The following is a 115,343-nucleotide window of genomic DNA, read 5'->3' as shown; positions in this document are numbered from 1 at the left end:
CTGCGAAAAGGAGCCGCAACGAACGCTGTACAGATTGCAGAATACTTAGCAGCCAACAACTTAGTTTAAACTAACAAAATAAAAAAGAGTCTCAGAATTGAGATTCTTTTTTTTATCAAACTATGGAAAATAAAAAAACCATTACCAGCAAAGACAAGATAGGATTCCAAAAGCTGATTGCCGCTTTCGGGGTCATTCTATTCATAGGAAAGATCATTGCCTGGAAGCTCACCAATTCAGATGCTGTGTTTTCCGATGCCATGGAAAGTATTGTAAACGTCATCAGTGCATTTATGGGACTTTACTCTCTGCACCTTGCTGCAAAGCCTAAGGACGAGGACCACCCTTACGGTCACGGAAAAGTAGAGTTCGTAACATCCGGCATTGAAGGAGCTTTAATAGCCATAGCCGGCATCATGATCATCTATGAAGGTGTTAACAGCCTCATCGTGGGGAAAACCATGGACAAAATAGACCTGGGGATCTGGATTATCGCCGCAACTGCTGTTGTCAATTACTTGCTGGGGTACATCTCCATTAAAAAAGGACAGGCAGAAAACTCGCTGGTTCTTGTTTCGTCCGGAAAACATCTTCAGTCTGATACCATTACGACATTAGGTGTTGTCATAAGTTTAATTATCGTTTACTTTACTAAGATTTACTGGCTGGATTCGGTTGTTGCTCTTATTTTTGGACTTTATATCATTTATGTAGGCTATAAAATCGTCAGAAAATCTTTAAGCGGTATTATGGATGAGCAGGATCCTGATCTTTTGAACCAGATTATCAGAGTACTTGAAGAGAACAGAAGAATAGAATGGATAGATGTCCACAATATGAAAATTCAGCAGTTCGGAGCCAATCTCCATATTGATGCTCATATTACCCTACCTTGGTACTACAGTCTTCGTGAGGCTCACAATGAAATGGAAAAAATGATTCTACTTTTAGCTAAAAATACAAAAAGAAGTGTAGAATTTAATTTCCATATGGATGACTGCAAAACAGTATCATGTCCCGTATGCCAGATCAAAGACTGCCCTGTCCGCGAAAAAGATTTTGTAAAAAGAGTGCAATGGACTCCGGAAAATGTCACCAGTGTAGATAAACATACTGCAGATTAGTCTGTAGTAAATAATTGTTCTGATTTATTTATCCTCTTTTCATTAACTGTTTTCTATAATAAAACATCGGAACAATCAAAAGCAGCGCTAAAGGCTGAATGACAAACCTTCTCATGTAAAACGAAAAAAGATATCCTATATCAAAACGATCATAGATACAGTAAAGATAAATCGGAAAAGTAATAACAAAGATAATGGTAATTAGCAATGCTCCCTGCACCGTCCACTGACGGTTTTTAAAAAGACATTGAATGATCACGCACGAAAAAGCAAGATTAAGCATAAACCTGAAGAGATGCCCTGCAATTAACTTTCCCCATTCAAAATGGGGAAATGCAATGTTTTTAATGGCTTCATGAAAATATTCAAGAAAAGGATCATAGAAAATTTTGTCTTCAAGCATCCGTACACTTATAAGACCGCAGATTCCTGTTATCACCAAAAGCCAGTTAAGAATTTTCATTTTTTAAAGCAAAGAATTTAATCCACACTAGCCACAGAACCACTACAGTTCCGTAAATAACTGCCGGAAAAATAAAATCATGGAATATTTTTCCATATTCTTTATGATCTGCTATGACAATATTCAGCCCAACAATTCGCAGAAGATTCATAATGTAAAGCAAAACAAGTCCGGCCAAAGCAAAAATATACGTTTTAGCTCCTTTATAAAATGCAAAAACAAAGGCTATAAACAAAATCATGACAGAAACAGCATTACACCCTTCCACCATCCTTGTTACATATTCTTTCTTTACATAAAACCAAACCTGCTCGTTTTTCACATCATCATAAAGCAATGTAGGATACCCTATCACCTTTTGAATGGAGGCAACCTGATCAGCAATCATCCGGGAAAAAGAATCCAATCCGTTTTCTTTACCAATGTTCAGATAAAACTGATACCCTAAAAGCAGCACCAGATAGATGACGATGAACCTCAATAAAATGTTTAAAACCGGTTTAAAATCTTTTAACATACTGCAAAGATAGAAATTAGACTGAAACTTAGGTTAATAAATGTTTGATTTAAGACTTCAAACAACAAACACCAGATATCAGAAATTAGTTTTACAGAATTTGACTGACAGCAACCATCAGCTCCTAAATCAGACCAATCTAACCCTAATACTCTAAAACTCTCAAACCCTCAAACAACCAAACTCCCATTAAATTAGTATATTTGTTTCCATATTATGACTTCCGAAAACGCAAAACGATTTTTTGAAAATTATCTGGGTGGACCATCTTCTGAGTTCGTTACGCTGGCTCAAAGTGGTTCTGCGAGAATGAATTTCCTGGCTAAATCCAACACCGGAAAATACATTGTCACAAGCAATGAAAATATTCCTGAAAACGAAAGTTTTCTTTATTATTCTGAAATCTTCTCAAAATTTGGTCTCAACACACCCGATATTTTAGCTGTTTCAGACGACAGAAAAATGTATATACAGGAATTTCTGGGAGAACAAACTCTTTCAGAGATCATTACAGCAGAAGGGCTTTCAGTTCCTGTAAGAATATTGGTAAAACAAACATTAGAAAAGCTTTTCCAGCTTCAGATCCGGACTCAGGGAAAAATTGATTTTTCAAAAACTTTTGAATACGAAAGTTATGACGAGCTTCCCGTGATTCATGATCTCTATTATTTTAAAAATTTTGTAGCTGATGTGCTGGAACTTGAATACCGTAAATCTGTTTTACTGAAAGAATTTAAACAGATTGCCCGGCTTATTGAAAGTCTTGAACCCAAAGGAATCATGATCCGTGATTTTCAGGCAAGGAATATTATGGTTAATGAAGATCGTAAAGTTTCGTTCATCGATTACCAATCCGCTATGGAAGGACCGCTGATGTACGACGTGATTTCTTTTCTTTTCCAGGCTAAAGCCGATTTTCCGGAAGATTTCAAAAATGAGATGCTTGACTATTATATCGGACAATTTGAAAATGAAGAGATTCAGGATCAACTAAAAAATTCGGTAAAACCAATTCAAATGATGAGATTTCTTCAGGTACTTGGAGCGTATGGCTTCAGAGGACTGATTCAAAGGAAGCATCATTTTATAGCCAGTCTCGAAAAAGGGATTCAAAATATCACCCAGTTTGCTGCATCCTGGGAACATATGCAGAACTACCCGGAACTGAAGAAAGTGATAGAACAGCTGTCTTCGGAAGAATCTAAAATAAAAGTTAATGCAATTTTAAACCATTAAGAGATCTTAATGTTCAAATAAAAATATAAATAATGTTACACATCGACATACACAGTTTTTCATACAAAAAAGGAGGAATTCCTAAGGACCATTCAGGAAACGGCGGAGGTTTTACTTTCGACTGCAGAGGAATTCTGAATCCGGGAAGAATTGAGGAATACAAAATCCAGACAGGAAACGATATCGGGGTTCAGGAATATCTTGAAACCAAAACCGAAATGCCAAAGTTTCTGGAGCTGGTAAAATCTATTATTTCAATCAATATCGACAATTATCTGGAAAGAGGTTTTGAAAACCTGCAGATCAATTTCGGATGTACAGGAGGACAGCACAGATCCGTTTATTCTGCGATCAAGATTGCCGAATTTATCAAGGAAAAATATCCTGAAGGAATAGAAATAAGCCTTCACCACGATGAACAGCACCACCTGAACGTATAAATGATATTTGATAAGAGATAAATGATTACCATAATTTAAAACATCAGTTATCACCCTTCACTTAATCATTTTTCGATCATTCATCAATTATCATTCATCAATTATATATATAAAAAATGAAAGCTTTAATTTTCGCTGCCGGAAAAGGCACAAGGCTCAAACCTTTTACGGATCACCATCCAAAAGCACTGGCTCCGGTAAACGGCATACCACTTCTGGAAAGAAATATCAACTATCTTAAAGGCTTTGGAATAAAAGATTTTGTGATCAATATCCATCATTTTGGAAATCAGATTGTTGAATTTTTAAATAAAAACAGTAATTTCGGATGCAGCATTGAAATCTCAGATGAAACAGACGAACTGCTGGAAACAGGTGGCGGCTTGATTTTTGCTAGAAGATTCCTCGATCACGGGGAAGATTTTCTAATCATGAACGCTGATATTTTAACGAATATCAATATTGACGCTTTCGTTGAATACCATAAAAAGATAAAAGATTTCGCTACTTTAGCGGTTTCTGATAGAGACAGTTCCAGAAAGCTGCTTTTCAATGACGATATGGTTTTGAGAGGCTGGCTTAATGTACAGTCGGGAGAACAGAGGCTTGCGGAATTCAACAAAGGCTTTAAGGCCCTTGCTTTCAGTGGTGTTCACTGCATCAACCCCGCTATCTTTGGAAAAATAAAGAGAACCGGCAAGTTTTCTGTTATGGAGGAATATCTTGACCTGATGCAGACTGAGCATATCCACGGATTTGTACATGACAGCATTCTGATAGATGTCGGAAGACCGGAATCTGTAATAGAAGCCGAAAAACATTTTAAATAATTTGCAATGGAAATGGATGGAACCAGGGATGAAAGTTTAGTAAACCCGGCCCTTGATATTAACGAAACAAAACTTCACAACAGTTTCAGACAGAAGACCTGGGACGAAACCATCACCAAAGACAGCTGGATGGTTTTCAAAGTAATGGCTGAATTTGTGGACGGGTATGAAAAGCTGGCCAAGATAGGGCCATGCGTTTCTATATTCGGTTCCGCAAGGCTGAAACCGGAAACCAAGTATTACGAAATGGCTGTTGAAATTGCTGAAAAGATTACCAAACTGGGCTTCGGAATCATTACCGGGGGCGGGCCTGGCATCATGGAAGCAGGAAATAAAGGTGCTTTTAATGGACAGGGAAGGTCCATCGGGCTAAATATTGATCTTCCGTTTGAACAGCATTTTAATCCATACATTAATAAATCCTATTCTATGAACTTCGATTACTTTTTTGTAAGAAAGGTAATGTTCGTAAAATATTCCCAGGGATTCGTAGTAATGCCCGGCGGTTTCGGTACTCTGGATGAGCTTACGGAAGCAATCACTCTGATTCAGACCAATAAAATAGGTAAATTCCCAATCGTTCTGGTCGGAAGTGAATTTTGGGGAGGATTACTGGATTGGTTCAAAGCAACACTGTTAAAAGAAGGAATGATTGCCGAAGATGATTTGGACCTATATCGGGTGGTAGACACAGCTGACGAGGCTGTTGCACACATCAAGGCGTTCTATGATAAATATTCTGTGAATGTAAATTTTTAATTGGCATATTATTTGTGACCTATAATTAGCAAGAATGATTGTAAATCTATTAATTAAGATGAAAAAACTTTTATATATATCAGGAATTTTAACATTTTTTGTGTTAATGAGTTTTATGTATGTAGACTTTTTCTCTTCAATGACCAAAGTTGATTATATAGATGGAAGCAAAACATTGAAGTTTACCACAAAAATGAATACCAATCATATTTCTGATGCTATTAAAATCAATCCCAATACAGCAGGATTTGAAGCAGAGGTAAAAAAATATGTAAATAATAATTTTGATGTGTTCGTCAATGGATCTCCCAAAACTATAACCTTCACCGGAAGTCAGGTAAGCGGAGAAACTGTATGGGTGTATTTTGAGACCGGTGGTGTTTCCGATATCAATACCTTAAAGATTAAAAACACTATTCTTTTAAGTGCTTTCCCTAAGCAGATCAACATTGTTAGTGTTGCTTATAAAGGAAGCCAGAAAGTAATGAACTTCCAGCGAGGCAAGGAAGTCAATGAAGTTTCTTTCTAAACGGAATAATTTAAAATATGGACCACCGCAGATGCGGTGGTTTTTTGTTCCTTTATTCTTCTAAAGTCCTTCATAAACCTTTTTAAGGTCATATTCTATATCACTCTTATCATATTGAAAAGGAATTTTGATCAAAGACCAGGTTTCATCATACATGTTATATTTTGGATAAATACCGTGTTGGATAAGAGAATCTGTGATATCATATTTTTCGAGTAGAATAACTCCGTTTTCAATGTTTAAAGAGTCAAAAGCCACCAGATATTTTCTGCCTTTTGTATACTCACCATTTGCTTTCAACTCTATAATATGGCCGCCATCATACATAAATTTAAAGTTATTTCCGCTTCTTCCTCTATCTGTATAATAACTTGAGGTCACAATTCCCACAGCATATTTGGTATTTTTAAGCATATTCTGATTGGGTGGACCAATCCTTACTTTAAAGAAAAATATATATATTAAAAGGAGTACACTTCCTGTTATCAGTATTCCCCTTATTATTTTATTTTCCTGCATGGTATTAAGTTTAAAACAAAGTTAAAATAATTATCCAAGCATAAAAAAGGCCGTCCTATAAAAGACGGCCTGTATTTAAAATATCAGATTTTGATTATTGAACCTGAATATTATCTAACTGTACAGTAGTTGTAACACCAGTTGATGCTCCTGTATATTCGAACAGGATAAATCCATTACCCGTTAACCCGGCAGGTAAAGTATAAGTTCCTGCAGGAGTTAATGTACCGTAACCGCTAACAGGGGTTTGTGGAATTGTAAATGCAGATGTAATATCTGTTTTTGTTGCTGCTGTAATATCTCCAAGTGGAGTATAATTGGTTGTGTAGTATACTTTTAAAGCATTACCGTTCCAGAATCCAACATTTACATCAAACTTTAACGTATTGGCAGCTGTAAAATCAACAGGTACCGCAAAATATGTTAAATAATTTCCAGATCCTGAATTAGCTCCCAGCTGAATATATTTATTGTTGCTGAAAGTTTTTAACTGCCAGTATCTGTTTCCTAATACCGCATCATTTACATATTTAGGATACACTTCAAGGTTAGCAGGAGTCAGTGAATAACTTTCAAAGTTTTCAAGGAAAGAACCTGAATAAGTAATCTCAGTACCTCCTTTAGGCGGCGTTGAATCTACTCTTGTTCCAGTGAAATTAATATCGGATAAGCTTCTGATCAGCATTTGCCATGTGGTATTGTATCTGCTTACTACAAAAGTAACAGTTCCGCTTCCTTTCGGTAAAAGCTCTCCCCCACTCTTGAAGAATCCTGAGTTTCTGATTACTGCAGTACCACCTAATTTATCTTCAATATTCCTGTCTGTATCCAAACCTTGGCCTCCTGCATCATAATCAAGATATTTTTTCTGAACCGGGAAAATTTCACCAATACTGAACTGTACATCAGACACAGTCACTAATGTATTGATTAAATTAGCCTGTTTTGCATCATTTAATGAATTAAGCTTGGTTGGAATAATAGTCTGAATATCCAATCCGTTTCCACCGCAAACTCCGGAAACATATCTCCCTACAAGAGCCTGAGGAATTCTGCCAATTGCAAAATTCGGATCTTCAGAACCTATTTTAATAGATCCTCTGTCAAGTCCTAAACGTAATCCTTTCGCATTAATTCTGATGTGTGCACCTACCGGGAAGTCTGCAAAATTACTTGCTTTATCCACTTCGATCTGAAGACCTACAGTAGGGTTTACCGTTTTATCCTGGAAGGAAATCGTTTTATAGAAGTTTCCCTGAGCATCAGAAGAAACGATATAACCATCGAAAATCTGATCTGTTGTAATCAATTTGTATCCTGTTGCAGGAGCCTGAGCTGCAAAATCAGCCATTGACATGGTAGGCGCCTCAAATTTATTTGAACAAGCGATTGGAGGAGTTTCCCAATCATCATTCTTTACACAAGAAGACACTGCAGACAGTACACCTACTGCCACAAATGCCGTTTTGAAAAAGTTAGTGAAATTATTCATTATTATTTTTTTATTTATTAGAATCTGAATTGTAAGTTGATAAAGTACGAACGCCCCTGTGTATACCAGTATTTCGGTCCAAAAGAAGGTTTAGGGCTATAGTAATCATAAGCGAAATCCATAGCTTTTGTTTCTCTTGTCTGTTCGAAACCTCCTGTGATGAATCTTCTGTTGTTCAAGATATTATTTACAGAAGCGGTCAATAATATATAATACTTTCCAATCATGAATGACTTCCCTGCATTAGCATTCAAGAAAAATGCAGAAGGAAGTTCTACCGGTTTCAGCATATCGCGCACATCTCCATCTGTAAGACCTAAATAAGGAGTATTTGAATATGGGTTCTGAATAAAGTTATTCGTTCTTAAGGCCGGGGCCGGATCCAGATAATTATTATCAAAATAATTCCAGTTTGCTCCTACCCACCAGTATTTCGGATTGTTATATCGGAAACCTAATGAGAAAGCTCTCTGAGGAGTACCTCCCTGCTTATAATCTTTCAGATATGCTTTCCCGAAAGAAGTAACGCTACTTCCTGATGCATCAGAAACCAAATAAACTTCCGGATTATTTCTGTAAGTATACTGGCCTAAACTTGCAAGCCCCTGTAAAGATAAAGTAGGAATAACTTTTAGATCAACACCTAATTCCACTCCCATATTTCTTTTCTCAACATTAGACATTACCTGAGTAACGAATGCACTCTGTACCTGAGAAACGGAACCGTCAGGATTGGTGCTGCTCATCTGAATCCCGTCTGCGAAGAAGCGTTGTACGTTGGTTTCATTCTGTGTATCTACAATATACCCTGATGCTCTTAATTTAAGGAAAGGAGTGTTGATCACATAACTTAAATCATTAGCTGTATATACCGTACTTCTGATATTAGGATTAACAAGGGCATTGATTCTGGGATTGATAAATAAATCTTCAAGGAATGGTGCCTGGTTGTACACAGCTCCGTTGTACACTAAGAAATTACGTCCGTTGATACGGTAAACAATTTGTCCTTTCAGACCAAAATTCCAGAAATTGTAATCTTTACTTTTCCCGTAAGAATTCTCATATAAATAATGCTTGAAAAGACCTTCTCTGTTTGAAGTGGAATATCCGGCCAAAGCAGAAACAAATACATCGAAATTACCGGTAGAGAATTTCAGTCCCGGATTTACTTTTGCTTCCTGTCTTCTCAGGATATAATTATAAGTCATACGGTCTCCTACTCTCAGCTGAACGTTAGGATCCAAAGTATTATAGAATCCTGTAGAACCAGGTTTGGCAGACTCTTTAAACGGATCAACGCCAATGGCATAATCTCCACCTAAAAGGTCTTTCATTTCACGGTAAAGTTCTGATCTGTAGTTCTGATAGGAAACGTTCATGATGAACTTTATACGATCGTTAAAGTTGTACGTATAGTGTGTACCTGCGTTGAAGATCTTATCATCACTTACATCATCTACAAGATATATCTTGGAACGTTTCCCTGATAATCCGTACAAACGAGCCATTTCAGCCTGGTCTGCAGCATCGTTCTTTTGATTATTGGCATAGATCTGCCCCCAGTTGATCTGAGTAACATTGGGATCTCCGTTCTGCCAGCTAGACATGCTTGTGTTATATGCATCCCAAAGCGTGTTATACTGCATGGGATCAGTTTCAGTATTATTAACGGAGTTATAGATAATACTGTTAATATAATAACTTGGTAAGTTTCTGTAGTATGTAGGCGATGGATTAGTAACCCCATTCCAGTCTAGACGTGACCCTTTATCTTTTCCAAACTGGTAAGATGCTGTTGTCCAAAGGCTGGAATTTTTGTTGATCTTCCAGAAATCCTGCACCTGGAAAAGCGGCTGGAATCCTCTTCTTACTCTTTCGCTTCTTTTTTCTCCATCCTGCCATCCCCAGTAAGAGTTATAGTGTACGCCTCTGTAATCATAGACTTCCTGCGTACTCGGGCTCGCTGTAGATCTTCTGTATGGCGCACCGATCGCATTGAATGTGATCGTGTGGCTGTCGCTGAATTTCTTTTCTATACCCAAGTAAGCTCCATAGGCATCATAAAAAGTTCCTTCCTGAATTCCTTCCTCAGCCCATCTTCTGGCTCCCATTACGGTAAATGCCCACCCTTTCTTGCTCATTCCTGAGGTATAACGCAAAGAGGTTCTGTTTCTGTAGTTTCTGTTAGTCAGGGATTGTGTAAACTGAAATCCTTTTCTATACTCACTCGCTTTTGTATTCTTGTAAACAACAGAGCTGTTTCCACCAAAAGCATATTCAGACGGGGAATGGTTAGATGCGATCTCCGGATATCTCGTGATCTCGTTCAGTCCGCCCCAATTGCTGAAGTCAACATTACCATTATCAGATTTTACCATTGATACGCCATTCAGCATAGATTCTCCTGTTCTTCCGTCAATTCCTCTTGGGCGGAACCAGTAAAAACCTAAGTCAAACGCAGCAATTCTGCTGAAAATATCCTGAGAAGATTGTAATAGTCCTACTGTGGAAGCTTGCCCACTGCTGTTGCTGTCATCATCATCATTATCTATAATAGCTAATCCCTGATCTGCGTTTGTAAGTGCAGAATATAGAGTGATTACCCCTAGATCCTTCCTTTTCTCATCGGTTACATCAAACTCCATCATTTTGGTTTCGAAGTTTGGTTTCGTAATCATAATTTGGTAATGGCCCGGCTGCAGGTCTACAAACTGGAAGTATCCAATTTTGTCAGCCGTTACATCATTTTCGCTCCCTTTAAGATCTACTTCTGCCCTTTCAACAGGCTTTCCATCAGCATCCTTAAGATACGCAAATACAGTAGTCTGCGCAAAATAGAATGAAGCAGGAAGTAAAGTAAATAAAGAGACTAATGATAGTTTTTTAATCATGAGTATATTATTTTTTTTAATACTTTTCTTCTTAATTCTCAACAGTTTAAAAGTTGGGGGCACAAATTTAATCAAAATTTGGAATCTCCAACTTTTTTAACAATATTTTTTCTTAACATTGCAACCTTTTAAGATTCATTATATAAGAGAATTGTTTTATCTTGTTTTAAATTTACAAATATTTAAATGGAGTGAATTAAAAAAAGGTAAATTTGTGGTTTAAATAATTTTAATACTCTACGAGGATGAAGAGATTGATGAGCTTTATCGCTGTTATTTTTTCAATAATGGCTTTTGCACAACAGGGAAAACTTAGGAAAGTGGCCACTGTTGGCTTTTTGAATGTTGAAAACCTTTGGGACACCATTCGTTCTGCAGATTATATTGATGGTACAAAAGATATCCGCAATCCGGCTTTCCACAGAAGCATCCCCATGGATTCCATTAAGTTTTTAGAAGCCGAAAAATATGACGGACCTTGGAGTGACAGTGCTTTAAAGGGTAAAAAAGCAGTAAGATATCAAGGCGGTTCCGAGGAATTCACGCCAAGCAGCAGTAAAAATTATAATACTAAAATTTACAAGGCCAAGCTTGCCAACGAAGCAAAGGTAATTTCTGAAATGGGTGCACAGTATACAAAAACGGCCCCTGCAGTAGTTGGACTTATTGAAGTTGAAAACAGACAGGTCATTGAAGACCTGGTAAAGCAGCCTGTTCTTGCCAAATATGACTACGGAATTATTCATTATAATTCTTATGATTACAGAGGAATTGATGTTGCACTAATTTATCAGAAAAGAAGATTTACTCCAACCAACTCGTTGAAAAAAGAATTAAAAGTTTTTGGCGATGACGGTAAGAGAGAATATACAAGGGACATTTTGGTAGTAACAGGTTTTCTGGATAACGAAAAGGTTGCGTTTTTCATGAATCACTGGCCTTCAAGAAGAGGTGGTGAAGCCGTTTCATTACCTAAAAGGAATGCTGCCGCCGCTTTACTGAAACAGCAGATGGACAGTATAAGAGCTGCAGATCCTTCCACTAAACTTTTTGCAATGGGTGATTTTAATGATGATCCTGTGAGCGCAAGTTTGAAAAATCATCTAAAAGCTGTCGCAGGCCCTAAGGATCTGAGCGAAACTACTCCATATCTTAATTTAATGTATCCTTTATATAAGAAAGGGATTGCTTCACTGGCTTACCAGGATGCTCCTAACCTTTTTGACCAGATTATTGTTTCCAAAAATTTAATATCTGATCAGGTAACAAAAGAATATTCTGTATATAAAGCAGAGATATTTGCTCCTTCTTATTTAGTAAACAAGGAAGGAAATTATAAAGGGTATCCTTTCAGATCCTGGGATGGAGACCGGTTTACAGGAGGATACAGTGATCACTTCCCGGCATTTGTTATTCTTCAGAAAGAACCATAAAAAATTAACTTAGGCACTCATTTTGAGTGCTTATTTTTTATATCAATGTTTTTATTATGAAAAATCTTATTATACTGCTTTTCTTCGCCTATATTCCTTTCAGCTGTTTTTCCCAGAACGGCCCCCAGAAAGGTGAAGAAAAATCAGAAATGAAGCCTTCTAAGAATGAAGACGGAGAGTGGGAACTTACTGTGATTGACACCCAGTTCGATTATTTTCTGAATGCAGTGGCAAAACCGATAAGCCAATATTCAGAATCTTATCTGAAAACAAAAAATACATTTCTGGTCAATGAATGGAATGCTTATTACAATTCAGGGAAATACCGGAATATTATAGAGTCAGGTATAGATTACGACCCAAGAGAAAACTACGGAATAAAATTCGAGTATAAGCTGTACCAGGTCTTTGCTTATGTCAGCTGGAAATACGGCCTGAAAATGAATGGGCTTTCCGGAAGCGATGCCGTTAGATAAAATAAATATTAAACCATCGTTTTTTATACATTCGATCTAGAATAAAAAAGGTTCAGAATTTCTTCTGAACCTTTTTTATTTTTATAATAGCTGAAAATTATTTGTTGAATAATTCCTCTACCTTATCCCAGTTTACAACATCGAAAAATGCTGAAACATAGTCAGGTCTTCTGTTTTGGTAGTTTAAATAGTAAGCATGCTCCCAAACATCCAATCCAAGAACCGGAGTTCCTTTAACGTCTGCAACAGGCATTAACGGGTTATCCTGGTTTGGAGTAGAAGAAACAGATACGGATCCGTCTGCATTTTTAATCAGCCAAGCCCATCCTGAACCAAATCTGGTTTTAGCAGCATCAGAAAAATCTGTTTTAAATTTTTCAAGGCCACCGTAAGCTTCGATAGCAGCTTTTACGTTTCCTACAGGCTCTTTGCTTCCGCCCGGAGTTAAAATTTCCCAGAATAAAGAGTGGTTAAAGTGTCCTCCTCCATTATTTCTTACTGCTGGCTTATCAGTTCCTGTCTGGCAGATCTCTTCGATCGTTTTTCCTGCCAATTCAGTTCCTTCAATCGCTTTATTTAAATTGTCAATATACGCCTGGTGATGTTTTGTATGGTGGATCTCCATAGTTTTTGCATCGATAGTCGGCTCCAATGCATCATATGCATATCCTAATTTTGGTAATTCAAATGACATAATTTTATTTTTAATGTTATATCCAAATTTAACCAATATTTAAGCTATTATCAAATACTGGGGATTACTTTAATAAATCTTTAACATTGATATATTGATTTAGAATGAATTAAATTTTATAAGAGAAAGACAGAAGCTGGAAGATAGCGGTTATTTCAGTCTAAAACATCCCGAAAATCAATTTTAAAAAAAAGAATATAAACTGATAATCCTTAACGCTATCACAATTTAACAAAGCATTAAAAACTTTCAGGCACAAAAAAGCACGAAAATCAATTGATTTTCGTGCTTTTAATTAACAATTAAATTAATCTATTTATTCATAGACATCAGGAATTCTTCATTATTTAAAGTTCCTCTGATGTTTTTATTAACAAATTCCATTGCTTCTACAGGATTCATTTCAGAAAGGTATTTTCTGAAGATCCACATTCTCTGTGAAGTCACCTCATCTAAAAGAAGATCATCCCTACGCGTGCTTGAAGACACAAGATCAATTGCAGGATAAATTCTTCTGTTGGCAATTTTTCTGTCCAGCTGAAGTTCCATGTTCCCTGTTCCTTTAAATTCTTCGAAGATCACTTCGTCCATTTTAGAACCGGTATCGATAAGTGCTGTGGCAATAATGGTTAGTGAACCTCCTCCTTCAATCTTTCTGGCCGCTCCGAAAAATCTTTTCGGCTTGTGAAGCGCATTAGCATCTACCCCACCGGAAAGAACCTTTCCTGATGCCGGAGTAACGGTGTTATAGGCTCTTGCCAATCTCGTAATTGAATCCAGTAAAATCACCACATCGTGTCCGCATTCTACCATTCTCTGGGCTTTTGCTAAAACAAGATTCGCCACTTTTACATGTTTGTCAGCCGCTTCATCAAATGTGGAGGCAATAACTTCCGCATTGACACTTCTTTCCATATCGGTAACTTCTTCAGGACGTTCATCAATCAGAAGCACCATCATATATACTTCAGGGTGATTGGCCGCAATAGAGTTGGCAATATCTTTAAGCAACATCGTTTTACCTGTTTTAGGCTGGGCAACGATCATCGCTCTTTGTCCTTTTCCTATAGGTGCGAAAAGATCTACAATCCTTGTTGAAAGCGTAGATCCATTCCCAGTAAGGTTGAATTTCTCTTCAGGGAAAAGCGGAGTTAAATATTCAAAGGCAACACGGTCTTTGATGAACGCAAGATCACGTCCGTTCACTTCCGTAGGTTTCAGTAACGAAAAATATTTTTCACCTTCTTTCGGGAGTCTTACAATTCCTTTAACAGTATCTCCGGTTTTCAGACCAAAATTTCTGATCTGTGCCGTAGACACATACACATCATCAGGAGAAGAGATATAACTGAAATCAGATGAACGAAGGAATCCGTAGTTATCCGGAAGGATTTCCAAAACCCCTTCAATGCTTACCATACCGTCAAAACTAAATTCTTTTCTGTGCTCAGAATGGTGCTCCTCATTTCTGTCAGCATGTTGTCTTTGCTGATTTTGATTTTGATTTGGATTCTGATTCTGGTGTTGGTTAGGATTTTGATTTTGACCCTGATTTTGGTTTTGATGCTGATTAGGGTTCTTATTTTGATTTCCGCTGTTTTGCGGGTTGTTGTGTCCTTTTTGTTGGGATCTGGCCTGAGGTTGGGAAGTAGCAGGCTTTTCTTCTGATGGAGCAGATTCCTGAGGTTCTGCATTTTTAGGAGCTTCCGCTCTTTCCTGGGGAGCTTCTGTGTTGCCTGTGTTGGCAGTTACTCTTTTTCTTTTTTTCCTAGCCTGTGCTGAATTGTTTTCTTCAGGAGCGGAAACTGTTTCAGCTTTGGGCTCTTCCTGTTTTTCTTCAGCAGCCGGCACCTTTTCTTCTACTTTTTCTTCAGCTTTAGGGCTTTCTTCATTGGGTGCTTTTACTTCTGCTTTGGGTTTGGCAGGTTGTCTTTTAGGCGCTGTTTTTTTTACAGGAGCCTTGGCAGGTTTATCTGCCGGTTTTTCTTCAGTATCCATACTGGTTTCTGTGGCGTTGAAATAATCTTTTGCAACTTTAGGGTTAGAAGCCTGAAAGTCAAGAACGGCAAAGATCTTATCATTATCATTGCTGTTTCTAGCAACTTTAACGCCTAAATCTTTTAAGATTTTAGTCAGTTCCGTTACGGATTTTGACCTTAACGTTTCTATGTTAAACATACTTAATGTAAAAATGTAATTAATTGTGAGTAAGAAAAGTAAGTCCGGTGACTTTTGTTTTCAAGTACATATGTATAATGCAAATCTACACTTATTTTTGAATTGTGCAAAATTTATGTTATTTTTGCCTGGTATTTAATAATCTATGCTACAGAGAATACAGACTATATGGACTCTTTTGGCTGTTTTGGCCGCAGTTTTCCTTTTCATTACAGGACAGGATGTTGACGTTTTTGGCAATATTCCGGTCATTGATATAAGCTGTATTGCCCTGGTTTTGGCAGGAGCATTGAGTATTTTCAGTTTTAAAAACAGGAAAAGACAAATTTTGCTGAATACATTCAGCATCATTATAAACGTTTTGTTGATTGGTGTATTGGCGTACTGGTTACTAAACTTATCCGGAGGAATTCAGATTCCTGAGAAGGGTATTGAGCCGGTTTTCCCATTGATCGCGGTAATATGTCTGTTTATTGCAAACGCATACATCCGCAGAGATGAGAGGCTCGTGAAATCTGTAGACCGACTTCGATAGCCTTACAACGATTTTTTGAGTGAGAACAGTTCCGAAAGGAGCTGTTTTTTTGTTATAGCCTAGTCTTTTTTTAACACAAATTTTCATATTCGGACTGTATTATTTTAAGTAAAGATGCCGGCTTCACCGTTGATGAAGGTACGGGCTAAAACGCACGCTTCATCAAATCAATCGTATTGATTCCTTCTTTGCTCCCTTGAATCCTTTGCGTTTAAAAAATTTTCAGGTAATTTTAATTTTTCTTATGCCTTACCTTCTTTAACGGTTCCAATGTATGATCCTGATTAAATTTTACTTTAAAGATTAATTTTATATCACTTCATGCAACATTTCCGTTAAGTATACGACTGATCCTATAAATTATATCAAAAAATGAGAAAACTAACCTACCTTGCCCTGTCATTCTTCTCAGCATTTACATTTGCTCAGGAGGTTTCAAAAGAAAGAGTAACCACTATACTTGCGACCCTGGCTTCAGATGAAATGAAGGGCCGTGAGATCGGAACTCCGGAAAATGATAAGGCTGCAGAATATATTGCAACGCTTTTTAAAGAAAACAAACTTGAATACTGTACGGGAAACTCTTACCTGATCCCTTTCGAATATAAAGGAAAAAAAGTTTATAATGTATGTGGAATCAAAAAAGGAAAGACAGATAAATACTTAGGGTTCTCAGGGCATTTCGACCATATCGGAACAAGTGATAAAACCGGTGACAATATTTATAATGGTGCTGATGATGATGCAAGTGGAATTACAACTTTAGCAGGTATTGCCGATTATTTTAAAAATAAAAAGCCGGAATTCTCCATGGTGTTTATGGCCTTCAATGGTGAGGAAAAAGGAATGCTTGGCTCAAGAGCTATTTCCACAGATACCGGTTTAGATAAGGTATATAATAATATGACGGCACTTTTCAATTTTGAAATGGTGGCTACAGAATCCCAGTTCGGAAAAAATGCACTTTTTATGACCGGCGATGAGTTTTCCGATTTCGATGAACTTTTTAATAAGTATGCGGCAAACGGATTAAAAATCAATTCTGATCCGTATGCGGCTCAAAAATTATTCTACAGATCAGATAATGTAAGCTTTGTAAAGAAAAAGATTATTGCCCACTCATTCTCTACTGTGGATATGACGAAAGCTTCCCATTACCATAACGAAAGTGACGACGTAAAGGTTGTAGATTTTGATAATTTAACAACCATCATCAATAACGTTGGAAAAACTTTGGAAAAACTGACTCCACAGAATTTCGCCCCAAAATATAATGACAAAGTAAAATTTTAAATAATATTTAAATAATAAATGACAAAAAAACCGCCGGGCTGGCGGTTTTTTTCATGTCCTGAAACCGTCTGAGCATCGAAAACTAAACAAACGTTTGTAACAAAACATATTTAATTGAAACATATTAACCAAAGTAAAACAGGATTAAGAACGTCTTTTCCTTTAATTTTACGTAATTTTGCTATCCAATTTTTCATTGAATGAAACCATTACAAAGAATACTTTATTTCGCGAAACCGCATCAAAAATACCTTTTCGGAAGTATGTTTTTCAATATACTGTACTCCTTACTCAATATCTTATCTGTAGGAACTATGCTTCCTATCTTGGGGCTGATGTTCGGAACGATTGAAAGACAGGGAAAAGAACCGGTATGGAGCGGAGCCTTCGGCGATTATTTCAACTATATAAAGGATAAAGCTTATTATTTTGTACAGACACAGATTGATCAGCATGGTGCTGTTTACGTACTTGCTGTTCTGTGTGCCATTACAGGAGTTTCATTTTTACTAAGGAATATTTTCAGGTATATAGGTGCTTTCCTTTTGGTGAATTACCGTGTGGGCATTACCAAAGATCTTCGTACTGCGATGTACAATAAATTCCTGCAGCTTCCTGTCTCATTCTTTACAGAACAGAGAAAAGGAGACATGATGTCCAGGATTTCCAATGATATCGGGGGTGTAGAAGGTGGAATTATGGGTGTGTTAGTGGATATCATCAATGCTCCGTTTATGATCATCTCTTCATTGATTGCGTTATTTTTGCTGTCTCCCCAGCTGACCCTGTTTTCACTGGTTGTTTTCCCGGTTATGGGATTGCTGATCTCATGGACCGGAAAAAGCTTAAAAAAGCAGGCCCATTATGCGCAGGCTGAACTCGGAAACCTGTTTTCACTGGTAGACGAAACTTTAAAATCATCTAAGGTGATCAAGATCTTCAACGCGGATAAGATCCTTAAGAACAGATTCAACGAAACAACTACCAACTGGCAGAAATTTGCCATAGATATGAGCCGAAGAAGAGAACTTGCTTCTCCTATGAGCGAATTCCTTGGCTCTATTACCATTCTTATCATTACCTGGTATGCGGGAACTCAGATTTTAGAGGAGCAGACTATGAAACCTCAGGCTTTCCTGGTTTTCATCGGAATGTTCTTCCAGATTTTGGATCCTGCCAAAAAGCTTTCCAGCGCAATCTCTTCTATCCAGGGAGGTATGGCAAGTTTGGAAAGAGTAGCTGAAGTTCTTGATTATGATTTAAAGGTAGAAGAAATTGCTGAGCCTGTTTCTATCTCTACGCTTAATAATCAGATTGAATTCAAAAATATTGGATTCTATTATGATAAAGACAATGTTATCCTTAAAAATTTCTCGCTGATCATTCCTAAAGGGAAAACAATCGCTCTTGTAGGACAGAGCGGAAGCGGAAAAACAACGATTGCCAACTTGCTGGCCAGATTCTATGATGTGAATGAGGGTGAAATTTTAATTGACGGAACTGACATTAAACATTTAAAATTGAAAGAATACCGCCAGCTTCTGGGAATGGTAACCCAGGAGTCTGTATTATTCAATGATTCGGTTTATAATAATATCCTTATGGGTAAACCTGATGCTACCAAAGAAGAGGTAGTGGAGGCTGCAAAAATTGCTAATGCTGATAACTTCATTTCGAATCTTCCTGATGGATATGACTCCAATATCGGGGATGATGGAAATAAACTTTCCGGCGGTCAGAAACAGAGGGTATCTATTGCCAGAGCCGTATTGAAAAATCCACCGGTGATGATTTTGGATGAAGCCACTTCTGCCCTGGACACGGAATCTGAAAGATTCGTTCAGGATGCCCTGGATAAAATGATGGAAAACAGAACATCCCTGGTTATTGCCCACAGGCTTTCAACGATACAAAAAGCAGACTGGATCGTAGTGATGGAGAAAGGAATTGTAGTGGAACAGGGAACGCATCATGACCTTATCGCTAAGAAAGGAATGTACCATAAGCTCGTGGAGCTTCAAAATTTTGACTAATCGTTTATTGAATTAAATTCACTTAAATGAATCCTATACAAGAGTACTTCTACAGAATCAAAGAACCTGAAAGAAGTGCTCTTTTGTTTTTACGTCAAAAGATCCTGGAATCCGACACGGAAAATATAACAGAAACATTAAGCTTCGGGCTTCCATTCTTTAAATACAATAAGAAAATGCTGTGCTATCTTTACTACAGCAAAAAATATAAGCAGCATTATGTAAGTTTCTACCACGGGGACAGACTTGATCATCCCCTGCTGATCCAGGATGGCAGAAAGAAGTTTAAAATCCTTCTGATTGACATGGAAGAAGATTTGCCTGTTGGGATTATTCTGAATCTTGTAGAAGAGGTTAAAAAGCATATAAAATAAAAGCTGCGGCATGGTTTCACCATGCCGCAGCCTTGTTTAAGAACTTTTCACTACTGTGTATTAATTCCGCTGAATTCTGCCTGTTTAATTGCCCATGCAATCATGTTTGCAAACAGTATGGAATTTTGCACCTGCATTCCTCCGGTCGAATACCCGTTTCCCGCATAACCATACGTGGCTTTCTGCACGGGAAAATATCCACCTGAACTTGGTGCTACGAAGGGCTCTATCGTGTTGCTTGAATACGGGCTCCCGTTTGCATTTTCATTGCTTAGAAAACCTCCGTCACCAAACCATATAAAGCTTAGGCTGCTGCTTCTAAGTCCGGAAAGACCGGTTCTTGCTGTTGTGCTGTTAATAGGTTGAGCGTAACTGTAAGGAATAAATCCGCTTGTAAGACCTGACATTCCAACTGTTGTAGAAGCATCTTCGCCCCAGTTTTTTCCCCTTACATCTCCGAAAGGACCATTCAATATAGGATCATCTGTATTGGATAGTGCATATACAGAACCTGCTCCTGCTCCATAGGATGCTGAAATGGTAGGATCTGAAAAGATCCCTCTGAATAAATTCTGTGCAGTCCCTGTATCATCAGTTAAAGCAATCACAATTCCTTTTTTATTAAGATAGGAAGCGATATATCCGGCATCAGTTGTATTTGGAGTATAATTATACCCAATAATTACAATATCCGGCTTATTGTTCAGGGCTGCCTGAAGTGCTGCGGAAGATGGTGAATTTCCCAGCGACGTATGGGTAAAACCTTCATACTTTACAATACTTGAAGCCGTTGTTCCAAAATTGGTGGGAGAATCCATCAGGCTTCTGGAAGGTCCTGTAAAAGCGCTATATCCGTAAGCCGTCTCCAGACCTATATGTAAAACTGTTTTTTTGGGAATTACTACAATGATATTTACATTACAGGTTGTTGACACTCCTCCCTGGCTGTCAGAAGTAATAGTCATTGTTTTTACAGCTGTAGAATATGGAGTTCCTGTACCGCTTAAGGTTACATTTTGGCTTCCCGTAGCCGTAAATGTCCCTGAACTTCTGAACGAAATCCCGTCTACTGTATTCGTCGTAATGGTATAGCTTCCTAATGCAGAAACATTGACCGGTAATGTAATGGTATTGGAGGAGTTAAGCGCCGTTCCTACTTTATAGACTCCATTGACAACAGCACTTCCACAGCTCATGGTATAAGTCCCGGCAGGGCTTAGAACGTTTATAGATACAGCAGGCGTACAGGTCACATCGTTTCCGTTGGCATTCAGCGATACCATGTCAGTCTGAACACTCACAGGAGTTCCCTGCCCTGCAATCTGAATGGTTTGCACACCTGTATTAAGGAATGTTCCTGTTCCATAAAAGTTATATCCATTGGGAGTAGTTCCCGAGATGGTATAATTTCCCACTTTAATCACATTGACCGAAATACTCAGATAGTTGGATATAGTTAATTCTCTGCTTTTTACATAGGTCCCCATTGCTTTTGTATTGGAACAGTCCACTGTAAATACAGCTTTTCCCAGCTGTCCGCAAACACTTTTCCATTCATCGTCTGCAAGGCTCCAGTAATTAAAGCAGTCTTCTGTTGTATTGTAAATGGTAAGGCCATCATCCTTAAGCTTATTGATGATTATCGCATCTCTTTGGGTTTCGGTAAGGCGTGGAATGAGTATCCCTTTATTGTTTCCGCCAGATACCACATCCAAAACCGAATTTTCGTTAGGCAAAGATGTATTGATCCCTACTGCACCGTTTTGAGCCTGAGAATAGAACTGTCCAAAAACCAAAACCATAGCCAGAAGCAGAATTTTGATTTTCGCTGTTGTAAAATTTGTTTTCATCATTTCGAAATAATTATGTTTGTTATTTTTTAAATTGACCTTTCAGCCAATGCAAAAATATCAACCACAATAGCTTATTCTCTTAAAAAACCCTACGCAATACTACTCGTGCGTAGTAAAACGTACAATCAATCAACATTTTACGAGAAAAATAGAAATAATTAAGAAATCACTCCGCCTTATAAATAGACCTCCATCTGGCAATAGTGTTCCGGCTGGTTTTGAAATGATTGGCTGTTTCTGCATTGGTCAGCTTATTCTTATACTGGTAATTAAGAATTTCACGGATGGACGATTCATCATAAGAACGCAGTCTTTGATTTTTAATTTCTACAGCATATTCCGCCTGGCCAAAGATCAATTTGTTGAATTTTAGAATATCAATTGCAGTACTTAAAGAATCCAGCTTATTTATTATGAGCGGATCATTTATTTTTTCAGGGAATTTTTCAGTGATAATATCAGTATATATTTGTTTGAAATCCGGCATGTTTATACTTTTTTTATCCATTTGTAAAGGGTCGTCTTCGGAATTTTATACTTTTTCACGATTTCATGTACCTTCATTTCACCAGTCATTATCTTATCCAGTATAAATACCTTAACCTCTTCTGTATAAACACTTTTCCTGAATGTAAGAGTAGATTTCTCCAATTTAATCCCTTTGCGCATATGAGACTGAGGAGCATAAAGAATAAGATGTCCGGTATAAATTCTAAAGAAATCAAACTGCAGAAGCTTGCTCCATCTGAGCAGCTTTTGGGTTTCCATGCTTTCCTTCAGGTACATCTCTTCCATTTCATCTTCGGTACAATGCAGGTAATTCATAATTCTTCCGGAAGATATACGGAGCTCTTCTACTTTTGCTTTCACTAAGCTTCCGATATGTATCTGTTTTAAATTCATCCTGAAGCAAAAATATCAACAGCAAACTGAATTAAAGCCTTTCCTTCTACGTAATACTACTCACTCCCGTAAAAAAATTATATTTTAAGAATAAAACTGTTGATATTCATTTCAGAAGGAATATTCAGCTTTTTCCTGATTCTGTATTTTTTACTTTCCACTGCCCTGATGCTGCTTTTTGTACACTGTGCTATTTTCTTAGTATCAAAGTCAATCTTCATTAGGGCACAGAAATAAAGTTCGGAATGAATAAGGTTTGGATTTTTTGATAACACAGCAGGAATAAAATGTGGGAAAAAGATTTGAAATTTATCAAAGAAGAGCGGCGAGTTGCTTTCTGCCAGGCTATAAATTTCACGGATATTTTCTTCCGTAAGATGATTAATGAGCATTTGCTGTTTCAGAAGCTCGGTATTGGTCTTCTGCAGATCTTCTATAGTATAATCCTTCGCTCGTGTATCTTCCATAAGTCCGTAGATCAGATCATCTTTTTGAGTAATAAAGGAGATGTCCATAAGAAATGATGCTATGGAAAATAAAATATTAAGCAGTTTTATAGTTTTGAAGTCCCCAGCTTGAAAAAAAATGCTTTTAGGAAGAAAATCAAAGTCAAAATATAAGCAGGCAATGCAATTGACACTGATGATAAAGGCAAGAATCAGGATTGAAATAAAGTTTTCCTTATAATTGAAAAAGAATGGAATAGCAAATAAAAGTGAAAAGTAAAAGTACTCGACTCCCGCATTTTTAAAAGTATAAATATGAAAGAAGCTGATGATAAAAGCGAGCAGAATAAAAACGAAAATAACACTTGTCTTCAATACTTTTTTGTAGCGGTTTGTCTTTCCTTTAACAGCCATTAAAAAGAACCAGAAAAGAGTGGTAATCGTTAAAAATGTAGAAATTACCGCATCTCCGAAAAAAATAATAATAAATACTGAATAAAATAAGAACAACAGGAAAAGGAAGAGAAGATATTTATTAATAAGATTAAGATAATTACGTTCATCTTCATCATATAATTCCTCTGCTTCACTGCTGATCATTCGGAAGAAATTTTTAAAAATCATCTTGTTCTGTGTTTTTGTGTTATCATAGTGCTCAAGTTGCTTTTTGTACAGGACAGGCAACTTGAATTCATATTAATACTTATCAAATACACACAAAACAGCAGGACAAGTGAATCTGTCTGCAGTTGTTTGCTGAATGAAAGATTGTGAAAGGTGTTTTTTTATTAAATCATCAAGCCAGATTGCCAGCTTGATAAATTCGTATAATTTTTCAGCTATTTACGTAAATATATGACATTATTCAGATTATAATCAATTAATACGCAAAAAAATTATTATGTTTTGAATATAATTAAATGAAAAGAATATTTTTGTTTTATACCCGAAAACAGCAATAAAATAATTTGATAAGAAAATAATACTTGTGCAAAAATACTGATTTGAAGAAATACACCCTATAAAATGAATACTCAATACCACGCATGCGTACAAAAACTTGGAAAAATAAATACTGAAATTAAATAAGTGAATTCAGATCGGAAACAATTTTAATAAAATGGACAAAAAAAAGGAGAAAATTTAATTTCTCCCTTTTATATCTTGATTTTTATTCTGTATTAATCTTTCATTTTGGCGATCACATCCAGACCTCCTTTTGTAATGTCTCCTATCTTGCAGATGATTTCGGTATCCAAAGGCAGGAAAACATCCATTCTTGAGCCGAATTTAATAAAACCGAACTCATGGCCGGCTTTTGCCTGATCTCCTTCATTACAGTAGAAAACAATCCTTCTTGCCACGTATCCTGCAATCTGTCTGAATACCACCTGATGATTGGTGGCTGTTTCTACGGCTACCGTCGTCCTTTCATTTTCTGTAGATGATTTTTCGTGCCATGCTACAAGATATTTTCCGGGGTGGTATTTCTTATAGATCACTTTTCCGGAAACGGGATATCTGCAGATGTGAACATTAAGCGGTGACATGAAGATAGAAACCTGAATGGCTTTTCCTTTAATAAATTCAGTCTCCTCTACCTCTTTAATCATAACCACTTTTCCGTCTACCGGAGCAATCACATTTTCCCTGTGCTCAAGTATATTACGATCCGGAACCCTGAAAAACCAAAATACTAAACTGTAAACCACCAATAACGGCATAATGATCAGTAACGACCATATTTTAAGAAAATAAATAGCCAATATACTTATGATGATAAACAGTATCGTTGCTACGGCAATCGTTCCTTTTGATTCCTTATGTAATTTCATGAGATTAAATAAATTTTTCTAAAATAAAGTACAAATATACGACAGGAACGCAGATTAAAAAACTGTCCAGTCTGTCCAGCACCCCTCCATGCCCCGGAATGATGTTTCCGCTGTCTTTTACCCCGAAATTTCTTTTAAGCTGACTTTCTACAAGATCACCCAACGGAGCAAATGCAGCAACCAGGAAACCTACCACCATCCAGTTCCCGCGAAGTTCCGGCTGGTAATGCTCTATAAAGTAAGATAAAATCAACGTCAGGACAACTCCTCCGGCATATCCTTCCCATGTCTTCTTTGGTGAGATTTTAGGGGCCATTTTATGTTTCCCGAAAAACTTTCCGGTAAGATAAGCGAAAGTATCACTGCTCCAGATCAGAATAAACAGGAAAAGAACCTCAAGTGAAAATGTCCCTTCGAAGCTTGAAAACTTGGGCAGACCTAATGCAAAGCTGAAAGGCAATGCCACATAGATGACCGTAAATATCAGCTTTCCGCTGTCATAATATAATTCGTTGGAATATTTGAATAATGTAACCACTGCAATCGCGATCAGGGAAATAGCCAGTATTTCGTTCAGTCTGAAATCGAAAAAGAAATCATGCTTGAAATATCTTTTGGAAAAAACATAGTAAATAAAAATAACCAGCGGGAGTACGACCCATTTTTCATAGCCTTTCCCAAACTTCATGATCTTAATGCATTCCCAGGTACCTACCAGCAGCAAAAGCGTGATCAGACCGTGGTACAAATATTCCTGTCTGATAAGGTCCGGATGAATCTTGTTGATGAGTTGGGCACCCAGCGGTGTTGTGCAAAGAATGATAACGGCAACGTAAACAAGTCCGGAAATGGTTCTTTGAATAAGGTTTTTGTCCAAAATGTAAAATTTATAAGTTGATGCTTAATCTTCAAGCAGCAATAAAAACAGTTTTGTATTTGTATTGGAAGAAGTATCTAAGCTTGACTGGCCTCCGCTGATGGAAGTAAGGTTTTTGATATTTCCGTTCCTTTTTATTTTTCCCATTGCATCATTAAGGTTGTTCACGATCTGTGATACATTGGCCATGATAATGATTTTACCCGGAAGTCTTGAAGAGTGGTAATGCAGGATATTGTTATGCGAAAGCATGATCCTGCCGTCATAAGCAATAAGATATTCACAGGTAATGAAGGCTGCATCGTTGGTATGCTCCATTTCAGAAGTAAAAGGTGTTTTCACCACGTTCAAAAAGCTCTGAAGCTCTTTGTCCCAGCAGAAAACATTGCTAATTCCTTCTATCTTCACAATCTGATTTAAAGTCTGTAGAGCTTCCGCTTCATCTGCACAGTAATTGAAAAAACCTCCTGAATGCGTAAATAATTGCGCAAACTTATAGTCAAGATCCGCATTTTTCAGCGAATCCCCGAGCTTTTCCAGACTCTGTTTTTCTTCTTCCTCAGGCTGGTTGGTAAGTTTGCTTACAATCCTCTTGAATAAATTCAACTTAATCTATTTTTAGTCAACTTTATACAAAAATAGAAAATTAATTACAATAGATTCTAAAAATAGTCCTTAAATATGAAAAAACCTGACAATTCTAAGAATATCAGGTTTTTTTTAAATATATTTTGGAAGTATTTTAAAGTTGAGTCGGGCTTTCCGGAGCCTGAACCTCACTTCCTTCTTCCTTGTCTTGAATAATGATCTGCTCATCGGGCTGTTTTGCAGTAGAGATCGTGCTGGTAACAGGTCTTTCTGTTAACTCAGGATCCCATGCTCTTTTACCGAATATCTCTTCAAGATCTTCGCGGAAGATCACTTCTTTTTCTAAAAGCTTATTCGCCAGAGCATCAAGCTTATCTTTATTCTCAGTAAGAATTCTTACCGCTCTTTCATATTGATTTTCGATGATCGATTTGATCTCTGCATCAATTTTCGTAGCGGTCTCTTCGGAATAAGGTTTACCGAAAGAATATTCAGACTGGCCTGAGCTGTCGTAGTAAGAAATATTACCGATATTAGGGCTTAGACCGTAAACAGTAACCATAGCCTGCGTTCTTTTCGTTACTGATTCCAGATCAGACAGTGCTCCTGTTGAAATATTATTGAAAATAACCTGTTCTGCTGCCCTGCCTCCTAAAGTTGCACACAATTCGTCCAACATTTGTTCGGTAGTGGTCAGCTGCCTTTCTTCAGGAAGATACCATGCCGCACCTAAAGAACGTCCTCTTGGGACAATTGTTACTTTTAAAAGTGGTGCTGCGTGCTCTACCAGCCATGAGATCGTAGCATGACCTGCTTCATGATAAGCAACTCTTCTTTTTTCAGACGGTTTGATAGCCATGTTTTTCTTTTCAAGACCTCCGATGATTCTGTCTACAGCATCAAGGAAATCCTGTTTTGTAACAGAGGTATGACTGTTTCTCGCTGCAATTAATGCCGCTTCGTTACATACATTCGCGATATCCGCTCCACTGAATCCAGGGGTTTGTTTTGCAAGGAAATCTCTGTCAACAGTATCATCCAGCTTGATTTTTTTCAAGTGAACATCAAATATCTCTCTTCTTTCGTGCAATTCCGGAAGGTCTACATAAATCGAACGGTCAAAACGTCCGGCTCTCATCAGGGCTTTATCAAGGATATCAGCTCTGTTGGTAGCAGCCATTACGATAACGTTTACATCTGTTCCAAAACCGTCCATTTCTGTAAGAAGCTGGTTCAGGGTGTTTTCTCTTTCATCGTTTCCGCCTGAGAAATTATTTTTTCCTCTTGCACGTCCGATTGCATCAATCTCATCAATAAAGATGATAGCCGGAGATTTAGCTTTTGCCTGGGCAAAAAGATCTCTAACTCTTGAAGCTCCTACACCAACGAACATTTCTACGAAATCTGAACCTGAAAGGGAGAAGAAAGGTACTTTGGCTTCACCTGCAACAGCTTTTGCCAATAATGTTTTACCGGTTCCCGGAGGGCCTACAAGCAGCACTCCTTTAGGAATTTTTCCTCCCAGCTTTGTATATTTTTCTGAATTTTTCAGGAAATCTACCACTTCCTGTACTTCTTCTTTCGCTCCTTCAAGACCTGCAACATCTTTAAATGTCACCTGGATTCTTTCTTTTTCGTCAAAAAGTTTCGCTTTAGATTTTCCTATTGAGAAGATCTGTCCGCCAGGGCCTCCGCCTCCGCCCATCTTTCTGAAAAGAAGGAAGTAGAAAAGACCTAAGATCGCAATCCATATCAACGCTGAAACCAGGATATCCATGAAAGGATTTTTGCCTGCCCCATAATCTTTTGTGGTTTTGATGTTAGCGTCTGCAGCTTTTATCTGATCAAATTTCTGAAGGAAAAGCTGAAGGTCTCCGTATTTTACAGAAAAATCTGCTTTTGGAGCCATATCGAATGCAGAAAGAGGATTGCTTTGGTTGGCCGTTTTACTGACCATTGCTGTCTTTGCTGCTTTTGTGAGGAAAACATCAGCTTTCTCTGTGTCTTTGTATATGATAACGTTTTGGACCTTTCCTGCCTGCATTTCCCTAAAGAAAGCATCCTCATCAATAGATTTTGCACTGTCGCCTCCTAAAAAATTGGAACCGAAAAATAACAAAAGAGCCACGATTGCAATTGGAAAAAACCAGTTGAATCCTTTATTGTTCATTTATACTTTTTAAAATTTAAAATTCATATTCTATTTTGGTAATTGCTGCATCTCCCCAAAGTTCTTCAATATCGTAATATTCACGTACTTCTTTCTGGAAAATATGCACTACCACTGTTACATAATCTACCAAAACCCACATTGAGTTTTCGGTACCTTCTACATGCCAAGGTCTATCTTTAAGATCGTTTCTTACTTTTTTCTCTACACTTCCTGCCAATGCAGAAACCTGTGTATTGGAGTTTCCGCTACAAATTATAAAAGTTTCCGCTACAGAATTTTCAATTTTTGAAAGATCAAAAATCATTATATCTTCTCCTTTTACATCCTGGATGGCTTCAACAATTTTATCTATTAGTGCCTGCTTTTCTGCTGTTTTATTCATTAAAATATCTATAATCTGCAAATTTATTGTTTTTCTTTTACTTTAGCCTTATTTTTAGCCCTTTAAAGTCTTAAAGTTTTCTTAAATGGGTCAATTATTTTATTTAAAAGAGTGTTCTTCTACTAATGACGAAATATCCCGGTTTTTACTTTACGGAAATTCAGATTTTACTGCTTTATATACATTCAATCAAACTAAAGGCCGCGGACAATATGGAAATACCTGGGCGGCGGCGGCCGGAAAAAATGTTGCGTATACGCTGGCGGTTAAAGCTCAGAGCTTTCTGCTCTCAGATTTTATATTCAATTACTATACCGCAGTGGTTATCCGGGATTTCCTTGCCAATTTGACTGATAATGATGTAAAGATAAAGTGGCCGAATGATATTATCCTTAAAAATAAAAAAATCGTCGGAATTTTAATTGAAAAGAAAAAAATTAATCAAAATAATTATTTTATCATAGGAGCAGGCTTCAATGTCCAGCAGGATCATTTTGACGAAATATCCCACGCAGGATCACTTCTGACGCAGACAGAACGGGTTTACGACCTTGATGATTTTACTTCAAATCTTCACGAATACGTATCGGAAAAACTGAAAAATATTCCGTCTGATCAGGAAATCATTGATCAATTCAACCGGAATTTATATCGTAAAGATGAGATCTCAGTCTTCGAAATGGAAAAAGAGAGACAAAATGGCATTATCCGGAATGCTGACGAAAAGGGAGAACTATGGATAGAACTTGAAAGAGATGGTTTAAAGCCCTTTTATCATAAAGAAATCAAGCTTCTTTATTGATTGGCTCTTTTCAGATACAGGTACAGGGTAAGCGGGAAGAAAACCATATTAGGCAGCCACATGGCAACTGCCGGTGACAGGCTTTTGTTCTCTGAAACCACTTTTAATGCTTCAAATGAGAAAACAAAAACAAATGCAAGGGAAATTCCTATGGCAAGATTAACTCCGAGGCCTCCTCTTTTTTTCTGGGATGCCAGTGAAAGCGCCAGGAACGTCAAAATAATAATGGAAACAGGCATTGAAGTTCTCTGATGGAACTCATTAAGATAAGAATTCAGGTTGCTGTTTCCTTTTTCTTTTTCCCTGTCAATGAATTTTATAAGCTCCGGAGTAGTTTTATTCTGTCCTAAAAGCTCGTTCGGGAAGAGTTCTTCTGGAGAATGCCCGTAGCTTTTCTTTATTTCAGCACCACTGCCCAGTTTTTCAGAGTTATCTTTATTGATCGTTTTTTCAAGATAGTTGGTAAGCGTAAACTGTTTTTTAGCCTTATCCCAATATACTTCCGATGCCTTAAGCTCGTAAGTCATTTTTCTTGTTTTATCAAATTTCTGATAGACAAAGCCAGAACCTCTTGTTTCTCTTTTGTTCCAGGAATTCACGAAAATGTATTCCATTTTGCTTAATTGAGCAGAGGCAGGACCTGTTCCCAGGATCTTTTCTTTGTTCGCCGCATTATAGGTATAGGCCTCGAGTTGATTTTTCTTAATATTAGCCCATGGCAGCACCATATGATTCACCAGAAGCGATATCATGGCAATGAAAAGTGAGGTATACAGGTAAGGCTTTGCAAATCTGTGAAAACTGGCTCCGCTACTGATTACGGCAACAATTTCAGTGTTATTTGCCATTCTGGAGGTAAAATAAATCACCGAAATAAATACCAGAATAGATAGGAAGGTTACAACCAGGTTAATGATCCAAAAGGGATAGAAGTTGATCAGAAAGTACATTAAATCCAGCTTAGGGTCCAATGCTTTTGCATTTTCTATCCTTGGGATTTTCTGCTGCACATCAATAACCAACACAACTATAGACAGCAATATCAGCATGAAACTGAATGTTCCAAGGTATTTTTTGATAATATATCTGTCTATAATTTTGATCATATCCTTTTTCTGTTTAAAGTCTTTGTCTAAGAACCGGCACTACAGATTTTTTCCATTCATAGAAGTCACCTGCCACAATATGCTCTCTAGCGACCTTCACAAGGTCTAAATAAAATGCCAGATTATGTACGGACGCAATCTGTTTTGCAAGATATTCTTTTGATACAAATAAATGGCGCAGATATGCTTTTGAATATTCTCTGTCTACATAACTTGTTCCAAACTCGTCGAGAGGTGAAAAATCACGCTTCCATTTTTCATTTTTAAGGTTCATTACGCCCTGCCAGGTGAAAAGCATTGCATTTCTGGCATTTCTGGTAGGCATTACACAGTCCATCATATCGATACCTAAGCCAATGGATTCAAGGATATTCCATGGGGTTCCTACTCCCATAAGATACCTTGGTTTGTCTTTTGGAAGAATATCGGTAACTTCATCAGTAATTCTGTACATTTCTTCTTCCGGTTCCCCTACAGAAAGTCCGCCGATGGCATTTCCTTCTGCTCCGGCCTCGGAAATAACTTCAGCTGAAATTTTCCTAAGATCCGAGTAGGTAGATCCCTGAACAATCGGGAAAAGCCTCTGCTTGTGGCCATACATTTCTTTGTTCTGCTCAGTCCATTCAATACATCTTTTCAGCCAACGGTGCGTAAGCTCCATGGATGTTTTGGCCTGATTGTATTCGCAAGGATAAGGTGTACATTCATCAAAAGCCATGAAGATATCGGCTCCGATCTGTCTCTGGATCTCCATAGACTTTTCCGGGGTAAACATATGATAACTTCCGTCGATATGGGATTTGAACTTTACCCCTTCTTCGGACATTTTTCTGCTTTTGGAAAGGGAAAACACCTGAAAGCCTCCTGAATCGGTAAGGATGGGAAGGTCCCAGTTCATGAATTTGTGCAGCCCTCCTGCTTCCTGCATAATATCCATTGTAGGACGAAGATACAGGTGGTATGTGTTACCCAAAATAATCTGGGCTTTAATGTCTTCTTTTAATTCCCTCTGATGGACTGTTTTCACACTTGCTACAGTTCCTACAGGCATAAAGATAGGTGTCTGGATCTTCCCGTGATCTGTAGTGATCTCTCCTGCTCTTGCTTTTCCTTCAGAGGTTTTTTCTATATTAAAAAATTTCATTCGTATATTCTTTTAATTCGCCGCTATTAACGGTTCTGCTTTGGCGGCAGAAACATTTCCGCATCATTATCTGTTTAAAAAAGGTGTATTACCACTATTTTTCAGCTTGTCTTGTATATATTTGTCTGCTTTCGGGTCTTTTTTCAATACTATTTTCTGTGCGTTTTCCGCAATATCTTTCATTTTGTCTTTAACGACATAATATTTAAAGCTTTCTATAAAATCCTCAGATTTTATCTGGTGGGTTTTAAGGACAAATCTTGTTCCTGCTTCCAGATTTTTGTTTTGATATATAATGACTGCCTGATCTGTAATAGCAAGGTCAGCCAGGATCTCAGCCATCTTTTCAGGCTCGATCAGGTTTTTAGGCTTGTCGATATAGTCGCTACATGAGAACATGCACAGCATAACGAAAATGAAGACCAGTTTTTTCATAATCTGTTGATTATTGATTTCCATTTTAAATTTAAAACTCCAAATACAGCTTCATGAATAATGCCGCCATTCATTTTACTTTCTCCTAAAATTCTGTTTGTAAATATAATAGGAACTTCTACAATTTTAAAACCTTTTTTAAAAGCTCTGAACTTCATTTCGATCTGAAAGCCATATCCTTTAAGCTTCACATTATTCAAGCCTATTTCTTCAAGAACTTTTCTGGAAAAGCAGACAAAGCCTGCAGTTGTATCATGAATGGGAAGCCCCAAAATAAACCTTACGTATTTGGAAGCAAAATAGGAAAGCAGAACCCGTCCCATTGGCCAGTTCACCACATTTACTCCTTTGGAATAGCGTGATCCTATTGCCATGTCTGCGTTCAAACAGGCTTCGAAAAGTTTCGGCAGATCATTTGGATTGTGTGAAAAATCGGCGTCCATTTCAAAAATATAATCATATTTGTTTTCGATAGCCCACTTAAATCCGTGGATATATGCCTTTCCCAAACCGTCTTTTACATGTCTTACCGACATATGGAGATAATGTGGAAATTTTTTCTGAATTCCCCTTACTATCTCAGCCGTCCCGTCCGGAGAGGAATCATCCACTACCAAAATATGAAAGTCATCCTCCAATGCAAAAACCGCGGAAATAATATTTTCAATATTTTCCTTTTCGTTATAAGTAGGGATAATGACGAGTTTTTTCATTTCAGTTTGCAAAGATAGTTTATTTAACCTTTTTATTTTATACAAAATAATCTATAATTTTGCAAAAAATATTCCTTTGCTGTTATCACAAAACTTTATAAACCACGTAAGAATACCTGAGAATAATGACTGGGTAATCTTTATACTGATAGGATGCATATTTCTGTATGTTTTCATGATGAATATTATAGAAAGGGATGCCAGCCTGAAAGATTTCCTGCTTCAGAAATATTTTGATGCCAGCAATAACCTTCCGAGCTGGATCATTACTTCCTGTGTGACGACACTTACATTGTCGGCTTTAATTTCACAGTATATTCCCATAGTACCGAAATATATTAATGATCTGCAGCTTTTCGGGTATCAGCTTAATAAATTTGGGTATACATTGCTGGCGGTCATATTTTTTTATGCTTCGAAATCTGCGTTGGGCTTTTTATTTTACCAAAGCATAGGTGACGGCAAAAAATGGACAATTTTTTACTTTACCTCCACAAAATTTTACTTCATTCTTTCATTTTTGTTAATAATCCTGTGTGTAACCCATTATTATTTCCCTATAGACAGAAATAAAATATTTTCATACTACTTCTGCTTTTTTGCATTTGTCGCTGTTTTCAAGATTTTCTTCTATTTGTTTCACAAAAACAATATACTTCCCGAAAAATGGTATTATAAATTTTTGTATATTTGCACCCTCCAAATCGCACCTTTATTGCTGCTTTGGAAGTTGTTATTTTTTTAATAAGAGTCAATGATGAGAATAAAGTCTATATTGGTTTCTCAACCAGCGCCTAGTGAGTCTTCTCCATATCTGGATATAGCAAAGAAGGAAAAAATAAAGATTGATTTCCGTCCTTTCATCCACGTCGAAGGAGTTGACAACAAAGAACTAAGAACACAGAAGATAGATCTGACGCAGTTTACTGGGATTATTTTCACCAGCAAAAATGCGATAGACCATTACTTCAGACTTGCCGAAGAATTGCGTTTTGCAGTTCCGGATACGATGAGATATATCTGCCAGTCTGAGGCGATTGCCAACTATCTTCAGAAACATATTGTTTACAGAAAGAGAAAGATCAGCTTTGGGGAGAAAAACTTCTCGGATCTTCTGCCTCTGTTTAAAAAATTTCCTACTGAAAAATACCTTTTGCCGTCTTCAGACGTCCTAAGCCCGGATATCGTAAAAACAATGGAAACCGCCAATGTGGACTGGACGCGGGCAATCATGTACAGAACAGTATGCAGCGATCTTACGGATATCAATGCTAAGGATTATGATATGCTGATCTTTTTCAGCCCGCAGGGAATCAAGTCTCTTCAGCAGAATTTCCCGGATTTTAAGCAGGAAGAAACAAAGATTGGCGTTTTCGGAAACACTACTCTAGCAGCAGCGGAAGAAGCTGGGTTAAAGATAGACCTTATGGCTCCTACAAAGGAAACTCCATCTATGACAATGGCACTTGAAAAGTATATTAAAAGTCTTCATAAGTAGACTTTAATACTCAATATAAAACAGCCATCTTTTCAATACCGGAAAGATGGCTGTTTTTTAACTAAATTTGAACAAGAATTAATATTGAATGAAATGTCCTGTAAATTATTCCCCAAAAAAGAAAAATCTATAGCACATTACACCAGGCCAAATAAATTTAAAATATTTAAATGAAAGCTCCACAGGCAAAAAAAATAGAAAAAATACTGGAAATACACGGCGACAGAAGAATTGACAATTACTTTTGGCTTAATGAAAGGGAAAATCCTGAAGTCATACAATATCTTGAAGAGGAAAATGCCTATGAAGAGTTTATGATGAAAGACACCGAGGCTTTTCAGGAAGAACTTTTCGAAGAAATGAAAGCCCGCTACAAAAAAGACGACGAGTCTCTCCCTTATTTCTTTAACGGATACTGGTATATTGTACGCTATGAGGAAGGAAAAGAATATCCTATCTTCTGCAGGAAACATAAAAGCCTTGATAACGAGGAAGAAATTATTGTTGATGTCAATATTTTAGCAGAAGGCGAAACCTATTTTGAAGTAGGGAGCGTAGCTGTTTCTCCGAATAATGAGCTTGTTTCTTTTTCATCGGATAATGTAAGCCGCAGGATTTATACCATTAACTTTAAAAATCTTCTCACGGGAGAAATTTTACCGGACCAGATCCTGAACACTACAGGAAAAGCAGTTTGGGCAAATGATAATGAACATGTTTTCTACATCAGAAAAGATGAAAGTTTACGTGCTTTCCAGGTATACAGGCATAAGCTTGGCACTGATGCTTCGGAAGATATTTTGATTTTCCATGAAGAGGATGATACTTTTGATGTGAATGTCTTCAAGACAAAATCAATGGAGTATATTTTCATTGCCAGCTCCAGCACAATTTCCGATGAACACAGATTCATTCCTTCTGACAATGTCTTTGCGGAATGGAAAATTATCCAGCCCAGAATAGATGATCTGGAATATTCGGTAGAACATTTTGAAGATGAATTTTATATCATTACCAATGCAGATGATGCATTCAATTTTAAAATCGTAAAAACGAAAATTGACCATTGCGGAATGGAGAACTGGGTAGATGTTATTCCACACCGTCCCGAAGTTCTGCTTGAGGGTTTTGAAATTTTCAGGGACTATCTCGTTCTTGAAGAAAGAGAAGAAGGACTTCTCCAGATTAAAATTATTGATGAAAAAAATCACGAATCTTACTATCTCCCTTTTTCTGATCCAACATATACGACTTACATTGGGATCAATATGGAATTTGATACTGAGGTTCTCCGTTATGGTTATACGTCACTGACACAGCCCAGCTCAACATATGAATATAATATGAAGGAGAAAACGACTCAGCTTCTTAAGCAACAGGAAGTTCTTGGCGGGAAATTCCTTCCTGAAAATTATATTTCTGAAAGGGTGTGGGCAGAATCAAGAGATGGAGAAACAAGAATCCCGATCTCATTGGTTTATCATAAGGACACTAAAAAATCTGCAGATACACCCTTACTGCTATACGGCTACGGAAGTTATGGACATACTGTAGATGCAAGTTTTTCCAACGTAAGGCTTTCTATTTTAGACAGAGGATTCATTTATGCCATTGCTCATATCCGCGGTGGGGAATACCTGGGCAGAGAATGGTATGAAGACGGCAAGATGCTTTTCAAGAAAAATACATTCTTCGATTTTATTGATGCCGGAAAACATTTAATTAAGGAAAACTACACATCATCCAATCACATGTACGCAATGGGCGGAAGCGCAGGCGGACTTCTGGTAGGTGCCGTTGTGAATTACGAGCCTAAGCTTTTTAACGGAATTGTAGCACAGGTTCCATTTGTAGACGTGGTGACAACAATGCTGGATGAAACTATTCCACTGACAACCGGGGAATATGATGAATGGGGAAATCCAAACGACAAAGAATATTATCAGTACATGAAGGAATATTCGCCTTACGATAACGTTGAAGCGAAAGATTATCCTCATATGCTGATTACAACAGGCCTTCACGATTCCCAGGTACAGTATTGGGAGCCGGCAAAATGGACTGCAAAACTGCGAGAACTGAAAACAGATGATCATCTTTTATTATTCAAAACCGACATGAGCTCAGGCCACGGCGGAGCGAGCGGAAGATTTGAATCGTTAAAGGAAGATGCTCTGGAATATGCATTCTTATTAAAGATAGATGATAATCGATAAAAAATGATCGATATGAATGCTGACAACAATTACAATCAGATATTTTCAAAAAGGACCAAATCTTTGACTATTACTATTATTAATGAGCTGTCTGAAATCCCCTATTCGGATAAGATATCAAATATCAGAAAACAAATTTTCAGATCAGCATCATCAACAGCCAGTAATTACAGAGCAATGTGCAGAGCTCGCTCTCTGAAAGAAAAATATTCCAAAATATGTATTGTTGTAGAAGAAGCTGATGAGACATTATTCTGGCTGGAAATCATTGATGAACTCAATTTGCTTGAAGCAGAAAAAATATATAGTCTTCTTAAAGAAGCAGATGAAATAGTAAAGTCAACATCGTCATATAAGAAGAAATTAGGCGAAGACTTAAGACGTACCAATAATCAATTATAAATTATCATTTATCAATTATATGAACGAATCTGAATACTGGCAAAAGATAGAACAGTTTTTTATAGACAATTTTGATACTGAGAAAAATCCTCCGATTGAAACGCTTTTATTTCTGATCGGACTGCAGGAATTGGGAAGCGGCCAGCAGAAATACACCAAAGAAGACAAAGTAAACCTGATCCATATTGCAGTGTGCAGATTGCTGGAACCTTTCGGTTACTATAAGTTCACCCACTATGAAGATGGATGGCCACAGTATGATAAGCTGGAAGCACTTCCGGAATTAAAACCAAATGAACAGTCTCTTCTGATGAAAAAAGCAATTATACAGTATTTCCAGGAAGAGGATCTGATTTGATCTGCTGTGACAATTTGAAATGATACATGGCACAATTCATATATAAAATTAAAAAGACGGGTTAAGCCCGTCTTTTTCTTATAAAGCCAAAAGATAAACCATTCGGCCGTCTCAAAATTTTTATTACCTGATAATTTCTTCAAGCTGTGCCAGTCCCGTTTTAAAACCTTCTTCAAACCCCATTTCCAGCTGTTGCTTCATGGCTTCAGAAGTTGGAAAGTATATATTAATGGTCACTTTTGTACCTTCCTCTATTCCTGTAAATCCAAGCAGCCATTTTGCCTGTGCAAAATCTTCATTAATATTTCCTTTTTCGTCACAAAAAGCATCTACTCCATCAAAACTCCTGTGCTCTGTGATTTCACCGTATGCCATCTGACCATACATTTTTTCACCTTCCGGTCCTACCATGGCATAGTGCCAGATCCCTCCTTCTTTAAAATCCTGTTTTACAGTTTCACATTTCCAGGGCTTCGGCGCCCACCATTGATCCAATAATTCGGATTTGGTAAAATAATTCCACACTTTTGAAACATCAGCGTCATATATTTTCATGACATACACACTGTTTGAATCAAAATCTTTGTTAAAAACGATATTAGATTCCATAAATAATTATTTTTGTTAAAGCTACTCCTTTATCCATTTACAGGACTTTTCATATGACAAGTTATTCTAAATTCATAAATAATTGTTAAAAAACTCCCTTTTAAGAGAAATTAAACAATTTTTTGGCTCGTTTTTTGTTTATCAAGTCTTAAAATAATTAATTTTAACATTCATTTTTTTCCAATATATAAAATTCAATAATGAATAATAAATTCATCCCAATAATTTCGGTGTTTATGACAATCTCACTGATTGTTTTTGTTACGCTCCAATTTTATTGGCTGAAAGGTTATTACGGTGCTCTTGAGCAGGAATTTTCCAATAAAGTATACGCTGCTTTAGAAAACACTTCAAAAAATATTGAAGAAATCGAAGCTGATAAATACCTGAATCAGGATTATACTAATCTAAGAAACAATATCCTTGCCAGCAAAGACCAGCCCTCTTTAACGACAATCCAGCAGGTAGAAGATTCCGGTGCACAGCGCCAGATCATCTATTCCAAAAACATCATATCAAAAACACAGCTTCCGATCTCTCAGAAAGGTGATTCGGTAAAGCTGACAACGCTGTATACTGATGATGCAACTTATAAAATAAAGAAAGATACCACCAACCGGGAGCTTCTTACCACAGACCTTAACAATGATATTGAAAACGGGGATTACGCGATAAAAGAATTTGTAAAAGTGGTTGGCACCAATCTGCCCATCGATAAAAGGGTGGACCCTAAAGTGCTTGATTCGGTAATTGCCAAGGAGCTTAAAATAAAAGGCATCACTTCAAAATTCGGGTATGGGGTAATTGACAAGAACAACAAACTCACCAGTGTCGTCAATAAGGTGTATAAGGAGAAAAAAGACAGCAATACCTATAGCTATCCTCTTTTTACCGATAAAAAAGACCGGACTTTATACAGTCTGGCTTTAGTGTTTCCTAAAAAAGAATATTCCCTGGCGATGAACAACTGGCCCATGCTTTTGGGAACTTTCCTTTCATTACTGACTATTCTCGGGATTTATATTATTTCCATCAATTATATGATGAGACAGAAAAAACTGGCAGAAGTAAAGACGGATTTCATCAATAATATGTCCCATGAGTTTAAAACACCACTGGCAACAATTTCTGTAGCTACAGACTCTTTAGCCAATGATAAGATCGCTACCAATCCGGATAAAGTAAAATACTATTCGGAACTGATCAAGCAGGAAAATTTAAGAATGAAAAAGCAGGTGGAGAATGTTTTGAATATGTCTAAGCTTGAAAGAAACGAGGTAGAGCTATTCTTACGGGAAACCAATGTGCGAGAGCTGATCAAAAGAACAACAGAGTCTTTTAATCTCATCGTACAGCAGAGAAACGGGTCTTTGACACAGGAATTTACTGCAACGAACTATATTTTTAAAATAGATGAGTTCCACATCTCAAATATGCTGGTGAACTTACTGGACAATGCCAACAAATATTCTCCTGAAGCCCCTGAGATTAAAGTAAAAACAAGTAATGAAGGAAACTGGTACGTCATAGAAATTTCTGATAAGGGAATGGGAATGGAAACCCACAATAAGACCAAAATCTTCGAAAAGTTCTTCAGAGAAGAAACCGGAAACATCCACAATGTAAAAGGACAGGGACTGGGACTTTCTTATGTAAAGAAAATTGCAGAACTTCACAAAGGACAGATACTCGTAGATTCCCACAAAGACAAAGGAAGTACATTTACGATAAAACTACCGATGAGCTAAATCATCAATGATAAGTAATGAGTAATGAATGATAAGATCCCTATAAAATCAATGAGATTAATATCATTTATCACTTAAAAATAGAAACCAAATAACAAAATATAGAAGATAGAGTGAGAAGGTTCATTCTTAATTTTTAATCATTAATTTTAATTATTAAAATCATGAGCAACAGAATATTATTAGTAGAAGACGATCAGAGTTTCGGAGCAGTGCTGAAGGATTATTTAACGATCAATAACTTTGAGGTAACCCTTGCCACAGATGGAGAGCAGGGTTTGAAAGAATTTACAGAAAATGAGTTTGACATCTGTATTTTCGACGTAATGATGCCTAAAAAAGATGGATTTTCATTAGCAGAAGACGTAAAAAAAATCGATAAAAACACCCCTATCATATTTCTTACGGCCAGAAATATGAGAGAAGATATCCTGAAAGGATACCAGCTGGGTGCGGATGACTATATTACCAAGCCGTTTGATACAGAACTTCTTCTATATAAGATCAAAGCAATCCTGCAGAGGAGCTCTACTTTGGAAAATGAGGAACAGGAGCAGTTCAAGATCAGTAATATTTTCTTCGACTCTATGCTGAGACAGCTTAAGGTAGGTGATAAAGAATACAAACTTTCTCCAAAAGAAAATGAGCTGTTAAAACTTCTTTGTATCCATAGAAACGATTTCATGCCGAGAGATCTTGCTTTGAGAAAGATCTGGAAAAAAGAAAATTATTTTACCGCGAGAAGTATGGACGTGTATATTGCCAAGCTTCGTAAGCTGTTAAAAGACGATGAAGGATTGGAAATCATCAACGTTCATGGGGAAGGATTTAGGCTTTTAGTTAAAAATTAGACCTAAAAACATATTATAAGTATAAAATTAGCAAAACAATTAAAAATGTTTTGCTAATTTTGTTTCATACGATTGGATATGAAAAATACTTTTTTGGCCGCTATCGCCGTTTCATTATTAGCAATTTCATGCAATAAAGATGAAAAACCTACTTATTTAAAAGAAGAAGCGGGTGTTCAACAGCCTGCTGTGGCAGTCAATTCTGCTTCTAAAACTTCTCTGATGGATCAGGCAGGCGTACAGACCAATCCAAATCCGGCTTCTGTAAGTGCGGCTCCGGGAATTAAAAACCCTCCGCATGGACAGCCTGGCCACAGATGTGATATTCCGGTAGGACAGCCTCTTAATGTAAGCCCCACAGCTATACAGACTGCTCCAGGTCAGAATCCCAATAATGCTATTAAAATAGATGCCAATTCTGTATCACCAGGAAAGGTTGTGATCAACAATAATGCAAATCAGGCTAAAACTCCTCCGGGAATGAATCCTCCCCACGGACAGCCTGGTCACAGATGCGATATCCCGGTAGGACAGCCCTTAAACAGTAAACCGGCGCCAGCCCCTACACCACAGCCTGTTCAAAGCGCAGCGCAAAATGTTCCGGGACCTGTAACAGCCGCTCCGCCAACAGGTGAAAAACCTAAACTGAACCCTGCACATGGAGAACCCTGGCACAACTGTGCTTTAAAAGTTGGTGATCCTTTGTCATAATTTTTGTATTTTTGCAGAGATGAGGCTGTTTCACATTCTTACAGTTATTTTTTGTCTAGGAATTTTTTTAGTTCCTAAAGACAGCTTCTATTCGCAATCTATGCAGGATACCTGCTGCAAAACCAAGTCTGAAAAAAGCGACTGCTGCAAAAATCACCCTTCAAAAGAGAACAAAGACAGCCAAACCAAGTCTTCCTGCAATGATGACTGCTGCTCAACCTGCGTTGCGTGCTATACTTATATAGAAACTCCGTTTTCAAAAAATTTACATTTTGAGCCGGCTTATTACAAAGCGAATAAGAATCCACAGTTCCAATATTCGCCACCTCATTTATCAGACCGTTTAAAAGAGATCTGGCAACCGCCTAAACTAGGTTAATTATTACCTCATTGAGTCCGTTAAACATTTTAATGGATCGTTTTTAATTAATCAAAACTTTTAAACAAAATGAAATTATATATTTCCAAGTTTATTCTTGGTGTTATGATCCTGTCTGTACACTTTATATCAGCTCAAAACCTTTTAAAAAGCCAGTTTAAAGTCAAAGGAAACTGCGAAATGTGCCAGTCCAGAATAGAAGCTGCTGCCAAAAAAGCAGGCGCCAAAACCGCTGTTTACTCTGTTGATCTGCAGACTTTGACCCTGGAAACTGACAGCAAAGTTTCTACAGACGAGATTTTAAAGAAAGTAGCCGATGCCGGTCACGATAATGAAAAATTCAAATCACCGGATACTATTTATACAAGTCTTCCGGGATGCTGCCATTACGAAAGGGATCTTCAGCCTTCCCACGCAGAAGCCCATGAGCATCACGCTAAAAAAGAAAATGAGTTTTACGTAAAAGGAAACTGTGCCTCCTGTAAAGCCAGAATCGAAAAAGCAGCCAGGTCAGCGGGTGCAGATTCAGCAGAATGGAGTGCAGAAAAGCAGACGGTCACTTTAAATTTTGATCCTTCTAAAACCTCATCGGATAAGATTTTAAAAGCTATTGCCGATGCAGGTCATGACAACGAGAAATATAAAACGTCCGATGCTGTTTACAAAAACCTTCCGGGATGTTGCCTGTACGACAGGGATATCGCTTTTGGAGAAGCCAACCCGAAAGTTCATTTCGAAGAAGAAACAAAGCATGACGATCATCAGGATCATGAGGCGACAACCGTCAATGATCATCATGAACTACACGAAAAAAATATTGAAGGGGTAACAGTTACCGGTTCTAAAGCAGCAACAGCATTAAGTAAAAAAGAAGCAGGTCTTGTTTTTAATATTGATAAAAAAGAGTTATTAAAAGCAGCCTGTTGCAACCTTTCAGAAAGCTTTGAAACCAATGCAACCGTAGACGTTTCCTTCAGCAATGCCGTTACGGGAACCAAACAGCTGAAAATGCTCGGTCTGGATCAGAAATACACCAGTTTAACGAAGGAACTTTTACCGGAGATCAGAGGTTTAGCCTCGGCCTACGGATTAAATTTCATTCCCGGAAGGTGGATCGAAAGCATTCAGCTGACAAAAGGCGGAAGTACAGTAACGAACGGCTACGAAAGCATCACGGGACAGATCAATACCGAACTTCTGAAAAATGCCAAGGAACCTGAAACTTCTTTAAATATTTTTGCTGATTTCAACGGAAGAGCGGAAGCCAATATTACCAGCGTTTCTCCTATCAATGATCAATGGTCTCAAACCTTTTTACTGCACGGGAACGGAACATTCGGAGATACGGATATGAACCATGATACTTTCCTGGACAGACCGAAAGGAACGCAGATTAATGCAGCCTATCTCCTTAATTATAATGACCTGGAAAAATCGGGATTCGGGTCTCATTTCGGAATCAATTTTATCCGGGATGAGAGAACAGCCGGACAGGTAGGTTTTGATAAGAAGCTGGGTCAGGATGAACAGCCTGCTTACGGTGTAGGCATTGATATTTCAAGATTCCAGGTCTGGAATAAAACAGGGTATGTTTTTAAAGGAAAACCTTATCAGAGCTTAGGCTGGATGAACCAGTATGTGTACCATCAGCAGGACAGCTTTTTCGGACTGAGAAATTATGCAGGGAAACAACATACGTATTATTCAAATTTAATCTTTGAAAGCATTATCGGGAATACCAATCATAAGTACAAGGCCGGAGCCAGCTTTCTATATGACGGCTATGAGGAAACGTATTTAACAGATGATATGAAGAGAAATGAGATCGTTCCGGGAATTTTTGCAGAATATACATTAACAGGATTAAAATATACTTTGGTAGCAGGAGCCAGAGCTGATTTTCATAATCTTGCAGGAACTCAGTTTACCCCGAGAGTTAATTTTAAATATGATTTCACACCGCAGACGATCTTAAGGCTTTCTGCGGGCAGAGGATTCAGAACGGCTAATGTTTTTGCGGAAAATCAACAGTATTTTGCATCGAACAGAAGTATTCAGATTCTTCAGAACGGTGGAAATATTTATGGATTAAGACCTGAAATCGCGTGGAATTATGGAGCCAGCTTACAGCAGGAGTTCAAACTTTTCGGAAGGAAATCTTCAATCGTTGCTGATTTTTTCAGAACAGATTTCCAGGACCAGGTGCTTGTTGATCTTGACCGTTCTCCGCAACAGCTTACTTTTTATAATTTAGAAGGAAAATCTTTTGCGAACTCTTTCCAGACGCAGTGGGATTTTACACCTTTCAAAAATTTTGATGTAAGGCTGGCTTATAAATATTATGATGTTCAGGCAGATTATATTGATGGCAGGAGAGAAGTTCCTTTTATGGCCAAACACAGAGGTTTTGTAAACCTTGCCTATGCAACAAACAAAAATGATAAGGGCGGATTCTGGAGTTTTGATACCACCCTGAATTGGGTAGGTAAACAAAGACTTCCTGATACTTCAGATAATCCTGCTGAGTTCCAGCTTCCGGTATATTCTGATTCTTACGCTGTGCTGAATGCACAGATCTCCAGGAATTTTAATAAAAAGATCAGAGCTTATTTAGGCGGTGAGAACCTTACTTCTTATTATCAGAAAAATGCCATTGTTGATTTCAGAAATCCTTTTGGAAATTATTTTGATGGCGGGATGGTGTATGCCCCTATTATGAAGGCTAATTTTTATGCAGGGCTGGATGTGACCTTCTAAATATTCTTAATATTGAGGAGTGCAAAATTAACAGGTTGATTCATGAATATTATCAACTAACAACTATAAGGAGACTGTTTTTGAAACAGTCTTTTTTTATTAAGCTGCAATATTTGAGCACCTTATTTTAAGAACGATATGACCGGTTAAATTCATGTTCCCAAAAAGCATTACTTCTATAGATAAACATCTATGATTCATCGATATATATCGATCCCTTTTATTAGAATTTTATTTTAGAAAGCTGTTACTTTGTATCAGTAAAATTAACCCAGTAAGAATTTATTCCAACGGGAAATTTTACAAGGAACAAAAATGATGAAACAAAATATCGATGTACAGATAACTTCAAAAACTTTTTGAAAACTTAAAAACACAAATAGGAAAAAAATTAATTTGGTTGAGAGGTTATTTGATACAAATAAAGAAGACTGTTTTTGCAAACAGTCTTTTTTTATTTTTGCCGATAATTATCTTCCGAAATCGTCTTGTACTCTCACAATATCATCTTCATCTGAAGGGTTTGAAGCATCGGTATGCTGCCAGATCTCTGCAACCACACCCCAGCCGTCTAAACCTATCAGCCTGTGTCTTTCTCCCTGCTGAAGCTTGATCTGATCTTTCGGATGGTATTCTTTCAGTTCACCCTCTTCATCAGTATTGCTTGTTTTGATTCCAACTGTTCCTTCCACTACCTGCCAGATTTCGGCTCTGCGGTGATGGTACTGCCAGCTTAAACGGGCATTGGGAGCAACCAAAAGGATTTTAGGACTCAGCTTTCCTCCTATTTTCAGACTTTCTACATTGATTCCGTCAAAATACTGATTGGCAAAATCCTGGGCCTGATTTTCGTCGATCACGAAAAAACCACCCCAAGGTCTTGTATCGTCTTTGGATGCAATACTAAACCCCTGGGCTTCCAGCATTTTTTCTACCTTTTCGAATATTTCTGTTTTCTCTGCACTCATAATTTATTCCTGTTCTAAAATTATTTTCAAATATAAAGTTTGTTGATCATTATTCCTTGGACATTGAATAAGGAAAGTCTTTTTCATCAGAGCCTCTTTCTTTATTAGGCTTGCTATCCATCTGGAATTCCAACACAGCACCGTTCATCAGTTCTTTATGGCTGAGCCAGTTTTTCGCATAAGACCGAAGGTTTACGTTCAAGGATTTAACATATAGATTTTCCGCGCTGTTTTCCGGAGCTTTTATTTCAATTTCCTTGCCATTCTCTAAATGGATCACTGCTTCTTTGAAAAGTGGTGCTCCCAAAACATATTGATCCGTTGCCGGCGTTACCGGATAGAATCCTAAAGCTGAGAATACATACCACGCAGAAGTCTGCCCGTTATCTTCATCCCCGCAATAGCCATCCGGTGTTGCGTAGTACAGCTTATCCATAACTTGTCTCGTCCAATACTGTGTTTTGTATGGCGCTCCGGCGTAGTTGTACAAATAGATCATATGCTGGATAGGCTGATTTCCGTGAGCATACTGTCCCATGTTCATGATCTGCATTTCACGGATCTCGTGGATTACACTTCCATAATAGCTGTCGTCAAAAACCGGCGGAAGTGAGAAAACCTCATCCAGTTTGGTTTCAAATTTCTTTTTGCCTCCCATCAATTTAGACAAACCATCGATATCCTGGAACACTGACCAGGTATAATGCCAGCTGTTTCCTTCCGTAAATGCGTCTCCCCATTTGAACGGATTGAATGGCGACTGGAACTTTCCGTCTTTGTTTTTCCCACGCATCAGGCCGGATTCGGGATCGAAAACATTTTTATAATTGTAGGCTCTTTTTTTATAAATATCAATTTCAGAAGAAGGTTTCCCTAATGCTTTTCCTAACTGGTAGATTGCAAAATCATCATACGCATATTCCAGAGTTCTGGCTGCATTTTCATTAATTTTCACATCGTAAGGAACGTAGCCTAAAGTATTGTAGTATTCCACCCCTCTACGGCCTACCGCATCAATCGGTCCTTCGTTATTGGCTCCATGCTTCACTGCCTGCCAAAGGGTTTCCACATCATATCCGCGAAGCCCTTTGATGTATGCATCTGCTACTACCGAAGCCGAATTGTTCCCGATCATAATGTCAGAATATCCCGGGCTGCTCCACTCCGGAAGAAATCCTCCTTCCTTGAATGTATTGACCAAACCTTCCTGCATTTCTACATTAATGCTTGGATATACCAGGTTCAGAAAAGGATACAGGGCACGAAAAGTATCCCAAAAACCTGTTCCTGCAAACATTTTCCCGTCCAGAATTTTTCCGTTGTAAGGACTCCAGTGCTTTACTTTATTCTGTGCATCGATCTCGTATAATTTCTGAGGGAAGAACAATGTTCTGTACAGAGAGGAATAAAATGTTCTTATCTGCTGATCGGTTCCGCCTTTTACTTCAATTCTGCTTAAGGTTTTATTCCATATATTTTTGGCATCTGTTTTTACCTGTTCAAAGTTTCTGCTTCCAATTTCTCTCTTCAGGTTCAGTTCTGCCTGTTCGAAACTGATGAATGAGGAAGCTGTTCTTGCGTAAACGCTTTCTTTATTTTTTAACTTAAATCCAACAATTGCTCCGGCATGCTCACTTGTAATTTCTAACTGATTCTTTACAAAAACACTGTCTTTCCATGTAGTTGTCAGATCAAAATCTTTATCAAACTGAATGATAAAGTAGTTTTTGAAATTATTGTATTTGCCTCTGGAATATTTCGTCGTATAACCCAGGATTTTTCTTTCTTTGGGAAGGATCTTAATGTAAGAACCTTTGTTTAAAGCATCAATCACCACATATGCACTGTCTGTTTTAGGGAAATCAAACTTGAAGAAAGCAGCTCTTTCCGTTGGGGTAAGCTCTGTTGTTACATTGATATCAGCGAGATAAACACTGTAGCTATAAGGCTTTGCATTCTCGGCTTTATGGCTGAACCAGCTTGCCCGTTCTTCCTCCTTAAATTTTAGTTTACCAACTCCCGGCATAATGGCAAAAGCACCATAATCATTCATCCAGGGTGATGGCTGATGGGTCTGCTTAAAGCCTTTTATCTTATCCGCATCATAGGTATAAGCCCATCCGTCACCCATTTTTCCGGTTTGCGGAGTCCAGAGATTCATTCCCCATGGCAAGCCTATGGCAGGATAAGTATTCCCGTTGGACAAAGATGGTTTGGATTGGGTTCCCATCAGAGGATTCACATAGTCCGCAGGTGATATTTCCTGACCGAATGTAAAAATATTGAGTAGAATAAAAAAACTTGAAAATAAAAACTTCATGATATCATTTTGTTAAGTTGATTCGGGCTTTTTTCAAGGAATACCCTGCAGCACCGAGAATAGCAGCATCTTCAAAAATAGCGGAAATTTTAATAGGAAGGCTGATTTTATGTTCGTCCAGATGCTGATTTAACCTCTTTTTAAAGTACGGATAAACTTTTGCAATATTACCTCCTATAACCAACACCTCCGGACTATAATCTTTGACATATTTCACAATGAATTCCGCAAAGGAATCTGCGTAATCGTCAAACATTTTGGTCTGAATATCTTCAGGTTTATCCAATAAGTCTTTCGTTCCTGATATTTCGCCTCCTGTTAGAGCTTTATAATGATTTACGAACCACCGTGTTGCCAGATAATCTTCACAGATAGACTCTTTGAAAGGTGAATCCCACAGATCTTCATCCGCTGCTTCTTTTCCGTTATAAAAAGCGGTTCCCAGCCCTGTCCCAAGGGTTACTCCAAAAACCCTTTTATAATTCTGCACACACCCTCCAAAAACTTCTCCTTCAAGGAAAGCCCCGGCATCATTAACAAAATGAATCTGATCCTTAGAAATTGAAAGCCTTTTTGCCAGTTCTTCTTTAATATTGATCTGATAAATATCGATAAATTTTCCCTGCTGCATCAGCGAAATTCCGTTTTCATAATCAAAAGGACCGGGCATGGCTATACCGATCAGAAGGTCTTTTTTAACCAAATCAGCAGCCACTTTTTCAATGGCTGAAATCCAGGCAGAAAAAATGACTTCCTTTGGTCCGAAAGAATCTACATGCTCTCTTACATAAGTAGAAGCAATGATTTTACGTTTTTCAGGATCAACCTGAGCCATGGTAATATGCGAGCCTCCAATGTCTATTCCTACAATATTCTGCATCATACTTTTGCTTTATTTTTCTCTGTAATAATTCTTTCTCTTAAAAGTGACAGACAGGAAAGTATGTATACTCCCCGCCTGCCATCCTAAAATCCCCTAATTTTATTTTTACTTTTTATACGCCTGATGAGGATTATTTTTATTCTATAATCACTTTTCCAGAAGATTGAATCTTACCATCTTTTGAATGTATTGTATAGATATAGGTTCCTGCAGATAAATTCTGACTGCTGATCACCATATCATTTCTATCAATTTTTTTATTTGTTATTAGTTTTCCTGCCACATCATATAACGTGATTTCACTGGCAGATTTATCTTTAATAGTAAAATTAATATCATTTCCTTTTTTAATCGGGTTTGGATATGCATAATTCATGTTGCTCTTTCCTGAAGCAATATCTTTTGTTGATAGTGCTGCAGCACACGCTACATCTGTTCTCCAGTTGGCAGCCGACATATTGGTGAGGGTTGCAAAGTGTGTATTTACAGTAGCATCCAAAGCTCCGTTTCCGCTGCCTTCGTCCATTTTCCAATTGGCTTCCAGACTTGGCGAGTTGGCAGGAATATTACAGTTATTCGCAAGGATTTCTGCGGGTGTCAATGCTCTTTTCCATATCCTGAATTCATCCAGGAATCCATTGAGAGTACGGGCATTTTCATAATTTCTGCCCAGATAAAGAATCCCGTTGGCCGTGAAATTTCCCGAAGCTGTTGCGCTGGCATCAAGAACACCGTTGATGTAGATCTTCATAGTAGATCCGTCGTAGGTTGCTGCAATGTGATTCCATGTGTTGGTAGTCAGCCCTGTAACGCTGTTTAGTTTGACCTGAGCAGATCCGAAACTTAAGATAAACTGCAGCTTATTATTGGCTAAATTTCCATCTCCAAATCGCAGGATTGCAGAATTACTATCTCCTACTTCAATTCCAATTACTGATGATATATAGGGAAAACTGGGTTTGAAGGCATTTACTTTTACCCATCCTTCGAAAGTCAAAGCATTTCCGCTAAGGTTAAACTGTCCTGCATTCAGGTATTGGGTGCTTCCATTGAACGAAAGTGATCTTGCGCCGGGACTCTGAACAGGAGCAAATCCACTGTTGAATGCTGACTCTCCCGAATATACGCTGGTGGTTGTTCCTCCACATACGGCCTGTACTTTCCAGACATAGTTAGTATTTTCAGTTAAAGCCGGCAACGTATAAGAATTGGTTGTAATATTCTGAACATCCGTCCAGGTTGTTGCTGCAGCTGTTTTATACTGTAAGTTATAGCCGGAAGCACTTGCTACCGCATCCCATGATACTTTGGTAGTTGTTCCCAAAAAGCTTTCAGACTTCATCCCAGACGGTGTTCCACATGTACTGCCTGAATTAAAGCGGGGAGCAAACAGATAGGTACTTTTTATGGTTGCTGAACAGTTAGACTGTATTCTCCAGTCATAATCCGTATTCAGGGTCAGGTTATTAACTATAATATTGTTTCCGGAATAATTACCTGCAATGTTTGTCCAGGTGGTTGAATTGGCTGGTTTGTAATCAATATTATAGGTTTGGGAGGCATTGCCTGCCCAGTTTAATTTAGCTGAAGTTCCTGTGGTATTTGTTACTTCGAGCCCTAAAGGCGGATCACATGCATCCCCTTGAGTCCAGGAATAAAGCGGACCGCTAAGCAGCGTATTTTCGTTATAAAGAATATTTGATCCCGTACTCAGGTAGCTGGCATTGTTAGCGCCATTAAGATCGTACCACATAAATACTCCATAACCATCATTGATTGTATTGGTCGCAAGAGTGGAAAGTGTGGCAGCTGAAGTTGACTGAGGATTAGTGTTCTGTATCCAGGTAGCTGCAGCTGAAAGCTTGGAATTATTAAGTGGCGGCACTACAGGAGCACTATACGTTCCATAATACGGATTCCAGCTGTAATTGATATAATTTCCTGCTGCATCGCCGTTGTAGCTTTGCCTTGATGTCGCCGGTCCTAAATAATAAAATGTGATCAGCTTATCCGGCATTGCTGCCTTTAACTCCTGCAAAAGCATTACAAAAGAACTGCTGTTGGGCTGTCCTGTCCCGTTATTTCCATATCCTGCATATTCATCATCCAGATCAATACCATCCAGACCATAGGTGTAAACGGTATGGGCAAGCTGCCGTGCAAAATCCCGCGCAGCCTCACGGTTCGGGAAGTTTGAAATTCCGGCTCCCTGATGGTTTCCTAAAATATCCAGCAACACTTTAATGCCTTTTTGCTGCAAAGGTCTTACATAAGTGTTCACATCGTTCAGTACTTTGGTAACATTATTATTGTTGGAAATGTAGGCTCTGTTTTTAGAAACATCATAATTAATATTGGCAGCAAAAATAATTGCCACATCAAAAAGCTGCCTGTTGGTATTCTGCAGCGTATAAGATCCTACATTCAGCATATTGTTGTTATTCACCTCTACATAGCAAATTCCTACAGGATTAAGCTGCTGCGCATGAAGCACAGATGCCACCTGGGTGACGAGTGCGAACAAAGCAGTAAAAATGGAGTTTTTTTTCATATAATTTTAATTTTTATGGCTGGTAAAATCATTGGGCCTAAGCCCAATGACTGTTTTTTATTTTACAATTAGTTTTTCTGTCTGTTTTAAACCTCCATTCCGGGATTCAAACTGAATGATATAAGTGCCGCCCGAAAGCTTCGACAGGTTGTACTGGTGATCTCCAGACTGCAGCATCTGGGCTTCTACAACGCCTCCATTAAAATTATAAACCGTTAATTTCCCTCTGCTGTATTCTTCAGGAACAGAAAGGGTAAACGGTGAAGATGTACTGACAGGATTGGGATACAGTTTAATCTGCTTTTTAGCGGCTACCAAATCCAGATCCGCTGCCTTTTGATTTTTAGACGAGATTCTTTGAGTTCCTGCCGGACATGGTATATCTGTTCCCCAGTTGGAAGCATCTACACCTGTCAATGTTAATGTAACTCCGTTTCCTGAACTGTCCTGAACGGATGAACCGCTGCCCTCATTGAATTTCCAATAGGCTGCAAGGGAAGTTGCCGGAAGGGTCACATTACACATATTCTGGCTGATCTCTGTCTGACTTAATGCTCTTTTCCAAACTCTGACCTCGTCTACTTTACCATTAAAGTTTCTGGATGTACTGTATAAATACCCTACATTGAAAGCTCCGCTGGAAGAAACACTTCCTGTCTGGGATTTAGTCGCATCAAGAACCCCATTGATATAGATTTTCATTGCAGAGCCATCATAAGTTGCAGCAACGTGGTACCATGTATTGGCATTTAATGCCGTAGTGGCGGTCAGTTTTTGCTGTACATTATTGATACTTACCACAAACTGAAGCTTGTTATTGGCAATATTGGCATCTCCCAAACGCAGGAAAGCTGAATTGCTGTCGCTTACTTCCGTACCCATAACCGATGAAATATAAGGAGATGCAGATTTGAAAGATGATGGCTTTATCCATCCTTCCAGAGATAACGCTGATCCGCTCAAAGTAAGGTTCCCAGCTGCACCTGATTCACTGCTTCCGTCCAGGGAAAGAGAAGTAGAACCTGAAGGAGCCGTTCCTGTTCCGCTGTTAAATCTCGGGGCAAAAATATAAGTGCTTTTTACGCTGCAGTTCGTTCTGATTCTCCAGTCATATTCCGTATTGGCGGTTAAGCCTGATATTGTTACTGAAGTAGCAGAAATGGATGTTCCGGCATTGGTCCAGGTGGCAGAAGAAGCCAGTTTATAATCTACATCATACGTATTGGTTCCTACTGCCGACCAGTTCAGTTTCGCACTGGTTCCGGTAAGGCTGCTGGTAAATAATCCTATCGGGGCATCACAATTGGTTCCCTGTGTCCATGACTGCAAAGGAGTGCTTAAAGTTGTCTGTTCTCCGTATAATGTTTGTGTTCCTGCTGAAAGCTGTGATGTTTCATTGGTTCCATGAAGGTCGTACCACATAAATACTCCGTATCCGCCATTTTTTGTCTGGGTAGCCAGACTGGTTGTGGTAGAATTGGAAGTATTCCCCATCCATACAGCCGCCGGAGAAATCTGTGCATTGGTAAGAGGCGGTACATTAGGTGCGGAAAAAGTTCCGTATGTTGCGTTCCAGCTGTGATTGACATAGTCCCCTACTCTAAGTCCGTTCCAGGAAAGCCTTGAAGCAGCAGGACCATAATAATAAAAAGTGATCATTTTATTCGGCAGTAAGGCCTTTAATTCCTGTACAAGCATAACAAAAGAGCTGGCATTGGGCTGGCCGGTACCGTTTTGTCCGTAATCTGAATACTCATCATCAAAATCAATTCCGTCTAATCCATAAGTATTTACAGTGTGGGCAAGCTGCTGGGCAAAGTCTCTGGCTGCTTCACGGGTAGGAAAATTACAGAGACCTGCTCCCTGGTGGTTTCCCAAGATAGTTAATACCACCTTCATCCCTTTCGCCTGAAGCGGTTTTATGTAGGTATCTGCATTGGTCAGTACTTTCGTAACGTTGTTATTGCAGTACAGGTAAGGTCTGCTTCTTGCGGTGTCGTAATTGATATTGGCTGCAAAAATATTGACGACATTAAATAAATATCTGCCCGATGTCTGCAACTTATACGATCCCGCATTCAGGATGTTGTTGTTGTTTACTTCCACATAGCATATTCCCGTAGGATTAAGCTGCTGTGCATTCAGCACAGGCATTGCATGAATGATCATTACGATCAAAATAGTAATGGCTTTTTTCATAATGTTTTTTTTAAGTTATTTTGATGTATTTATATGTATTCATTTCTCCTGAAAAAGGAAAAAAATGATCAATTACGGCCAGAGAATTCTGTAAGGCAACGCCTCAATGAATTCTTTGTAAAACACTGCAACTAAAAAAACGGGAATAAAAGTTATGCTGGCACCTGCTGCAAATATCAATTCTAAGTCAGTAAATCCTGATTCTCGTTAAAGGTTTTCCATAACAGTTCACCAAATAATGTATTTGCCCATGCAAACCATTCTCTTGTGAATTTCTTGTCGTTATCCTTATGGAAGGATTCATGCATAAAGCCGGTTCCTCCATGGGTTTTCTGTAAAGTCTCTATACACCATCTGATCTCTTTTTTGTCATTGGAAGTAAGAGCTTTCATAATAATACTCATTGGCCAGATCATATCAAGGCCAATGTGTGGGCCTCCGATTCCTTCTGCCAGCTTTCCTTTGAAAAAGAAAGGGTTATCTTTTGACCAGACATAATTTCTGGTATTCATATAAACCGGATCATCAGCTTTTACGGCACCCAGGTAAGGAAGCCCCAAAAGGCTCGGGCAGTTAGCATCATCCATTAAGTTATAGCTGCCAAATCCGTTTGTTTCGAAGGCATAGATCTTTCCGTATTCCGGATGGTCATAGATTCCATATTTTTTGATGGCTGCATCTACCTCATCAGCAAGGCTGTTTAACTGCTGAGCCAGTGCTGTTTCATTTTTGATCTTTGAAACCATTTCTGCCGCCTGGCGCAAGCTTACTACAGCAAATAAATTGGAAGGAATCAGGAAAGCATAGATGGTAGCATCATCACTTGGACGGAACATAGAATTGATCAATCCAACAGGATTTGTTGGATAGCCGTAGCCTCCCATCGGAATTCCATCTGTAGCCCATGCTGTCGTACGTTCAAATTTGTATGGACCTAAGTCTTTTTTTCTCTGTTGCTCTACGAAAGTCTGTAAAGTCAGCTTGATTCCCTGTAACCAGCTGTTATCAAATGGTTTTGTATCTCCTGTTGTTTTCCAGAAGTGGTAAGCCAGACGGATGGGATAGCACAATGAATCTATCTCCCATTTTCTTTCGTGGGTTCCGGGTTTCATATCGGTATGATCATACTCTTTCCATTTGCTTATTTTGTTCTCATCGTTATAAAAAGCATTGGCATAGGGATCTTTCAGAATAAATTCTGTCTGTTTGTGAATCACTCCAGAGATCAGCTTGTGGAGTTTTTCGTCTTTCTTTGAGAACTGCAGGTAAGGGAAAACCTGTGCAGAACTGTCGCGGAGCCACATGGCATCTATATCTCCTGTAATAACATAAGTATCCGGAGTTCCATTGATTTCTTTATAAAAAACAGTAGTATCTAAAGTATTGGGAAAGCAGTTTTCGAAAAGCCATGACAGTTCTTTATTCTTCACTTTCTTTTTAAAAGCTGCAATGGCACTTTCTACCGCCTCACTCGTAAAATGTCTTTTATCTTTTGGAACACGGACCACAGGAAAATCTTCCCTGCTTAACGTTTTTGCGAAAACATTCTGAGTAAACAGTAATCCTGCTCCGGCAATTGCACTTGTTTTAATAAACTTTCTCCTTTCCATTATACTTTTTGTTTCGTTATTTTTATTGATCTATTTTACAGGCTTGCTTCCCATTACAAATTTCAGTTCACCGCCATTCATAATATCACTGTGGTTAATTTCCCAGCTTTTGAATTCTTTTCCGTTCAGGAACATTTTCTGAACATATATGTTTTTATCCGAAATTTTATCAGCTATTACCGTGAATGTTTTTCCATTCTCCAGTTTTAAGGATACCTTCGGAAACTGTGGTGCACCAATGGCATATACAGGTTTTCCGGGGGTCACCGGATAAAATCCTAAGGAAGAGAAAATATACCATGCAGACATCTGACCGCAGTCTTCATTATTAACAATACCATCCGGTTTTGCTGCGTACATATTATCGCGGATGAATTTGACCATTTTCTGGGTTTTGTAAGGAGCTCCTGCGTAGTTATACAGGTAAGGAACATGATGTCCCGGCTCGTCACCAAATCCCAGAGAACCAATGAATCCTGAAATATCTACATGCTGCTCGCCGATCATTTTAAGTTCTTCGGTAAAAGTTTTATCCAGTTTTTCTTCAAATCCTTTTTTGCCTCCGTATAAATTCATCATTTCATCGATCTGATGGGGAACGAAGAAATCATATGCCCATATGTTCCCGGAAACCCAGTGTGGCTGTAGCTTTTTCCAGTCATTTAAGGTGAAATCCGGCAGGAATTCTCCGTTTTTCTGTTTAGGCCAGAAGTGATTATTTTTTTTATTGAATGTATTAAGGAAGTTCATAGAACGCTTTCTGTACACCTCTGCTTCTTCTTTTTTACCAAGTTTTTCGGCAAGCTGCTGAATGCACCAGTCATCATACGCATATTCAAGTGTTGCAGAAACTGAAGCTCCGTTTTCGGACGGTGTATAGCCTGATTTGATATAATCATTAAGGCCTCCGCCGCCATCGCTGCTGCTCATTTTGTCCGTTAAAGAAGCATCTTTCATTGCTGCAAATGCTTTCTCCTGATCGATTCCCGGCACACCTTTGGAAATAGCATCCCAAATAACCGAAACACTGTGGTACCCAAGCATACAGAAATTATCGTATCCGCATAATTCCCAGATTGGCATGTGGTCTTTTCGGTCCGTGTATCTGCTGATCAGCGAGTTGGCAAATTCTTTTGTATGTTTCTGATCCATAATGGTCAATAATGGATGCGTCGCTCTGAATCCGTCCCAATAGGAATAGGTACTGTAATTGGTAAACCATTTGGTATTCATATTTTCCTGAGCAGCCACATAATCTCCGTTGGTATCCATATAGAGGTTAGGCGCGATGAAGGTATGGTATACTCCGGTGTAGAAGATTTTTCTCTGACCGTCTGTGCCTCCGGTTACCTGAAATCTGTTGATCAGATCCCTCCATGTCTTCTGAGCAGTTTCTTTTGCTTTTGCAAAATCTACATTCTTAGCTTCGGCATCAAAGTTTTCCTGGGCACCTTCAGTACTTACAGGAGATAAGGAAACTTTTACTTCAATGCTTTCATTCTCCTCAGTTGAAAATCTTACGAAAGCTTTGGCATCTTTAGCAAGAGCTATTTTTTCGTTCTCTTTTATTTTTCCTTCAGAATAGGTTCCATAGGATTTAAATGGCTTTGAAAATTCCATCACAAAATAAGCAAACCTTTTTCCTCCCCAGCCATTGCTGTAGCAGTAGCCTTTGATTTTATTATTCCCTTCTATACTTACCAGCGTATGATAAATATTTCCGAAGATTTTATTGGTAGGATCTATGATAATATTGGACTCATCGCTTTTTGGAAAAGTGTATTTATGAAAGCCTACTCTTGGAGAAGCCGTCAACTCAGCCTTAATTCCATAGCTGTCTAAGATTACAGAATAATATCCCGGCGATGAAGTTTCTTTTTCGTGACTGAATGTAGAACGGTAACCACTTTCCGGTTTATCCTCGGATCCTGGAAGCATTTTTATTTTTCCAACGGTTGGCATGACTAAAATATCTCCCAGATCTGCCCAGCCTGTTCCGCTGAGATGATTATGACTGAATCCCATAATGGTTTTACTGCTGTAATGATACCCTGAACACCAGTCCCAATCACCGCTTTTGGTATTCTGATCCGGACTGAGCTGGATCATTCCAAAGGGTGTAGTTGCTCCGGGAAATGTATGGCCGTGCCCTCCTGTTCCGATGAAAGGATCTACCCATGAAAGAACGTCATCCTTCCGTTGCTGGGCATTTCCGGCATAAGAAAACAGGATCATTGATAAAAATATAAGCAGTTCTTTTTTCATAATCATAATAGGAAAATCTTAAAAATTTCTCAAGATAGGAGTTTATTTAACAATATAAAAACCATAGCCATGATTTCAACAAACGTATAAACAAAGGCAAACGGCATATTTCTCGGATTTTTAATCCGTTTAAAGCGAATTCTTTTTCATAAAATCAATAATTTCCGAAATATATCCAAACGCAATGGCTACAACTGTATCGGCTGCTCCATAATAGACTGTTACTTTATCTCCTTCCGAAAGGGCAGCACACGGGAAAATCACATTAGGGATATCTCCCGTAAGCTCATACAATTCTGCCGGGGCCAACAGGTAAGGTTTTGTTCTGTATAATACTTTTGACGGATCTTCAAGGTCCAGCAGTGATGCTCCCATAGAATAACGGAACCCTCTGCAGGTATTGATCACACCGTGATAAAAAAGCAGCCATCCCTCTTCTGTTTTAATAGGAACAGGACCCGCCCCAATTTTGGTGCACTGCCACGCGCTGTCTTCAAACGGCGCTACCTTCATTACACAACGGTGTTCACCCCAATATTTCATATCCGGACTGTAGCTGATGTAGATATCTCCGAAAGGAGTATGACCATTATCACTCGGCCTGCTCAGCATTGCATATTTACCATTGATTTTTTCAGGAAAAAGAACTCCGTTCCTGTTGAAGGGCAGGAATGCATTTTCACACTGAAAGAATTCCTTAAAATCAAAAGTATACGCAATTCCTATTGTCGGGCCATGATATCCGTTGCACCATGTGATCCAGTAACGGTCTTCTATAAAGGCAACACGGGGATCATATTTATAGTCGGATTCTATCATTTCGGTATTTCCGGCTTTCATATCAATAGGATCATGGCTGATCTCCCAATTGATCCCGTCTTTACTGAAACCTGCAAAAATATTCATCTGCACTGCTTTGTTATCGCAACGGAAAACTCCTGCGAATCCATCTTCAAAAGGAACCACCGCACTGTTAAAAATGCTGTTGGACGTAGGTATTGCATATCTGCTGATGATCGGATTTGCAGAGTAACGCCACATGATATCACGGCTGTTTTCCGGACGATCCTGCCAAGGGATCTTTGCTGGTTGAAATGTCATAAAGTATTTTTACTTTTTTATTTAATGTATTTAATAAAATGATTTAGTGTTCTTTTAGTTTTTCAGGATATGAGAAAGGAACCAGAAGGGTTACTATAAAAGCCGGTATGGTGGCTATCAGAACCCATATGAAGAACATTTTGTATCCTATCCAGTCGCTGATCATCCCGCTGAACATTCCGGGAATCATCACACCGAGGTTCATGATTCCGGTTGCAAAAGCATAATGCGCCGTTTTGTGCTCTCCAGGTGCGATCTGCTGCATGATATAAAGCATTAGCCCTACAAATCCGAATCCGTAGCCAAAATATTCGACTACAACTGCAATACCTACCGGAAGCAGTTCTGCCGGCTGGAAATATGCCAGTAAAGCATAGACTATAAATGGAATATTAAAGGCTGAGCATAACCAGATTAAAGATTTTTTTAACCCGCGGGCAGCGATAAAGTAACCTGCCAACACAGATCCTAAAATAAAGGCTGCGGAACCATAAGTTCCATAAATAAGCCCGATATCAGATGTAGATAACCCTAATCCTCCTGATGTTCTCGGGGCCTTGAAAAACAAGGGTGCAATCTTTATGGCAAATCCTTCTGCAAAACGGTACAGGATAATGAACAGTACCGCCCACATGATATTCTTTTTTTTGAAGAAAGAAGTGATGACTTCTAACAGTTCTTTACGGACATTTCCTGCTTTTCTGGTTTCTTTTTCCTGTTTATTTTCTTTGGGCAAAACCGCATAATGATACAGAGCCAGAGCAAGGAACAGAAGACCATAAATTCCCATGATCATCATCCAGGCATTCGTGATTCCTTTTGTTTTCTCCAAAACTCCTGCAAAATATACCAGAACTCCACTGCTGATGATTTTAGCCAGATTATAGAAAGCTCCCTGCCATCCTATATATTTTGCCTGCTCCTTGTTGGTCAAAAAATTGATATAGGTACCATCTGCAGCAATATCATGTGTTGCCCCGCAAAAGGCAACGACTGCAAAAAGAGCAATACTGTATTTGAAAAAATCAGGCATCGGCAGGCTTAGCGCAATCAAAGCGAACAGGATTCCTATGGCAAACTGAGTGGCAACAACAAAGAATTTTTTTGTTTTATAGATCTCAAGAAAAGGGCTCCAGAGAGGTTTTAATGTCCAGGAAAACATAATCAGAGCTGTCCAGAATGTGATCTTAGAATCTGAAATTCCCATGTCTTTGTACATAATCCCGGAGACCGCATTAATGGTTACAAAGGGAACTCCCATTGCAAAATATAATGTTGATATCCAAAGAATCGGTTTTACCGAACGAATTTCAGAGCTGTTGTTTCCCATATTCAAATAAAATAGTAAAGAAAAGAAGGCCTCTCAAAAGCATCATTCCGAATTGAAACGAAACTAAAATTGAAGAATCTTTAAAACAAGTGTTTATCCGATATTTCTCCGGCCGAAATGAAAAAATTAAATCTAACTCTTGAGACGGCCTCTTATCTTTATAATTGATCTGCTTAAAATTATTACTTTTTATCCCACCATAATTTGGTTCCGCCAGTATCGGGGCCTCCAAGTAATTGAACAGCTTGTGCATAGTTCAAAGTACTGTTACGGTATTTTGATGGAATAGGGATTCTTCTGATCATCGCATCAGTGCTTATCGTTCCCTGGCTATCATTCAATACATTTTTGAAGATGATCGGGTAGCCCGTTCTTCTCTGTTCTGCCCATGCTTCTGCACCATCAGGATAAAGCGCAATCCATTTCTGGGTCATAATTCTTTCTAATTTTCTTTCAAAAGAATCTGTGGCATTCCATTTTATAGTAATTGTACTTAGCTGTGGGTTTCCCGCCAAAATATCGTTAGAATGATTTTTAGGATCTATATAAGGTGCTTCTGTAGAGGTAGAATTATTTACATAGGCATCATAGCCTGCAGCTTTCCCCCATTCTTCTAAAGATACAGAAATTCCCTTGTTATAATTAGTTCCGGCATCTCCGGCTCCTGCATAACCTCTGATGGCGGCTTCTGCTTTAAGAAACCATGCTTCAGCAGCAGTAAAAATTTTGTTTTTACCATTGGAGCCAGAAAAGTAATCTCCATTAGCTGAGATCGCAGCTGCCTTTGAGTAACTTCCGTAACCCGGACTCAAATCCACACCCTGTCTTACTCCCACATATTGGTTTAATACTCCTGCATCGGTTGCAGGCTGTGCATATAAGGAAATTCTCGGATCATTATAACCATTCATGTACGCCATCAAAGGAGCTCCGATTTTACAATCACCCCAAGAATAAATAATATCAAACAATGGAGAAGCCTTTCCATAAGAAACCAAAGCATTTTCTGAAGTGTCATCGATTAATCCGGCAGATGACGCAAGCGCTTCTTCTGCATATTGCTTTGCTTTTGCAGGATCTGCATAGCTGATTCTGATGGCATATCTCAGTTTCAGAGAGTTGGCCAGCTTTGCCCAATTAGCAGTATTCCCTCCAAAAACCAGGTCTGATTTAGAAATTACCGCTTTATCTTCTACTCCAATTGGTTTTTGTAATGCAACAATCGCTGCATTGAGATCGGTAACGAAATGATTATAGGCATCTTGCTGGGAGTCAAAATCTGTAATACCATTTGCGCCGGGTGTTTCAAATTTGCTGTAAATTACCGGCCCGTGAGCATCTGAAACTTTTTGTGCCGCCAAAATTCTTGAAATATTAAGAACTGCTAAAGATTGAGAAAAATCTATTCCCGGATAATATTTCGGAGCATTTAATTTGAAATTTTTGTATTGCTGATTAACATCTTCCAATTGATTGAGCATAATTCTTTCGTTCCAGCCATCCATCATAAAATATGTGGTATTATTTATTCCTCCATTATAACGTGTTGCTGTACTGAAAAAACCACTGTACATATCTGCATTCAAATTAGTTTGCAATTGATAAATCCAGTTTTGAGGATTTTGCAAATTGCTCTGTATCTGTCTTAAAGGATTGGTAAGCAATGCGAAGTCTGCCAAAAGCTGTTCGTCATAAACCCCATTGTATTCAGAATCTATTTCTTCAAAATTGCCGGTACAGTTCAATAAGGGTAAAAGTCCTATTGTACCTAACATTAATATTTTAAAATATTTATTTTTCATTATTATTGTATTAAAAGTTTGCTTTTACTGAGAAACCTATCGAACGGGTAACCGGCATACCAAGAATATCTACCCCAACTCCACCCGGATTTACACCGGACACCTGCTCCGGATCGAATGGTGCTTTGTTGTATAGGAAGAATAAATTGGTACCGATTAAGCTTAGCGTTGCATCTTTGAAATATTTCCCGTTTATACTAAATTGATAAGAAATAGAAGCCTGTCTTAATCTTACATTTGTTGCATTATACATATACGCTTCATTAATGCCTCCTGAACCTCCGACTACGTCATAATAAGCTCTTGCATCTGTTTTCCCTGTGTACGCCGTTCCATTTGCATAGGCTGCATTTGCAATAGAAACGCCTCCATTGTCTCGGGCATCAGCAGAAACCTGGCTTACTCCTTTTTTGTCATTCAAAGCCTGTGTAATCCCCAGTACTTTACCCCCGAATTTACCATCAATCAGGAAATTAATATTTACTTTCCCGATATTAAATGTGTTATTAAAGCCTAACATAAATTTAGGATTTGGATTTCCTAAATACGTTTGTCGGTCTGAAGCCAATTGCGGAACTCCGTCTGCAGTCACAACAATCCTTCCTTGTGCATCTCTCAAGAAAGCAGTTCCGTAAATATCTCCGAACGAACCACCTACTTTAATTCCGTTGTAGCCACCACCAGTCAAGAAAAACGGTTTTACATCACCACTTCCTGTATAGAAACCGATTGGGAATACTTCTTTTATTTTATTTTTATTTGCCGAAGCATTTACAGCAACCGTCCAACCAAATTTCTTAGAATCCAATACTTTGTAAGACAAGCTGGATTCGAAACCTGTATTCTGAATTTTTCCTGCACTGATGTCAATTCCTGCCAGATTTGTACCATATATACTGCCTCCTGTACTTACATTTTTCAGATATTGATTGGATACATTTGAATTATAATACGTAAAATCGAAACTCAATCTATTGTTAAACAACCTGAATTCTGTTCCTGCTTCAAACGTTTTGTTCATTTCCGGTTTTGGAAACAGATAGGCAAATTGCGGAAAGTTTACAATATCAACAGGTGCTGAGCTATAAGATCCCGTAATTACACCACCATTAAAAATAGGTTGTGGGTTGGTAGATGTAGGATCTAAAGCATTCCCCACAGTTGCGTATGATGCTCTTACTTTCCAAAAGTTAATAGCTTCAGGAAGCTTGAAAACATCGCTTAAAATAGAGTTAAGACCTGCGGAATAATAATCAAAATTATTTTTAGGAGCTTTTGATAATGTGGAAGACCAATCGACTCTGTATGTAAGATCTAAATACAATAATCTTTTGTATCCAAAATTGGCACTCGCAAAAACCGACTGATCTTGACGATGTGGGGTATCAATTTTGTAGCCATTCCCCTCACCATTCCAGGCAAGGTTATTTAAAGTAAAAAGATTTGCAGTAAATAATCTGTTGTTTTCTATATTGGTAATTGTATATTTAAGATCAGAAATGCTTGTTCCAACCGTAAAATCAAAACTTAAATTATCACTGATTTTTGGACTCCCCGCTAAAATAAAGTCACTATAAGTTGTGGTTTTCTCAATGGTGTTTTTTGATAACTTTCCATTGATACCACTCACAGTATTATTAGAAAACGCATAAATATTACGCTGGGTGTCAGAATTATAATAATTATAATTTCCTCTTAATTTGGCAGTTAACCAACTGTTTAAGGCATAACTTAAACTTGCAGATCCGTAGAAATTTTTATTTTTGGTCGTAACAGGGTTTTTGTTGAGAATCCAATAAGGATTTTGGGTTTCACTATCCTCAAAACCACCATCCGGCCTTATTGCCCACCAGTTTTGTGCAGGTAAAAAACGGGTATTGTTAAAATAGGTATAGTTATCTCCGCTGAATTGATCAAAATCGATTCCTCTTGGCAACCAATATAAATTACTAATTGGCGAGAAGTAAGAACCCGGTGTTAATCTATTTTTAGAATTCTGCAAAGAAGCCATTACGTTGGCATCCAATGTCAGTTTATCGTCAAGAAATTTACTGGAATTTCTATAGTTAATATTATATTGATCAAATGTAGAAGTTGGGATTACGCCGGTATTATTGGTACTACCCAAAGAGAAAAAATTAGTTGTTTTTTCATTCCCTGCCTGGAAGCTCAAACTGTTGATCCTTGTAATTCCTGTATCGAAAAAATTTTTCACATAGTCTTTAGAAGCTCCTTTTGCGCCCCAGCTATCATAAGTACCTGTAGCTCCGGTAGCCGCATTATAAGGGGTTGACTGTAAATAACTGTTTTGTAATTTTGGTAAATTGTAAACATCATCGAAAGTAATACTGGATGAAAACGTAATACTGCTTCTTCCTGCAGCTCCTTTTTTCGTTACAATCAAAACTGCACCATTACTTCCTTGTGATCCATACAAGGCCGCCGCAGAAGCACCCTTCAGGAAGTTGATACTTTCTATATCTTCAGGATTTATTGTACTTAAAACATCTCCAGTGTCTGGCATTCCTGAAAAATAATCTACGTTTGGACCACCTGTTCCTGTAATACCTGTATTGTTTACGATAGGAACTCCATCAATAACATACAAAGGCTGGCTATTTCTTGTGGATTTGTCACCCCTCATGGTGATTCTTACGGAACCTCCGACACCACCATTGGTTTTATTAATCTGTACATTGGAAACTTTCCCGTTAATAGAGTTTAAAAGATTGGGCGTTTTTACTTCCGTAAGCTCATTTCCTCCTATTTGCTGACTAGAGTACGTTAAAGATCGTGCCTGCCTTTTAATCCCCAAAGAGGTCACCACCACTTCTTCAATTTTGGTTGTTTTAGCAGTATCTGCCTTTTTTGTTTCCTGTGCGTAGGCAGATAAAGAAATAGCTAATAAAACCGGTATAACAGTTTTTCTCATAAGGTTAGTTTTATTAAGATTTATTTGAGAATCAACTACATTGCCTTAAATATTGTTTAGATTTTAAAACAGGATTTATCTTCATTTTTCTGCAACATTATATCCTATTCGCATCAAATAATTAAAGTTTTGTTAAGATTTAATTCATATTAGCAAATCTAAATTTTGTTCCCAGTCAGATATAATGCTATTTTATCATAAAACGATATTATTTTTTCATACGTTTTTTCAAAACCGAAATTATACACTGATTTACAGCACGATAAACAGATTCCAGACTTATTATTTATAAGTAATATATAGTGCTTTTTCAGCATATTTTGATTAAAATACATCTGATTAGCGCCAAAAAATCCGGATACAACTATCCGGATCTTATGATTAAAATGTATTTAAATTATATAAAAGATTACTCGATTTTTTTCACCCCTTTAAAAAGCTCTTTAAATTCTGTAGGGGTTGTTTTTTTAATAGACTTGAAAACTTTATTGAAATTGGCAATATTATTAAAACCTGCTTCAAATGCAGTCTCAAAAACCGTCAGATTTTTCTCCATGAGCCATCTTGCCGCATAGCTGATCCTGATTTCATTCAGATAATTCACAAAGGTTTTGCCTGTTCTTTTCTTAATGAACCTGTTGAAGGTTACGCTGCTCATATTGATAAGTGATGCAGCATCATGGAGTGTTATTTTACTTTCAAAATTCTTATGGACAAAATCATGAACAATCTTCATTTTATCGTTATCGGCAAAGGTTTCAAGCTCTATACTGTAAGAGGATAACAATGTTTTGTCTTCGGCAATGGCCAGTTCATTAAGAATTTTCATGATCTCAATAAAAGATTCAAAACTGTTCATTTTGGATAAGTTGAAGAAAGAGTCTTTAAGCTTTTCTGCCGTTTCCTGAGAAAACAGTATGCCCCGTATTGAATCCTTCATGAGATTACTGATAGGTTTCAGGATATTTTTATCCATCATGGACTGATTAAAAAAATCCTGATTGAACTGCACCGTGATTTCATGGGTTTTCCTGTTTTTGCACTTATGATTGGCCCAGCAGTGCGGCAGATTGGGACCTACCAACACCAGTTCGATATCGCCAATTTCTCCTGTGTGATCACCGATCATCCGGCGGTATCCCTTTCCTTTGCTGATAAAATTGATCTCGATCTCCGGATGATAATGATACGGAAAATCAAAAGAAGCCTTTATCCGGTCAAACACAAGAAAGCTGTCCTCGGGAGATAATGGAGTTATTTCTCTCAAAATATTTTCTAGCTTGCTCATCTAATCTTTGAAAAAATTAAAGTTATTATTCAATACAGAACTTTTTACAAATTTGATAAAAAACCAATCAATTAATATATAATTTTTATTTTTTCTTTACTTTTAATAAAAAAAGTAAAGTAGAATTTAAATTAGTATCTATTATAAATAACAATAATGCTTTTAAAATAATAGATTTATCTGTTGATAATGCCAAAACTCCTTTTTGTATCTTTAGCTAATTATATGCGGCAGACGGTTATTTTTTTGAAGCCACTATAAAAACCTGAAGCCATCAGCGGAACTCAATTCAATATGACATTAAAATACTTTTTAATTCAGGAACTATAAATGTAGTATAGATTTTATCATGATAAAGTTTCAAAAATTATTTATCGGGAAAAAAGTGCAATATTTAAGGCTTTTTATCCATTGAATCCGGTTTACAACCACTCTATCTTTGTATCATCAAAACAACATATTAAAAAACAACAAAAAACAAACATTATGAGACGTAACGCAACAGCCGTTTGGAACGGTAACATTAAAGAAGGTAAAGGACATTTAACTACTCAAAGCACCACTTTAAACGAAACACAGTATTCTTTCAACAGCCGTTTCGCAGACGGAGTGGGAACCAATCCTGAAGAATTATTGGCGGCAGCACATGCAGGATGTTTCACGATGAAACTAAGTGCAGAACTATCCCAGGCAGGTTTTACTCCTGAGGAACTAAAAACAACCTCTGTGATCACCCTTGATCCAAGCGTAGGAAAAATCACAAAATCTGAGCTGACTTTAACAGCAAAAGTTCCGGGGCTTTCAGAAGAAGAATTCCAGAAATATGCTAAAATAGCAGAAGAAGGTTGCCCGGTAAGCGCAGCTTTCAATTTTGAAATTACTTTGAATGCTACTTTAGCTTAATAAGCTTTAAATTTCTTTATTTAAACCATTAAGACTTTTTTAAGAATGAAGGAAGCTAAGAGAATATCAAATGATATTTTTAAGGATATTCCCTTATAACTCTTTGATAGATATTATCTTCTAAAAAAAATCTTAATGGTTTAATTATTCACAGAAAATCAGTGATTTTCAAAAAAATTCTGTGGTCTTCCCCAACATAATAATTTTAAACTTTAAAATAAAACTTAAATACTTAAAAGCTTTTGTGACTTTTGTGGTAAAAAACTGTCCTAAAATAAAAATATACCAATCGGTATATTTTTGTATATTTGTACCGGATTAAATATTTAAAATGTCAAAAGCAGAAAAGACCAAACAGTTTATCATTGAGAAAACAGCTTCTTTGTTCAATACCAAAGGCTATATGTCCACGTCTTTATCTGACATCACTGAAGCTACAGGCCTTACCAAGGGAAGCATCTACGGAAACTTTGATAATAAAGATGAAGTAGCTCTTGAAGTCTATAAGTACAATTCCAGTCTTCTGGCCAAAAGTATGGCCAGATCTTTAGGAGATGAATTTCCAACTACGCTTGATAAATTAAATGCTTTTGTCAATTTTTATCGTAAAAACTGGAAAGCCGTCTTTGAAAACGGAGGCTGTCCTCTGATGAATGCAGCCACCGAAGCCGATGATACTTTTCCCAGTCTCAAAAAACAGGTTACGCAGTCTTTTGAAGGCTGGATCAATAAAATATCAAATATTATTAAAGATGGGCAGGAAACCCGGGAAATACATCCGGATATAGATGCTGATCAATACGGATCGCTCTTTATCATGCTCGTTGAGGGCGGAATACTTCTTTCTAAAACAACGGAAGATGAAAAATATTTACACCTGGCCCTCGACAGGATACTATTCATGATCGATAAAGAGCTAAAAACACTTCCATCATAAAACTTTTCAATATGGAAACAAAAAAAGTGGCAATTGTAGGATACAGCAGAATTCCTTTTGCCAGAATTAACACAGCTTATGCAGACCTGGATAATCAGGAGCTTCTGGAAGCTGCTCTTAACGGACTGATCAACAAATATCGCCTACAGGGAAAACTTCTGGGCGAAGTAGCCGGCGGTGCAGTTATCAAACACATTTCTGAAAGTAACCTCATCAGAGAAACCGTGATGAATACTGCGCTTGATCCCGCTACTCCTGCATGTGATCTCCAGCAGGCCTGCGATACAGGAATTGAAGCAGCCGTATATATTGGAAATAAGATTGCATTGGGACAGATCGAAAGTGGTATCGCCTGTGGCGTTGAAGCCATGAGCAACATTCCGTTTGAATCGGCACCGAGATTAAGAAAAGCCCTGCTGAAAGCCAACAAAGAAAAATCAGTATTTGGAAAACTAAAACAGCTGTTAAGTCCAACACTGAAAGACTGGATGCCGATTCCCTACAGAGGACAGGAGCCCAAAACCGGTCTGGTGATGGGCGGACATACGGAGATCACAGCTAAATATTACAAAATTTCCCGCGAAGAACAGGATGAATTAGCGTTCAAAAGTCACAGAAACATGGCCAAAGCTTATGATGAAGGATTTTTTGATGATATGATTATTCCCGCCTTCGGATTAGATAAAGACAATAACCTCCGAAGAGACACCAGTCTTGAAAAACTATCCCAACTGAAGCCTGCTTTTGATAAAGAGAACGGAACTCTGACAGCCGGAAATTCTACACCTTTTACAGATGGAGCTTCTGCCATACTTCTGGCCAGTGAAGAATGGGCCAATGCCCATGGACTTCCTGTTTTAACCTACATTACATTCTCAGAGGTAGCAGGAATTGAATATGTTGAAAACAGACACAATTTACTTCTCGCTCCCGTTTTCGCAGCAGACAGAATGCTTAAAAAAGCAGGAATGAGCCTGGAAGATTTCGATTATTATGAAATTCATGAAGCTTTTGCCGCACAGGTTCTTGCTACAATCAAAATCTGGGAAAATGATGACCTGGCTAAAGAATTCGGTCTGGAAAAGGCATTGGGCAAAATCGACAGGGATAAGTTGAATGTAAAAGGCGGAAGCCTCGCAGCAGCGCATCCTTTTGCGGCTACAGGCGGAAGAATTATCGGGACATTGGCAAAGCTGCTTCATGAAAAGGGAAGCGGAAAAGGGTTTATCTCCATTTGTGCCGCACGCGGACAGGGAGTAACTATGATTTTAGAAAAGTAAAACAGAAAATATGGACAGATTAGCACAACTGCAGCAATTCACCGGAAAAGAATTTGACGAGTCACCATCACCGTTTATGAAATGGCTCAATCCCATTGTAGTTTCTGCAGAAGAAGGACATCTGGAATTCAGATATACCGTGAGACCGGAATGGCTTAATCCGGTTGGCAATCTGCATGGCGGTGTAACGGCAGCTATCATTGACGACATTATTGGAGCCACGATGTTCTCCCTGAATGAAAATTCTTTCATAACGACCATCAATAATGTGATCGATTATTTTTCAACTGCAAAAGAAAATGATAATATTGTAGCCGAAACGAAAATTATAAAAAGAGGCAGGCAGTTTGTCAATGCACAATGCGAAATATGGAACGCAGACAAAACAAGGCTGATTGCCAGGGGAACCTCTAATCTATTCAAAATTAATAACTAGATATGAAAAGAGTTGTCATTACAGGACTGGGCGCAGTGACGCCTTTGGGGAACAATGTCGAAGATTTTTGGCAAAACAGTATTAACGGAGTCAGTGGAGCTGGCTTAATCACCCATTTTGACTCAGAAAAATTTAAAGTGCACTTTGCCTGTGAGGTGAAAAATTTTGATCCGAAAGTGTACCTGACCCACAATGAAATAAAAAGGAGCGACTTATTTTCACAATATGCTATGTATGCTTCCACTGAAGCAGTCCGGGATTCAGGGCTTGAACTGGAAAAAATGGATCCGTTTGACACAGGCGTGATCTGGGGAACCGGGCAGGGCGGAATGATCACATTTGAAACTGAGGTTATGAATTTCGCAGAGGGAGACGGAACGCCAAAATTCAATCCTTTCTTTGTTCCTAAATTTATCGCCAATATGGCTTCGGGAATGATCTCCATGAAATTCGGGCTGAAGGGAATCAATTATACCACTATTTCAGCCTGTGCAACAGGGAATACGGCTTTGATGGACGCGTTCAACTATATCCGTCTTGGAAAAGCAAAAGTAATCATCAGCGGGGGTTCTGAAGCAGCAATCACACCGGCTTCTATAGGTGGGTTTTCAATCATGAAAGCAATGTCTACCAGAAATGATGATTTTGCCACAGCAAGCCGTCCTTATGATGTAGACCGAGACGGTTTTGTAATGGGTGAAGGTGCCGGTGCTTTAATCCTTGAAGAATATGAGCACGCCAAAGCAAGAGGAGCTAAAATTTATGCTGAACTGGCCGGTGCTGCCATGACCGCCGATGCTTATCATATGACGGCACCTCATCCGGAAGGGATCAGTGCCATTAAGGCCATGCAGCTGGCGATGAAAGAAGCAGGGGCCAATATTGAAGACCTTGATTACCTTAACCCTCATGCGACTTCCACTCCGCTTGGAGATCTGGTAGAGCTGAAAGCGATCAGTAAATTATTCGGCGGAAATAAAAAACTTGATATCAGTGCTACGAAATCCATGACAGGTCATCTACTGGGTGCCGCCGGTGCTGCGGAAGCAATCCTTTCTATCAAGGCTGTGGAAAAAGGAATTATTCCTCCTACCATCAATCTCCATCAAATTGATGAAAGCATTCCGAAAGATATCAATATCGTTTTTGGAGAAGCTAAAGAAAAGGAGATCAATTTTGCCTTAAGCAATGCCTTTGGATTTGGAGGGCATAATGCGACTCTGGTTTTCAAGAAATTCAGATAAAAAAATAAAAAAAGCAGTCAAAACAGACTGCTTTTATTTTATCAATTAATTTAAAGACATTTTCAAATAGTTTCCTACTTCGCATCAGCAATAAAATAGTCCTCTGCGTGATCGGCAATCGGAATATAAAGCCTCTCCCATTTTTCACATCCTATCATATCCCAACTGTGGCCTTCTCCTTGAGTATCTTCAGCCAGAAGGATAATTCCGGGCTCAATAAGAAATGTAGAGCCATTGCTCACTTTGAATCTTATACTTCCTTTTAAGGTTACTACATACTGCCTTCTTGGAGCCGGATGAGTCACTTTCTCCCACTCTTCAACTGTAGTACTTATCCAAAAAGTGGTTGTATTCATAGGCTTTAAGGTCGGAATTCTCCCTTTTTCGAAAGTACTCGTTCCATCGGGATTATTCATCAGCCTAAAAGCAGAAATAAATTCTGAAGTATCCTCCATTCTCAGATGCTTATGACTTTAACCATTCTGATGAGGAAAGATAATTCTGATCGGGATAATAAATAAAAAGACAGTTTCTGCCCTTTATCGTATTGATGATCGGCTGTGTCAATGCTTTCGGCACTGCAGGGCATCCCCAGCTTCTTCCGATTCTTTTGTGCATTGATGCAAACTCATCGCTCACATAATCTGCTCCGTGCATTACGATAGCTCTTCTGTAGGCAGCATCATTAAATCCTTTGTCCATCCCAAGCAATTTCAAAGAATATCCGTTGTCTCCCTGGTAAGTGGCATCCGTGATATAAAATCCTAAGCTGCTCTGCAGCGAACTTTCCGTATTAGAAAAATTCGTCGCAAATTCTTCGCCTGTGTTTTTTCCGTGTGCTACCAGTGAATTGAACAGTACCTTTTTCTCATTGGTATCAATTACCCAAAGTCTTTTTGTATTCGAAGACATAGAAAAATCGCAGATAGTCAATAAATGCGAGTCCTGATTCAGCAATCCTGCTTTTTTTAAATTTTCAAAACCTGTTAATGCTTTTGCGAAAACTTCGTAATTCAGTTCATGTTCAGGTTCAAATGGAATTGATTTGTACAATTCTTCTGATGAAGATGCTGTACCAGCGGTCTTCTCAGATTTCGTGTCTGCTACTTTTACAATTTTTGCTGTATTGACATTCCCAACCTTTGCTGCCTTTTCCGGCGAAAGATAGAATGAAGTCGTGACCATATAAACCAGGCCTAATACACTATAAATTCCTTTCATTCAATAATATTAAATTCCAAATTAGTGAGGCAAAATTATAAAAACATAATTACCAGACACTTATAAGTCCACAAAGTTTAACTGAATTTAAGAAACTTTAACGTCCTGATTTTGTGAATTAAAGCTGTATATTTTGGCTAATCCGGAACAAATTCCAGGCTTACAGAATTCATACAATACCGCAGTCCCGTAGGTTTCGGACCGTCATCAAAAACATGTCCGAGATGGGAGTCACACCGTTTGCAGAGCACTTCCACTCTTTCCATTCCATACGCCGTGTCTCTCTTGTAATAAACACCTTCTTTGTCTGCCTCGAAAAAGCTTGGCCATCCGCAGCTGCTCGCAAATTTTGAGGTAGAACGGAAAAGATGATTCCCGCAGACCGCACAGTAATAATCACCCATTTCATCAAATTCATTATACTTTCCCGTAAAAGCCCTTTCTGTAGCAGCTTCTCTGGCAATAGCATATAATTCCGGAGCAAGGAGTTTTTTCCATTCCTCATTGGAAATGTTAAGTTTTGCAGTATCAGTTCTGGAATAGTATGGATTGTTTTTTGCTTGGTTTTCCATAGAATTATTTTAAATATTTTTGATAATATGTGTAAAAATAGAACCACAAAGCTTTTTAAACACTTAAGTTATTTTAAGTTAAAATACATCACGCACTGGAAGTTCACTTAAGTCTTTATGAAAATCTCTGATTTTCTACTGATGTGATCTTACTATATTCAGAAGTGTAAAACTTTTAAAACTAAAGTTTTCTAAAGTGTTTAAATAACTTAAAAGCTTTTGTGACTTTCGTGGTTAGAATAAATCATAAGTTCACAACCAAATTTAGTAAATTTGAGAATATGAATGACGAAGCGAAAAGAAAACAACTAAGAAAATATAAAATGTTTGCCACCGGACTATTTGTGCTGATGGCCGTTATTTTTATAGCTACTACCCTACTTCAGAAGTCAAATCCATCTCACTGGCTTGGGTATGTAAGGGCTTTTTCCGAGGCCGCAATGGTTGGGGCTCTGGCAGATTGGTTTGCTGTAACGGCTCTTTTCAGGCATCCGCTTGGGCTTCCTATTCCGCATACGAATCTCATCGAAAACAGTAAGCAGAGGCTGGGTGACAATCTCGGCAGCTTTGTGGTGAGTAATTTTCTTTCGCCTCAGAATATCCGCCCTTATATCCAGAAGCTTAAAATTTCACATTTCGTCGGAGAATGGCTTGGCAAAGAAAAAAGCCAGGAAATCCTGATCAGGAATCTTTCTGATATTGTTCTGGATATTCTCAATAAGCTTGATGACACTTCTGTGAGCCAGTTTATCAGCAAGAAAGTTTCCGAAATGACGGATGATATCAAGCTTAATAAAGTAGTGGGAAACGGCATCAGCTATATTCTCGAAAAAAATGACCACCAGAGAATTGTCACCAACCTTTCCAGGCAGATCAAAGATTATATCATCGAAAATGATGAAATGATCAAAGACCGCGTACAGAAAGGAAGCTATTCATTCATCCCCTCTTTCGTCGATAATAAAATTGCAGATAAAATTGCCAGCGGACTTTCAGATTTTTTCCGGGAAATAGAAGAAAATCCTGACCATGAAATCCGAAACCTGATTACCCAGAAGATCCAGGATTTTTCTACTGACCTGAAGGAAGATCCGAAATGGGATGATGAATTTAAAACCATCAAAAACGGTCTTCTGAAAAATGATAAGCTTGATGAATATTCCAATGATATCTGGATTTCCATTAAGAAAACTTTGATGAAGGAATTACAGGACGAGCAATCTTCTTTAAAAAATTATCTCATTAAAAATCTTAATGAATTTTCTGAAAATTTAAAAACGGATGAAAATCTCCAGAATAAGATAGATCACTGGGTAAGGGTGACCGCTTATAAATACATCCTTAAAAACACTCATCAGTTCGGAAACCTCATCAGTTCCACCGTAGGAAACTGGCAGGGCAAAGAGCTAAGCGAAAAACTGGAGCTGGAAGTAGGAAAAGACCTGCAGTTTATCCGGGTCAACGGAACACTCGTTGGTGGACTGGTCGGGCTGATTATCTACACCATCGCCAATTTTTTCCTCTGAAAACTATCAAAACCAACCATGAAAAAACTATTAATTACTGTACTCCTCCCACTCTTTATGCTCTGTTGCTGTCAGAAAGTTGAATTAAAAACAGTAACAGATTCTTCACAGATTTTCAAAGGAGAAATTTCGGGAGTTCCCTTTACCATGCAGCTTAATTATACTGGAATTGTTGACTGTAACCAGTACCAGCATTTTGTAGACGGATGGTATTATTACGACAAATATCAGAAGAAAATTACTTTATCCGGAATTTATGATTATGGCAAGCTATACCTTTACCATTTCGGAAGTAAGCAAAAGCAAAGTTTTAAAATACTTCAGAACAAGATTACATCTCCTCAGCTGATCGAAAAAACGGATAGTATAGCCCAAACTCTAAAACCTAAGGAAAGCTTTGACTTTACAAATGAAAATCTACATACAAATATTACCGGAAACGTTCATTTGAAAGATAAAACTTATGCTGTAAAATTATTTACCGTTGACAATACAATTTATAGGTTTAATAATTACCTCATCCTCCCTGATAATAAGAAAATAAACACCTATGATTTCATAGACCGGCATGGCGGGAACGAAATGATATCCTATAAATCTGACAATACAGGAAACAGAGTTCTTTTATATTTTGAACGTATGTCTAATTTCAACGCATGTGGAAGATGCGGCGCAAGCGAGGGTGAAAAAGGATATAGAATTCTATACTTTACAAAAGACTGGAATTATAAAAATTATGAAGAATTTATTACCGAAAGCTGCCTGGAAAACATCTATGACACTACTGAAACAAATTCTAAAGACCGAAAGACCTTAAAATATAAGATCAATAAAACCACAACTTCACCGGCCTACACTCTTATAGTTGATGTAAAAAATGCATCGGTGACAAAATCAAAATAAAAAAGATAGCTTTTAAACTCTCTTATATTCTTATCTTGGTAATCTGCTGGCTCTTTTCAGAAGTTCCTTATTGATCTCATTGATCAGTTCCGGGCCTTCATAAATAAATCCGGTGTATAACTGGATCAGTGTGGCTCCCGCATCCAGCTTCTCGATAGCATCTTTTGCGCTATGGATTCCTCCTACCCCAATTATTGGGAAAGCTCTGTTGCTTTTATCGGAAAGATATTTGATCATTTTTGTGCTCCTTTCCCGGATAGGTTTTCCACTCAATCCGCCATTTCCTATCTGTTCCAAAACTTCAGGAGATGTTTTCAGGCCTTCCCGGTTGACAGAGGTATTGGAAACAATGACTCCGTCAATTTTTGTTTCTGCAATCAGTTCTACAATTTCATCTAACTGGTTGTTATTAAGATCTGGAGCAATTTTCAGCAATATAGGTTTCTGTACAGATTTTGACTGATTGATTTTTTTTACTTCTGTAATCAGCTCACGCAGGTATTCCACATCTTCCAGCTTGGCGTGGCTTCCTACATTCGGACAGCTCACATTCAGTACAAAGTAATCAACATGAGGGTGAAGACCTTCAAAACAGTCCAGATAATCCTGTGTGTAGTTTTCCGGGCTTGTATTGGTGTTTTTTCCAATGTTTCCACCGATGATTATTTTTCCTTTGTTGTATTTCAGCTTTTCGATCGCTGCTTCAAGACCATCATTATTAAACCCCATCCTGTTGATAATTCCTCCATCTTCAATTAACCGGAACAGTCTTTTTTTAGGATTTCCTGCCTGAGCTTTTGGTGTTACGGTCCCGATTTCTACAAATCCGAAACCCAGATCTCCCAGCTCATTGAACAAGACGGCATTTTTATCAAAACCGGCAGCCAGTCCTACAGGATTTTTAAATTTCAGTCCGAAAACTTCTCTTTCCAGACGTTTGTCTTCAATAGGTTTTGGAAAAAACATTTTAGTAAGAAATCCAAAATTTTTAAGCATTGAAAATGTAAAATGATGAACTTCCTCGGGATCAAATTTGAAGAGAATGGGTCTGATGATACTTTTGTACATTGAAAAAAAGTTTTACAAAAATACTCAATTTAAAATTAATGTCCCGGTTAACCTATGATATTTTATGAAAAAATGTATTATAAACATCATCTATAAAATAATTATCCGTGTGATCTGCAAAATCAGCGAGATATTTTTTGACATAAAGATTATTTCACAAAGCGTGGTTAAGACAATTAATATTATGAATAAGAGGGAGGATAAAAACTACTGTTATCCATGTCAAGGTTTAAAACCTTGACATGGATATTTCCTGGAAACTTTGCGCTATAACATAGAAAGTTTTATTAATCTTTGAGTTTAATTTTAGAATACGAACTCAAATCAAAATTCAAAATATCCCCTACTCTTTTGAACTCTTCATCTATAGTGGCATTTACCGTAATTCTTTCGTTAGAAACAGGATGATTAAAAATCAATTGATGAGCGTGAAGTGTCATTTTCGTTATCTCAAATGTTTCCAGCCACAATTTATTCTGTTTATTGCACCCGTGTTTACGACAGCCTAAAATCGGGTGTAGAATATGTTTAAAATGTTTTCTCAACTGATGAAATCGTCCCGTTTCAGGAATAGCTTCCACTAAACAATATCTGGAAGTCTGATGTTTTAAAAAAGGTAAATCTATTTCCGAAGTCTGCAAACGGTGATAATAAGTGACCGCATTCTGCCTGACCTCATCTTCATTAATTAAATCATAATCGATCGTTTCTTCTTCTTTCGTCCATCCACGAAGAATGGCTATGTATTTTTTTTCGACTTCCCGAGATGCAAACTGATCGCTCATCATTCTCAATGTTTCTTTATCTAAAGTGAACAGCAGAACACCCGAAGTTTTTCGGTCTAAACGATGTACAGGAAAAACTTTTTGACCTATTTGCTTTCTCAACTCCTGAATAGCATAGGTATCTGCCTCCCCGGAATAAAAAGATTTATGAACCAGTAATCCGCTGGGTTTGTTGATGGCAATAAGATGTTCGTCGCGATAAAGAATTTCTAACATGGGACAAAAGTAGAGATTTTATACTGATTTAGCCCTGATGGCAGCGGCATCCTTTTGCAAAGCAAAAGATACAGCGGACAGCAGGTTCCCGGCTCCTTAAAATTGCATGAACTTCGCTGTTATCTGCTTTATTTTTCATTCCCATGCAAGCTTTATTATTAATAGTGTAAGTTTAAGAAAGGCAAAAGGAATTAACAAGTTGATTTGATGAAGCAGATGTTTGTTTGTTATAGTATGGTTTTAATTGAAAAATTGGATGAATAGCTCTTTTTTCGGTTAATACACTCTTTTTTTACTGAATTCCATGATTTTGGAATCCAAATTCATATTTTTGCACATCAGACGTAAAAAAATTATGGCAAAGCAAGAAGATGTTTTCAAGAAAGTGATTTCTCACGCTAAAGAATATGGTTTTATTTTTCCTTCCAGTGAGATCTATGACGGTTTATCCGCTGTTTATGATTATGGACAGAACGGTGCCGAATTAAAAAACAATATCAAACAGTATTGGTGGAAAGCTATGGTACAGCTTAACGAAAATATTGTCGGCATTGATTCGGCGATCCTTATGCATCCTACCACATGGAAGGCATCAGGCCACGTAGACGCTTTCAACGATCCATTGATTGATAATAAGGATTCTAAAAAACGTTTCAGAGCAGATGTTCTGGTAGAAGACTACTGCGCTAAAATTGAAGATAAAGAGAATAAAGAAATTGAAAAAGCTGCCAAAAGATTCGGTGAGTCTTTTGACAAGGAACAGTTTGTTGCTACAAATCCAAAAGTTTTGGAATACAGGGCAAAAAGAGAAGCTATTCTTTCAAGATTGGCAAAATCTCTTGAAAATGAAGATCTTGCAGATGTAAAATCTTTAATCGAAGAATTAGAGATTGCTGATCCTGATACGGGTTCTAAAAACTGGACGGAAGTAAGACAGTTCAACCTGATGTTCGGAACGAAATTAGGAGCTTCTGCAGATTCTGCGATGGATCTTTATCTGAGACCGGAAACAGCTCAGGGTATCTTTGTTAACTTCCTGAATGTACAGAAAACTTCACGTCACAGACTTCCTTTTGGTATTGCTCAAATTGGTAAAGCATTCAGAAATGAGATTGTTGCCAGACAGTTTATCTTCAGAATGCGTGAATTCGAACAAATGGAAATGCAGTTTTTTGTAGCCCCTGGAACTGAACTGGAATTCTATGAGCAGTGGAAAACAAAACGTCTGAACTGGCACTTAGCTCTTGGATTAGGTAATGAAAATTACAGATTCCATGATCATGAGAAATTGGCTCACTATGCCAATGCTGCAGCTGATATTGAATTTAACTTCCCATTCGGATTTAAGGAACTGGAAGGAATTCACTCCAGAACTGATTTCGATTTAAAAGCTCATGAGAAATTTTCAGGAAGAAAACTTCAGTTCTTCGATCCTGAGAGAAATGAAAACTATGTCCCTTATGTTGTAGAAACATCGGTAGGTTTAGACAGGTTATTCCTTTCCATATTTTCTCATTGCCTGAAAGACGAAGTATTGGAAGATGGTTCCGAAAGAACGGTTCTATCTTTACCTCCGGCTTTGGCACCGATTAAAGCGGCCATTCTTCCGTTAATGAAAAAAGACGGTCTTGCTGAATACGCTGAACAGATCTTCAATGATCTGAAATATGATTTCAACTTATTCTACGAGGAAAAGGATGCCATCGGAAAACGCTACAGAAGACAGGATGCGATCGGTACTCCTTATTGTATCACCATCGACCACGATTCTCTAACGGATCATACGGTAACGATAAGAGACCGAGATACAATGCAGCAGGAAAGAGTTCCTGTTTCTGAATTAAGAAGGATCATTGACGAAAAAACGAATTTCAGAAATTTACTTTCTAAACTATAGATTAAAAGCTCCGTTAATCGGGGCTTTTTGTTTCTCATCTATAACATAAACATCTGCGTTATCTGCTAGATCTGCGAGCTTTTAAAATTCTCTCCCATATCTAGCAGATAACGCAGATTTCTTTTCTTGGTATTTAAATTATTACATTCTTGTTTACTCGAGTTTTTATAAAGAAAATTAACTGTATCGGTGTATTCCTTAATTTATTATTTTTACCAAAATATGCATGATGAAAAAAATATATCTTCTGTTGTCTGGATTGTTCCAAACTCCGATACAGAAATTCAACGAAAAGAAAAATCCAATACAATTTGTTTGGAACAACTGAAATATTTCTCCATTTAATTACTATTTTAAACAAAAAATTTTATCCATGAAAAAAATATATTTTCTGCTCTTTGGATTATTCCAGACGTTATCCTATTCCCAGACCCAAGACCTTACCACACTGGCAGCCGGCGATCATATAGGCATGAATGCCCTGTTCGATGATAAAGATAACCTTTATGGCTATGTCTCTCTTTATTCTTACGGAAAAGCAGGTGATAAGACTAAGAAATTCGAATATGTAATCCTGGATAAAAACCTTAATCCTGTTGCCAATAAAGAGTTTGAAGGAGATATTACAGCCGGTTCTTACCTTGGTTATGTTGACTTTAAGGGTCAGATCATTCTAAAACCTTCTATGATGGATTATTCCCTGGTAAAAAGCAGAGAGATCTTCACACCGGTTTCTATGGTGATCGATCCGAAAACCAATACGATTAAAAGAAAAGTTTATTATGACTATTTAGAGGATGGTACGTTCAGGGAGATCAACGAGCCTAAAAACTGGAAAGCACAGCGTAAGGAAAACCGTGAAGAGAAAAAAGAAAAGGGCTATAATTATGTTTCCGCTGTAGGAGAAGTAAAAGAAGGAGGTTATTTTGCTGTAGAATACAAAGACTACGGAAAATATGTGAACAATAACAGCATCATTAAATTTGATGACAACAAAAAGGAGCTCTGGAGATATAAATACAATACTGAAGGGAACAAAAAGGTATTTTCCACTTTATCTGTACTGGAAAGAGATGAGAATTATATGTACTGCATCATGAAAAAGGCAGATGATGATAAAAAATCTTTCAGCCTGGTTGTGATCGACATGAAAACCGGAAAAGAAGCCGCCAATAAACCTATCACAGGGCTTTCTGACACGACTATTGACCTCATCGACAGTTTCTCCCTGGGATACGGCAGCAGCCTTGACAATGATAAAACATTTGATGATAAAATTGTTTTACTGGGAAGAAATTTTGCCAAGTATGATTTTATAGGCTACGCCAGGATGATGGTGAATAAATCTGATTTTACCGTAGATACAAAAGAGATCAATTTCAAGCCGGACTTCGCATCCTTTCTTCCGAAGATCAATGCCAACGGCATGGTAGAAAGCGGCTATATGCTTCAGACCAAGGATATGTATTTTATGAACGACGGAAGCGTTGGCATCCTTACCGAAAAATACAAACCTGCCGGCCAGTACAATGCGCCTAAAACTACCGATCTCGTTTATATTTACACGGATAAAGATTTCAAGATCAAAAATGTAAAGGTTTTTGAAAAAGAAAAAACGAAATGGGTAAACAGCGATTATCTTTTCTCCCAATACCTCAACGGAGGGAAAGATGTTGTTTTCTTTTACCGTGATTATCAGAAAGATGAAGTTACCAGACAGAAAAAATGGAATCTTTTCATCAACACGGTTATTGACGGAAAGTTCAAACAGGAAATCATTCCTATTTCTGAGAAAGACAATTACGCCGTTACACCATATGTTGGGAAAGAAGGTTATATTCTTCTCAGAGAATACAATGAAAAGGAAAAATTCAACAAGATCCGTTTAGAAAAGCTGAACTATTAAAAAAAACAAGAATCCTGATGATGCATCAGGATTCTTTTATTGGGTAGCTGCCCTGGTAAAAGTCTGCTATATTTTTTATATCATCAAGACTCAGATTCCACATAAAGCTCAGGAACTGCTGATAACTTTCGCTTTGGTTTTTAGGCTCTATCCTGTCCAGATAACGGTTCAGATTATAGTTTTTCCGGGCTTCATATATTTTAGAAAAACATTTTCCCAGCCAGCCTTTATAATACTTTTCCTCTTCAGCATCCTGCAGGAACTGCATGGATACATAAATTCCCAGTCCGTAATCTTCGGAATGGAAATAATTGGGAAGGATTTCCATCCTGGCCATTTTCTTTAATGCTGTAAAGGTCTCAGAGGCTTTTTCCGGTTCTGAAGATATTTTCAGCTCTGTGAATGTTTGCTTGAGCTTTTCGATTCTTCTGGACATTTCGGGGTGTGATGCCAGGGAATCTTTATCCAGCTTTTCTTTGTAAAAATTATAATTGTACAGTGAGAAATCCTCTTTTTTCATCCACTTTTCGTTGAAAGCCTGGCTGGGAAGATCAAAAAGCTTTTTATATGTCTCCACTTTTAATTCACGGGGAGAGATCGTATCGAAATTCTGCAGCCGCTGAAGGGCATTGACGAATTCAGCTTTCTTGAAATCACTGCTCCTAAAGATCACATAACCCAGCGAATCGGCCTTCATTTCCTGCTTTCTTCTTTCCACTCCTTTTTTATAAGCACGGTTTTTAAGGATGTCAAAGGCTTTCTGGTTTTGGCTCTGGCTGCGTTTCACTGTTGTCTCCTTCAGATTTTGCACAGTCGTTTTATCCAGCTGATCCTGCTCAATAATGTTTAAAAATGTCTTCAGCGAGTGTTCATCTATTTTATGCCCTAATTCGTGGGTGATCACTGCTGCAATCTGGTCTTCACTGTTCAGCCAGTTGTACAAGCCCATATTGATCACGAAAGTACCGTCTGCAAGACAGTAAGCATTGGGAGTGTTATCTCTTGCCACTAAGATTTTCAGATCCTGGGGAATGCTCGGATTGTTTTTTTTGAGGCGCTGAATCAGGCTTTTTATTTCGGTTTCAAATTCAGACTTGAAAATAAAATCTTTGTTTTTTACCTGCTTCTCAAAATCAGCTCCGAATTCCTTGTAAATTTTAGATAATTCCGAACCTGTCTTTCCGGAATACTGCGATCTTAATTTTTTAATAAAAACCTCATTATTTCCGGCAAAGCTTTTCAAAAATTCTTTTCTCTGCAAATAGTCTGCGGTGTCGATCATTTTATAGGTCTGGGCAGTTCCCATCACTGAAAAAATGAAAAACACGAATACAATAAGTTTTCTGGTCATATTTTTCATCATTAATCGCAAAAATAGTTTATTTACCGTTTCTTTCTCATTTTCTTATCAAAATTATTCTAAATTTGTTTGAGACTGATACTCATCACCATATGAAGGTATTAAAATATGTAATAGGCGGAGCAGCCATAGGGGCCGCCGCAGTTTATCTTTTGGGATACGACTATTTATTCAGCGGAATTTCCAAAACATATTTCAGGGGAAGATCAAGCGCCTATATTGACGACGGAATACTTTTTCCCGGAAACCTCATCGCTACTGACGAGCCTGAATTGTGGACAGAAGATGCCCAATACAACCATAAGGAACTGCCTGACAATATAATTGAAAATTTAAAGCATTCCAAAACAGCCGCATTTGTTGTCATAAAAAATGGCAAGATCCTTCATGAGCAGTATTGGGACGGCTATAACCAGCTTTCACCTACCAATTCTTTTTCTATGGCAAAGGCTGTTACCGTCATGCTGCTAGGAAAAGCTTTGGAAGAAGGTATCATTAAAGATATTGATGAAAAACTTTCTGATTTTTATCCTGAATTTAAAGAAAAACAATTCGGAAGCAATGTTACGCTTAAAAATTTAGCCCAAATGGAAGCAGGGCTCGACTGGGATGAGAATTACAATAATCCTTTTCTGCCGAATGCAAAAGCCTATTATGGGAAAAATCTGGTTAAAGCAGTTTTTTCAAGAAGGTTTAAAGAAGAACCCGGCACCCGGTATGAATACCAGAGCGGCTCTACCCAGCTCCTCGGATTTGCTTTAAAAAAAGCCCTGAACCAGACTTTAGCAAGTTATTTATCCGAAAAATTCTGGATCCCGATGGGAATGGAACAGAATGCTTCATGGAGCACAGATAATTACGGGATGGAAAAAACATACTGCTGCATCCACTCCAATGCAAGAGATTATGCAAAACTGGGACAACTCTTTCTAGATGACGGGAAGGTGAGAAATCATCAGGTCCTTAACAGGGATTTTATTGAGCAGATGAGAACACCTACGGAAAAGTCTGAAGAGATTTATGGAATGGGCCTCTGGATCAATCATGACAATCCTATTAAGCACTATTACTTTCTGGGACTGCAGGGACAATATATCATTATGGTTCCCGAGCACAATATGGTTATTGTAAGAACCGGAAGCTACAGCAATAATCCTAAAAACGACAGGGGAAGACCGGATCAGGTAAGATTCCTTGTCAACGAGACCGTATCATTATTTCAGTAAAAGCTATGGAAAATTATCATGTAAAAGTCGATGAGTACATTGAGAAATCTCCGGATTTTGCAAAACCCATTTTAAATTATCTCAGGGAAACCATCCATGAATGCTGTCCTGAAGCAGAAGAGGCCATAAAATGGAAGTTTCCCACCTTCATGTATAAAGGAAAAATACTTTGCTCTATCACTTCTTTCAAACAGTATTGCAGCCTCGGATTCTGGCTGCATCAGGAGATGAAAACTTTAAAGGAAATAGAAACAACAGCCGAAAGAAGTTCGATGTTCAGTTTAGGCAAGCTCACCAAAATGGAAGACCTGCCTTCAAAACCTCAGCTTAAAAAGGCGATTAAAGAGGCGATGGAACTTACAGACATGGGGGTTACCATGAAAAAAGCGGCACCATCCAAAGTGGAAACGGAAATTCCTGATTATTTTCAGGATGCCCTGAATAAAAATAAAGATGCCTTAGCCGTTTTTGAGAAAAAAACGCCTTCTTTCAGGAAAGAATATATCAGTTGGATTACAGAAGCTAAAACTGAAACGACCAGAAATAAAAGAATGGAACAGTCTTTGGAATGGATAGCCGAAGGTAAATCCAGAAACTGGAAATACGAAAAAAAGTAAACACAACAGAAACACATGGGAAAAAAAATTATATTCTTTCTCTTCCTCATATTTTCACATTCCATATTCTCGCAACACTTTGATTTTGAGAGACAGTACAAATATGCACGGTCACTGACATCTAAAAACCCGGACAGTTCGGAAATTGTCCTGAATATCATTATAGATTCTGCACAGCGAAAAAATCAACCGAATTATATTGCCAAAGCTTATTATCTGAAATCATTCAACAGCTATTTAAGATCGGATGCCAAAGGAAGTCTTGATTTTGCGGAAAAAGCGCTGAAAATCTCCACAGAAAACAATTATGCCCCTGGCAAAGCACTTGCCTACAGGATGCAGGGAACACAGTATGCAAAACTCGGACTGTTAAAAGAAGCTTCAGAAAGCCTGAATAAAGGTTTGTCCGAAATAAAAAATGAAAATACGGATGAAGGACATGAGCTGAAGGGAATGATCTACAATTCTTTTCTGATCCTTTTTAATCAGAATGAATATCAAAAGAAAGAATTTTACTCTAAAAATGCCATCCGTGAATATCTGCAGATCAGAAATATTCCGAGAAGAAACGAACTTCTGGTTTCTGCGTACACCAATCTGGGTTATAATTTATCTGAAATAAAAAAGTTTGATGAAGCCCAGTCTTTTTTTGTGAAAGCTCTTGCCCTGGTTGGGAATGATAATTATTATCTGAGATCCAATATCCTTCATGATATCGGGTTCTCATATTCACAGCAGAATAAACAGGACAGTGCTGTTTCATATTTTAAAAAGGCTCTAAAAATTGCCAGTCAATATGGTTTTACAGAAAAGAAAATAGAGATTACAAAAAACCTTCAGGAAGCCTATACAAAATTGAAAGATCCTGAAAATGTCAAGAAATATAAATTAGAAAATCTTGAATTAAAAGACAGTGTTGCTTACAATCAGAAAATGGCCGTCAATAAAACTCTTACCCAAAAGGAAGAGAATTACGACAGCCAACTGGTTAAAAGCGATAGCCTCTCAAAAGGCCTGGTTGTAGCCTGTATCATGATGCTTCTCGTTTTGGGAGCGGTTATTTTTAATATGATCAGCCTCCAAAAAAAACACAAAAAAACAGTAACCCAAATTTATCAGCAGGGAATTACTCCCGTTGCATATGAAGAAGATTCTCAGGAAACTGAGGATCAATCGGGAAACAGTCCGGCCGATGTAAAAATTTCCTTAGAAACAGAAGAACATATTTTATCAGGCTTAAAAGCCTTTGAAGAGAACTTTGACTTTAACAGTAAAAATATTTCACGCTATAATCTATCTAATACCCTGAATGTAAATACAAAGTATCTGTCTGCAGTGATCAAAAAACACAAAAATTTCAATTTCAACCAATACATCAATTACCTGAGGATCAATTATATCATTAATAAGCTAAAGAGCGAACCTCAGTATCGTAAATACAAAATAAACCATCTTGCAGAAATTACAGGATACTCTTCCCACAGTGCTTTCTCTCTTGAATTTAAAAAAATTACGGGAATGCACCCCTCTGCTTTTATCAAAGCCCTTGATGAAATTTCTTAATTACTGCTCTGCTATAGTAAGATTGTTATATCCTCCTGTATTATTCAGCGAGAAACCTGCTGTAGCTAACCCGTTTAGATTAAACCAGATATAGGGCATCAAACGCTGTCCGGCAGTCATATAAAAGGAAGCCGTACAGTTACTTCCGGCATCAATATTCCCGTTACTGTTTGAAGACATCGTATTGACACATTTTACCGTGTTCACAATATTTGTAGCAAGCACCCCTGTTGTATTGTCATACAGCTGCCAGATTGCCTCTATCTGGATTGGGTTTAAAGGATCTACTGTGTAATTGATGGCCAGAGGAGCCAGATCTGTAGTAAAAGTTGCCACATAAACACCATTCCGGGGTGCTGTAAAAATACCTGTAGAAGCATTGAAGTTGCTTCCGGAATTACTTTCAAAAGCTTTCGTCCAGCCTACCAGATAATTACTTGCACGGTTCTGCAGTCCCGTAGTTGTAGCTGCAGCTGGAGAAACCAGCTTTACCGTATTATCCGTTTTTGCAGCAATAACAATGACTTTATTGACAGCCGGCTGGGCAGTAAGTAAGGGAAGCCATTCATTTCCATTGGAATATTCCATTCCGGTATTATAACGAACCGCACCTTCGTCTGCTGCTGCTGCCGTAAGGGAAGAGGTTCCAAAACCAATAGCTCCGTTCCCGGAATTTCGGGCATCCACTTTTACAGCCGGACTGTGTGTTCCCACTCCTATTCTTCCTGCACTTGTAATTAAAATATCATTACTCTGCTGGGCAGGTGTAAATGCAGTTCCTGATACGGGATTGTCTTTCTGACCATCAGTATGGAGAATCCCTATGGGGTTAGGTGTATTAATTCCGACTTGTGAAAATGTAAAATTGAAGCTTAACGCTAAAATTATTAATAAATATCTTTTTTTCATCATTCCTGTTTTTATAATCCGAAAATACTTAAAGAAGTCAGTGAACCGTCTGTATCCAATGTTTTCGCAGTTCCTAAAGCCTGGTTAAGACTTACCGTGATATTGTCTCCCTGGTTAAGGTTAAAAATACCCGAACAACCTCCTGCAACCCGGTTAGAAAGGCTATTCGTTCCAGGATAGCTTCCTACACACTTGAAGACTTTATTGGTCGCTGAAGAGGTAGAATTGGTCTGAATCAGGGTTTCATAGCGAGAATCATTGGCAATAGTCCCTGAAGCTAATGAAAATGTGAAAGAGACAATATATACTCCGGTTTTGGATGCTACAAAAACTCCTGTTCCTGAATTAAAATTCCCGTTGACATCCGTTTTTGTCGTCCAGTTAGTGACAGCTGCCTGTGTTCCGCTGATAAAGCTCTGTGCCGAAAAGTTTTCTGCATCCACGAAATCATTGGGGGCTTTATGCGCCAATGCAACCCATGAGGTCCCATTGGAGTAGCTTAGATCCGATGTTCCGGAGTTGTACCTCATCGCCCCTGCTTTTGCCGCAGAAGCTGTCTGTGATGTCCCGCCAATACCTAAGGCATTCAGGCGTTCACCGGACCGTAAATCCAATCTTGTTTTAGGTGATTTTGTTCCTGCTCCCATATTTCCTGAAGAAGTAACGACTACATCATCATAATAGCTTGCCGGAACTGCCGGAGCCGTATTTTTCTGCCCGTCTACATGAAGTATGGCTTCGGGAGTGGACATATTGATTCCTATCTGCGCGTTAATAAACAGACTTCCGCCCATCATTAAAGCAATTGCTAATCTTTTTTTCATATCAAGTGTGTTATTGTTCTACAATGGAAAGGTTCACAAAACCGTATTCATTACTTGCCGGAGTAATATCCGTCCTCAGGCTTAGACTGCCGTTATATACCGACTGGTAAATGTGAGGCTGAAAAGTATCCCCTTTATTAAGCTGAACTCCGGCAACGCATGACCCTGCAACCTGCGCCTGCTTTGCAGTATTCGAAAAAGATTTTACACATTTTTTAACGACAGTGCTGCCGTTTACAACGTATCTTGCTTCGGAAAAATACCCTGAAACAATGGGGATGCGTACAAAATCATACGTAAAAGAAATTAAGTAAACACCTGTTCTGGGTGCTGTGAAGACTCCTGTTCCCGGAGTGAAATTAGCCGTAGGATCGGAAATTTCTGTCCATGCGGAGATTCCTGTAGAAACCTGATAAGGAATTTTAACGGCAAAATTGGCTGCCTGAAGATTAGCTACTACAACAGCTTTTGTTGGTGAAGAAATCAGATCTTGCCATACAATTCCGTCTGAATACTGCATTTTCCCACCATTCAGCGGATTATATCTCATCGCTCCTGAACCTGCCACAGATGCTGTCTGGATAGTTTCTCCTATCCCGATAGAGTTATCCGTATTATTAGCAGACCGGGCATCTATTTTTACGGCAGGGGCGAGAGTTCCCACTCCTATTTCACCGTTGGCTGTGAATGCCACATCATTGGCTGCCTGCGCAGCAGTTGGGGCTCCTGAAGCTGAATTGTCTTTGGCTCCATCGGCATGCAGTAAAGCTTGAGGACTTGATGTATTAATGCCAACTTGCGCGTTCATAATATTCATCAAAAAGCATCCTCCAGCCACTACACTTTTCATCAATGTGTTTGTTGTTTTTTTCATGTAATTTGTGGTTTTTAGAATGGTAAAATTCTTTTGCAAAGATAGATTGAAGTGGATCACCTGTACAACACACAAAAAAGCAGATAAAACTAAGTGACTGAAAACATACAACTTACATGCATTTAATCAATATCAAAATTCGGAATTTTAATAAAATTATGGAAATAAGGATCAAAAAAATCTGCATTTTTCTAACCGGGAAGTATACGCATCAGAGTTTTAATATCTAGTGAAATCTAAAGTTGGCTTCAGGAAGCGTATTGTTTTTTAAGAACGCTTCATATTCCGGGGAAAGCTGAGCCCGGCCAAATGTATTTTCCCCGCTCATGCTTCCGAGACGTACTTTGTCTTTTCCAAATTTTTTATTCATAGCATCCATTGCTTTCATGACAGGGAGATGCTGGTTTTGGGTATCTTCTTCAAAAAGGCTGATGAGTCTTTCATTTTCAGGAACGAAATCATTAACGATGACTCCCGCTTTTTTGTAGTGGAATCCGTCCCGGTAAATGGCATCAAAAAGTTCATTCACCACTCTGCCGATCAAGATAGATGAATTGGTGGGATTGGGAAGAATCTCTGTTATTGCCTTTTTATATTCGGGAAGATCTTTTCTGAAACAGTTGGTCTGGACAAAAACGGTAACCATCCTGCAGCAGGTATTTTGCTTGCGGAGTCTTTCGGAACAATACATTCCAAAGGTTTCTACACGTTCACGGACGTCTTCTTTTCTGGTGAGCATTTCCATAAAGCTTCTGGTAACTGCAATTGACTTTTTAGGAGATGGGGAGTCCAGTTCCAGCTGGCGGATTCCTTTCAGCTCATTGATCATTCTCACCCCGTGAATTCCCATGATTTTCCGAACCCACATTTCAGGTTTCTGAAGAAGATCCCAGGCTTTGTAAACACCACTGTCCTCCATTTTGGCTGTAAGCTTCCGTCCTATTCCCCATACATCACCTATGTTGAGCCACTTCAGGGCTTTTCCAATTTTTTCAGGAGTGTCAAGAGTATAAACGCCGTCAAACTGATCCGGGAATTCTTTTACAATTCTGTTGGCTACTTTGCACAGTGTTTTGGTGGGTGCAATACCTATACTTACGGGAATATTTTCCTGCTTCTTGATTTCATTTCTGATCTTAAGACAGTAATCATGGAGATCTACATATTTAAAGCCTGAAAGCTCTAAAAACAGTTCATCGATGCTGTAAACCTCATATTCCAGAACGTATGATCTTGAAATATCAATAACACGCTGGCTTTTGTAATTATAGAGTTCAAATTTTGCTGAAAAACTTTTTACATCATGCTGCTTGAAAAGGTCTTTATATTTGAATGCGGGAGCTGCCATAGGAATACCAAGGTCTTTAGCTTCCTTGCTTCTGGACACCACGCATCCGTCGTTATTGGAAAGTACCACAACAGGTTTCCCCTCAAGAGACGGATCCAGAGTTCTCTCGCAGGAAACAAAAAAGTTGTTGCAATCTACTAAAGCATACATGACGGGTACTGATAATTTTAATGTAAAATTACATTTTTAAAAATAATTATCCTGTTTTATTTTAAAATTAACATTACATTTAATACCCTGAATATGACACAGTTAATTCATTTCAAACACGTCATGTTTTGTCGCATTAGCGTTATAATTTGTGCGCCCCTGAATTCAAGCTCTCAGATGTGCATTTCAATAAAAATGATTTGTTTGTGTCACCATTCAGTCTTATTATTTACGCTGTTTTTCTCTTCCCATGTTTTAATTTAAGGTAAGAAATTGTATAAAAATCTTTATATTTAATTAAACACGTCAAGTTCCGTCGCCCTTAACCTATATTTTTGTTTCATAGATAAATAATAATGAATCATGGATAAAGTAACATCAGAAAGAATCAATAAGCTCCATCCTTCTGTAAGAGATGAAGTAAGACAAATCATAAAAGAATGCGACGATGCCCTTACCGGAAGAGCTAAAGTAAGAATCACCCAAGGCCTGAGATCTTTTGAAGAGCAGGAAAAACTATACGCCATCGGAAGAATTACATCAGGAAAAAAAGTAACAAATGCTAAAGCCGGTCAGAGCATCCATAATTACGGACTTGCTGTTGATATCTGCCTGATGATTGACGGTAAGGTTGCAAGCTGGGACACCGTTAAAGATTGGGATAATGACAGGGTGGCCGACTGGTACGAATGTGTGAAAATTTTTGCAAAACACGGCTGGGACTGGGGCGGAAACTGGAAAACCTTCAAAGACCTTCCCCACTTCGAAAAAAAGAATATTCATACTAAAAAAGGACTGGTGAAAACGAGCTGGCGAATACTATCCAAGATGCCAAAGGATAAACAAAATTATATACTGTTTTAATTCCCTTTTATTTGAAAATAATTATAACACGACAAGTTCTGTCGCTTCCCCGGCCTACCTTTGTTTTGTAAGAAAATGTTAGTTAACTGAGATCTCAAATACTAAAACCAACATCTGCTTTTAAAGGCAGAAAGTTGGTTTTAGTTGTCTCAGGACCTTAATTTTTCTTTTAAAACCAACAAAACATCACATGAAAAAGACAACCATTCTTTCTTTGGACGGGGGCGGAATAAGAGGTATTATTACCTGTATTATTCTCCGCTACATAGAGGAACAGCTTCAGTATCATGATAACCCGGGTGCCAAACTTGGTGATTATTTTGATCTGGTTGCAGGAAGCAGTACAGGAGGACTGATTGCTTCTATTATTCTATGTCCCGATGAACACCGAAAGGCGAAATATTCTATCCAGAAAGGGCTAGAATTATACGCTGAAAAGGGGGGCGACATCTTTCAGGTTTCTTTTTGGGAAAAGCTGGTCAATCCGTTTGGCCTGCTTAATGAAAAAATTTCTCAGGATGCACTTGAAAAAAATCTGAATGACTTTTTTGGACAGCTTGAACTTAAAGAATTTATAAAACCTTGTTTAATAACCAGTTATGATATTGAAAACAGAAGAGCAAAACTTTTTAATTCGTGGGAGGCTAATCTGAGTACGGATAACTTTTATGTAAAAGATATCTGCAGGGCAACAGCAGCAGCTCCTACTTATTTCAGTCCGGTGCAGATCAAATCGATGTACGGACAGATCTTCAGCCTGATTGATGGTGGCATGTTTGCTAATAATCCTGCTCTTTGCGCTTATGCGGAAGCCCGAAAAATTCCTTTTGCAGAAGTATTAAAGAATCATCAGAAGGCTAATCATCCCGGCGTAAATGATATGATTATCGTTTCTATCGGAACAGGTATTGAGGCCAAGCCCTATTCTTTCAGAAAACTTCAAAAATCGGGAAAAATAGGCTGGGTAAATCCAATCATAGATATATTAATGTCTGCGAATGCAGAAACTGTAGATTATCAGCTTTGCCAGATGTTTCAGACCTTAGGCCAGCGAAATCAGAAAAATTATTACCGTCTGAATCCTTCGTTGAAAAATGCATCTCCGGCGATGGACAATGTCAGAAGATCAAACATTGAAAACCTGATTCAGGCAGGATTAAGCTATATTGATGATAACAGAGAAATTCTGAACCAAATTGTACAGAAATTGATCAAAAATAAAATATAAGCTTTTTACCTTATAAAGGACCCATATAAGTCAAATAGCTAATATTTAAAAAATGTAAAAAGTTTTTAAAACACGTCAAGTTTTGTCGTCTTCTCCCCCTACTTTTGGAGTATAAACAAAGACACAAAAAACAATCATTAAAATTTTAAAAAGCCTTTGAATTCAACATTTATTAATGCTGGACAGCCAGAAATATGTTCAAAACATAACCTCAACCTTAAAACACAAAACATGCAAACACCAGATCACAATCCAGATATCCTTTTCGATGAAGATCTCTATACTATTGAGTGGAGCGATATCGAACATGCTGAGATGGACTACGAAAACTATCTCAATGACATTGAAAGTTTTTTCAGGGAAGACTTTGAGAATGCTATTCCTGAAGAAAATATATACTAAATACATTATAACACGACAAGTTCTGACGCTGTCCGGAATTACCTTTGAAACACCAAATCAAAACATCTAGCAGTATCCAATAATCATTCAAATACACCTTTGAATCTATCATTCACAAAATGCCGGACAGCCAGAACTATGTCTCAAAACCTGTAAACAATATGAAAATGTAACCGTAAGGTGGAAATACAGTCTGCAACCACAAAAAAATGAAGACTAAAAACATGAAGAGATTCTACTAAAAAGACTCTTCAATAACAATCTATTAATTAATCAAATTACACAATTTATTATGAAAACAAAAGAAGATTTAAAACTCTTATTCGAAAACGGCGACAAGCCTACACAGGAAGATTTCTGGGCTCTACTGGATTCTTACTGGCACAAGGATGAAAAAATTCCTGAAACCTCTATTGATTTAGTAGAAAAGGTAATTCCTGTCATTACTGATGGAGTACTTGCAGGACATTCGATTTCTGTATCTATTCCTGAAAATATAAAAAAAATCAAACAAGGTGCTTTTCAATATTCAGGGATGAACTATCAAATTATCGAGGTTAATTTTAATGAGGGACTTGAGGAAATTGGATTAGGAGCATTTGGATCACAAAATATAAAAAAGATTAAGACTCCATCAACGTTAAAAATTATTGGTGACGCTGCTTTTAATGGCCAAGTCAATCTTATAAATGGATCGGATTCTTTGGAAGAAATTATTCTCAATGAAGGCTTAATTACTATTGGAGTAGCTGCATTTCAATGTTTCGGAGCAACTGTTATTGAAGACTTGCATATTCCAAGCACAGTAACATCTGTCGGACAAAATGCATTCGCCCTTCCTTCACTAAAAACAGTTTCAGCTCCGGCTGGTCTGGATCTAAGTAATGCCGGGATTCCTGCAACAGCAACAATCACTTATAGATAAAATATTATGAAAACAAAAGAAGATTTAAAACTCTTATTCGAAGACGGAGACAAGCCTGTACAGGAAGATTTCTGGACTTTACTGGACTCTTACTGGCACAAGGATGAGAAAATAGACATGACTAAAATTGCAGGTCTGGAAAATGGATTTCCCCGACGGAATGATTTTCATGCAGAAATAGATGAAAACGGAAATGCCACATTAGCACCTCTCCAGGTTATAAATATATTTATAAAGCAGGGTACTCTGCATATTCCTGCACAATTTGCACTAGGAAGCGGAATATCAAACGTATTCCTTGCTGACAGTGTTCTAACTATTGGCGGGGAGGCTTTCAGTAGTAACCAACTAAAATCTCTGACTATTCCAGGAAGTGTTACCACGATCAATGAACGAGCTTTTTCATCTAATCTACTGGAAACAATAACAATTCCAGCGAATGTAAAAGAAATTAAAGATTATGCTTTTGCCTACAACAAGCTTCGCTCAATATATATTGTGGCCGGGGTTTCAATGATCGGGCCCAATGCCTTCAATTATAATCCAGATGTAAATACAGTTATACTTGATAACAATACGCAATACTATTCTAATTCATTTGATGCTAATACAAGAGTCATTGGAGGAACTCTTATCAGCGAATCTTAAATAAATCACAAAATGAAAACAAAACAAGAACTAAAAAAATATTTCGAAAACGGAGATATCCCAGTACAGGAAGAATTCTGGGAATGGCAGGAATCTTACTGGCACAAGGATGAAAAACTTCCTTTGGGCAATATTGATTATGACTTTTCTCAAAAGGCAGATGCCAATGCATCCAATATAAGCCCGCAAAATGCCCAGCTTTGGAAAGATAAAATAGAAACACAAACATCAATTCAGAATCCGGAATTGAATGGAAATATTCTAACGGTATTTTATACAGGAGAAAACGGTACTCAACAAAGTAAAACGGTAGATCTTAGCGGTTTGATAACCAATGACATCCGTATTGAACATGCGGAATACGATGCTTCTCAGAATATCATTACCATTACTCAGAGCGACGGATCTTCGTTTCCTATCAATCTTTCAGAATTTAGTATTGTTCCAACGACCAATATAGACGGAAGTGTTTCGCTGGTTCAGGAAGGTACCGAAAAAGTAAAAATACATAAAGTTGGGATTTCCGGAAGCTATAATGATCTGAGTGATAAGCCGGCTTTCACAGAAAATGATACATTACAATCAGTCATAGACAGAGGTAATTCCTCCACCAAAGCTATTGTTTTTAATGCAGATCAGGGAAGAGCCGGAGAATTGAACTTTAATAAGACTCTTTACTCTCATTACTTTGGTAATATTAACCAATCACAGACCGGTTACTACAATATGTCTATTGGTTACAATGCTTTGCCAAAAGTAACTACAGGCGGAAATAATCTAGCATTCGGCTCTTATTCTTTCTCTGAATTAACGTCAGGTAAATGGAATACAGCAGTGGGCGTATCAAGTGGTTCTAAATTAACGACAGGTGAATACAACGTATTCATTGGCACATCATCAGGTGAAAACGCAACAACAAGCAGCCAAAATACAATGGTTGGTGATGAAGCAGGAAATCGGACCACCACAGGATTTAAGAATACTTTTTTAGGTGTGGGAGCGGGTTATTACAATACTACGGGTAACCTTAATACTTTGCTAGGCTGGAAAGCAAACAATCAATCAAATTTGGGTGATAGAAACATTATGATTGGGGTTTCAGCTGGTTCAGGTGTTACCGGCAATAACAATGTTTTGATTGGCACCGGCGTAGGAATGAATGACGGAGCCATCAATAATAAATTAATCATCCATGGTAATCAAACATTAACAGGATATTCAAATACTGCTGAAGGAAATTTTGGAAGTTTCCAACAAGGTCAATTGAACAGAGCTTTAATTACAGGTGATTTTGTAGATCGTTGGGTGAGAATGAATGCCGGATTTCTACAGATTGGATCACCTGCTTCAAACGCTGATGATATTACTATAACACCTACAACAGGGATAACAGCAGCAAAATTATATACCCCTGCAAGTAATAACGACTATGTGCAACGTGGCTGGATATTTAACAATTACTATAACCAGACTCAAATTAATTCACTATTGAGCAGAACTTACCATGTCATGGGATCCGTTGCCAATTTTGGAGCTTTACCTACAACAGGTCAAACAATAGGTGATGTATGGAATTTACTTGATACAGGTGAAAACTATGTATGGGTTGACAACCTGAACAATACCGGTATTCCCGGCTGGGATAAGCTTTCGGGTATGGTTGATGCTTCAGGCTTTATACCAAGAACAGGAACCGCTGCAGGACAGCCTATAACTGGTGATCTTGTTCTTGACAATTCAAATGGAAACAGAGAGATAAAAGGGGCTGTACAGGGATCATACATTTCATTCTTCGATGATGGAGTAATTGAAATAAACAACACTCCCAACGCAGGCAGCAATGTAGGTATATCAGGTATCGACTTTAACGGAGTATACCCGGGCGCATCTTTTGGAATGACTGGTTCATACTATTATGGAGATATGTATACAGACAATTCTTTTATCCAAAAGAAATATGCTGATAAACAGCACTCGTATACTACAACAGAAGAATTAACAGGGGGAACATGGATCAATGGTAAGCCGGTTTACAAAAAAACCTTGTATTTAGACCAGATCCCGAGAACAGGCGAGATTGATTTCAAAATCGAATTCCCTGATATTGAAACCATTATTTCCAATGAGATGTTCACAGACTGGCAGGCAATAGATGCCTCTTTTGCAGGTAACCAATGGCGAGCAAAAGCTTATATCACTGTCGAAAGACGAATGGCAAAAATTGAGCTGGTAAATGAGCCTGATTATGATTATTCTGTCATTAATTCATTTACCCTGACTCTCGAATACACAAAACAATAAATCATTAAACAAAATATTAAAATGGCAACAAACAATACACCTCCAAAAACCGCATTTACTGTAGGAGGATCCTTAATAGGAGAAGGTATTATTAACTATAAAGCAACAGAAGGTATGAACCCAACAAATAATGTATCACAGACTCTTTTCAGATTTGTGAGTTTAAGAAATCCGCAATTAACGGAAACAAAAGACAAAAATTTAGGATTTATCCACAGGCCAAAAGGCATCACTGGTATTTTTGATACTGCGGTTGCCGGAAGACCTGCCAAGGCTACCAAGTTTGGAGAAATGAAAAGAGCGGCAAGCGGATTCAGCAATCTGGGATTTGAATCAGAAAAGAAAATTGAGGAAGGAGTATTCGGAGATCTTCTTGTTATCGGGCGAAAGCTTTCTAAAAAAGAAACATTGGGCAGCAATGATCTGACTTACGTTACAGATTATTATAAAAACCTTATTGATGCCAATAAAGAGCTTAATGCCGAAGGAATTCAAACATTTTCCCTTCTTTGGAATAATTTCATTTATCTGATCGTTACTCAAGGAGACTTCTACATTAAAGAAGCAATCAGTCATATCCTGATGGCCATTCAGCTTGGTTTTGCCAACAACCAGGATCTTACAGATCAGGAAATCATCAAGATAAATGGTGAAAAACCATTAGAAAAAGCGATGAATGGAAAAGTAATATTACCAACATCGTTATTTTCAGAGGATTATTCGGAAACATCTTTTGCAGCCTCTTCCAAAGCTGCTGAAGAACCATCCACACCAGTTCTGGGCGCAAAAACTCTTCAAAGATTAGAATCTGAAGCAAGAACCTCGCTGACAGCCAACAAAGCAATCCACAGAAAAGAAGGCCTGGACAAGTTAAATACAGAATTGGAAAAACTTCAGAAAAAATATCATAAAGCCCGTTTCCAGGCATACCAAGACGGTTATTCCAGATACATGGACGAAAACAGGGAGCGTATAGAGCTCTATGACAGAAAGCTGGCCGAGGTAGAAAGTAAAATCACTCCGGAGACTCCGGAAGAAGAAAAAGAACGTCTGTATAACAGCTTAAAGGAATACGAAGTTCCGTCTTTTGTATTTTCATACAGAAATGAAATCGATTTAGAAGATCTACAAGCAAAACTTTCTCCGGAATCTTTCGACCTTTTTGTTGAGCTTTTCTCAGAATTTGATGCAGAAAAAGTATCTGAAGTTCCTGCCACAGAAAAAGTTCAGTTTCTCTCTGCCAGCACATTAATGATTGGTGACCAGACCATTGTCCTTGATGATGAAATACAAAGCTATGCTGATGCTTTGCTTGTTGTACAAAACAATATTTCTTCATCAATGGAGACCGCTCTGCAAAACAGTCCTCTTCTTGAGCAGCAGTATGCAAACATTGGAGGAGCTTCAGTTCCCCTTACACAAAATACTTCCAGAACTCCTATGGCATATAGCTTATATGCACACAACTCTTTCAGGCTGGCAGGAAGCAGAGGATTTGTTAATTTCTCTTTTGAGGTAGAAGATGTTTCATGGAGTGTTGCCAATGCTAAGATCATTGCCACCACAGATGCCGCCGGAACCTTTGAGGAAAACTATAGCAATCTTCAGGTCATCGATAATAAAATCACATTACCGACATGTTTAGTAGATAAGTTCCGAAACAGCTTCAGCTTCAGAATAGAAGTCATTTTTGATAACGGAAGTCAGGCATACGGAGATATTGCCACGCAATACCCAAAAGAAGACTTAAACTTATCCGGAATGCTTACCCTGAAACGTGCTGTAGTTGAAAATCCGGGTGAACCAGAACCAGTGATCATCCAGAAACGCAAAAATTTCGGGATCAAAAGGCTCGGAGTTGCCGATTATCTGAAAGTAGTCCAGAGCCTTCATGCTTATGTTCCGGGAGAGGTGTCCAATATTGAGAATGTCATGGCAAGCGAATTGAGACACAAATCTTCTGTTGCCAGAGATTATTCCGAAATTACAGATACCACATCCAAGTCTGAAGAAACCGAGAAGATTTCTGACACTTCAAAAACTTCCAGAACAGATATGCAAACTGAGGTTGCGAAAGAAATTGATAAGCAACAAAGTATTACTGCCTATACAAGATTCAGCTATGGGAATGATAGTGCCATGAAGTTTGAAATCGGGGCAGACTATGCCAATAATACCGCTCAACACGACAGCACAAGACAGGCCGTGATGAAATCTCAGGAGATTACAGAAAGAGCTATGGAAAGAGTTCTTACTAAGATTTCCGAAGAAAGAGTTCAGAAAATTATCAAAGAATATACGGAAACCAATGTCCATGAGTTTGACAACAGAGGAAAAGCTCTTACAACCAATCTACCACCACAGCACATCACAGGAGTGTACAGATGGGTGGATAAAAAGATGAAAAACCAGATCTACAACTATGGTAAACGTACCATGTTTGAATTTATGGTTCCTGAGCCTTCAAGATTACACCGTCTGGCTCTTACTGTTGCCAAGGCCCAAGTGCTTACTGCTCCCGTAGATCCTAGAAAAGCCCCTGAACCGTGGTATATGCCGGATCCAAAGTCTGCAACGATAGTACAAATCCAGCATTGGGCACAGATTTACGGAGTAAATTTAGAAGCTTTTCCAGAGGCTACCAAGCAAGTTATATATAATGCTGCGAGCGTTCCTCAAACCAATGATGATTTTGGAATAGATAATTGGCAGATTGGCATACCAGACAATTATGCCGGAAAAAATGCAAGTTTTAGCTGCAGATCATCCCGAAACAGAGGTGGCGGATGGGATGGCTCCCGTTATTCCGAAGTATTCTGTTCCAATTTAAAAGGAGATATGGTTGGCCGATCTGAGCGTGGTGATATTAATTTTGACGAAGGATCATCCGGCCTCAATTTAACTGGCCCTGTATCTTTTCAGGTGAGAGGACATAATGTTAAAAATTACAACATAAAGGTAACTATAAATTGTGAGCTGAGTGATGCATACATCAACAACTGGAAAACAGAAAGCTTCAATGCAATTATTAAAGCGTATGAAGAAGCTTATGCAAAATTCCAGGAGGAGCAGGCAAGATTAGATGCAGAACAGAAAGAAAAAGAGGCGCAGGCTAAAGAAAGACAAGATCATTTCTACCGTTATATGGAGCATGATGTCTTAAAGCATAACTGTATTGCATACCTGCTGCAGGATTACCTTACTACATTAGGGCAGGCAACGACAAACGGAGCCGATGATAAGACAACCATGGATAATTTCCAGGTATATCTGAATGAAAATCTGGATAAATATACCGCCCTTGCCAAGTTCATGGAACAGGCATTTGAATGGGAAATCATGGATTATACCTTCTATCCGTACTATTGGGCCAACCGTAAGAGCTGGCAGGAATTCTATCTGAGCGAAAGTATGGATCCTTTATTCAGAAGCTTCCTACAGGCAGGGATGGCAAGAATTATCGTTACCGTAAAACCAGGCTTTGAAAACGCCGTACAGTTCTTCCTGGAAACAGGTCTTATCTGGAATGGCGGTGAAGTTCCGGTAATCGGAGACCCAATGTACATGAGTATTGTCGACGAAATGAGACAACCAACCGGAGAACCTCAAGGTAAATACTGGATTACCAGACTGCCTACTACACTTACTATTCTTCAGGACAAGTCTACGGGACTTCCGGTGGATCAGCCATTGCCGATTTTCCCGGAAACTGATCCGAAAAATTGTGAGAATCCTTCGGAACTGGAGTTTGAAACAAATTTTGAGCAGAGAGATATACAATTAAGCCATAGTACGGATCCTACAACACTACCAAGTACTATTATAAAACCAATATAATATCATAAAATACTCATTTGAAAGTGGTAGTTTTTATCTACCACTTTCTTTTTCCAATTAATATTAATTTATAAAATTTACAAAGATGAAAACAGGAAATATAGGTATAAGAAATCTTGCCGATATTGGCGTCTCAGATATTGATGTGTATGGGACAAATAAAAGAAAATATGATGCATTTGGTAGAACAGAAAAAGTAAAATTGCGTATTGGAGTTTTTTTTGATGGAACAGGAAATAATAGGTATAACTCGGATGATGTTTATTACAATCCCAAATATAATCCTAATTACAAATCTAAACCGTATAACCACCCATTACAAGAAGATAAAGTACCCGAAATTAAAGACTTTAAAAGTTTTGTTATAGAATCTGGAAGCAGTTATTGGAATTCTTATTCCAACATAGCTCTGCTTCATGATTTATATGAAGAGAAGAGAGGTTTTGATACAAAAACAAATTTAGAGTATCAGAATCTGCAATTAAAATTTTATATAGAGGGTATCGGTACTTTACAACACAAAGAAGATACTACAATAATGGGATATGTAGGTTCAGGAATAGGAGAAGGTGAAAGAGGTGTAATTACAAGAGTAAATGAGGCTTGTAAAAATATCGCAGACGAAATCCAAAAATTATTTTTGGCTAGACGAAAAGCATCCAGTAAGCCTTTAGAAATTATTTCTATCCAATTTGATGTGTTTGGTTTCAGTAGGGGTGCAGCAGCGGCAAGGCACTTTTGTAATGAAGTCTTGAAAACAAGTAGAGAAGAGATAAAAGACAGATTTGGAAAACTAAATGACAGAGCTGTAAGGAGACAAAGCAATAAAAAGAACATCAAGGTTAATACTTTTCAGGCTGAAATGATTCAATCCAAAGCTGATGCTACAAAAAAAGAAAAAGACAATCTGACAGTTCCACAACAGTATGCAGTACTCCCGACTGATACAATTTTTACAGGAGGGGTTTTAGGAAGCCTATTAAAACAAAAAAAAATCAGGTTTCCTAAACATCAGGTGAGTATTGAATTTTTAGGAATATTTGATACCGTTATTTCACAAATGCTGGAAAGAAAAGGAATAATAGATAAAGCAAGAAATCCTATTACAGAAATTAAAACAGCAACACTCAATCCTGTTTTAGGGGTATTGACAAACGCGGTTGCATTAATAAAAAAAGTGAATCCTAATCTCTCAAATCCTAATATTAAAAGAGTATTACACATAAAAGCTCAAACTGAATGGAGAGATAATTTTCCGGTAACGCCGGTAGGAGAATTTCATGGTATATGTTCCAAAGAAATTTCTGTACTGGGTGCGCATTCTGATATAGGAGGAGCCTATTGGCAAACAGAAAAGGAGCTTCATACCTTACATTTTTTTAATTTGGCAGGAGATGCCCCCACAGCGGAAAAGCAAAAGCTGGAGCAACAAAAAGAGGTGTTACGTAATTGGTATATTTCCAAAAAACTATGTAATGCAGATCAGCTGTATTGGGAAGTAATGCATGAGGTACATTCCTTTGAAGGATTAGGAGGAGATGGGGATGCAGAAAAAGATGAACTGCTGCCGGAAAGTTTTATGGGAACAGCTACCCAAAAAACAGTAGGAAATTGGACCTATATATTAAAAGGCTCCCACCACAAGCTTCTCTCCAGACGCCCATTGAACAATAAACTGTCTTTGGTATATATGAATGTAATGAAGTACATTGCTCTTAATTATGCTGATGTACCATTTACACGTCCTATAAGCAAAGCAACACATCCTGAAGAATATAAATATCCTGAGGATTATAAGATTAAAGATGATGAAGTATATGAACTGAAAGGTGAAAATGCTCCCAAACCTCAGAATAATAAAAAAACTGATCTCGAAAAGTATCAAAACCTGATTATAAAAATTGCAGAACACGAATGGACAAATAAAGAAGGAAAAGAAATTACCTATACTAATTTAATAGATAAGAACGATAACTACCCTGTTTATTCGGATATGTATAAATATATCATGAATAATTTTGTACATTTATCTGCGAATTTTGATTCACCTCTACTGGAAATGTTAGAGAATTATAATTTCGCCTATGCAAACGTACCTCATTTTAAAGATGAAAAAGAATTTAAAGACCCACCTTATGAAAGACAATCCTACAGTCCTGAACTGGCTGTCTATGATACTCTTCCTTAGCGTATTGATGTCTTCATGTCAGAAAACAAAATATCAATGGGAGCCTGGGATTTCGGCTCCCAAATATTATCCTGTCGGAGGAAATATAAGCTTTGGTAATGCGGGAAATGGAAGTAATATTGCATTTGATAGTGGTTGGGGTAATGAATATGGAGGAGTAGTTTCAGGAGATAAGTATAAAGAAATTCCAAAAGAAGTATATATAGATTATTATAGTGTTGTTGATTCAAAAGATTTTAAAGGAAAGGTTCTTCTCGATCAAAAGAAAATATTGGACTTATTTCGAAAATATAACATCAATGATACCAATTTTGCTCATTTGGTAGTTGGAATGGCTCCCGGAGGGTGGATCAGAGTCTGGTTTACGACAGTTGATAAACAGATTGAAGTAGCAAAAGCTCAGTTAAAAGGATATAAAAATGATAATGTAGGAATTGGATTAAAAACAAAAGATTTTGAAACATGGGGAAGTACCTATACCTACTGGCAACATCATGGTGTTCCTTATGAAGCATGGGCAAATAATGAAAAAGAATATGATATGTACTTTGATTTTAATAGACCCAATAAAAGAGAAATAGGCTATAGTTATGTTTCGGAAGATGGCACTTTTAGACAAGGAATTGGAATAGAGAAAAGATTTTATCAGAAACTACCCGTGGAAATGGAATTATCTTGGTCTACAAAATCAGGCGAGACATATTGTTGTAAGATTATTATGCCAAAAAGTTTGAAAAAGTTTATAACCCAAAAAAAATTAAATAAGATTGACATAAAACTGGAGATAGAAAATGATTTGGAACATGCTGTTTTATATTTGATCTCTAGTGGAATAAAAGAAAAAATGCTTCGTTTTAAAAATAGAAAACCAACTTTAGAAGAAAGTGAGAATAGAGATTATGACTATACACAAGAGGTAGAGTACTTTATTCCTTAATTCCTATAACGAAAGAATATAAAGACCCTCTCTATGAAAGGCAAACTTACAACCCTGAACTTTCTGGGTATGATATTTCTTAGCATCCTGTTATCTTCATGTCAGAAAACAAAATATCCTTGGGAGTCGGGAATTTCGGCTCCTAGATAATTATCACGTAGGAGAAAAGAATTAAGGTTGATAATGCAGGAAATGTACAACTGCATTAAAAAAAAATAACCCCTTTTTCATTAAGCAAAATATTTCTATGACTATTATTTTTTAACATTAATAAAATTATAGAAAAAATGCGAACTCACTTCAGCTTTATATTACTTGGACTTTTATTATTTATTAGTTGTTCTAAGGAACGAAAGTTTTTAAATCAGCACCATATAACTCTTGTTGCTCATTTCACCGACGGAAATGAAGTTCTTACAAATGAGGCAGAAACCTTTGAAAAGAATCATAATATAAAATTTCAACAAGCAAATAAAATTTATGAAGCTTTTCGATCTAATAATGAAAAAGATCAAATAAAAGCAAAAGATTCTTTTAAATTTTATCCTACTTTAATTATTGATGAATATTATGTTTATTCTTTCAAAAATTTGAAGGCAGGAAAAATAGCTGTATTTGGTATTGGAGTTAATGCTAGCACTGGAGAGCCGAAAAACTTTACTGAGGAAATTTGGCTCCATGAAAAGAATATTCTAAAAAAATAAGTTAAACGCTCAATTTCTTGAACGGTATTTTATTCTAAACACTATATTCTACAAGCCTGGATCTAAAGTAGATATTAGTAAAATCCACTTATTGAATTTTTTTTTTAAGTACCACAAAAAAATAAAACACGACATGTTTTGTCGCATTAACCCTATATATTTGTCTTATAAAATTTTACCATGAAACGCAGCATGGCTGCTCTATAAAATACAGACGAATGAAAAAAGATTTTTATCTGACAAGATATGCCTTAATTATCAAAAGATTAGAAAGTTCACCAGCCACCTATTCCCAGTTGGAGGACTATCTTTTAAACTCTTTTGAATTTCAGGATGCGGGGATCAAAAGCTACTCGATCCGTACGCTGCAGAGGGATATTCGTGAGATTTCCGATCTTTTTAACCTTTCCATTCACAACAAGAAAAAAGGAGATAACAGGTATTATATTGAGAGCCGCCCCATCATGGAAGTGGATGAATACAATCAAAAATTACTGGAATCCTTCCAGGTAAGCAACGCGCTGAATCTTCATCCGGATTTTTCAGATTTTATCTTTTTTGAAAGCAGAAAACCTACATCCTACTCTTAAAGCTAGGTCAGATAAGCATATTACCCGTTTAAAGATGGATGGGTTACTTGCAACGCCTAGTGATATAATAAGAGCTGGGCAATAGGATCTCATGGAGAAATAAGAGCTCTTGATAAACTTTTGACCGTAATAGACCCTGAAGCAAAATTAGGGGATGCTGTATTTCAAGACATTATTGGATATAATCGTTTTTTATGACAGGAAGCGAATAAGATACAGCCGCTATGCGTGCACTGCTATTATCTTACACATGGGATTAGGTTTATAGGCTTTAAGTATATTTGTATAACAATAAAAAATTTAATTTATGGCACTAAAAATTAATTATAAGGATTCAAATTTAACCATTTCAAGATTAGATGGTGGAGGTATACCAATTTATAATTATAATGGAGCTCCTTTTACAGGGATTGTATTTGAAAATTATGATACTGGAAATCTTTTTAAAGAAGAGGAATATGACAAAGGTTATCAGGAAGGATGGGTCCGTTACTTTCATAAAAATGGTAAAAAATCACAAGAATATAAAGCCCACAATAACGATGTCATCCCTAATACCCTTAAGGAATGGGATGAAAATGGAAATCTTATTTGGGAATCTAAAAGTTAAATCCAAACTGCTCAATTGCTGAGCGGTTTTATTATATAACATCGATTTTAATAGAGCCTAAAAGGATAAAAGATGGTGATGACATGGGGCCGAAAAAGTAGTATTTTTACTGGTAACAACGATAGTTTTTATAAGAATCCAAAAGAACCCAATAAAAGATTATGGAGACGATATCCAAAAAAATAACTTTGAAAACAGTATTGATTGTATTTGTTTCTGTAGCTATTTCCTTTATAATGGAATATTTATTCTTTTACTTAAGTAATACCTTTTTTTTAGACTATTATCAGACTTTTTTTAAAAACTTTATAATTGAACCTTTTTATTTTGCATTAATAGTAACCATTTATACTATTATTAATCAAAGCATTTTTAAAATCAATAAATCCAGACTTTTCTATTATTTATTATTTGGAAGTTATTTTTTATTGCAGATAGCTTTACAAGCCATAGGAATGGCTTTTGTGATTATAATTCCTGCTATACACTTTATTTTATTTTATTTTATTTACGATCAATTCATCTTGCAGAAAAATGTTTTACGCTCTTATATATTTTCAATTTTGACTATAATAATAGTCAACCTTATTTATAATATTTTTATTGCGGATTATGGCCATTTCTTTTTTGCATCATTTTACTCATTTATAGGAATTTTTCATTTTTTCTATCTTATTTTTAATCAAAAAGAACTCTCTAAAATTGAAGAGAAAATATAAAATAAGGTCCGCTTTAAACCGCGGTCTTTTTTATATATTGTCAAAACCTTCAACTATGCAACCAATCTTCACTAAGCAATCGTTAAAACAAAACTAGTATTAAGCAATACAATTATTCTTTCTTTGATTTTTTATTTAACAATATCATCAGAAAGGGTAAATGATTTTTGATAGAAACAATATTAGAAACAGAAAAATAATAATCAGGAGACCGCTTTCAGAAGTGGTCTTTTTTATATCCTCAAAACTTATCCACAAAAAAATAAAACACGACATGTTTTGTCGCATTAACCCTATATATTTGTCTTATAAAATTTTACCATGAAACGCAGCATGGCTGCTCTATAAAATACAGACGAATGAAAAAAGATTTTTATCTGACAAGATATGCCTTAATTATCAAAAGATTAGAAAGTTCACCAGCCACCTATTCCCAGTTGGAGGACTATCTTTTAAACTCTTTTGAATTTCAGGATGCGGGGATCAAAAGCTACTCGATCCGTACGCTGCAGAGGGATATTCGTGAGATTTCCGATCTTTTTAACCTTTCCATTCACAACAAGAAGAAAGGAGATAACAGGTATTATATTGAGAGCCGCCCGATCATGGAAGTGGATGAATACAATCAAAAATTACTGGAATCCTTCCAGGTAAGCAACGCCCTGAATCTTCATCCGGATTTTTCAGATTTTATCTTTTTTGAAAGCAGGAAGCCTACAGGAATAGAACATTTTTATGATCTTTTCTTTGCCATCCGTAATAAAAGAGTGGTTAGTTTTGAGCATTATAACTACAAGAATAAAGTGATGACTTCAAGGAAAGTACATCCCCTGGCTTTAAAAGAATCCAAAGACAGATGGTATCTCATCGCCATTGATACTAAAGATAAAACCTTAAAGTCATTCGGGTTAGACAGGGTCAATTATCTGGATGTGAGCGACAGCAAATTCCGTGAAAAGTATAACTACAATTTCAGAGAACATTTCAAAAATGCTTTTGGGGTGATGAATCTTGCAGAACAAAACCCTCAGAAGATCATTATGAAATGCAGCAGGCATCAGGGAGAGTATATCAGAAGTTTTCCGCTTCATCAGTCTCAGAAAGAAACTAAAGAAACACCGGAAGAGATCTATTTTGAATTCTTCCTCCACCCTACCTATGATTTTATGCAGGAAATCCTTTCTTACGGTAAAGAAGTCACAGTTCTGGAACCGAAATGTTTAGTTGATGACATCCGTACTCATCTTCAGGAATCTCTGAACCGTTATCTTGAAAGCTGATATCAAAGGATAAAGTTCTCATTTTTTTAATTATATTTACATAAATATACTCCTTTGAAAGCTTTATTTCTTTGCCTGTTCTGCCTTACTTACTCTTTCTGTTTTTCGCAGCAGAAGGAAGAATTCCGGCAGGTTAAAAACTATTATAACCACCACAGGAATATGCTGAATACTGAGTTTAAAAAGAAGTTTGACACAGAGCAGGATTCTTTCAAAAAAGCCAATATAAAACTTGATTTTATGCTTTTCATGAAAAAGATGGACAGCATTGAAAACGTAGCCATGATAGGAGCTTTGTTAAAAGTAAGAAATCTGGAAGACCTGCAGTCTCTGAAGAGTCCAAAAGGCATATCGGAAAACAACATTGAGAAATCTGCTGTTTTTGAAAAATCTGCTGACTATCCTGGCGGATTCAATACATTGAGACAGGAAGTTGCCCACCTTTTTTATACCGGAGGTGTTTATACTGAAACCAAAACAGTAAAGACCAATGTGGGTTTTATTGTTGAAAAAGACGGAAGCATCAGTAATGTACACGCACAGGGAGATAATTTCACCTTTAACAGGCAGGCTGAAATTGCGCTGTATTCCGTTTCGGAGAAATTTTCTCCGGCAGTTAGCAAAGGCGATCCGGTAAGGTATTACCTCAAACTTCCTTTAACCTTAACTATTGAAGATTAAATGTTTACCGACGAATATTATATGAAAATGGCTCTGCAGGAAGCAGAAGCCGCGCTGGAAAAAGATGAGGTTCCCATCGGATGCGTCATCGTTTCCAATAACCGCATCATTGCAAGAGCCCACAACCTCACAGAAACTTTAAACGATGTAACTGCCCATGCAGAAATGCAGGCCATCACTTCTGCTGCCAATTTTTTGGGTGGCAAATACCTGATTAACTGTACCCTTTATGTAACCCTTGAACCTTGTGTAATGTGCTCCGGAGCCTTAGCGTGGTCACAGATCTCTAAAGTCGTAATTGGGGCCAGAGATGAACAAAGAGGATTTATCAACAAGCACCTTTCCCTGCATCCCAAAACAGAAATGGTAACCGGAGTAATGGAAAATGAATGCTCAACGATCGTTAAAGAATTCTTTAAAAACAAAAGATAGATTTTAAAATTTGATGCCCGCTTCCACGAAAGGCTAAATCATTATTTATTTTTTAAAATGGAATACATCATGACATCAATATATTTACCATCTTTTTTAAGATGCTGTTTTAGCAGAGCTTCTTTTTCCATCCCTGTTTTCTCCATAATTCTTCCGGATGCCGGATTGTGTAGAAAATAAGTTGCGTAAATTTTATTAATCTCCAGTTCCTTAAACCCAAAATCAATTAAAGCTGTAGCGGCTTCGGTAACGTAGCCTTTATTCCAGAAAGGTTTTCCCATCCAATACCCCAGCTCGGCCTTATCATCTTCCCTGTCGTGAAGACCAATGGCCCCTAAAATCTGTCCTTCTTTATTTCGGACTGCAAAAGTATATCCTGTATTGTTTTCAAAAGATTCCCGGGACATTTTCATCCAGAATTCGGCATGTTCCCTGGTATAAGGATAGGGAATATTGGATGTGACCTCTGAGAAAATTTTATCCTGAAGGTATTCAGTTACCAAAGGAAGATCTTCTTCCTTCAGTTGTGAAAGAACTAATCTTTCCGTTTCTATTGCCGGGAATTCTTTTAATTTTCTCATAATACGTTTTTAGTTTATTGGAGTTTTTCCTATAAATCTTTTCCTAAAAAATAAAGTCCTTTCAGCGTATGGAGCCTGTCCATCACATGAATTTTCTCTGTTAGCGGCTTATAAACGTGGGAAACACCACCTGTTGCCACCACAAAACAGTCGTCGTTCACCTCATCGTTGATACGGTCTATAAAACCTTCTACCATTCCCAGAAATCCATATACCATACCGCTTTGCATACAGGTTACCGTGTCCAGGCCTAGTACGGATTTAGGTTTTTTCAGTTCAATATCAGGAAGCTGGGCGGTTTGGCTGATCAATGAATTTAAAGAGGTTACAATTCCGGGGGCAATGATTACTCCCAATGTTTCTCCGGTTTCCGTTACACAGCTTGCCGTAAGAGCCGTTCCAAAATCAATGATGATCTTCTTCCGGTTGGGGTAAAGATTATGGGCAGCCACAAGATTGGCATAAATATCAGTTCCCATCTGTTTGGATTTCGCCTGAACTCCTGAAGGCGTAGACCGGTCTACAATCACAGGCTGAAGCCCATGGATCTTTTTAATCGCCGAACCCATCACTTTGGTAAGCTGGGGAACTACGGATCCTATAATGACTTTACTGATGTCTTCCGGTTCTACTTTATAGGTCTGGTAAAGCATGAGGATCTGTACATACAGCTCATCTACCGTTCTGTACGGCTTCGTATTGATGACCCATGAAATATCACAGTTGTCTCCATTGAAAAGTCCGAATCTGATGTTGCTGTTCCCTACGTTGATTACAATTGAATTCATTTATTTTTTAAGCTAGTCTGGGTTAAAAAACAGTTGTAAAAATAAGCCTTTATCCTCAAAAATAAGCAATATCTATATTATTTAACCTGAATTCAGGACAAGAAGATACAGAAAAGCAATTGTGTTTTTATAGCAAAAGCAAATAAAGCAGATTTCTCATCTATTAATAAGAAAAACCTGAGTCTGAAATTTAGAAGATTGGAAACATTTAATTATCTTTAAAACTGAAAATATTTTTATCCTGCTTCCATGAAAAAATTAATGCTGATTGTAATCTTTTGTTTTGGCCTGAACACTTTTGCCCAGAGCGGAAACCAGGTAAAAGATATATTCCTTAAAATAAAGCAGGAATCGAAGATTGACCGAAACGACAGGGCTGTTTATGATCTTCTTGACGAATTTTATAATAAAAACCTGCAGGCAGAAAATGATGAAATGACTCCGGAAACGGTTCAGAAAATTGAAAAAATGGCCTCCAATCCCGATACAAAAAATCTCCATGTCCTGTTGCTTTTCCTGATGTACCAGCAACACATCAGCCGTACTTCCATGGTTGGTAAAGCACCTGATACAGAATTTCAGATAGAAGCCATGAAGCTTCTGGAAAATGAGACCCGGGAGCTTTATGGGAAGGTTCCTGTTATCATTTATATCTATAAAGCTGAAGCTCTGGACGGAGGCGGAAAAAAGGAAGAAGCTAAAACCACTGTGGATCAGGGATTAAAAGAATATCCGGATTCGGTTCCTTTAAAAGTATACAGCTATCTCAATACAAAAGATGAGGTTTTAAGAAATGACCTTGTAAAGAATCATGCTAATCACTGGATGGTGCTGCAGTTTGGTATAAAATAAAGATATTTAGATTTCAGATCTCAGATATGAGAGGGTTTCCGGTAGTGATGTGGTTGTGAATGGTGAATTTTGCTCCGCAAGTGAATCGTGCAGGTTTCTAAAGATATGTGATTTCGGACATCAGGCTTCAAATTGAGATACTTAGTGAAGACTTCATAAAAAATAAACACCCACAGAAAGCTCTGTGAGTGTTTATTTGTATTGTACTTAATCTATTGCTTTACTTCTACAATATTATCATCCGTATTTACATCGGCCATTCTCTGGCTGAAATCTATTCCCAAAACAGATATCTGGGCTTTTGTGTAAGGAATCGTCAGCGTATATTCTTTCTGAGTCCAGGGCCAGTAAGGCATTGTCTTGAAATCACCGTAAATATCCTTCTCCTTCCATGTATGGGTCATATTTAAAGGAATCTGATAAGTGAGGATCTTTTTATCTGCAGTCATTACATTGAAATCAACAGGCATAGGAACCTGTCCGTTATTAACCAAAGTAATGGTTGTAGATTTTGCATCGTACTTCACATCTTTGATTCCGTAATCAATGGTTTTTGTTGTATTGATCCAATAGTTGTGGAACCATTTCAGATCCATTCCTGAAACTTTCTGGGCAATATGAAGAAAATCCCTGTCAGACGGATGTTTCATATGCCATTGATCGTAATACTGCTTTAAGGTTTCCGCAAGCTTATGCTCACCCATGATATAGCCTAGCTGTACGAGATATAGTTCACCTTTTACATAGGAAGCATAGGTATAAGCAGTTCCATTATCGTGGTGATCCCCTAACCATACGGCAGGTTCTTCAATTCCTTTTTTAATGAAACCTCTGTAAGCGTTTACAGTATTGGCAAAAGGATTAGGAAGTTCTTCCGGAAACAGGTGATACATTACATAACCCTCTGCATAGCTGGTAAATCCTTCATCCATCCACGGACGGACGGATTCATTGGTGGCCAGCATCTGCTGATACCATGAGTGCGCGCCTTCATGAGCCATTAAGCCCATCAATCCTTTGATATCTTTGGCCTCGCCCAGGATCATGGTACACATTCCGTATTCCATACCGCCGTCACCACCCTGGATAAAAGCGTAGGTAGGATAGACGTATTTTCCGAAATTGCTGTTCATTAGCTGGAAATATTTGGTAACATAAGGCTGGGCTTCTTCCCAAACCTTTGTTTTCTCATTCTGCTGATACACGAAAAACACTTTTGGCCCTTCCGGAACGTCAAAACTCTTTACAACATAGTCTCTGTCTGCGCTCCATGCGAAATCCAGCATATTTTTTGCGGTCCATCTCCAGGTTGCTTTCTTATCTTTTTCAGCTTTTATTTTTGCGTTTGTATCGTAGCCTTTAACTTCCGCCGGGTTCTCAAGAATCCCTCCTGCTCCAATTACATAATCTTTGTTGATCTTGATTGTAACATCAAAATCTGAGAATGGGGCATGGAATTCTCTTCCGATATAGTCAAAGGTTGCCCAGCCATCATAATCGTACTCTGCAATTTTCGGGTACCACTGCGTCATGGTCATGTCAACTCCCTCCCTGTTGTTTCTTCCGCTTCTTCTGATCTGCTGAGGAATTACGGCATCCCACTCCATCGTGAAAGTTGTTGATGAATTAGGCTTAACCGGCTCTGCCAGATAGACCTTCATGATCGTTTCCTGGATCTCAAACTTCACATCTTTTCCGTTCTGTTTAAGCCAGTGAATATTTTGTGCTCCTTCCTGATCTTTCGGAATAGATGCCAATCTTGAAACTCCATCCTTTTGCAATCTTGAATCTCCATTTTTACCCTGGCCTGCCACTCTTTGATCCATCATGGAATTTGGTTTAAAAGCATTCCAATACAGATGGAAATACACCACATTGAGCTCGTCTGGCGAATTGTTTGTGTATTCTAAAGTCTGATTCCCCTGATAAGTAAATTTCTCAGCATTTACATCAATATTCATCTTGTACTTCGCACTTTGCTGATAGTAAGCTCCTTGCTGAGCCTGAAATTGAGAAATGATAAACGCAAAAATGATTGCAACCGATTTTTTCATTTAAAATTTATTTTTTTTAAAGATAGGTAATTTGCGTAAAAGCTTAAAATATGTGACTATTTTACAGGCTTTACGATTTTTAGATTGATTCTAATTCTGATTGTTAAGTTTACTCTCAGCTTTTGCGGGATATATTTATTCTCTTTCGTATTTTTTTCCGACTGAACTCAATTCCGCAAATAAATCACTTGAGAAATCTTTAATAAAAATACTTTTTACTATTTTTTTATTTCCTTTGAAACTTTCAAATTCAGTTTTATCAGTTTTCATACTATAGAAATCATTATTTACCGTATAATCTCCCGTCAGTAAGTTATACGTTTTATTACAGTGTCCACCGGGAGTTCTGTAACTATAATCATAGCCAATCAGTTGAATATCTTTTACTTTCTGATTAAATCTTAATTTTAAGCCATGTCCATAAACCCCGGTTCCTTCCTGATAAACAAGGAATTCAAGGACATCATTTTTATATTTTAATGGGATAACAAAAACACCGTTGAATACATCAAAATCAATATAGAAGGTCTTCTTCTTTGAGGAAAGATAGATTATCAGATACTTTTTGGCAGCATGTAATTCGTAATCCGATTGATAAATCACCGTTATAACATCTTCTTTTTTATCCTTATCAAAATCTGCAACAATTCTTTTCATTTCTTTTCCATTGGACGGGCTTTCTTTGAACTCCGAAAAGCCTTTTGGAATTTTGAGTTGGGAAGAGCAGTAATAAGGCAGCAGTAAAAAGAAAAAATATATTTTCATCATTTATCCTAATTATTATTTGGTCAGCAGTTTTTTAATCAGAGTGATCTGTCCCAAGTGATAATAGGCATGTTCAATCATTCCATCGATGTTTCTTCTGTAGGTCCCGTATTTTTCATCTACGAAAATCTCATCAAGTTTACTGTCAGCCATCTGTTCAACTAATAATGCAAACTTTTCTGAATCTGTCCAAAGCCTATTTAAAAGCGCTTCCCATTGCTCCGCAGATTCAATAGGCGGAAGACCAAAACTGAATTGATCTTTTATTTCGAGTTCACCGTCTTCCAATACATTAACAATTCCGGCTATATAATAATGGATATGAAAAGTAAGCATAGCAATTGTATTTAAAGAATCTATTTTAGCAATAGCTTGTTCCCATGTTACCTCTGAAAGTTTGTCGTTAAAATTGGTATTGGCGATCCAGTAACCATCAAGCAAGACTTCCCTGAATCTTTTTGATAACTGTATAGTTGAACTCATTGTTTAAAATTTATGTTTTTTAAAGATAATTAATTTATTTTTTTGATTTCTTACAGACAAATTAATACTCAATTCTAAATACAGTCATTCATGTCTTGTGAGCCATGTCAAGGTTTAAAACCTTGACATGGCTGATTCTAGAATTTGAATGGAAAAGCATTTAAAAAAAGATTAAACAGGCAACTTACAGATCCGTATCTCCAATCATCTTAATTTTCTTATTTTCGTAGCTTGAAAAAAGTTTTTGCAATGTTGACAGTAGAAAAAATAGGAGGGACTTCCATGTCTCAGTTTCAGGATGTTCTTTACAATATAATTATTGGAAAAAGAAAAGAGGGAGAATTTTACAACAGAGTTTTTGTAGTCTCCGCCTATAATAATGTAACAAACTGGCTATTAGAACATAAAAAAACAGGTGAACCCGGTGTATATCAAAAGTTTCTGAACGGTGAAGATTATAAGGCTGACCTGGATAAGGTATGCCAAAAACTGATTTCGATTAATGAAGGATTGGAAAATATTGGTCTTCAGCTTTCTGAAGCCAATGCATTTATAACAAACAGAGTGGAGCAGGCAAAAACAATGCTTAGCAGCCTGAGTAAGGTTTTGGCATCAGGATATGTAAATGCCCACGATATTCATCTTGCAGCAAGGGAAATTTTAGCTTCAATTGGGGAAGCCCATTCTGCGTGGAACTCTACTAATATCATTAACAGTAAAGGAATTCACGCAAAATTTGTGGATTTATGCGGGTTTGATGATAACGAAGCCCTTACTATTGATGAAAGAATTACAAAAGAATTCAACGGAATAGATTTTAAAAATATAATTTGTGTAGCCACAGGATACACTAAAGGAACTGAAGGAATTATGAGGGTTTTTGACCGTGGATACTCCGAAGTTACCTTCAGTAAGGTCGCTGTAGATATAAAGGCTGATGAGGCAGTTATCCATAAAGAATATCATTTATCAAGCGCAGATCCTAATATCGTGGGTGTAGAAAACTGTGTTCCAGTGGGACTTACCAATTACATCATTGCAGACCAGCTGGCTGATATCGGTATGGAAGCGATTCACCCAAAAGCAGCAAAACCATTAGAACTCTCCGGAATTAATATCCGTATTAAAAATACATTCGACCCGGATCATATCGGCACCTTGATATCAAAGAATTATGTATCTCCTGACGCCCGTGTTGAGATTGTGTCCGGATCAAAAAAAATGCTGGCTATAGAAATTCATGATCCGCTTATGGTAAGTGAAGTGGGTTATGATGCCCGAATCATGACCTATTTTCAAAAGTATAATATAAGTTATGTATTGAAATCCACAAACGCCAACTCAATAACGATGGTGATTTGGGAAAGTAATACCGCGGAAAAGCTTTTGGAGGAACTTAAACAGAATTTTTATCAGGTAACGGGAGTTCCGGTTGCATTAGTCTGTGCAATGGGAACCAATATTGCTACACCCGGATTTTTATATCGTGCGACAAAAGCTCTGTATGAGAATCATATTAACATAGAATGCTATGCACAATCCATCATGCAGGTCAACATGCAGTTTGTAGTAAAAAGGGAGCATTATGAGAAAGCTATTATAGCTTTGAACCAAGCGTTATGCAATTAAGTATTTTCTGAGAACATATAAAATTAGTCCTAAAGCAGAGTTGTTTTAAGGCTTTAAGCACGATTTTTTGTGAAATCTGTGCAATCTACGGGAAGTCTAAAATAAAAAACCTCAAATGTAAAATACACTTGAGGTTTTTATATGATTTAATGTCTAGTCCTGAAATATCGATACACAAAAAAAGAATCGTTATGGAAGAACATTTAGAACCCCGTTATGTCAAGCG

The 115,343-nt window shown here is 37.7% G+C and carries 102 protein-coding genes (1 of these 102 running past the window's edge); 54 read left to right on the top strand and 48 right to left on the bottom strand.

Going from position 1 to position 115,343, the window contains the following annotated elements:
* Positions 1–69: the 3' portion of an aspartate-semialdehyde dehydrogenase gene (locus AC4IFE_RS03605; protein WP_490754956.1), read on the top strand. It extends 924 nt beyond the left edge of the window; 69 of the gene's 993 nt are visible here — the last part of the coding sequence; the start codon falls outside the window, past its left edge; its stop codon occupies positions 67–69.
* 53 nt (positions 70–122) lie between these two features.
* Complete coding sequence (locus AC4IFE_RS03600) at positions 123–1,124, top strand: cation diffusion facilitator family transporter (RefSeq protein ID WP_490754954.1); 1,002 nt, start codon at positions 123–125, stop codon at positions 1,122–1,124.
* Between the two features lie 28 nt (positions 1,125–1,152).
* On the opposite strand, the gene AC4IFE_RS03595 is transcribed toward AC4IFE_RS03600, so the two are convergent.
* Complete coding sequence (locus tag AC4IFE_RS03595) at positions 1,153–1,587, bottom strand: exosortase F system-associated membrane protein (RefSeq protein ID WP_490754952.1); 435 nt, start codon at positions 1,585–1,587, stop codon at positions 1,153–1,155.
* The gene (gene xrtF / locus AC4IFE_RS03590; RefSeq protein WP_490754950.1) at positions 1,574–2,104 is read right to left on the bottom strand and encodes an exosortase family protein XrtF; all 531 of its coding nucleotides are present in this window, start codon (positions 2,102–2,104) and stop codon (positions 1,574–1,576) included. The genes AC4IFE_RS03595 and xrtF overlap by 14 nt, the downstream gene beginning before the upstream one ends.
* A 216-nt stretch (positions 2,105–2,320) precedes the next feature.
* Here xrtF and AC4IFE_RS03585 point away from each other — a divergent pair, with 216 nt between their 5' ends.
* The 5 genes from AC4IFE_RS03585 to AC4IFE_RS03565 all read left to right on the top strand — a co-directional run bounded on the left by AC4IFE_RS03585 (position 2,321) and on the right by AC4IFE_RS03565 (position 5,898).
* A complete protein-coding gene (locus AC4IFE_RS03585) occupies positions 2,321–3,340 on the top strand; it encodes an aminoglycoside phosphotransferase family protein (protein ID WP_490754948.1) in 1,020 nt (339 codons plus the stop codon).
* A 32-nt stretch (positions 3,341–3,372) separates the two neighbouring features.
* The gene (locus tag AC4IFE_RS03580) at positions 3,373–3,780 is read left to right on the top strand and encodes a RapZ C-terminal domain-containing protein (protein ID WP_490754947.1); all 408 of its coding nucleotides are present in this window, start codon (positions 3,373–3,375) and stop codon (positions 3,778–3,780) included.
* 116 nt (positions 3,781–3,896) lie between these two features.
* Positions 3,897–4,610 (top strand): nucleotidyltransferase family protein, encoded by a 714-nt coding sequence (locus AC4IFE_RS03575; RefSeq protein WP_490754945.1) that lies wholly within the window; start codon positions 3,897–3,899, stop codon positions 4,608–4,610.
* Between the two features lie 6 nt (positions 4,611–4,616).
* On the top strand, positions 4,617–5,369 hold the full coding sequence (locus AC4IFE_RS03570; protein WP_490754943.1) for an LOG family protein: 753 nt from the start codon (positions 4,617–4,619) through the stop codon (positions 5,367–5,369).
* A gap of 58 nt (positions 5,370–5,427) precedes the next feature.
* A complete protein-coding gene (locus AC4IFE_RS03565; RefSeq protein ID WP_490754942.1) occupies positions 5,428–5,898 on the top strand; it encodes a DUF6702 family protein in 471 nt (156 codons plus the stop codon).
* A 60-nt stretch (positions 5,899–5,958) separates the two neighbouring features.
* Here the strand turns inward: AC4IFE_RS03565 and AC4IFE_RS03560 are convergent, their stop codons facing one another.
* From AC4IFE_RS03560 to AC4IFE_RS03550, 3 genes are all read right to left on the bottom strand, one after another.
* Complete coding sequence (locus AC4IFE_RS03560) at positions 5,959–6,417, bottom strand: hypothetical protein (protein ID WP_490754940.1); 459 nt, start codon at positions 6,415–6,417, stop codon at positions 5,959–5,961.
* Positions 6,418–6,511: 94 nt separating this feature from the next.
* Positions 6,512–7,909 (bottom strand): M949_1556 family lipoprotein, encoded by a 1,398-nt coding sequence (locus AC4IFE_RS03555; protein ID WP_490754939.1) that lies wholly within the window; start codon positions 7,907–7,909, stop codon positions 6,512–6,514.
* 17 nt (positions 7,910–7,926) lie between these two features.
* A complete protein-coding gene (locus AC4IFE_RS03550) occupies positions 7,927–10,803 on the bottom strand; it encodes a carboxypeptidase regulatory-like domain-containing protein (protein ID WP_490754937.1) in 2,877 nt (958 codons plus the stop codon).
* A gap of 245 nt (positions 10,804–11,048) precedes the next feature.
* On the opposite strand from AC4IFE_RS03550, the gene AC4IFE_RS03545 reads away from it, so the two are divergent.
* The gene (locus tag AC4IFE_RS03545; RefSeq protein WP_490754935.1) at positions 11,049–12,236 is read left to right on the top strand and encodes an endonuclease/exonuclease/phosphatase family protein; all 1,188 of its coding nucleotides are present in this window, start codon (positions 11,049–11,051) and stop codon (positions 12,234–12,236) included.
* A gap of 56 nt (positions 12,237–12,292) precedes the next feature.
* Positions 12,293–12,712 (top strand): DUF6146 family protein, encoded by a 420-nt coding sequence (locus AC4IFE_RS03540; RefSeq protein ID WP_490754934.1) that lies wholly within the window; start codon positions 12,293–12,295, stop codon positions 12,710–12,712.
* Positions 12,713–12,809: 97 nt separating this feature from the next.
* Here AC4IFE_RS03540 and AC4IFE_RS03535 read toward each other — a convergent pair whose 3' ends face one another.
* Positions 12,810–13,406 carry a superoxide dismutase gene (locus AC4IFE_RS03535; RefSeq protein WP_490754932.1) on the bottom strand — a complete coding sequence of 199 codons (597 nt, stop codon included), beginning with the start codon at positions 13,404–13,406 and terminating at the stop codon, positions 12,810–12,812.
* A 312-nt stretch (positions 13,407–13,718) separates the two neighbouring features.
* The gene (rho, locus tag AC4IFE_RS03530; protein ID WP_490754930.1) at positions 13,719–15,584 is read right to left on the bottom strand and encodes a transcription termination factor Rho; all 1,866 of its coding nucleotides are present in this window, start codon (positions 15,582–15,584) and stop codon (positions 13,719–13,721) included.
* 145 nt (positions 15,585–15,729) lie between these two features.
* Between rho and AC4IFE_RS03525 the strand changes: the two genes are divergently transcribed.
* The 4 genes from AC4IFE_RS03525 to AC4IFE_RS03510 all read left to right on the top strand — a co-directional run bounded on the left by AC4IFE_RS03525 (position 15,730) and on the right by AC4IFE_RS03510 (position 19,819).
* Positions 15,730–16,119, top strand: a complete 390-nt coding sequence (locus AC4IFE_RS03525; protein WP_490754928.1) for a DUF4293 domain-containing protein — start codon at positions 15,730–15,732, stop codon at positions 16,117–16,119.
* A 372-nt stretch (positions 16,120–16,491) separates the two neighbouring features.
* The gene (locus AC4IFE_RS03520) at positions 16,492–17,412 is read left to right on the top strand and encodes a M28 family peptidase (protein WP_490754926.1); all 921 of its coding nucleotides are present in this window, start codon (positions 16,492–16,494) and stop codon (positions 17,410–17,412) included.
* Positions 17,413–17,612: 200 nt separating this feature from the next.
* Complete coding sequence (locus tag AC4IFE_RS03515) at positions 17,613–19,445, top strand: ABC transporter ATP-binding protein (protein ID WP_490754924.1); 1,833 nt, start codon at positions 17,613–17,615, stop codon at positions 19,443–19,445.
* A 26-nt stretch (positions 19,446–19,471) separates the two neighbouring features.
* Positions 19,472–19,819: a DUF1801 domain-containing protein gene (locus AC4IFE_RS03510; protein WP_490754922.1), complete on the top strand. Its 348-nt coding sequence runs from the start codon at positions 19,472–19,474 to the stop codon at positions 19,817–19,819.
* Between the two features lie 50 nt (positions 19,820–19,869).
* On the opposite strand, the gene AC4IFE_RS03505 is transcribed toward AC4IFE_RS03510, so the two are convergent.
* From AC4IFE_RS03505 to rsfS, 9 genes are all read right to left on the bottom strand, one after another.
* Complete coding sequence (locus AC4IFE_RS03505; RefSeq protein WP_490754920.1) at positions 19,870–21,672, bottom strand: phage tail-like protein; 1,803 nt, start codon at positions 21,670–21,672, stop codon at positions 19,870–19,872.
* 166 nt (positions 21,673–21,838) lie between these two features.
* Entirely contained in the window at positions 21,839–22,159 is a 321-nt protein-coding gene (locus AC4IFE_RS03500) for a helix-turn-helix domain-containing protein (protein WP_490754918.1), read from the bottom strand.
* Positions 22,160–22,161: 2 nt separating this feature from the next.
* Positions 22,162–22,575, bottom strand: a complete 414-nt coding sequence (locus AC4IFE_RS03495) for a transposase (protein ID WP_490754916.1) — start codon at positions 22,573–22,575, stop codon at positions 22,162–22,164.
* Between the two features lie 77 nt (positions 22,576–22,652).
* Entirely contained in the window at positions 22,653–23,621 is a 969-nt protein-coding gene (locus tag AC4IFE_RS03490; RefSeq protein WP_490754914.1) for a helix-turn-helix transcriptional regulator, read from the bottom strand.
* 581 nt (positions 23,622–24,202) lie between these two features.
* On the bottom strand, positions 24,203–24,856 hold the full coding sequence (locus tag AC4IFE_RS03485; RefSeq protein ID WP_490754912.1) for a phosphatidylserine decarboxylase family protein: 654 nt from the start codon (positions 24,854–24,856) through the stop codon (positions 24,203–24,205).
* 4 nt (positions 24,857–24,860) lie between these two features.
* Entirely contained in the window at positions 24,861–25,733 is an 873-nt protein-coding gene (locus tag AC4IFE_RS03480) for a phosphatidate cytidylyltransferase (RefSeq protein ID WP_490754910.1), read from the bottom strand.
* Between the two features lie 24 nt (positions 25,734–25,757).
* Positions 25,758–26,339 carry an LUD domain-containing protein gene (locus tag AC4IFE_RS03475; protein WP_490754908.1) on the bottom strand — a complete coding sequence of 194 codons (582 nt, stop codon included), beginning with the start codon at positions 26,337–26,339 and terminating at the stop codon, positions 25,758–25,760.
* A gap of 136 nt (positions 26,340–26,475) precedes the next feature.
* Complete coding sequence (ftsH, locus tag AC4IFE_RS03470) at positions 26,476–28,491, bottom strand: ATP-dependent zinc metalloprotease FtsH (protein ID WP_490754907.1); 2,016 nt, start codon at positions 28,489–28,491, stop codon at positions 26,476–26,478.
* A gap of 16 nt (positions 28,492–28,507) precedes the next feature.
* On the bottom strand, positions 28,508–28,876 hold the full coding sequence (gene rsfS, locus AC4IFE_RS03465; protein ID WP_111958808.1) for a ribosome silencing factor: 369 nt from the start codon (positions 28,874–28,876) through the stop codon (positions 28,508–28,510).
* 85 nt (positions 28,877–28,961) lie between these two features.
* On the opposite strand from rsfS, the gene AC4IFE_RS03460 reads away from it, so the two are divergent.
* Positions 28,962–29,678: a biotin--[acetyl-CoA-carboxylase] ligase gene (locus AC4IFE_RS03460; RefSeq protein WP_490754905.1), complete on the top strand. Its 717-nt coding sequence runs from the start codon at positions 28,962–28,964 to the stop codon at positions 29,676–29,678.
* On the opposite strand, the gene AC4IFE_RS03455 is transcribed toward AC4IFE_RS03460, so the two are convergent.
* From AC4IFE_RS03455 to AC4IFE_RS03440, 4 genes are all read right to left on the bottom strand, one after another.
* Positions 29,672–30,781 carry an LptF/LptG family permease gene (locus AC4IFE_RS03455; protein ID WP_490755428.1) on the bottom strand — a complete coding sequence of 370 codons (1,110 nt, stop codon included), beginning with the start codon at positions 30,779–30,781 and terminating at the stop codon, positions 29,672–29,674. The two genes, AC4IFE_RS03460 and AC4IFE_RS03455, sit on opposite strands and share 7 nt — an antisense overlap.
* 16 nt (positions 30,782–30,797) lie before the next feature.
* Positions 30,798–31,928: a tRNA guanosine(34) transglycosylase Tgt gene (tgt, locus tag AC4IFE_RS03450; RefSeq protein ID WP_490754904.1), complete on the bottom strand. Its 1,131-nt coding sequence runs from the start codon at positions 31,926–31,928 to the stop codon at positions 30,798–30,800.
* 66 nt (positions 31,929–31,994) lie between these two features.
* The gene (locus tag AC4IFE_RS03445) at positions 31,995–32,363 is read right to left on the bottom strand and encodes a DUF4296 domain-containing protein (RefSeq protein WP_490754903.1); all 369 of its coding nucleotides are present in this window, start codon (positions 32,361–32,363) and stop codon (positions 31,995–31,997) included.
* Positions 32,360–33,076, bottom strand: coding sequence for a polyprenol monophosphomannose synthase (locus AC4IFE_RS03440; RefSeq protein ID WP_490754902.1), 717 nt, complete (start codon positions 33,074–33,076; stop codon positions 32,360–32,362). Before AC4IFE_RS03440 ends, AC4IFE_RS03445 begins: the two co-directional genes overlap by 4 nt.
* Positions 33,077–33,152: 76 nt before the next feature.
* On the opposite strand from AC4IFE_RS03440, the gene AC4IFE_RS03435 reads away from it, so the two are divergent.
* From AC4IFE_RS03435 to AC4IFE_RS03415, 5 genes are all read left to right on the top strand, one after another.
* Positions 33,153–33,821, top strand: a complete 669-nt coding sequence (locus tag AC4IFE_RS03435) for a DUF4271 domain-containing protein (RefSeq protein WP_490754900.1) — start codon at positions 33,153–33,155, stop codon at positions 33,819–33,821.
* Between the two features lie 12 nt (positions 33,822–33,833).
* Positions 33,834–34,574, top strand: a complete 741-nt coding sequence (locus AC4IFE_RS03430; protein WP_490755426.1) for a uroporphyrinogen-III synthase — start codon at positions 33,834–33,836, stop codon at positions 34,572–34,574.
* A 170-nt stretch (positions 34,575–34,744) separates the two neighbouring features.
* On the top strand, positions 34,745–36,790 hold the full coding sequence (locus AC4IFE_RS03425; protein WP_490754898.1) for a S9 family peptidase: 2,046 nt from the start codon (positions 34,745–34,747) through the stop codon (positions 36,788–36,790).
* Between the two features lie 12 nt (positions 36,791–36,802).
* A complete protein-coding gene (locus AC4IFE_RS03420) occupies positions 36,803–37,192 on the top strand; it encodes a four helix bundle protein (protein WP_490754897.1) in 390 nt (129 codons plus the stop codon).
* Positions 37,193–37,211: 19 nt separating this feature from the next.
* Positions 37,212–37,550, top strand: coding sequence for a hypothetical protein (locus AC4IFE_RS03415; RefSeq protein WP_490754895.1), 339 nt, complete (start codon positions 37,212–37,214; stop codon positions 37,548–37,550).
* A gap of 123 nt (positions 37,551–37,673) precedes the next feature.
* Here the strand turns inward: AC4IFE_RS03415 and AC4IFE_RS03410 are convergent, their stop codons facing one another.
* Entirely contained in the window at positions 37,674–38,159 is a 486-nt protein-coding gene (locus AC4IFE_RS03410) for an SRPBCC domain-containing protein (RefSeq protein ID WP_490754894.1), read from the bottom strand.
* A gap of 200 nt (positions 38,160–38,359) precedes the next feature.
* On the opposite strand from AC4IFE_RS03410, the gene AC4IFE_RS03405 reads away from it, so the two are divergent.
* From AC4IFE_RS03405 to AC4IFE_RS03385, 5 genes are all read left to right on the top strand, one after another.
* Positions 38,360–39,907, top strand: a complete 1,548-nt coding sequence (locus tag AC4IFE_RS03405; protein ID WP_490754892.1) for a sensor histidine kinase — start codon at positions 38,360–38,362, stop codon at positions 39,905–39,907.
* A 164-nt stretch (positions 39,908–40,071) separates the two neighbouring features.
* Positions 40,072–40,758 carry a response regulator transcription factor gene (locus AC4IFE_RS03400; protein WP_002982671.1) on the top strand — a complete coding sequence of 229 codons (687 nt, stop codon included), beginning with the start codon at positions 40,072–40,074 and terminating at the stop codon, positions 40,756–40,758.
* Between the two features lie 78 nt (positions 40,759–40,836).
* Positions 40,837–41,469 carry a hypothetical protein gene (locus AC4IFE_RS03395; RefSeq protein ID WP_490754891.1) on the top strand — a complete coding sequence of 211 codons (633 nt, stop codon included), beginning with the start codon at positions 40,837–40,839 and terminating at the stop codon, positions 41,467–41,469.
* A 100-nt stretch (positions 41,470–41,569) separates the two neighbouring features.
* On the top strand, positions 41,570–41,848 hold the full coding sequence (locus tag AC4IFE_RS03390) for a hypothetical protein (RefSeq protein ID WP_490754890.1): 279 nt from the start codon (positions 41,570–41,572) through the stop codon (positions 41,846–41,848).
* A gap of 69 nt (positions 41,849–41,917) precedes the next feature.
* Positions 41,918–44,605: a TonB-dependent receptor domain-containing protein gene (locus AC4IFE_RS03385; protein ID WP_490754889.1), complete on the top strand. Its 2,688-nt coding sequence runs from the start codon at positions 41,918–41,920 to the stop codon at positions 44,603–44,605.
* Positions 44,606–45,075: 470 nt separating this feature from the next.
* On the opposite strand, the gene AC4IFE_RS03380 is transcribed toward AC4IFE_RS03385, so the two are convergent.
* The 12 genes from AC4IFE_RS03380 to AC4IFE_RS03325 all read right to left on the bottom strand — a co-directional run bounded on the left by AC4IFE_RS03380 (position 45,076) and on the right by AC4IFE_RS03325 (position 65,854).
* The gene (locus AC4IFE_RS03380) at positions 45,076–45,573 is read right to left on the bottom strand and encodes a cupin domain-containing protein (protein WP_490754888.1); all 498 of its coding nucleotides are present in this window, start codon (positions 45,571–45,573) and stop codon (positions 45,076–45,078) included.
* A gap of 49 nt (positions 45,574–45,622) precedes the next feature.
* Positions 45,623–47,893, bottom strand: coding sequence for a GH92 family glycosyl hydrolase (locus AC4IFE_RS03375; protein WP_490754887.1), 2,271 nt, complete (start codon positions 47,891–47,893; stop codon positions 45,623–45,625).
* 4 nt (positions 47,894–47,897) lie between these two features.
* Positions 47,898–48,776 (bottom strand): ROK family protein, encoded by an 879-nt coding sequence (locus AC4IFE_RS03370; RefSeq protein ID WP_490754886.1) that lies wholly within the window; start codon positions 48,774–48,776, stop codon positions 47,898–47,900.
* Between the two features lie 136 nt (positions 48,777–48,912).
* Positions 48,913–51,327, bottom strand: coding sequence for an endo-beta-N-acetylglucosaminidase H (locus AC4IFE_RS03365; protein ID WP_490754885.1), 2,415 nt, complete (start codon positions 51,325–51,327; stop codon positions 48,913–48,915).
* 57 nt (positions 51,328–51,384) lie between these two features.
* The gene (locus AC4IFE_RS03360) at positions 51,385–53,526 is read right to left on the bottom strand and encodes an endo-beta-N-acetylglucosaminidase H (RefSeq protein ID WP_490754883.1); all 2,142 of its coding nucleotides are present in this window, start codon (positions 53,524–53,526) and stop codon (positions 51,385–51,387) included.
* 182 nt (positions 53,527–53,708) lie between these two features.
* Positions 53,709–55,136: a glycoside hydrolase family 125 protein gene (locus AC4IFE_RS03355; protein WP_490754881.1), complete on the bottom strand. Its 1,428-nt coding sequence runs from the start codon at positions 55,134–55,136 to the stop codon at positions 53,709–53,711.
* Positions 55,137–55,166: 30 nt separating this feature from the next.
* A complete protein-coding gene (locus AC4IFE_RS03350; protein ID WP_490754879.1) occupies positions 55,167–57,401 on the bottom strand; it encodes a GH92 family glycosyl hydrolase in 2,235 nt (744 codons plus the stop codon).
* A 129-nt stretch (positions 57,402–57,530) separates the two neighbouring features.
* Positions 57,531–58,502: a glycoside hydrolase family 130 protein gene (locus AC4IFE_RS03345; protein WP_490754878.1), complete on the bottom strand. Its 972-nt coding sequence runs from the start codon at positions 58,500–58,502 to the stop codon at positions 57,531–57,533.
* 43 nt (positions 58,503–58,545) lie between these two features.
* A complete protein-coding gene (locus AC4IFE_RS03340; protein ID WP_490754877.1) occupies positions 58,546–59,832 on the bottom strand; it encodes an MFS transporter in 1,287 nt (428 codons plus the stop codon).
* Positions 59,833–60,014: 182 nt separating this feature from the next.
* The gene (locus AC4IFE_RS03335; protein WP_490754876.1) at positions 60,015–61,607 is read right to left on the bottom strand and encodes a SusD/RagB family nutrient-binding outer membrane lipoprotein; all 1,593 of its coding nucleotides are present in this window, start codon (positions 61,605–61,607) and stop codon (positions 60,015–60,017) included.
* A 37-nt stretch (positions 61,608–61,644) separates the two neighbouring features.
* Complete coding sequence (locus AC4IFE_RS03330) at positions 61,645–64,566, bottom strand: SusC/RagA family TonB-linked outer membrane protein (RefSeq protein ID WP_490754875.1); 2,922 nt, start codon at positions 64,564–64,566, stop codon at positions 61,645–61,647.
* Between the two features lie 409 nt (positions 64,567–64,975).
* Entirely contained in the window at positions 64,976–65,854 is an 879-nt protein-coding gene (locus tag AC4IFE_RS03325) for an AraC family transcriptional regulator (protein WP_111958772.1), read from the bottom strand.
* A gap of 486 nt (positions 65,855–66,340) precedes the next feature.
* On the opposite strand from AC4IFE_RS03325, the gene AC4IFE_RS03320 reads away from it, so the two are divergent.
* The 5 genes from AC4IFE_RS03320 to fabF all read left to right on the top strand — a co-directional run bounded on the left by AC4IFE_RS03320 (position 66,341) and on the right by fabF (position 70,654).
* Positions 66,341–66,757 carry an OsmC family protein gene (locus tag AC4IFE_RS03320; RefSeq protein ID WP_426047882.1) on the top strand — a complete coding sequence of 139 codons (417 nt, stop codon included), beginning with the start codon at positions 66,341–66,343 and terminating at the stop codon, positions 66,755–66,757.
* A 331-nt stretch (positions 66,758–67,088) separates the two neighbouring features.
* Positions 67,089–67,694 (top strand): TetR/AcrR family transcriptional regulator, encoded by a 606-nt coding sequence (locus AC4IFE_RS03315; protein WP_490754872.1) that lies wholly within the window; start codon positions 67,089–67,091, stop codon positions 67,692–67,694.
* Between the two features lie 11 nt (positions 67,695–67,705).
* Positions 67,706–68,974 carry an acetyl-CoA C-acetyltransferase gene (locus AC4IFE_RS03310; RefSeq protein WP_490754871.1) on the top strand — a complete coding sequence of 423 codons (1,269 nt, stop codon included), beginning with the start codon at positions 67,706–67,708 and terminating at the stop codon, positions 68,972–68,974.
* Positions 68,975–68,984: 10 nt separating this feature from the next.
* The gene (locus tag AC4IFE_RS03305; protein WP_490754870.1) at positions 68,985–69,410 is read left to right on the top strand and encodes a PaaI family thioesterase; all 426 of its coding nucleotides are present in this window, start codon (positions 68,985–68,987) and stop codon (positions 69,408–69,410) included.
* A 2-nt stretch (positions 69,411–69,412) separates the two neighbouring features.
* A complete protein-coding gene (fabF, locus tag AC4IFE_RS03300) occupies positions 69,413–70,654 on the top strand; it encodes a beta-ketoacyl-ACP synthase II (RefSeq protein ID WP_490754868.1) in 1,242 nt (413 codons plus the stop codon).
* Between the two features lie 74 nt (positions 70,655–70,728).
* Here the strand turns inward: fabF and AC4IFE_RS03295 are convergent, their stop codons facing one another.
* The 3 genes from AC4IFE_RS03295 to msrB form a co-directional block, all read right to left on the bottom strand.
* Entirely contained in the window at positions 70,729–71,109 is a 381-nt protein-coding gene (locus AC4IFE_RS03295; RefSeq protein ID WP_490754866.1) for a cupin domain-containing protein, read from the bottom strand.
* 10 nt (positions 71,110–71,119) lie between these two features.
* On the bottom strand, positions 71,120–71,875 hold the full coding sequence (locus tag AC4IFE_RS03290) for a murein L,D-transpeptidase catalytic domain family protein (RefSeq protein ID WP_490754865.1): 756 nt from the start codon (positions 71,873–71,875) through the stop codon (positions 71,120–71,122).
* 137 nt (positions 71,876–72,012) lie between these two features.
* Positions 72,013–72,447, bottom strand: a complete 435-nt coding sequence (msrB, locus tag AC4IFE_RS03285; RefSeq protein WP_490754864.1) for a peptide-methionine (R)-S-oxide reductase MsrB — start codon at positions 72,445–72,447, stop codon at positions 72,013–72,015.
* 281 nt (positions 72,448–72,728) lie between these two features.
* Here msrB and AC4IFE_RS03280 point away from each other — a divergent pair, with 281 nt between their 5' ends.
* Positions 72,729–73,973 carry a DUF445 domain-containing protein gene (locus AC4IFE_RS03280; protein WP_490754863.1) on the top strand — a complete coding sequence of 415 codons (1,245 nt, stop codon included), beginning with the start codon at positions 72,729–72,731 and terminating at the stop codon, positions 73,971–73,973.
* 18 nt (positions 73,974–73,991) lie between these two features.
* Positions 73,992–74,876, top strand: coding sequence for a hypothetical protein (locus tag AC4IFE_RS03275; protein WP_490754862.1), 885 nt, complete (start codon positions 73,992–73,994; stop codon positions 74,874–74,876).
* Positions 74,877–74,906: 30 nt separating this feature from the next.
* Here AC4IFE_RS03275 and AC4IFE_RS03270 read toward each other — a convergent pair whose 3' ends face one another.
* Positions 74,907–75,944, bottom strand: coding sequence for a quinone-dependent dihydroorotate dehydrogenase (locus tag AC4IFE_RS03270; protein ID WP_490754861.1), 1,038 nt, complete (start codon positions 75,942–75,944; stop codon positions 74,907–74,909).
* A gap of 287 nt (positions 75,945–76,231) precedes the next feature.
* Positions 76,232–76,945, bottom strand: a complete 714-nt coding sequence (locus AC4IFE_RS03265; protein ID WP_490754860.1) for a pseudouridine synthase — start codon at positions 76,943–76,945, stop codon at positions 76,232–76,234.
* A 355-nt stretch (positions 76,946–77,300) separates the two neighbouring features.
* Between AC4IFE_RS03265 and AC4IFE_RS03260 the strand changes: the two genes are divergently transcribed.
* Entirely contained in the window at positions 77,301–78,842 is a 1,542-nt protein-coding gene (locus AC4IFE_RS03260; protein ID WP_490754859.1) for a glycine--tRNA ligase, read from the top strand.
* Between the two features lie 373 nt (positions 78,843–79,215).
* Positions 79,216–80,748 (top strand): hypothetical protein, encoded by a 1,533-nt coding sequence (locus AC4IFE_RS03255; protein WP_490754857.1) that lies wholly within the window; start codon positions 79,216–79,218, stop codon positions 80,746–80,748.
* Positions 80,749–80,773: 25 nt separating this feature from the next.
* On the opposite strand, the gene AC4IFE_RS03250 is transcribed toward AC4IFE_RS03255, so the two are convergent.
* Positions 80,774–82,099 (bottom strand): M48 family metalloprotease, encoded by a 1,326-nt coding sequence (locus AC4IFE_RS03250; RefSeq protein WP_490754855.1) that lies wholly within the window; start codon positions 82,097–82,099, stop codon positions 80,774–80,776.
* Between the two features lie 101 nt (positions 82,100–82,200).
* Here AC4IFE_RS03250 and AC4IFE_RS03245 point away from each other — a divergent pair, with 101 nt between their 5' ends.
* The 3 genes from AC4IFE_RS03245 to AC4IFE_RS03235 are packed head-to-tail and all read left to right on the top strand — an operon-like array spanning position 82,201 to position 85,514.
* Positions 82,201–83,334 carry a serine hydrolase domain-containing protein gene (locus AC4IFE_RS03245; RefSeq protein ID WP_490754853.1) on the top strand — a complete coding sequence of 378 codons (1,134 nt, stop codon included), beginning with the start codon at positions 82,201–82,203 and terminating at the stop codon, positions 83,332–83,334.
* 5 nt (positions 83,335–83,339) lie between these two features.
* Entirely contained in the window at positions 83,340–83,951 is a 612-nt protein-coding gene (locus tag AC4IFE_RS03240; protein WP_490754851.1) for a YdeI/OmpD-associated family protein, read from the top strand.
* 15 nt (positions 83,952–83,966) lie between these two features.
* Positions 83,967–85,514 carry a tetratricopeptide repeat protein gene (locus tag AC4IFE_RS03235; protein ID WP_490754850.1) on the top strand — a complete coding sequence of 516 codons (1,548 nt, stop codon included), beginning with the start codon at positions 83,967–83,969 and terminating at the stop codon, positions 85,512–85,514.
* On the opposite strand, the gene AC4IFE_RS03230 is transcribed toward AC4IFE_RS03235, so the two are convergent.
* The 4 genes from AC4IFE_RS03230 to AC4IFE_RS03215 form a co-directional block, all read right to left on the bottom strand.
* The gene (locus tag AC4IFE_RS03230) at positions 85,515–86,423 is read right to left on the bottom strand and encodes a complement C1q domain-containing protein (RefSeq protein WP_490754848.1); all 909 of its coding nucleotides are present in this window, start codon (positions 86,421–86,423) and stop codon (positions 85,515–85,517) included. It abuts the gene before it with no gap.
* 11 nt (positions 86,424–86,434) lie between these two features.
* Positions 86,435–87,247 (bottom strand): hypothetical protein, encoded by an 813-nt coding sequence (locus AC4IFE_RS03225; protein ID WP_490754846.1) that lies wholly within the window; start codon positions 87,245–87,247, stop codon positions 86,435–86,437.
* A gap of 10 nt (positions 87,248–87,257) precedes the next feature.
* Entirely contained in the window at positions 87,258–88,121 is an 864-nt protein-coding gene (locus tag AC4IFE_RS03220; protein ID WP_490754844.1) for a complement C1q domain-containing protein, read from the bottom strand.
* Between the two features lie 226 nt (positions 88,122–88,347).
* A complete protein-coding gene (locus tag AC4IFE_RS03215) occupies positions 88,348–89,619 on the bottom strand; it encodes a Y-family DNA polymerase (RefSeq protein ID WP_490754842.1) in 1,272 nt (423 codons plus the stop codon).
* 363 nt (positions 89,620–89,982) lie between these two features.
* Here AC4IFE_RS03215 and AC4IFE_RS03210 point away from each other — a divergent pair, with 363 nt between their 5' ends.
* The 16 genes from AC4IFE_RS03210 to AC4IFE_RS03135 all read left to right on the top strand — a co-directional run bounded on the left by AC4IFE_RS03210 (position 89,983) and on the right by AC4IFE_RS03135 (position 107,965).
* Positions 89,983–90,483, top strand: coding sequence for a M15 family metallopeptidase (locus AC4IFE_RS03210; RefSeq protein ID WP_490754841.1), 501 nt, complete (start codon positions 89,983–89,985; stop codon positions 90,481–90,483).
* A 190-nt stretch (positions 90,484–90,673) separates the two neighbouring features.
* Positions 90,674–91,711 carry a patatin-like phospholipase family protein gene (locus tag AC4IFE_RS03205; protein WP_490754840.1) on the top strand — a complete coding sequence of 346 codons (1,038 nt, stop codon included), beginning with the start codon at positions 90,674–90,676 and terminating at the stop codon, positions 91,709–91,711.
* A gap of 231 nt (positions 91,712–91,942) precedes the next feature.
* On the top strand, positions 91,943–92,113 hold the full coding sequence (locus AC4IFE_RS03200; protein WP_157963426.1) for a hypothetical protein: 171 nt from the start codon (positions 91,943–91,945) through the stop codon (positions 92,111–92,113).
* A gap of 292 nt (positions 92,114–92,405) precedes the next feature.
* Positions 92,406–93,038 (top strand): leucine-rich repeat domain-containing protein, encoded by a 633-nt coding sequence (locus tag AC4IFE_RS03195; protein WP_490754839.1) that lies wholly within the window; start codon positions 92,406–92,408, stop codon positions 93,036–93,038.
* A gap of 6 nt (positions 93,039–93,044) precedes the next feature.
* Positions 93,045–93,686: a leucine-rich repeat domain-containing protein gene (locus AC4IFE_RS03190; protein ID WP_490754837.1), complete on the top strand. Its 642-nt coding sequence runs from the start codon at positions 93,045–93,047 to the stop codon at positions 93,684–93,686.
* Between the two features lie 12 nt (positions 93,687–93,698).
* Entirely contained in the window at positions 93,699–95,987 is a 2,289-nt protein-coding gene (locus AC4IFE_RS03185; RefSeq protein WP_490754836.1) for a hypothetical protein, read from the top strand.
* 21 nt (positions 95,988–96,008) lie between these two features.
* Positions 96,009–99,824: a hypothetical protein gene (locus tag AC4IFE_RS03180; protein WP_490754835.1), complete on the top strand. Its 3,816-nt coding sequence runs from the start codon at positions 96,009–96,011 to the stop codon at positions 99,822–99,824.
* 85 nt (positions 99,825–99,909) lie between these two features.
* A complete protein-coding gene (locus AC4IFE_RS03175) occupies positions 99,910–102,012 on the top strand; it encodes a phospholipase effector Tle1 domain-containing protein (protein WP_490754833.1) in 2,103 nt (700 codons plus the stop codon).
* Positions 101,960–102,949, top strand: a complete 990-nt coding sequence (locus AC4IFE_RS03170; protein ID WP_490754831.1) for a DUF2931 family protein — start codon at positions 101,960–101,962, stop codon at positions 102,947–102,949. Before AC4IFE_RS03175 ends, AC4IFE_RS03170 begins: the two co-directional genes overlap by 53 nt.
* 287 nt (positions 102,950–103,236) lie before the next feature.
* Positions 103,237–103,653 (top strand): hypothetical protein, encoded by a 417-nt coding sequence (locus AC4IFE_RS03165; protein WP_490754829.1) that lies wholly within the window; start codon positions 103,237–103,239, stop codon positions 103,651–103,653.
* A 218-nt stretch (positions 103,654–103,871) separates the two neighbouring features.
* On the top strand, positions 103,872–104,243 hold the full coding sequence (locus tag AC4IFE_RS03160; protein ID WP_490754828.1) for a hypothetical protein: 372 nt from the start codon (positions 103,872–103,874) through the stop codon (positions 104,241–104,243).
* 307 nt (positions 104,244–104,550) lie between these two features.
* Entirely contained in the window at positions 104,551–104,853 is a 303-nt protein-coding gene (locus AC4IFE_RS03155; RefSeq protein ID WP_490754827.1) for a toxin-antitoxin system YwqK family antitoxin, read from the top strand.
* Between the two features lie 188 nt (positions 104,854–105,041).
* Complete coding sequence (locus AC4IFE_RS03150; protein ID WP_490754826.1) at positions 105,042–105,572, top strand: hypothetical protein; 531 nt, start codon at positions 105,042–105,044, stop codon at positions 105,570–105,572.
* A 359-nt stretch (positions 105,573–105,931) separates the two neighbouring features.
* A complete protein-coding gene (locus AC4IFE_RS03145; protein ID WP_223558051.1) occupies positions 105,932–106,852 on the top strand; it encodes a helix-turn-helix transcriptional regulator in 921 nt (306 codons plus the stop codon).
* A 54-nt stretch (positions 106,853–106,906) separates the two neighbouring features.
* Positions 106,907–107,533: a hypothetical protein gene (locus tag AC4IFE_RS03140; protein WP_490754824.1), complete on the top strand. Its 627-nt coding sequence runs from the start codon at positions 106,907–106,909 to the stop codon at positions 107,531–107,533.
* Positions 107,534–107,965 carry a nucleoside deaminase gene (locus AC4IFE_RS03135; protein WP_490754822.1) on the top strand — a complete coding sequence of 144 codons (432 nt, stop codon included), beginning with the start codon at positions 107,534–107,536 and terminating at the stop codon, positions 107,963–107,965. It begins immediately after the preceding gene.
* 41 nt (positions 107,966–108,006) lie between these two features.
* Here the strand turns inward: AC4IFE_RS03135 and AC4IFE_RS03130 are convergent, their stop codons facing one another.
* Together AC4IFE_RS03130 and AC4IFE_RS03125 are read right to left on the bottom strand one after the other, a co-directional pair.
* Positions 108,007–108,546 (bottom strand): GNAT family N-acetyltransferase, encoded by a 540-nt coding sequence (locus AC4IFE_RS03130; RefSeq protein WP_490754820.1) that lies wholly within the window; start codon positions 108,544–108,546, stop codon positions 108,007–108,009.
* Between the two features lie 29 nt (positions 108,547–108,575).
* Complete coding sequence (locus AC4IFE_RS03125) at positions 108,576–109,334, bottom strand: type III pantothenate kinase (RefSeq protein WP_490754819.1); 759 nt, start codon at positions 109,332–109,334, stop codon at positions 108,576–108,578.
* Positions 109,335–109,583: 249 nt separating this feature from the next.
* Between AC4IFE_RS03125 and AC4IFE_RS03120 the strand changes: the two genes are divergently transcribed.
* Positions 109,584–110,186 carry a hypothetical protein gene (locus tag AC4IFE_RS03120; protein WP_490754817.1) on the top strand — a complete coding sequence of 201 codons (603 nt, stop codon included), beginning with the start codon at positions 109,584–109,586 and terminating at the stop codon, positions 110,184–110,186.
* Between the two features lie 212 nt (positions 110,187–110,398).
* Here the strand turns inward: AC4IFE_RS03120 and AC4IFE_RS03115 are convergent, their stop codons facing one another.
* The 3 genes from AC4IFE_RS03115 to AC4IFE_RS03105 form a co-directional block, all read right to left on the bottom strand.
* On the bottom strand, positions 110,399–112,240 hold the full coding sequence (locus tag AC4IFE_RS03115) for a M1 family metallopeptidase (protein WP_490754816.1): 1,842 nt from the start codon (positions 112,238–112,240) through the stop codon (positions 110,399–110,401).
* 135 nt (positions 112,241–112,375) lie between these two features.
* Positions 112,376–113,008, bottom strand: coding sequence for a hypothetical protein (locus AC4IFE_RS03110; RefSeq protein ID WP_490754814.1), 633 nt, complete (start codon positions 113,006–113,008; stop codon positions 112,376–112,378).
* A 12-nt stretch (positions 113,009–113,020) separates the two neighbouring features.
* Complete coding sequence (locus AC4IFE_RS03105) at positions 113,021–113,488, bottom strand: DUF1572 domain-containing protein (protein ID WP_490754812.1); 468 nt, start codon at positions 113,486–113,488, stop codon at positions 113,021–113,023.
* A 249-nt stretch (positions 113,489–113,737) separates the two neighbouring features.
* On the opposite strand from AC4IFE_RS03105, the gene AC4IFE_RS03100 reads away from it, so the two are divergent.
* Complete coding sequence (locus tag AC4IFE_RS03100) at positions 113,738–115,117, top strand: aspartate kinase (RefSeq protein WP_490754811.1); 1,380 nt, start codon at positions 113,738–113,740, stop codon at positions 115,115–115,117.
* Positions 115,118–115,343 lie beyond the last annotated feature (226 nt).

The organism is Chryseobacterium sp. UF-81 (assembly GCF_058245105.1).
Note: the sequence above shows the minus strand (reverse complement) of the source record. Positions and strands in the feature narration are given on the sequence as shown.

Excerpts from the sequence above, each read along its gene's own strand:
- AC4IFE_RS03600 (WP_490754954.1), top strand. The coding sequence starts at position 123 with ATGGAAAATAAAAAAACCATTACCAGCAAAGACAAGATAGGATTCCAA.
- AC4IFE_RS03595 (WP_490754952.1), bottom strand. The coding sequence starts at position 1,587 with ATGAAAATTCTTAACTGGCTTTTGGTGATAACAGGAATCTGCGGTCTT.
- xrtF (WP_490754950.1), bottom strand. The coding sequence starts at position 2,104 with ATGTTAAAAGATTTTAAACCGGTTTTAAACATTTTATTGAGGTTCATC.
- AC4IFE_RS03585 (WP_490754948.1), top strand. The coding sequence starts at position 2,321 with ATGACTTCCGAAAACGCAAAACGATTTTTTGAAAATTATCTGGGTGGA.
- AC4IFE_RS03580 (WP_490754947.1), top strand. The coding sequence starts at position 3,373 with ATGTTACACATCGACATACACAGTTTTTCATACAAAAAAGGAGGAATT.
- AC4IFE_RS03575 (WP_490754945.1), top strand. The coding sequence starts at position 3,897 with ATGAAAGCTTTAATTTTCGCTGCCGGAAAAGGCACAAGGCTCAAACCT.
- AC4IFE_RS03570 (WP_490754943.1), top strand. The coding sequence starts at position 4,617 with ATGGAAATGGATGGAACCAGGGATGAAAGTTTAGTAAACCCGGCCCTT.
- AC4IFE_RS03565 (WP_490754942.1), top strand. The coding sequence starts at position 5,428 with ATGAAAAAACTTTTATATATATCAGGAATTTTAACATTTTTTGTGTTA.
- AC4IFE_RS03560 (WP_490754940.1), bottom strand. The coding sequence starts at position 6,417 with ATGCAGGAAAATAAAATAATAAGGGGAATACTGATAACAGGAAGTGTA.
- AC4IFE_RS03555 (WP_490754939.1), bottom strand. The coding sequence starts at position 7,909 with ATGAATAATTTCACTAACTTTTTCAAAACGGCATTTGTGGCAGTAGGT.
- AC4IFE_RS03550 (WP_490754937.1), bottom strand. The coding sequence starts at position 10,803 with ATGATTAAAAAACTATCATTAGTCTCTTTATTTACTTTACTTCCTGCT.
- AC4IFE_RS03545 (WP_490754935.1), top strand. The coding sequence starts at position 11,049 with ATGAAGAGATTGATGAGCTTTATCGCTGTTATTTTTTCAATAATGGCT.
- AC4IFE_RS03540 (WP_490754934.1), top strand. The coding sequence starts at position 12,293 with ATGAAAAATCTTATTATACTGCTTTTCTTCGCCTATATTCCTTTCAGC.
- AC4IFE_RS03535 (WP_490754932.1), bottom strand. The coding sequence starts at position 13,406 with ATGTCATTTGAATTACCAAAATTAGGATATGCATATGATGCATTGGAG.
- rho (WP_490754930.1), bottom strand. The coding sequence starts at position 15,584 with ATGTTTAACATAGAAACGTTAAGGTCAAAATCCGTAACGGAACTGACT.
- AC4IFE_RS03525 (WP_490754928.1), top strand. The coding sequence starts at position 15,730 with ATGCTACAGAGAATACAGACTATATGGACTCTTTTGGCTGTTTTGGCC.
- AC4IFE_RS03520 (WP_490754926.1), top strand. The coding sequence starts at position 16,492 with ATGAGAAAACTAACCTACCTTGCCCTGTCATTCTTCTCAGCATTTACA.
- AC4IFE_RS03515 (WP_490754924.1), top strand. The coding sequence starts at position 17,613 with ATGAAACCATTACAAAGAATACTTTATTTCGCGAAACCGCATCAAAAA.
- AC4IFE_RS03510 (WP_490754922.1), top strand. The coding sequence starts at position 19,472 with ATGAATCCTATACAAGAGTACTTCTACAGAATCAAAGAACCTGAAAGA.
- AC4IFE_RS03505 (WP_490754920.1), bottom strand. The coding sequence starts at position 21,672 with ATGATGAAAACAAATTTTACAACAGCGAAAATCAAAATTCTGCTTCTG.
- AC4IFE_RS03500 (WP_490754918.1), bottom strand. The coding sequence starts at position 22,159 with ATGCCGGATTTCAAACAAATATATACTGATATTATCACTGAAAAATTC.
- AC4IFE_RS03495 (WP_490754916.1), bottom strand. The coding sequence starts at position 22,575 with ATGAATTTAAAACAGATACATATCGGAAGCTTAGTGAAAGCAAAAGTA.
- AC4IFE_RS03490 (WP_490754914.1), bottom strand. The coding sequence starts at position 23,621 with ATGATCAGCAGTGAAGCAGAGGAATTATATGATGAAGATGAACGTAAT.
- AC4IFE_RS03485 (WP_490754912.1), bottom strand. The coding sequence starts at position 24,856 with ATGAAATTACATAAGGAATCAAAAGGAACGATTGCCGTAGCAACGATA.
- ftsH (WP_490754907.1), bottom strand. The coding sequence starts at position 28,491 with ATGAACAATAAAGGATTCAACTGGTTTTTTCCAATTGCAATCGTGGCT.
- rsfS (WP_111958808.1), bottom strand. The coding sequence starts at position 28,876 with ATGAATAAAACAGCAGAAAAGCAGGCACTAATAGATAAAATTGTTGAA.
- AC4IFE_RS03460 (WP_490754905.1), top strand. The coding sequence starts at position 28,962 with ATGGGTCAATTATTTTATTTAAAAGAGTGTTCTTCTACTAATGACGAA.
- tgt (WP_490754904.1), bottom strand. The coding sequence starts at position 31,928 with ATGAAATTTTTTAATATAGAAAAAACCTCTGAAGGAAAAGCAAGAGCA.
- AC4IFE_RS03445 (WP_490754903.1), bottom strand. The coding sequence starts at position 32,363 with ATGAAAAAACTGGTCTTCATTTTCGTTATGCTGTGCATGTTCTCATGT.
- AC4IFE_RS03440 (WP_490754902.1), bottom strand. The coding sequence starts at position 33,076 with ATGAAAAAACTCGTCATTATCCCTACTTATAACGAAAAGGAAAATATT.
- AC4IFE_RS03430 (WP_490755426.1), top strand. The coding sequence starts at position 33,834 with ATGAGAATAAAGTCTATATTGGTTTCTCAACCAGCGCCTAGTGAGTCT.
- AC4IFE_RS03425 (WP_490754898.1), top strand. The coding sequence starts at position 34,745 with ATGAAAGCTCCACAGGCAAAAAAAATAGAAAAAATACTGGAAATACAC.
- AC4IFE_RS03420 (WP_490754897.1), top strand. The coding sequence starts at position 36,803 with ATGAATGCTGACAACAATTACAATCAGATATTTTCAAAAAGGACCAAA.
- AC4IFE_RS03415 (WP_490754895.1), top strand. The coding sequence starts at position 37,212 with ATGAACGAATCTGAATACTGGCAAAAGATAGAACAGTTTTTTATAGAC.
- AC4IFE_RS03410 (WP_490754894.1), bottom strand. The coding sequence starts at position 38,159 with ATGGAATCTAATATCGTTTTTAACAAAGATTTTGATTCAAACAGTGTG.
- AC4IFE_RS03405 (WP_490754892.1), top strand. The coding sequence starts at position 38,360 with ATGAATAATAAATTCATCCCAATAATTTCGGTGTTTATGACAATCTCA.
- AC4IFE_RS03400 (WP_002982671.1), top strand. The coding sequence starts at position 40,072 with ATGAGCAACAGAATATTATTAGTAGAAGACGATCAGAGTTTCGGAGCA.
- AC4IFE_RS03395 (WP_490754891.1), top strand. The coding sequence starts at position 40,837 with ATGAAAAATACTTTTTTGGCCGCTATCGCCGTTTCATTATTAGCAATT.
- AC4IFE_RS03390 (WP_490754890.1), top strand. The coding sequence starts at position 41,570 with ATGCAGGATACCTGCTGCAAAACCAAGTCTGAAAAAAGCGACTGCTGC.
- AC4IFE_RS03385 (WP_490754889.1), top strand. The coding sequence starts at position 41,918 with ATGAAATTATATATTTCCAAGTTTATTCTTGGTGTTATGATCCTGTCT.
- AC4IFE_RS03380 (WP_490754888.1), bottom strand. The coding sequence starts at position 45,573 with ATGAGTGCAGAGAAAACAGAAATATTCGAAAAGGTAGAAAAAATGCTG.
- AC4IFE_RS03375 (WP_490754887.1), bottom strand. The coding sequence starts at position 47,893 with ATGAAGTTTTTATTTTCAAGTTTTTTTATTCTACTCAATATTTTTACA.
- AC4IFE_RS03370 (WP_490754886.1), bottom strand. The coding sequence starts at position 48,776 with ATGATGCAGAATATTGTAGGAATAGACATTGGAGGCTCGCATATTACC.
- AC4IFE_RS03365 (WP_490754885.1), bottom strand. The coding sequence starts at position 51,327 with ATGAAAAAAAACTCCATTTTTACTGCTTTGTTCGCACTCGTCACCCAG.
- AC4IFE_RS03360 (WP_490754883.1), bottom strand. The coding sequence starts at position 53,526 with ATGAAAAAAGCCATTACTATTTTGATCGTAATGATCATTCATGCAATG.
- AC4IFE_RS03355 (WP_490754881.1), bottom strand. The coding sequence starts at position 55,136 with ATGGAAAGGAGAAAGTTTATTAAAACAAGTGCAATTGCCGGAGCAGGA.
- AC4IFE_RS03350 (WP_490754879.1), bottom strand. The coding sequence starts at position 57,401 with ATGAAAAAAGAACTGCTTATATTTTTATCAATGATCCTGTTTTCTTAT.
- AC4IFE_RS03345 (WP_490754878.1), bottom strand. The coding sequence starts at position 58,502 with ATGACATTTCAACCAGCAAAGATCCCTTGGCAGGATCGTCCGGAAAAC.
- AC4IFE_RS03340 (WP_490754877.1), bottom strand. The coding sequence starts at position 59,832 with ATGGGAAACAACAGCTCTGAAATTCGTTCGGTAAAACCGATTCTTTGG.
- AC4IFE_RS03335 (WP_490754876.1), bottom strand. The coding sequence starts at position 61,607 with ATGTTAGGTACAATAGGACTTTTACCCTTATTGAACTGTACCGGCAAT.
- AC4IFE_RS03330 (WP_490754875.1), bottom strand. The coding sequence starts at position 64,566 with ATGAGAAAAACTGTTATACCGGTTTTATTAGCTATTTCTTTATCTGCC.
- AC4IFE_RS03325 (WP_111958772.1), bottom strand. The coding sequence starts at position 65,854 with ATGAGCAAGCTAGAAAATATTTTGAGAGAAATAACTCCATTATCTCCC.
- AC4IFE_RS03320 (WP_426047882.1), top strand. The coding sequence starts at position 66,341 with ATGAGACGTAACGCAACAGCCGTTTGGAACGGTAACATTAAAGAAGGT.
- AC4IFE_RS03315 (WP_490754872.1), top strand. The coding sequence starts at position 67,089 with ATGTCAAAAGCAGAAAAGACCAAACAGTTTATCATTGAGAAAACAGCT.
- AC4IFE_RS03310 (WP_490754871.1), top strand. The coding sequence starts at position 67,706 with ATGGAAACAAAAAAAGTGGCAATTGTAGGATACAGCAGAATTCCTTTT.
- AC4IFE_RS03305 (WP_490754870.1), top strand. The coding sequence starts at position 68,985 with ATGGACAGATTAGCACAACTGCAGCAATTCACCGGAAAAGAATTTGAC.
- fabF (WP_490754868.1), top strand. The coding sequence starts at position 69,413 with ATGAAAAGAGTTGTCATTACAGGACTGGGCGCAGTGACGCCTTTGGGG.
- AC4IFE_RS03295 (WP_490754866.1), bottom strand. The coding sequence starts at position 71,109 with ATGGAGGATACTTCAGAATTTATTTCTGCTTTTAGGCTGATGAATAAT.
- AC4IFE_RS03290 (WP_490754865.1), bottom strand. The coding sequence starts at position 71,875 with ATGAAAGGAATTTATAGTGTATTAGGCCTGGTTTATATGGTCACGACT.
- msrB (WP_490754864.1), bottom strand. The coding sequence starts at position 72,447 with ATGGAAAACCAAGCAAAAAACAATCCATACTATTCCAGAACTGATACT.
- AC4IFE_RS03280 (WP_490754863.1), top strand. The coding sequence starts at position 72,729 with ATGAATGACGAAGCGAAAAGAAAACAACTAAGAAAATATAAAATGTTT.
- AC4IFE_RS03275 (WP_490754862.1), top strand. The coding sequence starts at position 73,992 with ATGAAAAAACTATTAATTACTGTACTCCTCCCACTCTTTATGCTCTGT.
- AC4IFE_RS03270 (WP_490754861.1), bottom strand. The coding sequence starts at position 75,944 with ATGTACAAAAGTATCATCAGACCCATTCTCTTCAAATTTGATCCCGAG.
- AC4IFE_RS03265 (WP_490754860.1), bottom strand. The coding sequence starts at position 76,945 with ATGTTAGAAATTCTTTATCGCGACGAACATCTTATTGCCATCAACAAA.
- AC4IFE_RS03260 (WP_490754859.1), top strand. The coding sequence starts at position 77,301 with ATGGCAAAGCAAGAAGATGTTTTCAAGAAAGTGATTTCTCACGCTAAA.
- AC4IFE_RS03255 (WP_490754857.1), top strand. The coding sequence starts at position 79,216 with ATGAAAAAAATATATTTTCTGCTCTTTGGATTATTCCAGACGTTATCC.
- AC4IFE_RS03250 (WP_490754855.1), bottom strand. The coding sequence starts at position 82,099 with ATGACCAGAAAACTTATTGTATTCGTGTTTTTCATTTTTTCAGTGATG.
- AC4IFE_RS03245 (WP_490754853.1), top strand. The coding sequence starts at position 82,201 with ATGAAGGTATTAAAATATGTAATAGGCGGAGCAGCCATAGGGGCCGCC.
- AC4IFE_RS03240 (WP_490754851.1), top strand. The coding sequence starts at position 83,340 with ATGGAAAATTATCATGTAAAAGTCGATGAGTACATTGAGAAATCTCCG.
- AC4IFE_RS03235 (WP_490754850.1), top strand. The coding sequence starts at position 83,967 with ATGGGAAAAAAAATTATATTCTTTCTCTTCCTCATATTTTCACATTCC.
- AC4IFE_RS03230 (WP_490754848.1), bottom strand. The coding sequence starts at position 86,423 with ATGAAAAAAAGATATTTATTAATAATTTTAGCGTTAAGCTTCAATTTT.
- AC4IFE_RS03225 (WP_490754846.1), bottom strand. The coding sequence starts at position 87,247 with ATGAAAAAAAGATTAGCAATTGCTTTAATGATGGGCGGAAGTCTGTTT.
- AC4IFE_RS03220 (WP_490754844.1), bottom strand. The coding sequence starts at position 88,121 with ATGAAAAAAACAACAAACACATTGATGAAAAGTGTAGTGGCTGGAGGA.
- AC4IFE_RS03215 (WP_490754842.1), bottom strand. The coding sequence starts at position 89,619 with ATGTATGCTTTAGTAGATTGCAACAACTTTTTTGTTTCCTGCGAGAGA.
- AC4IFE_RS03210 (WP_490754841.1), top strand. The coding sequence starts at position 89,983 with ATGGATAAAGTAACATCAGAAAGAATCAATAAGCTCCATCCTTCTGTA.
- AC4IFE_RS03205 (WP_490754840.1), top strand. The coding sequence starts at position 90,674 with ATGAAAAAGACAACCATTCTTTCTTTGGACGGGGGCGGAATAAGAGGT.
- AC4IFE_RS03200 (WP_157963426.1), top strand. The coding sequence starts at position 91,943 with ATGCAAACACCAGATCACAATCCAGATATCCTTTTCGATGAAGATCTC.
- AC4IFE_RS03195 (WP_490754839.1), top strand. The coding sequence starts at position 92,406 with ATGAAAACAAAAGAAGATTTAAAACTCTTATTCGAAAACGGCGACAAG.
- AC4IFE_RS03190 (WP_490754837.1), top strand. The coding sequence starts at position 93,045 with ATGAAAACAAAAGAAGATTTAAAACTCTTATTCGAAGACGGAGACAAG.
- AC4IFE_RS03185 (WP_490754836.1), top strand. The coding sequence starts at position 93,699 with ATGAAAACAAAACAAGAACTAAAAAAATATTTCGAAAACGGAGATATC.
- AC4IFE_RS03180 (WP_490754835.1), top strand. The coding sequence starts at position 96,009 with ATGGCAACAAACAATACACCTCCAAAAACCGCATTTACTGTAGGAGGA.
- AC4IFE_RS03175 (WP_490754833.1), top strand. The coding sequence starts at position 99,910 with ATGAAAACAGGAAATATAGGTATAAGAAATCTTGCCGATATTGGCGTC.
- AC4IFE_RS03170 (WP_490754831.1), top strand. The coding sequence starts at position 101,960 with ATGAAAGACAATCCTACAGTCCTGAACTGGCTGTCTATGATACTCTTC.
- AC4IFE_RS03165 (WP_490754829.1), top strand. The coding sequence starts at position 103,237 with ATGCGAACTCACTTCAGCTTTATATTACTTGGACTTTTATTATTTATT.
- AC4IFE_RS03160 (WP_490754828.1), top strand. The coding sequence starts at position 103,872 with ATGAAAAAAGATTTTTATCTGACAAGATATGCCTTAATTATCAAAAGA.
- AC4IFE_RS03155 (WP_490754827.1), top strand. The coding sequence starts at position 104,551 with ATGGCACTAAAAATTAATTATAAGGATTCAAATTTAACCATTTCAAGA.
- AC4IFE_RS03145 (WP_223558051.1), top strand. The coding sequence starts at position 105,932 with ATGAAAAAAGATTTTTATCTGACAAGATATGCCTTAATTATCAAAAGA.
- AC4IFE_RS03135 (WP_490754822.1), top strand. The coding sequence starts at position 107,534 with ATGTTTACCGACGAATATTATATGAAAATGGCTCTGCAGGAAGCAGAA.
- AC4IFE_RS03130 (WP_490754820.1), bottom strand. The coding sequence starts at position 108,546 with ATGAGAAAATTAAAAGAATTCCCGGCAATAGAAACGGAAAGATTAGTT.
- AC4IFE_RS03125 (WP_490754819.1), bottom strand. The coding sequence starts at position 109,334 with ATGAATTCAATTGTAATCAACGTAGGGAACAGCAACATCAGATTCGGA.
- AC4IFE_RS03120 (WP_490754817.1), top strand. The coding sequence starts at position 109,584 with ATGAAAAAATTAATGCTGATTGTAATCTTTTGTTTTGGCCTGAACACT.
- AC4IFE_RS03115 (WP_490754816.1), bottom strand. The coding sequence starts at position 112,240 with ATGAAAAAATCGGTTGCAATCATTTTTGCGTTTATCATTTCTCAATTT.
- AC4IFE_RS03110 (WP_490754814.1), bottom strand. The coding sequence starts at position 113,008 with ATGATGAAAATATATTTTTTCTTTTTACTGCTGCCTTATTACTGCTCT.
- AC4IFE_RS03105 (WP_490754812.1), bottom strand. The coding sequence starts at position 113,488 with ATGAGTTCAACTATACAGTTATCAAAAAGATTCAGGGAAGTCTTGCTT.
- AC4IFE_RS03100 (WP_490754811.1), top strand. The coding sequence starts at position 113,738 with ATGTTGACAGTAGAAAAAATAGGAGGGACTTCCATGTCTCAGTTTCAG.